The organism is Acidobacteriota bacterium (genome assembly GCA_030949985.1).
Lineage (GTDB): Bacteria > Acidobacteriota > Polarisedimenticolia > J045 > J045 > JALTMS01.
Genome location: JAUZRX010000044.1, coordinates 1 through 115,343 on the forward strand (window position 1 = coordinate 1; position 115,343 = coordinate 115,343).

The window sequence follows — 115,343 nt, forward strand, 5'->3', positions numbered from 1 at the left end:
CGAGGTGGACCTGCCGCCGACCTGGGAGGCGGTCTATCGCCGCCGCCTGCCCTTCCCGTCCCACCTGGAAGTCAAGCCCCACGACCTGAAGAACGCTTTCTGAGCGCGCCCGGCCGGCCCGGCCGATGGATCCCGGGGCGCTCCCGCGCCCGGCGGCGCCGGGAGGGGGGGCCTGCGGGCGCCGCCGGCGCGCTCCAAGGAGGCCGGTGCCCGGCGCCCCCCCGGCCGGGCAGCCGGGAACAACATTGTTCGCTCCACGGTGGTATATTGAAACGGTTGATTCAAGCGATTGATTGAAAAGTCTTCGAAGGCGGAGGGGGCGTGCCGGAAAAAACCACCAGAAGCCGCATTCTCGACGCTGCCGAACTGGCCTTTGCCGAATTCGGCTTCGATGGAGCCTCGCTGCGAGAGATCACCCAGCGGGCCCAGGCCAACGTGGCGGCGGTCAACTACCACTTCGGCTCCAAGGTCGATCTCTTCCGGGCGGTGCTCGCACGCCGCCTGGTGCCCCTGGCCGAGCGCCGCCTGACCCTCCTCGACGGGGAGCTGGCCCGCGCCCGTGAGGAGAATCGGCCTCCCCGACTCGAAGCCCTGCTGACGGCCTTCTTCGCCCCGGCCCTGGAGCTGCTCCACGGTGAGAGCCACGAACGCCGCGACCCTTTTCTGCGACTGATGGGCAAGGTGATGGCCGACCCGGCTCCCCGGATTCTCGACATCTTCCACGACCAGATCGCCGAAACCGCCCGACGCTACCGACAGGCCCTGGGCCAGGCCCTGCCGAGCCTCCCGCCGGAAGAGGTGGCCTGGTGCCTGAACTTCGCCGTCGGCGTGATGGTCCACCTGATGATCGGCCGGGAGCAGACCCGCCGCCTGGTGGGTGAGCTGGTCGACGTGGACGACGACCGGGGCGCCCTCGAACGCATGGTGGCCTTTTCCGCCGCAGGTTTTCGGGACGCCGTCCGGCGCCACGACGCCGGGAAAGGACAGAGATGATCCTCCGCCCGAGCATCCTCTCCGCGGGCGGGCTGGCCCTGGCCCTGGCCGGGGCCTGTACGGCGGTCCGTCCTCCGCTTCCCGCCCCCCCCGAGCCTCCCTCCACCTGGACCGCGCTGACATTCGAGACCGCGCCCGTCCCCGAGGATTGGATCGTCTCCCTGGGCAGCGCGGAACTCGCCCGGCTGGTGACCGAAGCCACCGACCGCAACCACGATCTGGGAGCGGCGGCGGCCCGGATCGAACAGGCGGTGGCCCTGGCCCGGATCGCCGGTGCCGACCGCCAGCCCCAGATCTCCGCCGGACTCAACGGCCGGCGTCAGCGCAGCGCCTTTTTCGGACTGCCCCTTCCCGGCTCGCGCCAGGGCGTGTTCGCCGTGCACACCACCACCTGGGGAGCCTCTCTCGACGTCTCCTGGGAAGCCGACCTGTGGGGCCGGCTGCGTGCCGCGCACCAGGCGACCCTGGCCGACCACCAGGCGGCACGTGCCCTGTTCGAAGGCGCGAGACTTTCCCTGGCCGCGCAGACCGCCAAGGCCTGGCTGGCAGTGGTGGCGGGCCGGGAGCAACTCGACCTGGCCCGCCGCATCCAACGCACCCACCAGCAGTCCCTGGAGGCGGCCGAGCGTCGATATCGGGCGGGGCGGATCACGATCAGCCAGGTGCGGGTCCGGCGCTCGGCCCTCGCCGCCGCCGACGCCACCGTGGCCGCCGCCGAGCGCCAGGTGGACGCGGCGCGCCGGCAACTCGAAGTCCTCACCGGACGCTACCCCGCGGGAAGCCTCGCACCCACCGAAGCCCTGCCCGAGGTGCCCGGCCCGGTACCCGCAGGACTTCCCGCCGAAATCCTCTCCCGCCGGCCCGACCTGCGCGCGGCGGAATGGCAGCTCGAGGCCGCCGACGCCCGCCTGCGCCAGGCCCACCGGGCGCGCTATCCCCGGTTGAACCTGACAGCCAGCGGAGGCTCCGCCTCGCCGGACCTGGGCCACCTGCTCGATTCCGATTTCAAGGTCTGGAGCCTGGCCACCGGGGTGCTGGCCCCCCTCTTCCAGGGCGGGCGGCTCGCCGCCGGCGAAGACCTGGCCTTCGCCCGTGCCCGGGAAGCCGCCGAGGCCTTCGCCCAGGCCCTGCTGCGAGCCTTCGCCGAAGTGGAAACGTTGCTCGCCGCCGAGCCGCGACTCCGGGCCGAGGAGTCCCAGGCCGAAGTGATCCTGCGCCAGGCCCAGGCCGACGCACGGCTGGCCGAGCGGCGCTACCGGGAAGGCCTGACCGCCCTCCCCGATCTGCTGGACGCACGGCAGCAGGTCTTCACGGCTCGCAGCCGGTGGATCGGCGCTCGACAGGCCCGACTGACCCACCGCATCGACTTGCATCTCGCTCTCGGTGGGGGATTCCTCCGTCCCGCCACCGACGACCCCACAGAGGTTTCCAGCCGATGACCGACCAACCTTCAGCCGCCACCGGAAGAGGCCCGCTGGCGCCACGTGTCGTGCTGCCGTTGTTGATCCTGCTGCTGGCCGTCGCGGCCACCGCGGCGATGATCCTGTTGCGCAAGCCGGTCACCCGGAAGGCGCCCCGCCCGCTGGCTCCGCTGGTGCGGGTGCAGGTCGTCCGGCCGGCGCCGGCCACCATGGTGGTACGCACCGAGGGCACGGTGGAGCCACGCACGGAAAGCACCCTGGTTGCCGAAGTGGGCGGACGGCTGATCTTCGTCGCCCCGGAGCTGGCGGCAGGCAGCTTCTTCGTCAAGGACGCGGTGCTGGCCCGCATCGATCCTGCGGACTACGTCGGCGCCCTGGCCCAGGCCGAGGCGGCGGTCAGCCAGGCCGAGGTGCGGCTGGCCCGGGAAGAGGCCGACGCCCGGTTGGCGTTGGAGGAGTGGGAAGCCGGCGAGGGCGGGCCGGCGCCGCCCCTGGTCAGCCACGAACTCCAACTCCGTGAGGCCCGGGCGGCGCTGGCCGCGGCCGAGGCGGTCCGCGACCAGGCTCGCCGTAACCTGGAGCGCACCACGCTCCGCGCGCCCTTCGACGGCCGGGTGCGGGCCCAACTGGTGGACCGGGGCCAGTACCTGCCTCCCGGCACGCCCCTGGCCCGAATCTACGCCACCGACTGGGTGGAGATTCCGCTGCCCCTGGGCGAGGACGAGGCGGGTTTCGTCGACCTGCCCCTGGCGCCGCGACCGGGCCGCTCCCCGCGGCCCGAGGTACGCATCACCTCCCGCTTCGGCGGCCAGCGCCACGTGTGGCGAGGGCGGATCGTGCGCATCGACGGCGCGGTGGATCCCCGCACACGGATGATTCGCGCCATCGCCCGGGTCGAGGACCCCTATGGCCGGAACAGCGGCGCCCAGCGGCCGCCGTTGACGCCGGGCTCTTTCGTGGAAGCCGAGATCGTCGGCAAGCGCCTGCCGCGGCTGATGGCCATACCCCGCGAGGCCCTGCGGGAAGGCGACGTGGTACTGGTCGTGGACGACGAGCAGCGCCTGCATCGACGACCGGTGGACATTTATCGCCTCGATGGCGAGACGGCCTGGATCGTCGGCGGCCTCGAGGACGGCGAGCGCGTCTGCCTGACCCCCCTGAGTCGGGTCGTCGACGGCATGCGAGTCCGTCCCTTCCCGCAGGAACCTTCCGACGAGGCGATCACGCCATGAAGCGCGTTTTCGCATGGTTCGTCGACAACCCCGTCGCCGCGAACCTGATCATGATCGCGATCGTCGCCGGCGGTCTGGCCACGGTAACCTCGATCAAGCGCGAAGTCTTCCCCGAGTTCAGCATGGACCGGGTCAGCATCACCGTGCCCTACCTGGGCGCCTCTCCCGAAGAGGTGGAACAGGCGGTTTGCCTGCGGGTGGAGGAAGCCATCGACGGCATCGACGGGGTCAAGCAGATCACGTCCCTGGCCAATGAAGGCGTGGCGCTGATCACCGCGGAGCTCTTCCCCGATGCCGACGGCCAGCGGGTGCTCGACGACATCAAATCCCGTGTCGACGCCATCGACACCTTTCCCGACGAGGTGGAAAAGCCCGTCATCGCCGAAATCACCAACCGCCGGCAAGTGATCAACGTGGCGATTGCGGGACAGACCGACGAACACACCTTGCGGGCCATCGGCGAAGAGGTGCGGGACGAGATCGCGGCCCTGCCCGGCATCACCATCGTCGAACTCACCGGCGTACGTCCCTACGAGATCTCCATCGAAATCTCCGAGGAACAACTTCGACGCTACGGGTTGACTTTCGATGCGGTCGCCCAGGCGGTGCGCCGCTCGTCCATCGATCTTCCAGGAGGCTCCCTCCGCACCCGGGGCGGCGAGATCCTCCTGCGGACCCAGGGCCAGGCCTACTCCGCCCGAGACTTCGAGAAGCTGCCGTTGATCGCGCTTCCCGACGGCAGTCGCCTGCACCTCGGCGACGTGGCGCGTGTGATCGACGGCTTCGCCGAGACGGACCAGGCGGCCCTCTTCGACGGCCAGCCGTCGGTGATGCTCAAGGTCTACCGGGTGGGCCAGGAGAACGCTCTCGACATCGCGGCCAAGGTCAAGGCCTACATCACCGAAGCCGAGCGGCGCCTGCCCGATGGCATCCACCTGACAACATGGCAGGACATGTCCAAGGTGCTGCGGGACCGCCAGGACCTGCTGATCCGCAACGGCCGCATGGGCTTCGTGCTTGTCTTCCTCATCCTCGCCCTCTTCCTTCGCATGCGCCTGGCCTTCTGGGTCAGCCTGGGCATTCCCATCTCTTTCCTCGGCGGGCTGTGGCTGATGCCCACCCTGGGCGTCTCGATCAACCTGATCTCCCTCTTCGCCTTCATCGTGGTGCTGGGCATCATCGTCGATGACGCCATCGTGGTCGGAGAGAATATCCACACCCGGCAAACCCTGACGGGCACCGGGGCCCAGGCAGCCGTGGACGGTGTCCACGAGGTGGGCGTGCCGGTGATCTTCGCCGTGCTGACCACCGTGGCGGCTTTCGTTCCCCTGCTGCACGTGGAAGGCATGACGGGCAAGATCATGCGGGTCATCCCGCTGATCGTGATCCCCACCCTCCTCTTTTCCCTGGTCGAGTCCCTGCTGGTTCTGCCCGTGCACCTGCGCCACCTCAGGCCGCCCCGGGACGAGACGGCCCTCTGGGCTCCCGTACGGGCCTGGCGGCGCCTGCAGCAAGGCTTCGCCCGTCGCGTGCAGCTCTTCGTGGACCGGATCTACCGGCCGAGCCTGGAACTGGGGTTGCGCTGGCGCTACGCGGTCTTGGCCGTCGGGGCGGCCAGCCTGCTGCTCACGGCCGGCCTGGTGCGGGGCGGCTACATCAAGTTCACCTTCTTTCCGGAGGTGGAGGCCGACTTCGTCACCGCCGATCTGACCATGCCCCAAGGCACCCCCGTCGAGCGCACCCTCGAGGCCATTGGCCGGATCGAGGCCGCCGCACGCCGGGTGCAGGCGCGGCTCGACCGCGAGGCCGGCGAGGGCCGGCCGATATTCCGCCATGTGCTCGCCTCGGTCGGTGAACAGCCGGTGCGGGACATCCGCGGTTCCAACGGCGGCCAGATCGCGGATCGCGCCTCGGGATCTCACCTGGGCGAAGTGGCCATCGAACTGGCCCCCGCGGAAGAGCGTTCGATTTCGAGCACGCGCATCGTGCAGCTCTGGCGTGAGGCCCTGGATCCGATACCCGACGCCCTGGAACTGACCTTCTCCTCGTCGCTCTTCTCCCCCGGTGCGCCGATCGAGATCCAGCTCTCCGGAACGGAAGTGGGCGACCTGCAGCAGGCGGCGACGGAACTCAAGAACGCGCTGGCGGGATATCCCGGCGTCTACGACGTGGCCGACAGCTTCCGTCCGGGCAAGAAGGAGATTCGCTTCGAGATGCTGCCGGCCGCCGAGAGCCTCGGGCTGACACTTTCCGACGTGGCCCGCCAGGTGCGCCAGGCCTTCTACGGCGAGGAGGCCCAGCGGGTGCAGCGCGGCCGCTACGACGTCCGTGTGATGGTGCGCTATCCAGCTCGACAGCGACGCAACCTGGGCGACCTGGACCGCATGCGCATTCGCACCTCCGACGGTGTCGGGGTGCCCCTGGCCCACGTGGCCCGGACCACCGTCGGCCGGGGCTATGCCACCATCCGCCGCGTGGACCGGGCGCGGGTGATCAGCGTCACGGCCAACGTGGATGACGCCCGGGGCAACGCAGAAGAGATACTGGCCGGCGTGCGGGGCGGCGAACTCCCCGAGATCCTCTCCCGGCACCCGGGTGTGCGCTATACCCTCGAGGGCCAGCAGCGTGAGCAGCGCGATACGATCAGCGGCCTGACGCGCGGCTTCATCATCGCCCTGGTGGCGATCTACGGGCTGATGGCCATCCCCTTCCGCTCCTACATCCAACCGGTGGTCGTGATGACGGCCATTCCCTTCGGACTGGTCGGAGCGGTGTGGGGGCACGTGGTGATGGGCATGAACCTGACGATCCTCTCGGCCTTCGGGGCGGTGGCCCTGACGGGGGTGGTGGTCAACGACTCGCTGGTGATGGTGGACTACGTCAACCGCCGACGAAGGGAAGGCCTGTCCCTGCACCAGGCGGTGCGCACCGCGGGCGTCGCTCGCTTCCGCCCGATCCTGCTGACTTCCCTGACCACCTTCGCCGGGCTGACGCCCCTGCTGCTCGAGAAGAGCATGCAGGCCCAGTTCCTGATTCCGATGGCGATCAGCCTGGGCTTCGGGGTCATCTTCGCGACCTTCGTGACCCTGATCCTGGTCCCCGCCACCTACCTGATCCTCGAGGACATCCGCGCCGGGCTGGGCTTTCCATCCAGTGCCGACTATGGGGAGCAGCATCTCTCCGGCTAACCACGCCGGGAATCCAGTGCATCCGCACCTCACGGAGGGGTGACCGCCATGGTGAACGTCGCCTCGTCGAAGAAAACGGCAACCCCGGCGGCGACCGCGAAGGGATGGGAGACGCAAACCCGGGAATCCCCGCTCCAGGATCCATCCGGCATCGCCCCCCGGATGCGACCGGGGCGCGTTTGTCCTGGGAATCCATTGGAATCCGATGCCTGCGGGCTGTATCTTCTCGAAGTGAAAATTCCCACTCCGGCACCTCTCGCACCCCGTTGCCTTCGAGGGCTCGCCGCACTCGCGGTCCTCTACGCCACGGTGGCCGTCGCCCGCTCCGCGTGTCTTCCGGACGGACTGGAGTTGACGGCTCTCAAGGGCCCGGCGGCAAACGAGGTCACCCTGCGCTGGACCGGGGCGGACCCGGGTTTCGAACTCTACGGGTCGGAAGACCCGACCGCGGTCGTCACTCCCGAAAACCTGCTGACCAGCACGCGGGAGCGAGAGTGGATCGACAGCCAGCCGACGGGGCACGTCAGGTACTACCTCGTTCGCTCTTCCTCGTCGCTTCAACAACTCGGCTTCGAGAGCCAGGGCCCGGACGGCGACTTCGACCTGGACCTGGGCGTGGCCGAGGGCCTTTGGAGAGGGCGGGCCGGGGCCTTCGGCGCCTATTCCCGGGTCGCTTCCGGCCCGGCTTCCTTCACCCTCGTACGTACGGAACTCGGCTTCGTCGACGCCGCCGCGCCGCGATGCGTGGTGGCCGTCACGGACATCAACGACATCACCCCCGCAAGCGATCCCCAGTTCGGTGAGCTGCGGTGGGTGCACGAGGTTCCAACGGTCACCTGGCGCCGAAAGAACGGTGAATGGGACCTGTTCTACCAAACCTATCCGGAGGACGCATCCGGCGAAAGACTGTTCGACTACAGCTGGATCGCGCACAAGTCGATGCGCAACCGGCCGACTCCCGATGCCGAACCGGACATCGACACCCTGAGCGCGAAAGAACGGCGCTTGTTCGCCGGACTGGCGTACAACGACCGCCTGACGGCTGCCACCGATCCTTGGGCCCATGGCGAGCCGATCGACCCGGTGCCGGCGAACACGAAGTACCTCGTCTATACCGAGCCCGGTGGCCACGTCTCCCGGGGCAAGCTCTATCTTGCGCTGTCGGCCATGTTCTGCCCCGATGGGGGCGCGTGTGAAGGCGATATCGTCCTGCTCAGGAGCGCCGACGGAGAAGCCTGGGAGTACCTCGGTGTCCTCCTCGCGGCGGACGACGCCAAACCCTTCGGGGCCTTCTTCTCGTATTTCACGGCGCCCGCGATTTACCGCAGCCCTGACGACGACACACTGCGCCTGATCGTCACCCCCGCCAATACATTCGATGTCTACCAGGGCCTGTATGAATTCGAAATCGAAGACCTCGACGCGGCGCGCGTCCTGCGCAACGCCCAGGGGCGACCGATTCCCCGCTTCGAACTTCCCCCCGAAAGTCCACTGGTGCACACCGGCGCCGGCAGCTTTCACCACGGCCTGCGGCAGAGGATCGTCGGGAAACACTTCCCCGAAGAACCAGGACGCTTCCGCGTCTTTACCCACGAGCCCTGAGCGCGACGCACGCCTCGCGGGCGCCGCGACCGCAAGCCGCGTCAATCCCGCAAGTGGAGCCGGCGAGCCAGGCTGCCGGCAAAAGAAGCCGCACCGGGAGGCGTGTCGACAGCGACGAAGACCGTGTCGTCCCCGGCCACGCTGCCCACCAGTCCGGGCAGGTCCAGGTCGTCGATGGCCAGACCCACGGCACTGGCCTCGCCGGGGGGAGTGATCAGCACCACCAGGTTTTCACCGGCGGTACGCACACCGAGCACTGACGCTTTCAGGCGCGCTTGGCGGGGGTCGTCTTCGGGAACGGCCTGGGCGGGAGGAGCGTAGCAACCGTCCACCTTGACCAGGCGCAGGGCCGTGATGTCCCGGGATACCGAGGCCTGGCTGACCGGGAAACCCAGGTCCTCGAGGGCTTCGACCAGTTCCTGCTGGGTGGAGATCTTCCGACGACGCACGAGCTGCTGAATGGCCCGCCGACGACGCTGACTGGCTCTCATCCCCGTGACTCTCCCCTCTGCGGCGCGCTCCTCACGCCAGGAAGGCCCGCGCCAGGTCCAGATAGAGTCGAACCCCTTCTTCCACTTCGGTCAGCGGCATCGCCTCCCGACTGGTGTGCGACAGGCGGGAATCCCCCGGCCCGAGCTTGATGGCGTCCACATCCCGCAGGAAGACCCAGTCCGAAGACGTGGGCGAGGCGAAGGGTACGGCGTCGGGCCGCTGCTCGAGCAGCAAGGCGAGCAGCCGCGAGCCTTCCGGTGTGCGGGCGGGGCGCAGCCGGTCGGAGATCACGCGTATCTCGGCTCCCATGGCATCGGCCAGGCGCCGACGCAGCGTATCGTAGTCCGCCACGGGCGTGGTGCGTACATCCAGCACGACACTCGCCCTCTCCGGCGTCACATTGCGGGCGCTGCCTGCCTGCATCACCGTGGGCGTAGCCACCGTCCGTCCCAGAACGGAATCTTTCGGCGCCAGCTCCAGGCCCTCCAACCGGGCCAGGCCCCGCACCGCGGCGTCCAGGGCGCTTGCGGGACGTGCCTCCAGCTCCGCGGCCCAGCCCGCGTGAACGGCCGCCCCCTCCCAGATCGCCTCGAGGATCAGCAGACCCCGCTGGGCGATACAGGGCTCGAGACCGGTGGGCTCGCCCACCACCGCTCCATCCGGGGGGGATCCGAGGGCCTCGAGAGCGCGGGGCATGGAAGTGTGGCGGGTCTCCTCCCCGTAGGTCGCCAGCACCACCAGGCGACCCCGACGCGGCCCCCCCTCCGCAGCCAGGCGCGCCGCGGCCGCGCACATGGCGCTCAGCGGCCCCTTGGCATCGACCGCACCGCGGCCCCACAGGGCACCATCGCGCACGACAGCGGCGAAGGGATCGACCTCCCAGGCATCTCCCGCGGGCACCGTGTCCAGGTGAGAGGCCAGCAGCAGGGTGGGTCCCGGAGCGGCACCGGGCACCTCGATGCGCACCGCCGCCTCGTCCCGCGAGGCGGCCAGTCCCGCCGCCGCCGCCCACCGCTCGAGACAGGCGGCCACCTTTCCTTCCTCGCCGGAAGGGCTGGGAATCCGCACCAGGGCGGCGAGCAGTTCAGTCGCGGAAGCGTCGCTCAATGCTCTTTCTCCCGGTAGCTCTCCGCCTCGCGCTGCCCGACGATCATCGTCCCCGCCCCGGCACCGGTGAACAGCTCGATCAGGAGCGAATCCTCGGCCCGGCCGTCGATGATGTGGGTCCGCTTGACGCCTCCCTTCACCGCCCGCAGGCAGGCCTCCACCTTGGGCCGCATGCCGGCGCTGATCGCGCCGCTCTCGAGCATCTCGAGCAGATCCTCAGGCGAGGCGAAGGTCACCAGGCTCGAGGAGTCGTCCACATCCCGCAGCAGGCCCGGACTGGAAGTGAGAAAGATCAGCTTCTTGGCCTCCAGGGCCACGGCCAGCCGTTCGGCGATGGTGTCCGCGTTGACGTTGAGCACCCGCCCCTCGTCCGTGGCGGCCAGGGAAGCCACCACGGGCACGTAGTGGCGGGCGACGAGAGTCTCGATCAGGGTGGGATCCACCGCGGTCACGTCTCCCACCTCGCCGTAGTCCACCTCGCGCCGACTGCCATCGTCGTCCTTGACGGTGACCTTCTCCCTCCGCCGGGCGGTGATCAGGTTGGCGTCCACCCCCGACAGGCCCACGCCCCGCACACCCTGGCTGCGCAGGGCGGCGAGCAACTCCACGTTGAGCTGGCCGGCGAAGACCATCTTGGCCACCTCCAGGGTGGCGGGGCTGGTCACTCGCCTGCCGGCGACGATCTCCACGGGAACTCCCAGCTCCCGGCTCAGGCGAGTGGCCTGGGGTCCGCCGCCATGGACCACCACCAGGCGAATCGACAAGGAATCGAGCAGGGCGACCTGCATGGCCAGGTTGCGCACCGCCCGGGGATCGCCCAGGGTCTCGCCACCGATCTTCAGCACGAAGGTCTGTCGGCGATAGAGCCGTGTGTAGTCCAGCGCGCCCTTGAGGGCCGCCACCAGTTCACTCATCAGGCATCTCCCAGCAGGTCGAGCAACAAGGCCCGCTGCACGTGCAGACGATTCTCCGCCTGGTCGGTGACCACCGACCAGGGGCCGTCGAGCACACCATCGGTGACGATCACGTTGCGGCGCAGGGGCAGGCAGTGCATCAGCCTGCCCTGCCCCCCCGCGGTGCGCGCCATCAGGTCCTCGTCGATCCGCCAGTGCCGCAGGCCCGCCCGGCCCCGGGCCTCGCTCTCCGCATCGCCATAGCGCCGGAGGCTGCCCCAGCTCTTGGCGTAGACGATTTCGGCGCCCTCCATGGCGGCGTTGAGATCGTCGGTGGTGCTCACGCTTCCGCCGTTGCGACCCGCCATCGCCTCGATGGCCCGCATGTCTTCCGGGTCGAGATCGAAACCCCGGGGCCGGGCGATGACCACCTCCATCCCTTCCCGTGACGCCGCCAGGGCCGCGCTGACGGGAACGGCGGTGGGCAGGGCCCGGGGGTGCCAGCACCAGGCCAGCACGAAACGCTTGCCCCGGGGCGTGCCGAGCTGCTCGCGAATCGTCAGGGCGTCGGCCAGACCCTGGCAGGGATGGCGCCGGGCGGACTCCAGGTTGATCACGCCGACGCCCGCCTCGCGGGCGACGATCTTCAGCACCTCGTCCCGACGCGCCTCTTCCCAGGTGGGCGCCGAGGGAAAGGCGCGCACACCGAGCAGATCACCGTAGCGTCCGAGCACCCGGGCCGCATCCACCAGGTGTTCGGCGGCGTCACCATCCATCACCACTCCCGGGCGGGTTTCAAAGCCCCATACCCCCTTGCCCGGCTCGAGAGCGATACACGCGCCGCCGTGGCGCAACATGGCCACCTCGAAGGAGGCCCGGGTGCGCAGGGAGGGATTGAAAAAGAGATTGGCCAGGACCCGGCCCTCCAGAGCCCGGGGCTGGGGATCCCGCCCGGCCTTGAGTTGGGCGGCCCGGTCGAGCAGCGCCCCGATGGCCGCGTCGTCCCACTCGTCGGTGGCCAGCATCTGCCTGGACATCATTGTCCCTCCCGAGAAGATTCCAGCACTTCCTTCAACGTCCGCAAAAAGAGTTCGATTTCGCTGTCGTCGATCACCAGCGGCGGCAGCAGGCGCAACACGTCGGGGTCGGCGGAAGTCCCGGTCAACACGCCGCTGGCGAAAAGGGCGCGGATCACCGGTCGCACCGGCCGGTCCAGGCGCACCCCCATCAGCAATCCGCGCCCCTCCACACCCACCACGCCCGGCATCACCGCCATCGCATCCGCGAGGCGCCGGCCGTGTTCGAGGGCCCGTCGGGCCCGCCCCTCCTCGGCCAGGGCGGCCAGGTTGGCGGCGGCGGCGGCGCAGGGAATGGGAGCCCCGCCGAAGGTGCTGCCCAGATCTCCCGTGGACAGTCCATCGCAGACCGCCGTGGTGGCCAGCACCGCTCCCAGGGGCAGACCGGCGGCGATGCCCTTGGCCAGGGTCAGCAGGTCGGGTTGCACTCCCATCTCGACGCCGGCGCTCAAGCCTCCGCAGCGCAGACAACCCGACTGCACCTCGTCGAAGATCAGCACCGCACCGGCGGCGTCGCAAGCTTCCCGCAGGGCCTGCAGAAACTCCGGGCTGGCGACACGCGCACCGGCCAGGCCCTGGACCGGCTCGACGATCACCGCCGCCACTTCCTCGTCGATGCCGGCCCGGGCAGCGGCCGCGTCGTTCCAGGGAAGCCGCCGCGTGAACGCCCCGAGAGCCTCCCCCGCTGCGCTGGCGAGGGCCGACGCGCGGTAGGGCCTGAGTCCGGCCAGCACCAGGGTGGCCAGCGTGCGTCCATGGAAAGCCCCTTCGAAGCAGACGACGCGCGAGCGACCCGTGCGGCGGCGAGCCAGGGCCAGGGCCTGCTCGTTGGCCTCCGCGCCGCTGTTGACGAAAAACGCCCGGGTCAATCCCGGAGGAGTCAGGGTGCCCAGCACCCGCAGCAGCCGTTCGCGGGGCTCGGAACGCAGGGCGCTGGAATAGAAGATCAGCTTTTCCGCCTGCTCGCGGATCGCCGCCACGACCCGCGGGTGGCAGTGGCCCGAGCCGGCCACCGCGTGCCCCGCGTAGAAATCCAGGTAGCGGCGCCCTCCCCGGTCCCAGAGGTAGCTGCCCTCGGCGCGGGCCACCTCCAGGGGCCAGCGACTGTAGACCGGCATCTCCATCAACGGGCTCAGCATGGATAGATCCCTCCGAACTCGAGACCCGCCGTCTCCTCCAGGCCCAGGGCCAGGTTCATGCCCTGGACGGCCTGGCCCGCGGCCCCCTTGACGAGGTTGTCGATGGCTACGCAGCAGATCAGCTCCCGCCCCCGGCGGCGGGTGGCGGCGTGAAGGTGGGCATGGTTCGTCCCCACCACCGCCGCCAGCTCGGGAGGCTGATCGAGAAGGTGGACGAAGGGGCGGCCCTCGAGCGCCTCCCGGTAGGGAACCGTCGCGTCGCCCAGGGGCTGGTCGAGCCACACCCGGGCCGAGAGGTGGATGCCCCGCACCAGGGGTGCGGAATGCACGATCAACGAAGGCTCGGCGGCCGCCTCGTCGTGGCGCAGGAGTTCATCGATCACCTCCGCCTGGTGGCGATGCCCCTCGAGGGCGTAAGCAAAGAAGTTGTGTGCCCGTACCGGGTGATGGGTCGTGCGCCGGGGGTGGACTCCCGCCCCCGTCGATCCGGTGACGGCGAAGCAGGCCGGCGGATGGGAGAGCAAACCCGCCCGCGCCAGGGGAACGAGGGCGAGCAGGCAAGCGGTGGCGAAGCAACCGGGCGCGGCCAGCAAGCGCTTGCCTTCGAGATCTCCGCCCTTGAGATCCGCCAGGGCGTAGGTGAAGGATCCGAGCAAGCCGGTGGCGCGATGCTCCCCATAGGTCCTGGCGAAGCGAAGCGGATCGGCCAGGCGGAAGTCGGCGGACAGGTCCACGATCAGCCGCGCCGGACCGGCCACGACGGCTTCCATCAGATCCTGAGATTTCCCATGGGGCAGAGCCAGGAACAGCACGTCGGCCCAGCGGCCCGCCTCCACGGGATCGGCGGCCTCAAGCGTCAGCGGCGGTCCGTGACGCAGGGCCGGGTGCACGGCCGCGGCGGGTTCACCAGCCCGACTTTCGGAAAAGGCCCGCAAGCTTCCGACCGCGGGGTGCACCGCGAGCAGGCGCAGCAACTCGCCTCCGACGAAGCCGGCCGCTCCGAGTACCGCGACCTTCAGCCCGCTAGTCATCGAGGGCCTTCCGAATCACCGCCACCAGCCCCGAGGCGTCGCGCCGCGCGTTGTGCGCCGGCAGGCCCAGGTGTTCGCGGACGAAGGTGGTCCCCACCTGGTTGTCCGTGACGGGACCGGTGAGCACGGTGGGCCGGCAGGCGAAACGCTCGGTCAGGAGCCGGATCGCGCCCCAGGCGCCGACCTGGTCCGGCGCACAGACCACCAGGGCGCGACAGCGCGCCATCAACTCCTGGTCTTCGAGCAGGCGTCCGACGCCGTATTCTCCGAGCAAACCGTCACCGAGTTCAGCGACCACCACGTCGGGGCTCACCTCCTCGGCCAGATGGTTGAGCAGGCCTCGGGCGGCGGGCAGCACGTCGTCGTCGTGGGTCGAGACGATCCCCGCGTCGTTGAAACTCAGTCCGGCCACCGCTCCCGCGTCGGTCATCGCCAGGGTATCCCGCCTGAGGGACACCCCCGTCAGCTTCACCGCGGCGACCCTACGCCCGGCGCGGAACAATCCCCGGACGATCTCGGTGGCGGCGACGGTCTTGCCGGAGTTCATGCAGGTGCCGGCGACGAGCACCAGCGGCGCCTCCAGTCGCAGGTGTGCGGCCGCGGGAATCGCCCCGGCGCCGATAGAGGCGGGGACCCCCACCCGGTCGCCGGTGCCCGGAAAGCTCAGGACGGCCCCCAGCACCTCGGCCTCGAAGGGCGGACCGAGATCCGGATTCTCCGCCGTGCAGCACCCGAGCACACCACCGAGGTTGAGGACATGGAGCCGGTCGCCGACGGCGATCTTCTCCGGCACGGTCCCCGCGTAACCCCGCAGGGCGCGCCGGGTGCCCAGGGTGCCCGCCAGTACGTCCCCCCGGTGAAGGCGGATCATCCGCCCCGTGGGGTCCTCGATGCGGTTGTAGGCACTCTTGTCGTTGAGCAGGCGGACGGCCAGCACGTAGCCCTCCCGCGCCTCGATGCGGTCACCCACGATCACCTCCCGCTCCAGCCGCGCGTTTCGGGTGGAGGAGGCGATGCGATCGAGGCGCAGCCGACTGGTTCTCATGCGCCTTCTCTCCTGGCGCGACCATGGGCCAGCCGGGAGGGAATCGCGGCGATGGCGGCGAAGGCCTCGGCCTGCTCGCCGGTCCACAGGCTGTGGGTCTCGCCGTAACGGGCCACCCCGGCATCGAACAGGCTGGCGGGGGATTCCACACCGACGACCTGGAAGTGCCCCCGGTCGAGACGCACCCGGGTCCGCCCCGTCACTCGCTTCTGGGAAGAGGCGATCAGGGCGCGGATGTCGTCCATCACCGGATCGAGGGCCTGCCCCTCGTGGAGACGGTCGCCGAAGAAGCGGGCCAGGTGATCCTTCCAGAAGGCCTGCCAGCGGGTCAGGACGATCTTCTCCAGCTCCCGGTGGGCCGCGATGAGGATCAGCGCCGCCGCGGCCTCGAAGCCGATCCGGCCCTTGATCCCCAGCACGGTCTCACCGATGTGGATACCTCGGCCGATTCCGTAAGGCGCGGCCAGGGCGGCGAGAGCCTCGACCAGATCCGGCCCGGCCAGGGGCTCTTCGTTCAGGGTCACCGGCAGGCCCTCCTCCCAGCCGAGGATCACCTCCCCGACGGCCGGAGCTTCCCCCGCCGGGGGAAAAGCGTCCTCGGGCGGCGGCGTCCAGGGATCGTGGGTCCACTCCCCGCCGAAGGTGGTGCCCCACAAACCCTGGTTGACCGAGTAGCGGCCGCTCCCCTCGGGCACCGGCAGACCCCGCTCCCGCAAGTAGGCCTGGCTCGCCTCCCGGCTCAGCCCCAGGCTGCGCACGGGAGCGATGATCGGCAACTCGGGCAACAGCGTGCGGAAGACGATGTCGAAGCGCACCTGATCGTTGCCCGCCCCGGTGGAGCCGTGGGCCACGGCGTCGGCCCCCAGGCGGCGCGCGAGGGCGGCGACTTCCATCGCCTGCTGCGTTCGCTCGGCCGCCACCGAGAGGGGGTAGACTTCCCCGCGCAGTACGTTGCCCCGAATCAGCGTGGAGACGAAGCCGTCCCACACCGCCTGGCGGGCATCGATCTCGTGATGCTCGGCAGCCCCCACGGCGCGGGCCTGGCGAGCGATGGCGTCGAGTTGGGAGCGCGGGATGCCCCCCGTATCGACAATCGCGGTGATGACTTCCGCCCCCTTGGTTTCCTGTAACCAGGGGACACAGAAAGACGTATCCAACCCCCCGCTGAATGCGAGCACGATGCGCACGGTCGAACCCTCCGCCCGCCGGGCGGGGATTTCCCGTCCTGCATGGGCTATGAATTATGCATTTTTATTCAGGAAAGGCGGCCCGTCAAGGGCGCAGGACGAATCGACTGTAAACCGTGACATCGGCCCCCGGCGCCACCACCAGGTTTTCGATCAATCCCACCTGCCAGGTCAGGCCGGGCTTGAGACGCCATTCCAGGCCGGCCGCCACCTCCCAGAGATCCTCTTCGAACTCCGCCAGACCGCTGCCGGCGATGGCCGACTGCCGCCAGGCGAGCTGAACCTGCCCCCCCAGGGTGCCCAGGCGCCCCCGGACCCCCCCCGAGACCTCCAGGTGGCGCCTGCTGGAAAGACCACCGGGCAACGTCTCGAAGGGATCGGCCGGGTCCACCCAGGCGACCTGGGCCACCCAGCCCCGGCCGCCGTCCCCCTTCCCGGCCCGCAGCACCAGGGCCAGATCCACCCCACCACTACCCAACCAGGTCTTCTCGTCGCCGGTGGGCAGCGCCAGGCGCCACTCGCCGGCCACCTGGAGGCCCGAAGCCAGGACGACACCTCGCACCAGGCCCAGTTCCACGTCGCCCCAGCCCGAGACGGCACCACGCTGATCGATCACCAGGGCGTGATCCGCAAGCAGGTAGAGCCTGCTGGCATTGCGGGGAACCCGACCACGCAGGGGGTTGAGCTGTGAGAAGACCCGCTCCACCGCCTCGATGGGACGGTCCAGCACGCCGCCCCAGCGCCAGTGCCAGGGCAGTTCGGCCCGCAACTCCCAGCCGCCCCCGAGCCCCCAGCCCAGGTCCAGGGCCAGCCGGGAGCTTTCCGTATCGAGCAGCACCTGGGTCCCGGAGGAGGTCGCGCCCCGGTTGAGGGTATTGCTCTCCTCGAAACGCCAACCCAGTCGCCAACCGCCGGCGGGAAGCACGGCGGCGTCCGTCAACGGGGGGGAAAGAAAAACCCCCTGGACGGGATGACGCCGCCCAAGGGGGAAGAATTCGCCAGCGGTGGCCGTGGAGACCAGCAGCAGGATCAGTGGAAAAATCCACGCGCCTCCCTGCCGGTGAGCCAAGGCCCGAAATCAGCCATTGGGCAGTGAAACGTTGGGATCGCCGAAGGTGAAAGAGGGGATGCCGCCGTCACTGGGGCAGGACGCGTTGACGACCGGAACCTGGTAGACCAGGGAGTAGGTGCCGTCTTCCTGCACGGTGAGGAAGCCGGTGCCCAGGCAGACACCCGGCAGATCGAAGCCGGGATTGCTCAGGGTGCAGGTGTTGGCGCCCTCGACCACCTGGATCATGTCGATGTCGGCATCGATGCAGTTGTAGGTCCCGGGAGGTACGGGATAGTCACCAAGCAACTGAGCGACGGTGTAGTCCAGCAAGTTCAAAGTCACCGGTTGCGTGAACAGGTCCACCGAGGGGCTGCCGCCCGAGTTGTAGAGGGTCAGAGCCGAGAAGGTGACGTTGACTTCCGTGGCGGCGGCCACGGCCCCCATCACGGTCGGCTCTGTCGCGGGAGCCGGGGACGAGCTGGTGTCCAGCGTCACGGAAACCGTACCGGTCTTCTGGACCGGCAAGGGGTCGTCGGTGTTGCAGCCCAAAGTGAACATGCCCAGCAGGGCGACCAGGGCGACGAGAAGTATCACTTTCCTGCTCATGGTGAAGCGCTCCCTTCCGTCATCGATGAGGATGGCGTGATGGTGGGTCTATGACGATTGCGAGGTTTGTGCCGAGCACGAACCATGCCATGGATTCTACTGTGGATCTCACGGCCTCTCAACGGGTTGAAAGGCGGACAGGCGCTTTCTTCTTGCGCTCGAATTCGTTTTTGTTCTCACGGTGACGAAATTGTCAGGCCGGAAGATCCCGAACGCCGAACGAAAGGAAGCCCGGCTCCGCTCGATCAGTGCCCGTGATGGTCGGGCGGCTCGGGCGCGGCGGGCTCCCACCGATCCTGGCGCGCCAGGACCAGGCCATGCAGAACGCAGATCAGGCCCCACGCACCCAGGAAGTACAGACAGCTTCGCACGATCAGATCGGCACTCACGACGGGGAAACCTCCTCGACCATGATACTACGCGGGTTCGCGCCGCCTCGCACGACCGCAAGCGGCGGCGCCCCCCCCAACCCATGCGCGAGGCGATCGACCTCCGGAGCTCGTGCGCATCGTCGCCCCCCCCGCCGGGAGGGCGGCTAGATCTCTACCGCACGCCTTCCAGGGCCCCGCGCCACAACCATGGTGCTCCATTCCCGCTCGGTGCGGAAGCCGAGGGAACGGTAAAGGCGAATCGCGCCCTCGTTGCGGCGATGCACGTAGAGGCAAGCCCGCTTGCCCAAGTTCGAACTGCGCTCGAGGATCTCCCGCATCGCCAGGGAGGCGAAGCCCCGGCCCCGGTACGCGGGCAGGGTGTAGACACCTTCCACCAGGCGGGCATGGCGACTTTCGAGCGGAATCTCCGCTTTGAAGACCGGGCCGTCCGAGCCCTCCCCCACCAGGCTCCGCCCCTCGCGGACCAGTTCCCGGAAATAGCGGCTGTAGCCCTCCGGATGACGCGCCACCTGGTCGACGCCCAGATCCTCCAGGCACATCGCCCCGTGGGTCTCCAGCAGCCAGGGCAGGTCGTCGAGGGTGGCCGGGCGCAGATCGAAACGCCCGAGGGTCGGCAGGCGCCGCGGCCGCAGGACCCGGGGCGGCGCCATCATCTGCTGGCGTCGGATCTCGCGGGCCCACAGGCCGTGGGCCCCCAGCCGGGGCAACAGACTTTCGATGCCGGCTTCGGGCCCGATCACCACCTCCTCCCGCCGGGTGGCCCGGGCGGTGAAGGCGGCCAGCGCATCGAAAAGGCGCGGATCGGTCCGCCGCTCGGGTCGCACGGCCCAGGACAGGCCCCGACAGTGCTGAATCAGGCCGACCAGCTCCCCGCCCCCGAAAAGGCCCACCAGGCGCGGACGCGGTGAGAGCAGGCCCCCGAGAGTCCAGAGGAAAGCGCCCACGTGAATGTGGACCACGGGATCCGAGGCGACGATGGCGTGGGCTTCTTCCCGGCGCCCTCCCCCCACGGCACGCACCTCGAAGCGGCCGGGAAGGCTCTCGCCGGCCGGCCGCGGGGAAGACGAAGAGCGGCGCGGATTCAACACCGGCGCAAGACACCCCGCACCACGCCCCGCACCTCGACTCCGTCCCGCGGCGCCAGCCGCGCCGACTCGCCGCGGCCGAGCCGGAGTTGCCCGGCATCGGCCCGAAGGCGGCAGAGCCGAGGCTCTTCACCGTGGACCAGGATCACGGCGAGCTGATCGTCGCCGAAATGCCGCCGTTCCTCGATGATGACGACATCGCCGCTGCGAATCTGCTCGTCCAGCAGCGCATCCCCCTCGGCGATCAGGGCATAGGTGCGACCGTGGCCCACCAGCCACGAAGGCACGGAGAGCCTCTCCCGACTGTCCATACCCTCCACCGGGCGGTCGCCGACGATGCGGCCGAGCAGGGGGATTTCCACGGCCCGGGGCGCCTCGTCGTCCTTGACCACCTCGATGGAGCGGTTCTGGTTCCAGGAGCGGCGGAGCAACCCTTTGCGGACCAGGTTGGTCACGTGTTTGTGCACCGTGGCCACCGAAGACAGGCCGAAGTGACGACCGATCTCCTCGAGACTCGGCGAGAAGCCATGCCTCTCGATGAACTCGTTGATGTAGTCGAAGATTTGCTTCTGCCTGCGTGTCAGGGCCATGAGGAGCCTCCTCGATGGGAACCCCGGCGACGGACGCGAGCGGCCAGGCCCGGTGCCGATGGTCGCATTATAGCAAACGCGGAGCGAAAGCCAAGAAGCGGCGCAGCCACCGGGGAGGCATCCGGGGACGAAAAACGGAGCGGCGGCGGCAGCGGAATTTGCCATCCCCTCCCGGCTCTGGTAACAACCCAGGACGATGAAGACACTCAGCAGCCTGCTGTCGCTCCTGTTGTTTCCCGTCCTGGCACTGGGAGCCCCCCCCGCCCCGCAGCCCGCCCCGGCTCCCCCAGCCGCCACCGAAGAGAGCGCCAAGCCCTCCTTCCCCGCTCCTTCCCCGGCTCTGGTGCGAAGGGCGGCGGCCCTCTTCGACCAGTTGCGGCAGACGATCTCGGCCCAGGACCACGCCCGGATCGTGCGGGAGATCGCCGACCTGGGCCCGCCGGCGATCCCGATCTTCGTCGCGGAACTCGAGCGGCACTCCAAGATCACCTGGCCGGTGATGATCTACGCCCTCGGCGCCACCGGGGACCCGCGCACGATTCCGATCCTCGAACAGCAGCTCCGGCATCAAAAGGGCAGAACCTACCTGGACGTGCTCTACGCCCTTTCCCTGGCGGGCGAACCGACGGCCCTGGTGCGGGCCATGCGCTCGACCCACGCGGACACGGCCTTCGAACGCAACATGACGGCCATCGACTTCATCGCCGGCGCCATGGGCCCGCCGGCGGTGGACGTGCTGTTGCGCGAGATTCCCCGCCGTTCGGAGAAGGCGCGCCATGCCGCGCTGCGGGCCCTCGGAACGATCTGCGACGACAGGGCGGTGGATTTCCTTCTCGAATGGTCCCGGCGCAAGGAAGCCGGTGACCGACGCTTCGCCCTGATCGCCCTGGCGCGCATTGGCGACCCCAGGGCCATCGACCGCTTCATCGAGGGGCTCGGGGATTCCGACCCCGGAGTGGTCGAAGCGGCGGCCGAGGGACTAGGCTACCTGCGGGCCGACCGGGCGGCCGAGGGACTGGCCCGCCTGCTCACCGACTCGGCGCCTGCGGGGGTGCGACTCAAGGCCATCTGGTCGCTGGGACTGATCGGGGGCGAGACCGCCGAGAAGCCATTGATCGATTACTGGCCACGGGCATCGGCTTCCGAGCGGCCCTTGCTCGTGCGGGCTTTCGGGCGACTGAGCACCCCGGCCGCCACCCCGCTCCTGTCGGATGTGGCCCTGGGCGAGGGGCTGCTGAGTATCGACGCGGCCAAGAGCCTGGCTCGGATTCCCGGCAGGAAGTCCACCGATGCCCTGCTCTCCTGCTGCTCCCGGGCCAAGAGCCTGGACGCGGGCCTGGAGGCGGGGCGGGCGCTGGCCCGCCGCAAGGACCCCCGGGCGATTCCCTGCATCGTCTCCCGCCTGCGGGAGGAGATCGAAGTACGGCACAGGATCGGCCCCGTCGTCGAGCAGACCCTGGCCGTTCTGGCCCGCACGGCGCCCCTGAGCGCCGCAGACACCCTCGACACCCTCGCCGACTCGGTGGCCGCTCCGGCCCTGGCCCACCGCCTGCGAGCCACGGCCCACGGCATTCGCCTGGTCAACGAGACCGAGCCGGAAATCGAACCCTGGCTGGCCCTGCTCCAGGACGGAACGCCCGAAGAAATCGAGCTGGCGGTGGAGCGTCTCGGTGATCTGGGCGACCCCCGGGCCATCGAACCGCTGCGCCGCCTTTTCGGGCGCTACGAAGCCTCTCCCGAGCTGATCCCCGAAGCCCTCGACCGGATCGACAGCGAACGGGCCACGCCCTTCCTGATCTCCCTGATCACCGACGATCTTTACCGGGTGCCCTTCCTCACTCCGGCCCGCAACGCCGCCGCCCGGGCCCTGGTCCGCACGCCCCATGCCGAACACGTGTCCCGGGCGCTCGAAACGGCCTATCGCGCAGAGGGGGGCGAGTTCTTCGTCCCTCTGCTGGCCCTCGCACGAGCCGGCGGCAAGGACATGATTCCCCGGCTGCTGCAGCTCAAGACCTTGCTGCTGCGCTCGCGCAGTTCGCGCCAGGTCCTGCGCCACGAGCGGGTCAACTGGGCGATCCGCATGCTGCGCACCGGCCGGGAGATTCCCCTCGAAGAGGTCAAGGACGTCGACTAGCACGCCGTTGACAAGGCCTTCTCGATGCGCGAAGGCGAGCCGCCGGCGGCCGGCCCGAATGTTTCCCGGCGACATGGTCGAAGACCCGAGGCCGACGCCCTCGCCCGCATCCTCCTGCTTTATGTCGACAGGGTCTTCTCGAGATGAGGTTTGGCTTCCGCCGGTTGCTGGTCCTGCTCGCGGGAGGGGGACCCGGCGGAAGATGCGGCGGCAGCACGCTCCGGCCCTGTTGGGGCGGACTCGGCCTCGTCGGTGGCGTCTTCCGACTGGAAATAGTTCGGCCGGGTACGAAAGACCTCGTCGAACTCACCGGCCTCGTAGGCGCGGTTGAAAGCCTCGACCACCTCCGGGTCCAACCCCACGCCCTTGAGGTCGTTGATCCGCGCCACGGCATCGGCCTCGCTGAAGGCCTTCTGGTAAGGACGGTCGGTGGTCATCGCATCGAAGGTGTCGGCGACAGCCACGATACGGGCCTGAAGGGGAATCTCCTGGTCTTTCAGGCCCAGCGGGTAGCCACTGCCATTCCATCGCTCGTGATGAAAACGCATGCCGGGGATGATGCTCTTCATCTGCGGAATACGGCCCATGATCTTGGCGCCCCGTTCCGGGTGGGACTTCATCACCTCGAACTCGGCGGCCGTCAGGGCGGCGGGCTTTTTGAGAATACTGTCGTCGATACCGATCTTTCCCACGTCGTGAAGCAGGGCGGAGACGTGCAGGGCCTTCATCTCTTCCCGGCTCAAGCCCAGGTAACGCCCGATGATCACCGCATAGCGGTTGACCCGCACGCTGTGACCCTTGGTGTAGGGGTCCTTTTCATCGATGGCCTCGGCCAGGGCGCGAATCGTTCCGAGGAACATGGCGTTGGCGTCCCGAGCCGCGGCACGGAAACGCTCGACGAGGTCACCGAGCTTGGCCGCCATGAAGTTGAAGTTGCTCGCCAGCGCGTCGATCTCCCTCACCCGGGAGGCACCGGCCCGCACCGAGAAATCCCCGGCGGCCAGGCGACTGGAAATGGCTGCCAGGCGCGCCATCGGTCGGCTGATCACCCCGCCCATCAGCAGAGCGGCGACGATGGCGAGTCCCGCAGCCAGTACGCCACCAAAGATCACGTCCTTGACCAGCCGGCTGACCGGAGCCAGGGCCAGGGCTTCGTCCACCTCGACGAACACGCCCCAGCCGTATTCCGTGGCGGAGTAGGATCCGAGGTACTGGCGCACCTCGCCTCCCGGCCCCCGGGCCTTGTAGGCCTGGGCCCCCCTCGACCGACCCCGCATACCCAGAAACTCCTGCACGATAGCTCGATCGAGGAGCTGCCGGGGTGTGGGCCCACCCCCGGAACCGGTGCGGGCGACGAGTTTCCCGTCGGGGCGGACGAGGAACAGGCGCATGGAGGCGGGCACCGATGAGGCCAGGTCGTTCCACACCCCCTGCAGCACCGCGACTTCCTGGAGCACCCCCATCAGGCGTCCGCGGCGCTGAACGGGGGCCGAAACGGTGATGGCGAGAATCCTCTCCGGACCCAGCGAGTACGGCCCGCCGAGTACGGCACCACGGGCGGAAGCCGGCGTGGGAGCCGCGCCATGCTCGAGAATCACCCGGGCATCGCGATCGAGGGACTCTTCGAGCTGATGGCTCAGCACGAGTTCCGGCACCACCGCGGTGGAGGACCGCCCCTCGACGGGGCGATAGCGCATCAGCACCACCGTCTCGTCGAGGAACTCCGGGAGAAAATCGAGACGCCCGCCCGCCTGGGCCCGCAACACGCCAAAGGCTTCTCCCAGCTTGACCGCCTCGCGTCCGACGTGATCGAGAAAAGCGTCGAGGCGTTCGGCCGTGGAAGCGGCCAGCAGAAGTTGCTGTTCCTGCTGGCTGACCACCAGGGCCTCGCGGCTGCCTCGCACCGTCAGCAGTCCGAAAACCCCCACGGGCACCAGGGAAATGACCAGGGCCATACCCAGCAGCACCAGGAACAGCGGCAGCCGACTTCCCGCCGGCTGAGGCATGCCTTCGGCCCTGGATCTGGGAAGGTGGTCGAACACGTCTGTCCTCTTGCCGGGTGACCAGCGTCCGGGGTCCCGCACTCCGCCCTGCAGAATCTAGGTTTCACCTCGCGCAGGAGCCAGCCCCCCGCCGAGCGCATGCCATGGTGGATTTTGAACACCCGGGCAACTCGCGTCCCGCCAGCGGGTTGGACCCGCACGCGATGGGTCTTGAACACTCTCTCCCGGAGTCGCCGTTGCCGGCAGGACGCGGGATTCGCGCGGCAAGTCGTTGACAGCACGCGCCCTGGCCGGCCCCCAGCCGGTGTGGCACGGGGGTTGCTTTAACCGGGGCGTTGCACGACGAACGCGGCGAATCGATGCCGCATGGGGAGAAGACAAGATGACTCAGCGCAGCGTGAAGAAGTTCTTCGGTCTCGCCATCCTCCTGGCCATCCTGCTCAGCGTGGTTCCCATGGCCTCGGCGGATCTCTTCGCCCAAACCCCTGCAGGGATTGCCGGCGGCAGCCAGGAGATGCCCACACCCGTGGCGGCTCCCGCCCAGCCTCCGGTGGACGACTCGGTTTTCGAGTTCTGGACGTTCCTCAAGCCTTTCCTCTTCGGTTTTCTCTTCTGATTCTACGGCCGACCCAGGCCGAAACGTTTCCATGGGGCGCGAGGCGGGGGGGACTCTCCCCGGCCCTCCGACCTCCACGCGGGCGGCGCCGTGCCGCCCGCGTTTTATTCGTTCTATCCCGCCCCCGGCCGACCCAGGCGCGGCCCATCGCAGGGGAGGGAGATTTCAAGCGGACTGCCGGTCGGTGACCACCGCCTCGCGCAGGGCCCGACGCAGCCACAGGACGAAGACCACCGAGGTGGCGCCGCCCGCGAGAATCAAACCGGCGTAGACGCCGTAGATCCCGGGCTGCCCCCAGGAGCGGGCCAGCGTGGCCAGCAGCCACGCCGCGGGGCCGGCCAGCACCGCGTAACGCAAGACGGCCATCACCAGGCCCGGCTTGCCCCGCTGCATACCCTCGAACACCGGACGGCACAGCAGGAAGGGAATGCCCACCAGGCAAGCGACGGGCACCAGCCGCAAGCCCACGATACTGAAGCGGGCCGTCACCACCGATTCCGCCAGCGCCTGGGCCAGTGGGCGGGCCACCAGCAGCATCACCGGCGCCACCAGCAGGACCGTGTAGCCCAGGGCCGCCAGGGTGGCTTCCCGCAAACCCCGACGAACCGCGGCGACGTTTCCCGCACCGAAGTGCCTGGCGGCGAAAGGCAGCATGGCCACACCGATGGCAATCACCGGGTTGAGAACGAAGATCGCTACCCGGTAGTAGATCGAATAGGCGGCGATCGCCGCGGTGGAATCGGCCACGCCGGCGAGGATGCGATTGACGATCGCCGTCTCCATGCCCATCAGGCCGAAGCCCAGGGCCGCCGGAATGGCCAGGGCCAGGATGGCCCGCGCGGGAGCCGGGTCCCGGCCGGGGACGGTGCGCCCCGCCCAGGCGGCGCGGCGGCGACGCTCGTGCCGGGCCGCCCGCCACGCGGCATAGGCCAGGCCCGCGCAACGACCGATCACGGTCGACAGGGCGATGCCGAGAATGCCCCAGTGGAAGACGAAGACGAAGACCGTGTTGAGACCCAGGTTGAGCAGGTTGGAGAAGATACCCGCCCACATGGTCGTGCGTGTGTCATGGTGGGCCTTGACCAGGGAGTCGGGAATGATCGACCAGAACGACGTGAAGGCCGATCCACCGATCAGCACCGTGCCGTAGAGCTGGAAGGCCCGCGCGACTTCCGGTTCGAGACCCATGCGGGGCGCCCGGTACCAGATCAACAGGCCCACCAGCGAGAAAAGGGGGACCAGCCCCCAGACGAAGCGGCGAGCCAGGCGCAGATACTGCTCGAGCTTGTTCTCCTCGCGGGCTCCCATGGCCCGGGAGAGGCAGGAGGTCAATCCTGTCGACAGGCCCACCCACAGGGCGATCATCAGGAACTCGGCCGGAATCGCCAGACCCACCGCCGCCACCGCCGCGTCGCCGATGGTGGCGGCATAGGCCGTGTCGACGAAAGTGAAGGCCGCGCGCATGGTGAAACTCACCATCAGCGGCGCCGCCATCGACAGAATCGAAGCCCGGCTCTCGGCGACTGCGTGCGGCACGCCTAGGGGCTCTCGCCGGAGTCCGGCGGCGGAAAGAAGGGACCGGCAAAGAGGTTCTCGGTCACCGGCTCACCCCCGATCAGATGCTGCTGGATGATCTTCTCCGCCACCTGCTCGTCGACGCTGTGGTACCACACCCCCTCCGGGTAGACCACGGCGATGGGCCCCCTCTCGCAGACACGCAGGCAGTCCACCTTGGTGCGCAGGACACGCCCTCCCCCGGGGGGCTCGTCAGGCACCGTGTCGAGAGGCTTGCCACGCCAGGCCGCGGGCGCCGAACACAGCCCGAGTTCTTTGAGCCGGGATTTGATGTACTTCCAGACCCTCGCGCCCTCCGCGGCCGCACAGCACTTGGGACTGGTGGGCTGGGCACAGATCAGCAAGTGCCGGGTGGCGGTGCCCACCGAGAGCGTGCGGGATATCGCAACGAGTCGGGCCAGTCGGGGATCGCGCGGCTTCATCTCTTTTCCTCCGGGGCGGCAAGACCAGCCAGGGTCCTCAAATTGTCGATCCGCGCGGCGACAGCGCTGCCGGGAAGATTGCTCAGATAGTAGCGATCGATGCCCAGGCCGGCGAGGGCGCGGAGGGTCCGTGCGGCCACCACGTCGGCTCCGGCGCCTTCCGCGAACTCTCTTTCGAGCCCTTCCCGCGGCACGGGAATGAAGCCTTCCAGCAGGTCCAGGGTTCGCCGGCGGGCGGAACGATAGTAGAACACGCCGGCGATCAGCGGCAGATCGACGCCGCGTCTGTCCAGCGCCTCGAGGAAGGCTTCCACCGGCGCGAGATCGTGATGGGAGACCACCTGCGTGATGACGAAGGACAGGCTCTCGCCGTGATCGGCCAGGTAGCCGGCCTGCTCATCGGGGTCCCGGTGGGGATTGGCCCATCCGCCGATCTGAAGGGCAGGCTGTCGTTCCGCGATTTTCTCCCTCAGTTGCCAGGCATGGGGCAGACAGCGGGGAATGCCGTCGTGGCGATCGCCGCCGAGCACCACCACTCCCGGAAAGCGCTCGGCGCTCAGGCGCGCGGCGTAGTTCAGGCAGTAGTCCAGGGAATGCTTGAGGGTCAGGAAGGGGACGATCCGTTCCCGGCGGGAATCGTCTCCCAGGTTGCGCAACAGGTGAGCGAGATTCTCCTCCTCACCCGTGCCCACGGCATCGTCGGTGAGAAAAACCACGGTGTCCCTGGACGCCAGGCCCCGCACCGCGTGGTAGACATCGATCCAGGCTTCCATGGCTCGAACGCCCTCGAGATCACGACGGGGAGGGCGCAACTCGACACAGAGCAAGGGCCGGGGATCACGCAGGCGGCTGCGCAGGTCCAGCTTGGAAGGTTCATCGAGAAAGTCAGGATCGATCATCGCGCGGAGGAACGATGGCGTACCGGAACGAGCCTGTCAAACCTCGCCGGGTGCCTCGAACGGACGTGGGCCGATCGGCTTGAATTCCTTTCCGCAGGACGCGATGTTATGTTTCTCCATGAGCAGAGACGAGCGCAAGCAGACCCCCATGAACAAAATCGACATCAAACAGGCCCTCGCGCAGCGGGTACTCGTCCTCGACGGGGCCACCGGCACGCGCCTGGGGCGTGAAGACCTCGGCCCGGCCGATTTCGGCGGCGAGCACCTGGAGGGCTGCTACGAGGCCCTGCTGCTGACCCGTCCCGAGCTGATCGAAACCGTACATCGCGAATATCTCGAGGCGGGTGCCGACATCGTCGAAACCGACACCTTCGGGGGCACGCCCCTGGTGCTGGCGGAATACGACCTGGCCGATCGCGCCCGGGAAATCAACCGCCTGGCGGCGCAGATCGCCCGGCGCGCCGCCGATGCCGTCTCCACCGCTCAGCGGCCCCGTTTCGTGGCCGGCTCGATGGGGCCGACGACCCGCTCGCTGCTGCTGACCGGGGGGACGACCTTCGAGGCACTCGAGGACTCCTTCCGCGTCCAGGCCCTCGGACTGATGGAAGGCGGAGTCGATTACCTGCTGGTGGAAACCGCCTCCGACCCGTTGAACATCAAGGCCGCCATGTCAGGTATCGAGCGGGCCTTCGAGGAACTGGGCCGAGAGGTTCCGATCGCCCTGTCGGTGACCATCGAGGCCTCGGGAACGACCCTCTGCGGGCAGAGCATCGAGGCGGCCTACGTCTCCTTCGAGCAGCGCGACCTGCTTTACTTCGGCGTGAACTGCGCCACCGGGCCGGACCTGATGGCCGACCCCCTGCGGAGCCTGGCCGCCATCGCCGAAGTGCCCATCGCCTGCGTGCCCAACGCGGGACTGCCCGACGAGGACGGCAACTACGGCCAGAGTCCGGAGATGATGGCCGCCACGATCGGGCGCTACCTCGAGCAGGGCTGGTTGAACCTGATCGGCGGCTGCTGCGGCACGACCGCCGAACACGTGGCAGCGTTCGCCCGCCTGGCGGTGGACGCAATACCCCGGCAGCCGATACGAAAGCGTTGGGCCCGGGTGGCCGGTATCGACTACCTCTCCCTCGAGGAAGACCGCCGCCCCCTGCTGATCGGTGAGCGCACCAACGTGATCGGCTCGCGCCGCTTTCGTCGATTGATCCACAAGGAAGACTTCGATGCGGCGGCCGACGTCGGGCGCAACCAGGTGGCCTCCGGGGCCCATGTCCTCGATGTCTGCCTGGCGGACCCGGACCGGGACGAGGCGCGGGACGTGCAACGCCTGCTGGCCAGCCTGGTGCGCCGGGTGCGGGTGCCGCTGATGATCGACACCACCGACCCGGAGGTGATCGAACTCGCCCTGCGCATGATCCCCGGCAAGGCGATCATCAACTCGGTGAACCTGGAAGACGGCGAGGAGCGCTTCGCCCGGGTCGCCCCCCTGGTCAGGCGTTTCGGCGCCAGCCTGGTGGTGGGTTGTATCGACGAGGATCCCGACCAGGGCATGGCGCTGACCGCCGAACGGAAGCTGGCCATCGCCCGCCGATCCCACGAACTGCTCACGGGGAAATACGGCCTGGCGCCCACCGACCTGATCTTCGACCCCCTGGTCTTCCCCTGCGCCAGCGGTGACGAGGCCTACCGGGGCTCGGCCCGGGAAACCATCGAGGGGCTGCGGGCGATCAAGGAGGCCTTCCCCGAGTGCCCCACCCTGCTCGGCGTTTCCAACGTCTCTTTCGGGCTGCCCCCGGCGGGCCGCGAAGTGCTCAACTCGGTCTTCCTGCACGAATGCACCGAGGCCGGGCTCGACCTGGCGATCGTCAACAGCGAAAAGATCGTCCGCTACGCGACGATCCCCGACGACGAGAAGGCCCTGGCCCTGGACCTGCTCTACGACCGGACGGAAGATCCCATCACGCCCTTCGCCGCCCTCTACCGGGACCGCAAGCCGGGGGCGGGTAGTGACCGGGAGCTGGACTCGGAAGCTCTCGAAAGACGCCTGATACGCCGCATCGTCGAAGCCCGCCGGGAAGGGCTGATCAGCGACCTGGAAGCGGCCCTGTCCCGCTACACCCCGTTGGAGATCATCAACGGTCCCCTGCTCGACGGCATGGGCGAGGTGGGACGACTGTTCGGACGCAACGAACTGATCGTCGCCGAGGTCCTGCAATCGGCCGAGGTGATGAAGGCCGCCGTGGCCCATCTCGAGGACTCCATGGAAAAGGGCGATCACGCCGTCAAGGGCAAGGTGTTGCTGGCCACGGTCAAGGGCGATGTCCACGACATCGGCAAGAATCTGGTCGGCATCCTGATCGCCAACAATGGTTACGAGGTGATCGACCTGGGTATCAAGGTCGATCCCGCCACACTGGCTGCCGCCATCTCCGAACACCGCCCCCAGGTGGTGGGTCTGTCGGGCCTGCTGGTCAAGTCGGCCCATCAAATGGTGGCCACCGCCGAAGACCTCCGGCAGGCGGGCATCGACGTGCCGATCCTGGTCGGCGGCGCGGCCCTCAGCCGACGTTTCACCGAAACCCGCATCCTGCCCCGCTACGACGGCCTGGTGCTCTACGCCCGGGACGCGATGGAAGGACTCGCACTGGCCAATCGCCTGGTCGAAGAGGGCCCGCGCGCCGAACTCGAGATCCAGGTCGCCGAAACCCGGCGGCGCGCAGCCCAGGCCGAAGACGAACCAGCGCCGGAGCCGGCGGCGGCGGAAGAACAGGCTCCCGCCGGCCGTGCGGTCGCGCCCGCACCGGAAATCCCCCGCCCTCCCCACTTCGAGCGCCGGCTGGTGCGGATGGAGGTGAGCGAGCTCCTCGGCTGGATCAACGAGCAGATGCTCTACGGTCGCCATCTCGGCCTGCGCGGAAACGTCGAGCGCCTACGGGCGGAAGGACACGCCAAGCTCGCCGAGCTGCGGCACCTGGTGGAGGAACTGGCCGAGGAGGGGGCGACCCGGGGCTGGCTGGAGCCGGCCGGAGTCTATCGCTTCTATGGCGCCCACGCGGAGGGTTCGGAGCTGGTGCTGGCCGACGAACCCGGGGGAGCGGAAGTGATGCGCTGGTCCTTCCCCCGCCAACGGGAGCGGGATCGGCTGTGCATCACCGACTGGGTGGAGCCCGAAGCGGCGGCGAACGACAGCGTGGCCCTGTTCGTCGTCACCGCCGGTCGCCACCTGCGCCGGCAGGCGGAGGCCTTCAAGGAAGCCGGCGAGTTCCTCCGTTCCCACACCCTGCTGGCCCTGGGGCTGGAACTCGCGGAAGCCGCCGCGGAATGGCTCCACGCCCGTATCCGGCGGGAGTGGGGGCTGGGCGACGAGGAGCAGCTCTCGATGCGGGAGATCCACCGGGCCCACTACCGCGGCCTGCGCGTCAGCTTCGGCTACCCCGCCTGCCCGGGCCTCGAGCACCAGGTCGGCCTCTTCGACCTGCTCGCTCCCGCCGACATCGGCGTGGAATTGACCGACGGCATGATGATGGACCCGGAAGCCTCGGTCTCCGCCCTGGTCTTCCATCACCCCGAGGCCCGCTATTTCTCCGCCTGATCGGCGGATCGGATGTGATGCGCCCCCACCGCCCCCGGGAACGCCGAAGTCAGGAACGACGGTCGGCGGCCGGGGCACGGGTCGAGGCCCTACCCAGGGCGCCCAGGTAACACCCGCGCGCCAGGATGCGAATCAGCGCCGCGGCGAGAATCGCCGCCGACGCGATGGCCGGGCCGGCTGCCAGGCGTGGGTCCCACACGTCGCGGAGCAGCACCAACGCCCCGAGCGCCACGCTCTCGAGTGCCAGGGTCAGCAGCGACGCGGCCATCGGGCGCGGCGAGGAGAGCACCCCGCGCAACCCCCTCCACAGGGCCAGCAGGCCGCTGCGGCGGTTTTCGATCACGAGCAGGGCCCGCGCCTGGTCGGCGGCGACGATCACGGGAGCGGCCAGCGACAGCCAGAGCAAGTCGGGCAGCAGCGCCGCTGCCATGGCGTGTATCTCTCCCGGCACGTGGGCCACGTAGTCGGCGATCTTCTCACCGATCAGGCGATGGGCCGCCAGGGCCACCAGGGCGACCCATGCCAGTGAAGTCACCGTCACCACGAGCAGCGCCCACCCCCGTCGCGCCGCCTCGCCCCAGGCCTCCCGCAGGCCCTTCCACGGCCCCACCGCCGCACGCAGGAGAACCGCGTCGCCGAAGGTGAAGACCAGGATCGCCAGCAGGCCCAGCGCGCCCCAGGCGGCCCCGGTCTGCCGTCGCCACGAGGGGTGATACCAGGGCAGATCCTCGAGGAAAGGCCGATCCACCCCGGCCGGCGTCCACACGGCCCGGGGCGCCGCGCCGAGCTGGGGCGCGATGGCCGCGTCGACCCCCACGGTGGCCACCAGGGCCAGGAGCACCAACAGGGAGGCGAGACTCAGCACCGCCGAGGGGCGGCTGCTCAGCCGCGCCAGACTCGCCAACAGGTCGCGCACCAGCCTCATCCGCCCAGGCTCCCGACGCCGACGAGCTGCTGCAACGCCTGCTGAAAGACGGCCAGCATCAATCTCCAGCGCGATTCCGTCCGCGGCCGCCGGCGCCATCCGTTGTTGGTCAGGTCCACGTCGAAAACCCAGTTGCGTTCCGGGTCGACCACCACCCGCTCCACGCGCCGATCAGCGAAACCCTCGACCTGGAACCAGGTCTCTTCCCCCGACCAGACCACCCGCTCGACCAGTCCTCCCTCGTATTTCAACTCGACGGTGACGGGAAGTTGCCAAGGGCCGCGCCGGCGCACGGTCACCCGGCAGCTCCGCGGAAAGTCGGCCGCCTCGTCCCCTTCCCGGCCATCCCCCATCCCCGGACAGCGCACGGACTGGACGGAGAAATCCACCCAACCCGGCACATCCCAGACCTGGTGGAAATAAGCACCCGGATCGAGGCGGCCGAAAAGCGGCCCGCGCATGCGGTCGAAGCGCGCGCCGAGTTCTCGATGCACTTCCACCACGGCCTGGATGAAATCGCCCGGACGGGGATGGCCCCAGGCTCCCCGACGGAAGTACCTTCTCAGGGCCCGCATCAGGGCGGCGTCCCCGGCTGCCCGGCGGTAGCTCTCGAGGGTCAAGGCGGTCAGGCGGTAGGTGTGCATCCGATAGGCCTGGAAATCGGGATACGTGTAGCCGGGCCGGTTGACCCGGTCGTAGCCGTAGACGTCCAGCCACTGGGCGCGCTGGGGCCAGGGAAAACTCTGCTCGGCCCTCTCCCAGCCCAAGTCCGGCCGCACCAGGAACCAGGAGAAGACCCGCCCCGGGCCCACCCCGAGCCACCTTCCCGAGCCGATTCCCGCCACGGCTCCCAGGGGGCCGCCGGCCGCTTCGGTGCGGACCACCGGCCGCCTCGGATAGGGCAGCGGCCCGAAGGCCGAAACGAGCAGGTCCGGCCCCAGCTTGGCCATGCGGGCCGAAGCCTCGGCAAACACGTCGAAGCCCTCGTCGAGGAAAGCGTGCTCGAATTCGTTGCTGGCCAGCAGGCCCTGAAAGTACTGGTGCCCGAACTCGTGGACCACCACGCCCTCCGGGCTCTGGCGCCCCCTGGGTGAGAGCAGGTGCGCGCCCCCGGTGAAGACCTGGGGATACTCCATGCCCCGCGAGCGGCGACCTTCCCGCGGCGGATCCACGATCCGCAGCTCGGGAAAGGGATAGGCGCCGAAAGCCCGACCGAACCACTCGAGCCCTCCGAACACGGCCTCGAAGTAGCGATCCTCCAGGTGCAGGTGGGAAGGCTGGAGGTAGACCTCCACCTCCACGTCCTCGAGGACCAGCCCCTCGGGACCGATCTCCTCGCCGAGGATCTTCCGCCACCGCGCCTCGGCAGTCGGATCCCGGTGCTCGGCGGCCACGAAGCGTCGGCGGCGGACGACGAAGTCCGGATCGGCGAACCAGGCGAAATCGTGGACCCCCCGCCCGTGGTAGCGAACCACGTAGCGTCCCTGCTCGTCCTCACCTTCTCCGACCCGGGTGCCCGTGGCGGCCACCCGGCCCCGGTAGACCTGGGGCAGGGACAGGGTCACCTGGTACTCGGAGAAATCGGCGTAGAACTCGGTGAAGGCGTGGAACTGGTGGCAGTTCCACGTGGCGGGTCGACCTTCGAACACTCCCAGGCTGGGGAACCACTGGGCACCGGCGATGTACGCGCCCTCCTGGCCCGTGCGGGCCCAGATGCCGGGGAAGTTCACCTCGAATTCCAGCACCAGGCTGACGCTCTGCCCCGGCTCGACGGCTTCGCGCAGGGGCACGCGCATCACGGTGCGGTCGTCGGGGTTGCCGTCGTCCGGCGCGATGTACTCCCAGGGCTCGGGCCAGGCCGCGCCCTGGATGTCTTCGATGGCCAGCACCTCGATGCCGCCCCAGGCGGGTCGGCGCCCCTCGGAAGGCCCCCCGCGTTCGACCATCCAGGTGGACCGGGCGTCGCGAAAGGCGTTGAGGTAGAGATGAAAACGCAATTCGGAAGCGGCGGTCGCGGTGGTGTTGGTCCAGTGCACCACCTCCCGCCCCTTCAACCGGCGGGCGGCGGGATCCACCTCGGCTCGGATCTCGTAGCGGACGACCGGCGGCGGGGGCGCGGGCATCGCCAGCAGCGTCGGCCAGCAGGCGAGGATCCACCCCGCGATGGCGAGTGGGCGCAAGATCATGGCGCCGATCCTATCCCAGGCAGGCGAACTATCGGAAGCGATACTCGAAAGCCAGGGCCAGCGTACGGGCGGGGGCTGCCGGATCCCGGCTCCGCGCCCCCAGGGGATAGAAGCGGTCGAGAGCGTTCTTCAGGTGGGCGCGAAAGGTCCAGCGCCCGGTGAGCCGCGCGCCCGCCGACAGATCCACGATCCCGTAGGAAGGAGTGCGCACTTCCCCGGGACCGGGGCGCGGGTCGGCCAGGGCGAAAAAGCCTTCGATCCGGAACCAGGCGTCGCCCCGCAGGCGGCGAAGCACCAAACGACCGCCATCAGGAGGGAGTTCGGCCAGGCTCTCACCGGCGCCGGTCGCCCCACGCAGGCGGTGCAGGCTGACAGCGACCTCCCACCCCGGTGCCGGACGCACCCGGGCTTCCGCTTCGATCCCCTCCACGGTGGCCTCGTCCTGGTTGACGAAGCTGTAGACCGGAACGGCGGCCCCGGAGTCGCGGAAAGAACGGACGATGATCCCATCGAACGCGTAGCGATAGGCCGACACGCCGAAGCGCAGCGGGCCCAGGTCCAGGCCCCAGGCCAGATCCGCCTGCAGGGCCGTCTCGGGTTTCAGGCCCGGGTTGGCCAGCTTCAGCCCCCGACCGGTGAGGGTCTCGGCGAAGCGGTCGGTGACCGAGGGCTCACGGAAAGTGCGAGCGACCCGAACGGTCAGGCTTCCCAACTCCGTGCGGGCTGTCAAGGACGCTCCCGCGGCCCACGCCAGGCGACTCGTTCGTCTCCGGAGGCCGGCGACGACGGCGCTGCTCCGCAGCGGCTCGAGCCGGCCGCCGAGGGAAAACTCCAGCCCGGGACTCAGGGGCCGACGCCAGAGACCGAAGGCCGCGGCGGCCAGGGCTCGTCCCTCGGCCAGGGCCCGAGAGGACGGCGCGGCACCCGCGGGCGGGCCCCCCTCGAAGGCCACGGTGTTGTCCACTTCGATGCCCGTCCGGAAGCCGACCTCGGCACCCGCCGCCCAATGGCCGCAGCCGCTCTCCGCCCGCAGCAGCCAGCGCGCCCCCAGGTCGGTGGCGCGGGTGGTCGAACCGACGCGGGAAGCGGGCAGTCCCGCGCCTGGACCCCGCCACTGGACGATCTCGCGGCTCCCCCGGGCGATCCAGGCCACCAGCGCTCGATCGATGGGCCCCGGCCGGTCCGCCTGGAAAGTCAGGCGGTAGTTCTCGTCCCGGGGCACGAAGACCGAGCCGAAATCCCGCGGATAGGCCAGGCGCACCGCGTCGGCCAGGCGATCGGCCCGCAGGCCCAGGTGGTAGACGCTCCCCGCCGCGGTCCAGCTCCGACCAGCGAAGACCGATTGCTGGCGATAGCTGCCCTCCAGGTCTCGACCCCGGGCGTCATGCGGATCCCCGGCGCTGCGGGCGCCGGCCGCCAGCGACCAGCCCTGTTCCCGCCACTGCATCGACAGGCTCGCCGTCGGCGCCCCCCCGACACGGACCTCGGTGCCCACCCGACCGACGGCCGGCCCCTGCACCGAAGCCCAGGGGCTGCGCACCAGGATCACGCCTCCCATGGCTCCCGAACCGTAGAGAAAAGTGGCTGGCCCGCGAATCACCTCCACGCCTCCCCAGGTGGCCGGATGCAGGCCGCCGCCGGAGGCACCGGCTCGACGTTCGGTGACCACTCGCCCACCGTCGATCATCAGCAAGGTCCGGTTGTCGCTCCCGCCGCGCAGGGCGGGCACTCGGTCGGGATCGGCGCTGGCGGGCCCTGTGCCGGGAAGATGGGCGATGGCCTCCTGGACGGACTGGTCGCCCCGCTCGGCGACCTCGGCCGGCGAGGCGGTGACGACAGGACTGGCGGGGGCCGCGAGCAGGTGGCCCGCCGCGCTGGCCACGGCGTCGACCTTCTCGCTGCGGGAGGCATCGACGGTCACCACGGAGGGAGGAACCGGGCCGGCCTCGACGCGCACCAGCACCACCGCACCGTCGGCGAACTCCACCAGAAGCACCTCCGGCACACCCTCGGCAGCGAGCTGGAAGGCGCCGTCGGGACCGGTGACCGCCGCCGCCCCGCCCCGGACGTCGGCGACTCTCGCACCCACGATGGGATCCCCCGCGGCGGTGACCAGGCGGGACTGCCAGGCGAAAACCGCCGGAACCGTCACGAGGGCGGCCGCCATGATCCAGAACCGGACCAGCCGTCGCTGCGGGGTGCCAAGCATGGCGCGAGCTTGCCCCGCCGGAGCCGATACCGCCACAGACCGCCGCACCGCTGCGGGGGGATCCCGCCGGTGGGAGGCTTCCGCCCGCCGCTGCCTTCGGCGCCCCGCCTTCCATGCTCAGATGGGCCCGTCCTCCAGCACAGTGCCACGAGGAGAAAGGAGCCCCAACATGCCGTCTGTCGTTCTGTTCCTCGCCGTCGCATCGCTCTCGCCCCTGCCCCCGCTCCCCTCGGCCGCCCCGCCCCGCCCTGTGGACGAGGTTCCCGTCCCGCCTGCGCCGGGCGGCTCCCAGCCCTTCGCTCTCGAATGGACATGTACCTGTCGCTGCGGAGAGGTCTTCACCCCCGTCAAGACCTCCGGCGCATGCGAAGACCTCGAAGGCCAGGAGTGCGTGACCCGGGAGGGCCAACTGGCCAGCCTCGAGAGCTGCGACATGCGCTTCATCGCCCCCGACAAGACGATCCAGCTCGAACCCGGACTGACCCCGATCGACCCGGCGGAGTGACCGGCGCGGCGGGCGGGAATCTCTGGTCGTACACTTCCAGGACGGCCCCGCGCCGGAGGTCGCTCTCCGCCGCGGGGCCGACCCTCCGCCTGGAACCCGGAGAAGCCCATGCGTCTTCCGACAGCTTGCGTCGCCCTGCTCGTCCTCCTGTCGACCCCGTCCGCTCCCCGCGGACTGGGCCCCGCTACTCCCCGGCCGACCGGGCCCGACTCCCGGGCGGTCTACCGCCTGGCCCGGCTCGACCCCGCCGCAGAAAACCACTACGCCACCCTGATCCGGCTGGGCCTGATCCTCGAACGCCTTCCCGACGGAAGCCTGCTGGCCTATCTCTCCCCGGCCGAAGAACGCAAGCTCGCGGCGATGGGGATCGGGTGGAGGGAAATCCGGGAGCCCGATCGCCCCACCGGCACCGACGCGGCCGGCTATCACGACTACGATCAGCTCACGGCGGCCCTGCAGCAGGTGGCCGCCGACCATCCGGAGATCACCCGTCTCATCTCGGCCGGACAGACGGTCGAAGGTCGTGAGCTGTGGTGGCTGTTGATCACCGACAACCCCGACACCGAAGAGGACGAACCCGGCTTCAAGTACATCTCCACCATGCACGGGGACGAACCCGTCGGCACGGAATTGCTCCTGCGGCTGATCGATCGGCTCACCGACGGCTACGGAACCGACCCCCAGGCCACGCGTATCGTCGACGAAGTGGAAACCTGGATCATGCCGATGATGAATCCCGACGGCCATACGGCCGGTCAGCGCTTCAACTCCCGGGGGGTCGATCTCAATCGCAACTTTCCCGATCGCATCGACGACCCGCAGGACGTCCCCGACGGCCGGGAGCCCGAAACGCAGGCCCTGATGGCCTGGCAGGACGACCACACCACGGTGCTCTCCGCCAACTTCCACACGGGAGCGCTGGTCGTCAACTACCCCTACGACAACAACGAGACCCACTCGAACACCTACACCGCCACCGCCGACGATGACACGATGGTGGACCTCTCGGTGGACTACTCGGAAGACAACCCGCCGATGTACGGCTCGAGCCGCTTCGACCGGGGCATCACCAACGGCGCCGACTGGTATGCCGTGTCCGGCGGTATGCAGGACTGGAACTACGTCTATCGCGGCGACATGCAGGTCACCATCGAACTCGACGACCAGAAGTGGCCCCCCGCCAGCCGACTCGACGGCCTGTGGAACGACAACCGCGACTCGATGCTCTCGTACCTGCTGCGTGCCCTGACCGGCGTCCGGGGCCGTGTCACGGACGCTGAAACCGGTGCGCCCCTCGCCGCGCGACTGCAAATCGAGGGGCGGGACTCGCACTTCTACACCGACCCGGAGGTGGGGGACTACCACCGTCCCCTCCCCGCCGGGGACTTCACCTTGCTGGTCGAGGCTCCGGGCTACGCTTCCGCCCGGCAGAGCTTTTCCGTCACCGACCCGCGGGCCGACGCCGTGCGGGTGGACCTGGCCCTGACGCCCCTCGACACCCGCCTCGAACACGCGGGCCACCGCCTGGCGGAGGACAGCGACGGCGACGGCCACCTGGAGGCCGGGGAAGCCGGGCGCCTGGCGGTGACCCTGCGCAATGCCGGCCGCGCCGCCACGAACGTCTCGGGGACCCTGCTGCCCCTCAGCGCATGGGGCTCGAGCAGCGAAGGCGGCTTCTGGCCCGACCTGGGCGCAGGAGCGGAAGCCGAGAGCCTGCCGCCCCACCCCGCCATTGCCGCGGCGGCCGACACCCCGCCGGGGCACAAGCTGGCCTTCGCGGTGCAATGGAGCACGGCCGAAGGGGACCAGGGCACCACCGACGCCTTCTTCGTCCCCGTGGGAGCCCCCACCACCGAACAGTATCCGGCGGGCGGCCTGCCCCTTCCGATCCAGGATCACTCCCTGACCTCCAGTTCCCTGGACGTGACCGGCGACCGGGAAATCGAAGAGGTCAACGTCCGGGTGGACCTGACCCACACCTACATCGGCGATCTGACCGTCACCCTGGTCGCCCCGGACGGCACACGCGTCCGCTTGCACGACGCCTCCGGGGGCGCCACCGCCGACATCCACACCTGGTACGACACCGAGACCCCCAGCGTGGACGACCTGGGCCGACTTGCGGGCAAGGCCAGCGGGGGCACCTGGACCCTGGAAGTCGAAGACAACGCCACCGGCGACGAGGGCACTCTCGACGCCTGGACTCTGGAGGTGATCTCACGGCCCTTCGAGGATCCCATCGCCGAAGTGCTGTTGCGCCACGTGAGCGGCACGGCGGGGGGCTCGGTGCGAGTCGAGTGGTGGCCCGTGGGCGGCGCCACCAGCTACCACGTCTACCGCAGCGACGATCCCTCCAGCGCCATCGCCTTCGTCGAGGCCACCGGAGAAGATCCGGACCCCACTGATACAAGTTTCACCGACTCCGACCCTCGCTCTTTTCTCTGCTGGATCATCAGCGCCGAGGGGCACACCGGTGAAGGCCTGTGGGGCCACTTCGACCGCTGATCAGCCGCCCCCGGCATCCTCGTCCCAGGCCAGCACCAGGCCGTCCTCGGCGAAGCGGATCCGCGCTCTCGAGCCGGAAGCCCGGATCGCCTCGGCGAGCAGTCGCTGCCGCGCCCCGCGAACCTCGGCCGAGAGGTGCGTGAAGAGCAGCTCGGTGGCATCCACCCGGGCCAGGCGCCCCCGCCACTCCTCCCACGAGCAGTGTCCCGGCGTGCCGGCCGTCAATGCCGTGCACTCCGCCACCAGGCAGACGGCGCCCCGGGCCGCCTCGAAGATCGCCTCGACCATGGCCGTATCGCCGGTGAAGGCCACCGCGCCCTCCCCCGGCGATGTGATGCGCAACAGCAGCGCCCGGCCCGGCTCGCCGCCGTGCTCGGCGCGCCAGGTCTCCACCACCAGCGATCCCACGGCGGCGCGGCCCCGGGAGGGCAAGTCGATGAAATGCAGCGGAAAAGGCAGCCGGGTGTCGATCACGTCGCCATAGGCGGCCCGGCAAACGGCTTCCACCCGGACGCGGCAATCGGCGGGTCCCGCGATCACCAGCGGGCGGGAACGGGAATGGTTGAAGGCCAGATCGATCAGGAGGAAGGGCAAACCGCCGATGTGGTCGCCGTGGAAGTGGGTCAGCACCACCGCTTCGAGCCGGGAGGGATCGAGGCCCGCGCGGCCCAGGCCCATCAGCGCCGTGGCGCCGAAATCCACCATCACGGTGCCGGCGGCGGTCTCGAGCCAGTAGCAGGCGTGTCCGCGACCGGCGGCGTTGTAGGCATCAGCCGAGCCAACGACCACCAGGCGCACCGTCAGCCTCCGATATGAGACATCTCGACCCGGGGCTCGTCACCGCCGCCTTCGCTGCGCAGCTCCGAGTAGCGGTCGGCCCGCCCGCCCCAACAGCTCCGCACCAGGGCCTCGAGTGCCTCCCGGCCGGCCCCCTGCCGCAGGGGGGAGCGCAGATCCAGCCCCGTCGCGGCGAACAGGCAGAGGAAGAGCCGACCTTCGGGAGAGAGCCGGGCGCGGGTGCACCCCCGGCAGAAGGGCTGGCTGACCGAGGAGATCACGCCGATCTCGCCGCTGCCGTCCTTCAACCGCCAGCGTCGGGCCACGCGCCCCAGTTCGGGCTCCTCGACCGCTTCGAGGGGGAAGACCCGATCGATGCGTTCGACGATTTCCTCCGAAGGCACGACCCGACCGAGGGCCCAGCCATGGGAACGCCCGGCGTCCATGTACTCGATGAAACGGACGATGACCCCCTTTCCCCGGAAGTGCCGCACCATGGGCAGGACCTGGTCGTCGTTGACGCCCCTGCGCACGACCACGTTGACCTTCACCGGCGCCAACCCCTCCGCCCGCGCCACGTCGATACCCTCGAGCACGCGCTCGACGGGAACCGAGCTGTCACTGATCAGGCGGAAGGAAGTCGCCTCGATGGAGTCCAGGCTGACGGTCACCCGGTCCAGCCCGGCCGCCTTGAGCGCGGCGGCTCGTTCACCGAGCAACACACCGTTGGTGGTCAGGGTCAGATCGTCCAGGCCCTCCATCCCTGCCAGGAGCCGAACCAGGACCGGCAGATCGCGCCGTAACAGGGGTTCACCGCCGGTCAGCCGCACCTTGCGCACACCGAGACCGACGAAGACCTGGACCAGACGCTGGATCTCCTCGTAGGTCAACACCTCGCTGCGATCGAGAAAGCGGTATGCACGCCCAAAGACTTCCCGCGGCATGCAATAACGGCAGCGGAAGTTGCAGCGGTCCGTCACGGAGACCCGCAGATCCCGCAAGGGACGGCGTAGCTGATCGACGATGGCCATGGGCGCCGATTGTAGCCGAAGCCCCCGAGCCGGGCCTACTCGCGCCGGGGCGCGATCTCGAGCACCGGCCGGGTCCCGGCAGCCTGGCGCAGCCTGGCGAGCCGCTGGTCCATCCAGGCGGTCCCCACCGGCAGAGAAGAGGCCAGGGCCGTCCAACCCAGGGCCCGACGGGCGAAGACCATCGCCACCCGGTCCCCTTCGTGAAACAGCCGGGTGGCTCCCCGGGGCAAACCGAAGGTGTAGCGCTCCCCCTCGCCGGGGACCTGCACCGTCACCCGGGGGGCGGCGACCCGGACGACCTGGAAGCGACCTTCCACCCCTTCCCCCAGGCTGGTCAACCAGGGAGCCGCCGCGCTTTCGAGGGCCCCCTGAAGGGCGGCAAAGCGCCGGTAGACGGGGGCCTGCTCGACGAGCACCGGCTCGAGGGAAGGCGCCCCCCGGCCTCCGGGCACCTTCTTCTCCGCCAACCACCGGACGAGGCGGCGCACCTCCGCCGGAATGAACTCGATCAGCATGGAGGAAAGGCAGCAGGAGTAGGGCAGCAACTCCAGGCAGACGCCCAGGCCCGGGGCCAGCAGCGCCGACGGGGGCGCTCCCCCCATCCACCGGCCCTGGGCGCCAAGCCAGCGGCCGGCCCCGGGGATCAGGTCGGCGTTCTCCTCGCTGAAGAACGACGCCAGGACCTCGAGGGTCATCTCGCAGCCGACCAGATCGTCTCGCGCGGCGTCCCGCCGCCGGTGGTCCAGGTAGTCACCCAGCACTTCGGCCAGGGTGGGTGAAGCCGCCATCGATCCGCCGTCGAGTCCCCGCAACATCTTCGAACCCTCCTTTTCGCACACCAGGGTAGGGGGTCCGGGGGGCATGCGGGGCGGGCCGGCACCGGGCCCTTCCCGCACCGTGGACACGAAGGCGCAAGCTCCGGTTCGACCCTCAGAACCTCCAGGCCAGGCCGAAGCTCAGGTCGCGGCCCGACAGGTCGAGGGTGCCCAGACCGTCGAAGTCGTCGGCCAGTTCGTCGGAGGCGTCGTGCCAGCGACTCTCCACGAACAGGGAGGTCATCTCCGAGATGCGAAAGTCGACCCCGGCCGCCAGGTAGTAGCCCACCGTGGTGCCATCGGACTCGAAGGCGTCGAAGACCAGCTCGTCGTCGGCGGGAGTCGGCCCGAAGACGATGAAATCGCCCACCTCCCGGTAGCGCCAGAAATAGAGGCCGGCACCGGCGCCCAGGTAGGGCCTGAGGGCCCGATCCCGCCCGCCCAGGTAATAGTGCAGGCCGACGGTCATGGGAGAGATCCGCAGGTTCGACCGGTGGCGAATGTCGCCGCCGAACTCGTCGACGTAGTCCAGGTAGGCCTGGCTCTGGCTGCCCTCGAAGGTCCCCACCGAAAACACCACTGTGCTCGTCGGGCCCAGCGCCCATTCGAGGTCGGCCGCCAAGGACGTGTCCTCGAATCCATCCGCGCTTCCCGTGAACACCAGGGCGTTGTCGTCGAAAAACTCCGACTCTCCGTCCGGGGTGAAGACTCCCACGTGCAGCCTGGCCCCCATGCGGAAGTCCTGGGCGCGGCCGCCGCGGCCGTAGTGGCGGGGCCCACCGGCCAGCGCCGGTGCCGAAAACGCCAAGAGGGCCAGGCTCATGCCGGCCACGATCCACTTCCTTTTCATCTTCATCGCTACGTCTCCTGTACGGGACGGGTCGGGTCGCGTCCGGCCCCTGTCCCCGAGTGGGCGTAGAGCAACGCCTGTGCCAGGACCGGCGACCTCGCGAAAAAGTGCATCAACTTGCGCTGGACCAATGCATTACGGCAACGCCCCCCGGCGCCGGGCGGAAGTCCGGCGCCCCGACCGACCTCGACGGGGGACAGCCGTCGCCTTGCAGGGAGGACGTCAGTCTCGGTAACGCTTCCCCTCGGCTCCCCCCTTGATGCCAGGGCGCCCCGGGAAGTCCCGGCGCACGGTGACGACCGAATCCAGTACCGGGGCGACGACATCCAGGCTCCCCGGCTGGAGGGCCCCCTGGCCACAGACGAACACACCTTCCACGTGATCCCGGACCTGCCCGAGAATCTCCCGGGCGATGGCCAACCCCTCCTGGGCCTCCGTTCCTTTTCGGGCGGCCGCGGCCATTCTCTCGAGCACCGGTTCGGGAACCGTGACCCCCGGCACCTCGGCGGCCAGGTACTCCGCATCCCGCAGGCTGGTCAGGACCCACAGGCCGGCGATCATGGGAATCCGCACGGGGGCGACGGCCTCGAGAAACGAGATCAGCTCTTCCGGGTCGAAGACCGGCGAAGTCAGAGCGAATTCCGCCCCGGCGTCGACCTTCCACTCGAAGCGCCTGACTTCTTCTTTTCGTGCGACCAGCCCGAGGGTGGCCAGCACCGCCGGAAAGAACGCGGTGGGAGATCCGATGGGCGTGTCTCCCACATCGAGGCCGTGGTTGAGCCGGAAGACCATGTTCGTCAGCCCGATGGCATCCACGTCGAAAACCGTCGAAGACCAGCTCATGGCCCCGGGGCGGGGCGCGTTGCCCGTGACGAGAAAAAGGTTACGCAAACCCAGGGCATGGGTGCCGAGCAGGTCGGACTGCATGCCGAGCAGATTGCGATCGCGGCAGGTGTACTGCAAGACCGGTTCGGCCTTCGCGCCGCGGGCCTGGATTTCCTCGTGGACGAGACGGGCCATGGCCATCGGACTGAGTCGAACCGAGACCCGCGGGTCATCCGGCACCACCACACCATCGACTCCCGCGTCCAGCCAGGGACCGAGCAGCGTCAACACGGGCCGCGCCTCCCAGCCGTGGGGTGGCGGCATCTCCACCAGAGTCACGAAACGCCCATCGGCGATCCGACGGGCCAGGCGCGATTTTTCCCGCCGGGGGACGGGTTCGCGGGGAACGACCTTGGGGGCCCGAACCACCACCTTGGGGACCACCTCTCCGGCGGGATCCTGACCGAGGGCCTCGCTCATGGCCTGGACGTGCTCGGGGGTCACCCCGCAGCAGCCACCGATCACCTTCGCGCCCAGGCGGCGGAAACGCCGGGCGTAGCGCCCCATGTAGGTGGGCGAGGTGAGGTAGATCATCCGTCCCTCCACCGGGCGGGGAATCCCGGCGTTGGGCATCGCCGCCAGGGGAGTACTGCTGCTTGCCGCGAGGGTCTCGAGCACGGGCAGCATGGAAGCCGGACCGACGGAACAGTTGATACCGATCACCTCGGCCTGGGTCGCCTCGAGTTTCTGGACCATCCACTCGGGGGGCACACCCTCGGGGGTCCGCCCCTCCTCGTCCACCGTCATCATGGCGACCACGGGCAGGTCGCCCACCTCCCGCGCGGCCCGCACCGCGGCCTGGATCTCCACCAGGTCGGTGAAGGTCTCGAAGACCACCAGGTCGATGCCGCCGTCCATCAGCCCGGAAATCTGCTCCTTGAAAAGCTCCACCGCCTCATCGACGGTGGTCGGCCCCCAGGGCTCGAGACGAATCCCCAGGGGACCGACAGCCCCGGCCACGTGAGCCCGGTGCCCCACGGCCTCCCGGGCCAGGCGCGCGGCGGCGGCGTTGATCTCGTGCACCCGGTCGCCCAGGCCATGAGGTTCGAGCCGGGGCCGGGAAGCCGCGAAGGAGTTGGTCTCCACGGCCTGGGCCCCGGCCTGGAGAAAGCGCCGGTGCACCGCCTCGACGACACCTGGGCGCACCAGGTTCAGTTCCTCGTAGCACTTGTTGAGGAACACCCCCTGGGCGTAGAGCTCCGTACCCATGCCGCCGTCGAAGAGCAGGCACTCGCCCCGGGCCAGCCGTTCTCGGAAAGAGATATCCATCAGGGCTAGATATAACACGACCGCCCGAACCCCATGGGTCCAGGGCGGTCGTTCGGCACTTCGCGCACCCTTATTCGAGGACGAGAATCTCGACCCGGCGGTTGGCCGCACGGCCCTCGCGGGTGGAGTTGTCCGCCACCGGACGGGACTCGCCGTAGGAAATCACGCTCATCAGGTTGAGCGGGATCCCCTGCTCGTGCAGGTAGTCGCGCACCACCTCGGCCCGCTTGAGCCCGAGAGCGTGGTTGTAGGACTCGCCGCCGGAGCTGTCCGTGTGTCCCTGGATCTCGATGAAGACCATCCGGTCGTAGCCCTTGAGCCGGGAGACCAGGTTGTCGAGCGCCGCGGCGCCGGCCGGGGTGACTTCAGCGTCGTCCACGCCGAAGAGTACGTCCCGGTTGGTCAGCGTCACCTGCCAGATCACCTTGCCCCTGGCGGCCTTGGCGGCCTGCTCGGCCTTCTCCATGGCGGCCTGGCTGGCCTGCTGGGCCTGGCCCACCTTGCCATCGACAGCGGAGACCTTCTGCTCGATCTCCTGGTCTTTTCGACTCAGTTGGTCGATCTTGGCACTGTTCTCCTCGACACCCCCCTGGACGTCATCGAGGCGGGAGGTCACGTCGGACACGGCGGTCTCGAACTTCTTGTTGGAGACGCAGCCGGCGGCCAATAGGAGCGCCAATCCGACGGCAAGCACGAAACTCGCCCTGTACTTCATCATCTCATTCCTCCACTCGGAGCGGGTTCCACGGGCAGGGAACCGCTGGACTGCCGAGGTTCGCAAAAGGGTTGGTCGTATCGGCGCCCGGCAAGATGCCGGCAGGCCAACCGGACCTGCCGGCACACGCTCTTCCGGGACCCGGCGCGGGATTATACCCCCCATCCCGCTTCCCGTCGGCAAGTGCTGGAAAATCTGCACTTGCCCGCCCCTCAACGGTAGCCCCGACGGGCCAGGACCCGCGCCCCACGCCGATGGACACGGACCTCGATCCGGTGGGCGCCCTGCCGGCGACCGGGAGCCGGCCGGAAGGCGAGGCGGTACTGGTGCCGCAGGTCGTCCCGGATTTGCCGCGCCGCGGCACGGGCGCGGGAAAGCTCCTCTTCGCCGCCGATCAGGAAAAAACGCCCCCCCGTCAGTCGGGCCACTTCCCGCAATCCTGCGAGAGGGTTTTGCGGATTCCGGCGGGCCTGGATTTCGCGGGCCGGGCCGCCGAGGGCCAGGACGTAGACCGGGGCCGCCACCTCCAGGGCCGCCGCCGCCGCCTGGGCCGGGGCCAGGCGACTGGCGTTGTCCAGCCCGTCGCTGACGAGGACGATGGCCTGGCGCTCGAGGGGGGAAGGAGCCAGCAGCGCCGCGGCGGCCGCCAGCGCGTCGGCCAGGGCCGTCCGACCTCGCCGCTGGATGGACAGCGCCTCGGAAAGCAGGCTCAGGGGACGGGCACTCCACGAACCGTGAACCTGGACCCCCCGGTCGGCGAAGCTGACCAGCCGCACCCGGTCCCGCCGCCGTACCTGCCGCATCAGGGGCAGCAGGGCGGCCCGGATGGCGGCAGTGCGGGACCGGTCCGCCATCGAACCGGAGACATCGAGCAGCAGCACCAGGCGGAACGGAGCGGCGAGTTCTTCGCCGAACCAGGCCAGGGGCCGGGGCTGCCCATCGTCGAAGAGCTGGAAGTCCTCCCGCTCCAGGCCCGTCAGAGGCCGCGATCGGCGATCGACCACCACCGCGGTGACCATCACCAGCTCCACTTCGACCTCGTCGGTGTGAGAGGCGGCCATCACGAGCTGGAACTCCTCGTCGCTGAGACGAGCGCCGCCGGAGGCCACCCGCTGCATCAGGCGGCGCGCACGCTCCTGGTCCACGGGCTCTTCGCCGCCGAACACGGCCGCACCCCCACACAGCGCGACCGCCAGAAGAAAGCACGCGGCCCGGCGGGTCACTTGTGGTACATGCCCTCGATCAGGTCGGCGTAGCGGGCGCAGACCTGGCGGCGACGGACTTTCTGGGTCGGCGTGAGCAGACCGTTCTCCTCGGTGAGCTCCTCGGGCAGGAAGGCGAACTGGTGGGCCTTCTCGTAGGCGGCCAGGTGGGCCTGCCGGCTGTTGATTTCCCTCCGAAAGAGGTCACGGACCTCCGGTCGCTGGAGCAGGGACTCGGGACTATCCCAGGCCAGTCCCTGTTCGCCGGCCCATGCCTCGAGCCGCTCCAGGTTGGCTCGCAGCAGTACGCCGATGGAGGGGCGATCGTCTCCCACGGCGATCACCTGGGTGACGAAAGGGCTTTTTTCCAGCACGGCTTCCACCGCCCGGGGGCCGACGTTCTTGCCGGTAGAGAGGACGATGATCTCCTTCTTCCGCCCGGTCAGCGTCAGGTAGCCCTCGTCGTCCACGCGCCCCAGGTCGCCGGTGTAGAGCCACTCACCGCGCAGAACCTCTTCGGTCTCCTCGCGCCGGTTCCAGTAGCCCTGCATGATGTTCGGCCCGCGGGCCACCACCTCCCCGTCGTCGGCCAGGCGCAGCTCCACGCCCTCGAAGGCCCGGCCCACGGTACCCAGGCGCACATGACCGGGAGTGTTGGCGGTGAGTACCGGAGACGTCTCGGTCAAGCCGTAACCTTCGTAGACCTCGATACCCACGCCCCAGAAGAAATGGCCGACGTGGACCGGCATCGCGGCGCCGCCGGAGATCACGAAGCGCAGGCGCCCGCCGAGCTTCTCCCGGATCTTGCTCAGCACGACGCGATCGGCCATCTTCCAGCGCAGCCCCTTGAGCGGACCGGGACGCCGCCCCGCCATGTGAGCCTCGGCGCAGGCATCGGCCCAGCGCAGGGCCTTGCCGGCCAGGATCCGCCGGGCGCCCCGGGCCTTGCCCACCTGCTCCATCACGCCGTCGTAGGCCCGTTCGAGCAGGCGCGGCACGGTCGCGAAGACGTGGGGCCGAACCTCCCTGAGGGCATCGGCCACCCGTTCGAGGCGCCGTACGTGGGCGAGGGTCGCCCCCTTCTCCAGGTAGACGTAGGTCACCATGCGCTCGAGGACATGGGACAGGGGAAGAAAGGAAAGGGCCAGATCACCGTCCTCGAATGAAAAGGCCGCCGCCGCCGCGGCCACATTGCTGCAGAAGTTCTTGTGGGTCAGCATCACGCCCTTCGGTGTGCCCGTCGTCCCGGAGGTGTAGATCAGCGTGGCCAGATCGTCGGGCGCGAGGGAGGCCAGCCGCTCCTCGAGAACCCCCGGATGCTCCTGGAGGTATTTGCGGCCCCGTTCCCGCAGATGGGCCAGGGACTCGGTCCCCGCGACGCCCTCCTCCATGGAGTAGACCTTTTCGACCTGCCCGAGCCGGTCCCTCTCGTCGTGGACCTTTTTGGCCTGCTGGGCGCTGGAGACGATAACGAAGCGGGCCCCGGCATCGGCGATGATGTAGCGCGCCTGGTCCGCAGGCAGAGTCGGATAGACCGGTACGTCCACCCCGCGACAGAAATGGGTCGCCACGTCGGAAAGAACCCATTCCCAACGGTTCTCCGAGATCAGGGCCACGCGATCGCCGGGCTCGAGGCCGTCGGCGATCAGGCCGCCGGCGATCTCGTGAACCGCCTCGAGGGCCTGGCGGGAAGACAGCGGCTCCCAATCGCCTCCCTTCTGCCGCGTGAGGAACATCCGCTCCCGCGGATAGCTCTTGACCGAAGCGAGGAAGAGGGCGGGCAGGCTACGTCGGATCTCCATAGGTCTCTCTCCCGGCGGTTCCGCCTCCCCAGGGCCGGCCGCGGCGACGGGTGTCGAGGCTCCCACCCCGCGGCCGATCCCGCGGTGGGAGCAGAGCATACGATCATTCGACCCCTCGATGTAAGTGACCCGTCAAGATGATGAGCCGCCCACTGGGAGCGGGGTATACTCCCCGGAGGTTCCCATGTCGATCTCTCGCTCCGCATCGCCCTTTTTCCGGCGCCTGACGGTGGCCGCCCTGGCCGCGATCCTGGCCTTCGGCCTGGGCCTGGGGCCCGCCCTGGCCCGCAAGAAGCCCCGCCGGCGCACCGATCCCCGCGCCGAGCTCCGCTTCGCCGCCGAGATGGCCCGGCAGGGGCTGTGGAGGGAGGCCCTGTTTCGCTGGGAAAAGGTGGCCAGGATACGACCCGATGACGGGCGCATCTGGAACAACATCGCCGTCGCCCGGGAAGCCCTCGGCGATCGTGACGGCGCCCGGGAAGCCTACGACAGGGCCCTCGAACTGGGCCCCGAGCAGAACATCGCCGCCAACCGCGCGCTCTTTCTCCGTCGCGGGAAGCAGCAGACCGGCCCCGGCGGGAAGGCGCCATGAACCGCGTCCCGCGCCCAGTCCTGGCCCTGGCCCTGGCAGCAGGCGCCGTGGGGCCTTGCCTGGCCGGCTGGGACCGGGTCCCGGTGGAGGTCATACTCCCACCGAAGATCGAAACCACCCCCGGTGAACGCGTGCTGGTCACCCTGGCCCGGGCCGATGAACACCCTCTGTTCAACATCGGCCGGGAGGTCACCCGCTGGCTGCGCCGGGAGATCGCCCGCGGTACCGCGCTCGAGGTGCTCGACGTTACCCCGCCGCAGATTCCCGAACAGCGGCCCGAGAAACTGGCCGTCAACGACGTGTTCTGGAAGCGGCTGGGCCAGGACTTCGACGCGGACCTGGTCGTCGCTGCCATCGCCGACTTCCGCATCGAGGACCGCTCGGGCTTCGTCACCGAAGATTACGTCTCCGACCTCACGGGCCAGACCGTACGCCGCACCGTCTTCCGGGACCGCACCGGCTACGGGCTCCGCCTGCAGGTCTTCTTCCTCAAGGGTGACAACGGCGCCCTGCTGCACATGGATACCTGGCAGGAAGAACGGGTGCTCGAGGGCAACGAAAGAGAAGACCTGCACGTCCTCTTCCAGTTGCTCGACATGTTCAAGGACGATCTGTTGGGGACCCTGGTGGCCAGCCCGATTGCCGAACCCCGCTTCATCTGGGTCGAGTAGGCCGACCCCAACCCTGGAGGCGCTGTGCGAAAGCCGATCACTCTCGTCCTCTTCCTCCTCGCCGGTATCGTCGCCGGCGGCGCCCCGGCCCGGGCCCAGAGCTTTGGCAAGAACAAGGTCAACTACGAGAGTCACGAGTGGAAGATCTACCGCTCGCCCCACTATGACGTGCACTACTATTTCGACGACGACCTCCTGCTCGAAGAGATCGTCTCGGAAGCCGAGTCCGGCTACGTCGAACTCAGCCAGCGCCTGGACCACGAGATCCGCCAGCGGATCCCGATGGTGCTCTACGCGACCCACGCAGCCTTCCAGCGCACCAACATCCAACCCACCGAGCTGCCCCCCGGCGTGGGCGCCTTCGCCGAACCCTTCATGTTCCGCCTCGTGCTTCCGGTCGACACGCCGCCCGATCAACGCTACAAGGTGATGCGCCACGAAATCGTGCACATCTTTCAGTTCGACATCCTCTTCGGCGGCTCGCTCCAGCGCACGGTGCGAGGGTTCCCGCCCCTGTGGTTCATGGAGGGCATGGCGAGCTACCTGGCCGACGACGAAGACACCATGGACCAGATGGTGATCCGCGACGCCGTAGTCAACAATCTCCTGCCTTCGATCGACGAAATGAGCCGCTACGGCTTCCTGACCTACCGCTACGGCCACGCCGTCTTCGACTTCATCGAACAGGAATGGGGTGACGAGGGGCTGCGCTCCCTGCTCTTCGAGGTGAAAAAGGCGCTGCTGGCCAACAACGTGGACAAGGCCTTGCGTGACGCCTTTGGTATCGATGTTCAGACTTTCGACCGGCGCTTCGCCCGTTACCTGCGCCGCCGCTACCTGCCGATCCTGACCCGCAAGCGATCTCCGGACGAGTACGGCAAGGAGATCGGCCTTCGGCGCCCCGAGCGCTTCACCTTTTCGCCGGCCCTGAGCCCCTCGGGCGACCTGGTGGCGGCCATCGGCACGCCGGGCCTCGAAGCCGACCTGCTGATCTTCTCGGCCAAGGACGGCAAGCTGATCCGCAACCTGACGCGCGGCTTCACGACCCGCTGGGACTACCTCTCCGCAGACATCTTCCAGGGCAAGCGGGAAGTGAGCTGGTCCCCCCTCGGCGACGAGGTGGCCGTCTTCGCGGCCAAGGAAGACCACCGTGTCCTGCTGATCTTCGACCCCCTCACCGGACGGCGCCTCGAGCAGATCCCGTTCAAGGAGATCGCCGCCACCGCCTCGCCGGCCTACTCACCGGACGGGCAGTGGATCGCCTTCTCCGGCAATCGGGACGGCCAGTGGGACATCTTCCGCTACAACCTGGAAACCGGGGCCATCGAAAACCTCACCCGCGATCCCTACGTCGATTCCAACCCCACCTGGTCGGCGGACGGCAAGCAGGTGCTCTACAACCGCCGGATCGGCGGCTTCGAGAAGATCTTCGTGGTCGAGGTCGGCGCCCCCGAAAGGAAGACCCAGCTCACGGTCGGAGCGGCCTCCGACCTGCAACCGATTTTTTCCGCCGATGGCAAGTACGTCTACTTCTCGTCGGACCGGGGTGCCTACGGCGTCTTCAACATTCACCGGATGGAACTGGCGACGGCCCGGATCGAGCGGCTGACCGACCTGGTCGGCGGCGCTTTCGCCCCGGTGGAAATGCCTCCCGGAAAGGAGGGCGCGCCCCGCCTGACCTACAGCGCCTTCTATTCCGGCACGTTCCGGCTCTTCCAGCTGGACCTGGCCGACGAAGACGTGGCCCATGCCCGCCTTGCCGGCGAGCGGGCCCCGCAGACCTCTCCCCTGGCCCCCTCCCGCCGCGCTGTGGAGCGAGAAAAACTCGAGCTGCTCAAGCAGGGACTCGGCGAGGAAGAGATCGAGGAACGCATGCGGGACAAGCTCGCCGCCGCGGCCGACGCGGATGCCGACGCCGACCTGGTGCCTTTCGCACCGCCCCTCGAGCTGACTCTCGACGCCGGGAGCAAGCAACCCTACCAGAGGACATGGAAGCTGGACCGTCCCACCCTGGGCGTCGGGCTGACCGACAACGGAGTCATCCTGGCCAATTTCGCCCTGCGCTGGAGCGACATGCTGGGAGATCGCCAGATCTTCCTCGCGGCCAACAGCTACGACGGCTTCACCGACACCACGGTGGGTTACCTGAACATGGCCGGGCGCATGAACTGGGGCGCCGTGCTGCGCGATTTCCGCGACTACTACGTAACCAACGACCCCCTCGGAGTCGCCGACCGATTGCAGCGCCGCCAGCGCTTCACATCAGCCTCGGCCTTCGCCAGCTACCCCTTCAGCCGCTACCTGCGCGTCGACGGCAGCATCTCCTACACCCAGAGCCGCATCTCCTATCCCCAGCAGAGCCTTCTCTCGCCGACGGTCACGTTCGTCCGGTTTTCCGACGACTACCCCACCCTGACCGTGGACCTGGTGGGCGATACGACCCGCTACCAGCGCTTCGGCCCCTACCAGGGGCACCGTTTCCGCCTGGGAGTCAGCCGCCTGGAGTTCATCTCCGGGGACCGGGACGGGCAGTCGATCAACAATTTCCACCTCGATTACCGGGCCTACAAGAAGGTCACCCGCCGCTCCGTGCTGGCCCTCTGGCTCTACGGCATCCTGCAGGACGGCGAGCGGGGCAACCTCTATTCCATGGGCGGCATCAACCAGTTGCGGGGCTTTGCCTTCCGTGACTTCGTGGGCGAGAACGTGGCGCTGGTCAACCTGGAGTTCCGCTTTCCCCTGATCGACGCCCTGCGCTGGGGTTTCGGCGGCATCTCCGGCCCGATACGCGGGACCCTCTTCGTCTCCGCCGGATCCGCCTGGTTCGAGGACGAACTGGTCCTCGATTTCTTCGACCCCACCGCGACGCCCGAGCGCACCCGGGCCGTCTTCGATCGCCGCATCGGCGGCCTGCGTAAGTTCCGCAGCCGGGTGGACGGCTTTCTGGTGGATATCCACGTCTCCGCCGGGTATGCCGTGACCCTCAACTTCCTCGGCCTGCCCCTCACCTGGTCCTACGCCAAGATCTGGGATGGTAAAGAATTCGGCCCCAAGCGCACCGATTTCTTCATCACTTTCGACTGGTAGGCCGCCAAGCGCACGCCGGCCGCCCGGGGCCGGTCAGCGCAACGCCGCCCGCCCCGCGGCGAGACCCGCGGCGAGGGTGCCGGCGAGCGCACCGACGAGCGCCACACCCACCTGCTCGGCCGGCGGCAGCCCTCGCCCCAGGACCAACTCGGCCAGGGCGCCGAGACTCGTGGCGGCGGCCGCATCGAGAGCGAGGTGGCGGCCCGCCGAGACCAGGCCCAGGGCCAGCAGGGCTCCGAGCAGGCCGAGCAGCGCGCCGGAAAAAAGCACCGGCCCGACGACGAAGGAAACGGGAGCGCCCACCAGCCGCATCAATTCCACTTCTTCACGCTTGTCGTCGAGGGCCAGGCGCACCACGGCGCCCACGGTGACCAGGCTGGCGAAGAGCAAGATCACGGCTCCGACCAGCATGAACCCGCCCAGGGCCCGTCCCAGGCGCGCGAGGGAACGCAGCCACTGGCGATCGTAGCGCACGGCCTCGACGACCTCGCTGGCCTGGGCGAGCTTGGCGATACGAGAGACCGCCTGGCTGTCGGGGGTCGCAGGCACGATACGCAGGGAACCCGAGAAGGGGTTTTCACCCAGCAGGGTGGCCACGTCTCCCAGGTCGGGAAAGAGTTGCTCGAACTCCTCGAGGGCCTGCCCGGAGTCGACCGCCTCCACGCGCCGCACCGCCGGCTCCTGTTCGAAACGGGCGACCAGCTCGGCGACCCGGGGATCGTCCAGCGGTGCGGAGAGGAAGACTTCCACGGCCGCCTGGTCCGACCAGCGGGAGAGGACGTCTCGCACGCCATGGGTCAGCACCAGGAACACCGCCAGGACGAAGAGCGCCACGGTCAGCGCCACGACGGACAGGCCCGAAGAGACCGGCCGCCGCCCCAGATCCACCACGGCCGAACGCAGGATCTCCATGCTGATGCGGAGGAAGTTCATGCCACTTGCCGATCTTCCTCGATGCGGCCCGCGCGGAGGTGAATCTCGCGCACCTTGGCCGATTCGATCAGGTTCAGGTCATGGGTGGCGAGCACGACGGTCGTACCGCGGGCGTGGATTTCGCGCAGCAGGCCGAGGATTTCGAGAGAGCGCGCGGGATCCAGGTTACCCGTGGGCTCGTCGGCCAGCAGCAAGCGCGGTTCGGCGGCCAGGGCCCGGGCGATGGCCACCCGCTGCTGCTCACCACCCGAAAGAGACTGGGGCCAGTCGTGGGCCCGGTGGGCCAGGCCGACCCACTCGAGGACCCGCCGGGTGCGTTCGCGACGACGAGAGACCGGCCAGGCCAGGGCCCGCAGCACGAAGGAAACATTCTCGGCCACGGTACGCCGGGGCAGAAGCCGGAAATCCTGAAAAACGATACCGATCCGCCGCCGCAAGGCGGGCACCTGGCGCCAGCTCATCCCGGCCAGCTCCCGCCCATCGACCACGACCCGTCCCATGGACGGAGTCAGCTCCCGGTAGACGAGTTGGAGCAAGGTGGTCTTGCCGGCGCCCGAGGGGCCGGTAACGACGACGAATTCGCCGGGGGCGACATGAAAGCTGACATCCTGGAGGGCCGGCTCCCCGGCGCGGTACTGCTTGGTCACGCGATCGAAGACAATCATCGGCGGCGCCCATCCTACATCGCCGCCAGCAGTCGCTCCATGACCCGCCCCACCAGCCGCGGATCCGCGCCGCTGGACGAGCGCATCACCTGCCCGATGAAGAAAGCCAGCAGGGAGGTCTTGCCCTCCCGGTAACGGGTCACGAGCCGGGGATGAGCGTCGAGAACCTCCCGGCACAGCCGTTCCACCTCCCGCTCACCCACGGCGCCCCCGGCCGCGAGGCGATCGACCTGCGAGCGGAGATCTGTCTCGCCCGTCGACGCCCGGGCCAGCGCCCGCTTGGCCTGGTGGGCCTGGATGCGCCCGGCCTCCAACATACGAAGCAGATCCGCCACCTCGACCGGAGGCGGCGCGAGACGCGCAGGAGAAGCGTGGGCCAGGATCTCGGTCAGCAGCCAGTTGGCCGCCAGGCGCGGGGCGACACCCCGACCGACGAGCGTCTCGAAGTAGTCGGCGAGGCGCGGATCATCCGTCAATCGCCCGGCATCCTCCGTCCCCAGGCCGAGTCGTTCGACGAAGCGATCCCGACGCTCGTGTATCGGCTCGGGCATCGCGGCGACGGCTTCGGCCCGCAAGGACGGATCGAGCACCAGTTCCGGCAGGTCCGGCTCGCGGAGATAGCGGTACTCCGCGGCCGCTTCCTTGCCTCGCAGCGGCACGGTGCAGCGCCGTCGATCATCCCAGCCGCGGGTCTCCGGCTCGACCCGGCCTCCCCCGCGCAGGATTTCTTCCTGACGCGTGATCTCGGCCTCGAGGGCCCGCCGCAGGTGACGGAAAGAGTTGAGATTCTTGATCTCCGTACGAACCGAAGCGCTCTCTCCGGGGCGGGACAGGGAAACGTTGGCGTCACAGCGCAGCGAGCCTTTTTCCATCTCCGCTTCGCTGACACCGGTGGCCATCAACACGGCCCGCAGGCGCGTGGCGAAGGCCGCGGCCTGCGCCGGCGTCTCCAGGTCCGGCGCCGAGACGATCTCCACCAGGGGGACACCACAGCGGTTGAGATCGATCCCGCAACTCGATTCGCCGAACCTCTCGTGTACGCTCCTGCCGGCGTCCTCCTCCAGGTGGACCCGTTCGAGACGAATCCAGCGCGGCCCCTGCCGCGGGAGATCCACCCGGACGCGGCCCCCGGTGGCCAGGGGATGATCGTACTGGGTGATCTGGTACCCCTTGGGCAGGTCGGGATAGAAGTAGTTCTTGCGCGCCCAGACCGAGCGCCGGTGGATCGTGCAACCGAGCGCCTCGGCCAGTCGCACACCCAGACGCACGGCTTCCCGGTTGACCGTGGGCAGTGCGCCGGGCAGCCCCAGGCAGACGGGGCACAGCCGCGAGTTGGGAGCGCCCCCGGCGACCGCCTCGCATGGGCAGAAGAGCTTGGTGCGGGTTTGCAGCCGGGCATGAACCTCGAGCCCGATCACCGCGCGCCAGGCCGCCACGACAGGCCCCTCGAATCGGCTTTCAGAAGCTGCCGGCGGAAACCGTCCTCTGGGCCAGGATCTCGCCCTCGCCGTTGAAGACCACCTTCTGCGGCTTTTTGTCCACCTTGAAGCGGACCTCGGTCAGCTCGCCCTCCACCAGCAGCGGCTTCTTTTCCTCGGTACCGTCGGTATAGACCACGGTGACCGGAATCGCACCCCGGAAGAAGGTGTCTTCGAGAACTTCCGCCTTGGGGCCGAGCACCACCCGCTGCCGAATCGTCCCCTCCACCAGGTACTTGCCGTCTTCCGTCTGCCGACTGCGCAAGTCGTAGGCGTATTCCGGCAAGCCGACTCCGCGAATCCACTGATCCCAGAACCAACTCATGTCTCCGCCGAAGACCACTTCCGAGATCATCTTCAAGTCTTCGGTGACGATCTGCTTTTCGGCCAGCTTCTGGGCCACGTTGTAGAGGTAGTTGAAGAACTTCTTGTCGCCGAACGTCTCACGCAGGATGTGGAAAGCGTATGGACCTCGGCTGTAGATGTTGCGCTGGTTGCCGCTGAAACCGTACGGCCCGCCCCAAGTCGTATAGCTCTCCTGCACGGTCGCCATCGTTTCAGCCTCGACCAGCTCATCGTGCCACGCCTTGACCTGTTGGAGATAGGCCTGGCGGCCGTAGGCTTGCTCGGTGTAGATCGCCGATGAGTACTCGGCCAGGCTTTCGACGAACCAGTAATTCCCGGAATTGGCGTTGCTCGTCGAAGCTCCCCACCACTGGTGCCCGGTTTCGTGGGCTACCACCGATTTGAGGAACTTGCTGACTCCACGCCCTCCGCCGAAGGACTCCAGCGTCGCCGCGCCGCGGAAGACCAGCGACCCGAGGTAGATGATCGACGACGGCGCCTGGCCATAGAGCATGCCTCCGACGGGATCGTTGACCAGGTCCAGCTTGGAGAAGGGATAGTCCACGCCGTAGAGGCGCTGGTAGAGATTGATCGCCTGGGCCGCCTGGTCGACCAGCGCCTGCAGCTGCTTGGGCCGGATGCCCCACTGCCCGGCGCTCGCGTTCCCTTCGGTCAGCGCGTTTTCGTCGACGTAGATCGTCACGGGAATCGGTGTGCCGTCGAGCTTCCGCGCCTGGACGGTGGACTCGGCTTTCGTGTACTTGCCGAAGATGATCGTCGGGAAGGTCACGGGATGAAAGGCCTTCCACTCGGTGATGCGTCGCCCGTCCTCCACCCGCTCAGCCATCTTCCTGCCGATGCCCAAGGTCGTGTACTGCTCGGGGACGCTGACCGTCAGTTCGAAGTCATCGATCATGTCACCGAAGGTGACGAAAGGCAGCCAGCCCCCCCGGGCCATCCCCTTGTAGGACCAGGAGAAGTCGTAGATCCCCTTGGCATTGGTGAACTTCATCTCGAGGTCGATGATCTCGCCCTTCTTGATGGTACGCGGGAAGATCACCATCCCGTTGTTCGGCCCGAGCTGAACCCAGCTCAGTTCACGGCCTTCACCGTCCCTGATATAGGAAACGGTCAACCGCGGGCGCGTCGCAGCCTTCTTCTCATCCTTGTCCGGACGCTCCAGGACAGCGATGCCGAAGCCCAGGCGATCGAAGTCCTCGTGGGCCCGGATCCTGTAGTGAATATCAGCATCCATCGTCTCGGGAGTCTTGGTCTGCAGGTCCACCGTCCCCTTGACGGACACCAGGTCGAAGAAGCGCAATGCCTCGTCGGGACGCCGCTCGAGTTCGTACACGCTCTTGCCGCTCTTGCGTGTTTCTTCCGAGTAGTAGAGGAACAGGGCCGGCCAGTAACCCGAGACGTTGAACGAGATCTCCTTGGGGTCCCAATTGTCGTACATCACCCCCAGGTAGTGATCCCGACCCTTCTTCTTGACGCTGATCGCGTAGTACTCGTTGCCGGGCAGATCATCGAAACTGAACCCGGCGAGGTAGTTGTCCCTGCGGGCCTTCTTCACTTCCCGCATCTGCTTGTCGAACTCACGACCCAACTTGATATCGATCTTCTCCCGACTCGTCTCGACCAGGCCGGTGAACAGGGAGTCGAGCAGACGGGGGCACTGGTTCTCGCTGCAGCGCACGACGACCGTCTCGGGCGTGAAGTCGAAATCTTTGGGCTTGAGCTTCCTGACCGCGGCGTAGCGCGAACGGTAACCCGTTTCCACGGGCGGCTCGTAGGAGAAAGAGAGGCGCTCGCCCGTGAAAACCATGCGGCGGCGCTTGCCGTTGCGGTAGAAGACGATCATGCTGCCGGGACCGGAGTCGACCTTCAGGCCCTCGCGATCGAAGTGAAAACTCTCGTAGTGGTAGAACTTCTCGTCGCCGGGCATGTAGCGGGCCATGCCCGTGATCGTGTCTTCCAGTTCCTGGTCGACGATCTTCCACTTCTCTTCGGATTCCTTCTCGAGGGTCAGACGGTAGCGCTCGGTGTGCATGGTCCGCCCGCCCTCGTCGACGACGTCCTTGTAGACCACGACTTCGTAGCGCCCCCCTTCGGCGGGCTCGAAAGACATCGACGAACGCGCTTTCTGGAAATGGTAGCCTTCGTCGTTCTTCGCCTTGTAGGTTTCCCCGATGTACTTCTCGATCGCCCGCTCGAGGTACTTGAGGTCCTCCTGGGGCACGGCGTCAACCGCTGCCTCGAGCGCCGGAACGCCGAAACCGAAGCCGGCCGAGAGAAGCATGATGGCCGCGACGAGGCCGCTTTTCCGCATCCGAGACATGGCTGGTTCCTCCGCAACGCCACGCCGCGCCACCGGTGTGCCGAAGCGGCGGGGTTTGCAGGCCGATGATTCCACGGGCTCCGGACCCTGTCCACACAGCTCGGCCCCCGACTCGAGCCGTCCATCGCTCCGCGAACCCCGGAAAGCATTCGCCCTGATTTCGCTCTCCGGGTTCACCCCGCCAGCGCCGGAATCCCCGCCGCCGGCATCACGACGTGGGTGGAATGAGCCGGGAGTGATGCTAAAGTGCCAGCTGCTCGGCTCGTCCTCGCCGGCGAAACGGGCGCGGGTTGTCGCAGGCCCGCAGAAGGGGTGACGCGATGGCAACTGGGTGGATCGGACATGGGCGCAGACACTTCCCCCGGGCGGCCCTCGTGCCGTGGGTGATGCTCCTGGCCATGGCGGCCCCGGCGCCGGCCGACGAAGAAGGGAAGAAGGTCGATCCCAAGGGCAGGGACGACGCGCTGACGCTGCTTTTCTACCCCGATACCCCCCGCGACCCCGAGTGGAAGCCTCGCTGGCCGCCGATCGTCACCGGGGAGTGGAACGACCTGGGCCCGGTGGAAAAAGTGGCCAAGGCCACCGAAACCCGCCAGATGGAACCACCTGCTCCCACCACCCGCTATCCCTGGCAAACGGCGCTGTGGGACGCCGCCGGGGCCTTCCTCGACGGCACCCCCACCACCATCGATTCCCCCTGGAAGGCCGAGTGGTACTTTTTCCCGGCCGCCGAGGGCAACACCATGGCCTGGCTGACGTTCACTCTTCCGCAACCGCTGGCGGAGGGGGAGCGGCTGGTGGCGATCCTGCGCAGCGAAGACGACGAAGACAGCGGGCTGGTCCTCGGAACCGATCGTTTTCCCTTCCTACATAAAAAAACCTCGACCGGGCTGATCGCCCAGGCCGCCCGCTCTCTGCCTCCCGGCCGCTATGCCGTGGTGGCCGGCGTGGCTGGCGGGGAAGGAACCTTCACGCCCCGCTTCCAGGCCTTTCACATCGTCTCCCGCGTCCCCACCGACCAGCTCCGGCTCTCGAAAATCCTCCTGGCGGAATCGATTCGCGAGTTGAAAGAGGACGAGACCGCCGCCGCCCCCTTCCGGGTCAGCGGCTTCGAGGTGGTCCCCAAGGGCTCGTCCACGGTAAGGCGCGGAGAAGACCTGACGATCTTCTACCAGGTCCTGGGCGCGGGAGAGCAAGCGGGCGGGGCCGATTTCGACGTGACCTACCAGCTCTACATCCGCCCCCCGGGCAAGCCCGGAGCGGGCTGGGTGCGAGCCGGTCGTCCCGTGGTCGCGGCCCACCAGTCCGGCGCCGCCAGGGCCTGGACCCTCGGGATCGCCCCCCAGTTCCCCGTCGCCCACTACCGCCTGGAAGTCTCGGTCAAGGACAACGCCGGCGGAGCCAAGGTCAGCCAGAACGTCCACTTCCAGGTCGTCGACTGACCCAGTCACGCGCCCCGCGGCCGAAACGCCGCCCAGCGCGGGAGTTCTCACGGACCGGCGAGGCGTGGCCGACCCGGCAAACGCGCGGATCGTCACGGACAAGACCCCGGCGGACCGCCGGCCTCTTGCCGCGGGTTTCGCTTCCCCCGCGGCGGGTTTGCGAGTACTAGAGAGGGGAACTCTTTCCGGAGACCCCGATGCCTTTGACCGCTCGCGCTGTCGTGCCCGTGATCCTGTTGTCGCTTCTGCTCTCTGCGCCCGCCCTGGCCGCGGGCGTCCCCCTGCGCCTGCAGGTCGGCAGCTTCGATCCCCAGGTGTCCCTGCCCGACCTCCCGGAGAACCTGCGCCTGAACCCGAGCGAGCGCGCGACGGCCGATGTCCGCGTCATTCAGTTCGATGGCCGACTGACGGCGGAACGGCGGCGCCTGGTGGAAGGGACAGGAGCCCGCGTGCTGGGTTACCTGCCCCGCCAAGCCTGGATCGTGCGCGCCGGCGAACGCTCCCGGGCGGCTCTCGCCGCCCTGCCGGGGCTACGCTGGGAAGGCCCCGTCGAGCCGGGCTGGAAGATCTCCCCGGAGCTGGGCCGCCGGCCCTACCGCGACTCCCGTCGCCGCAGCGGCGCGCGTCTGCTGGTCACCATCGACCTCTGGCCGGGAAGCGACGCGACCGCCATCGCCGACCGGCTGGTTCGGCAGGGTGCCGAGTTGCGGGCCACCTGGACCGACCATGGCACACTGCGCCTGCTCGTCCGGGCTCCTCGACCGCTGCTCGAAGCCATCGCCCACCAACCCGACGTGGCCTTCATCGAGGAATACCCGGAGGCCACGCTGCGCAACGACGGGGCCAGCTGGGTGATCCAGAGCAACGTGCAGGATCTGCGCCCCATCTGGGAGCACGGCCTCCACGGCGAGGGCCAGGTGATGGGCAACATCGACGGTCGCCTCGACCTGGACTCCTGCTACTTCGACGACGGCGGCAGCCCTCCGGGGCCGAACCACCGGAAGGTGATCGCCTACCGATCCGGCAACGGCCAGGGTGCCGACAGCCACGGCACCCACACCAACGGCACGATGGCCGGAGACAAGGGCACCTGGGGCGCCTGGGACTCCGGCGACGGCCACGCCTTCGCGGCCAAGATCTCGTTCACCAATCTCGACGACATCTCGGGCTCCGGCTCCGCCCCCTCCAACCTGAAGGACAACCTGATCGCCGCCCACCAGGACGGCGCCCGCACCCACTCCAACTCCTGGGGCGACGACGGGACGACCTCCTACACATCCTGGTCGCGCGACATCGACGATTTTTCCTGGCAGTACGAGGACTCGCTGGTGCTCTTCGCCGTGACCAACGGCTCGAACCTCAAGACACCGGAAAACGCCAAGAACGTGCTGGCGGTAGGCGCCTCGGAGCGGGAAGGCAACGCCGACAACCACTGTTCGGGAGGCCGCGGTCCCACCTCCGATGGTCGGCGCAAACCGGAGATCTTCGCCCCGGGCTGTTCGACGGTCTCGGCGGCTTCGGGCGAGAGTTGCGGCACCCGCAGCCTGACCGGCACATCGATGGCCTCCCCCGCGGTGACCGGGGCGGCGACCCTGGTCCGCGAGTACTTCACCGAAGGCTGGTATCCCAGCGGCGCCCCGGTGGCCGCCGATGCGCTGGTGCCTTCCGGGGCACTGATGAAGGCGGTGCTGATCAGCGGGGCGATGGACATGACCGGCGTGGCCGGCTACCCCAGCGACCAGGAAGGGTGGGGGCGGGTCAACCTGGAGCGCTCCCTGTTCTTCGCCGGCGACAGCCGCGGCCTGGTGGTGCTCGACGACCTGCGGCGCAGCGCGGGGCTGTCCACCGGAGAAGCGGCCACCTACCCCCTCGAGGTGGACGCCTCCGGCCAGCCGCTGCGGATCACCCTGGTCTTCACCGAGCCCCCCGCCGAGCTGATGGCCGCCGAGGCCACGGTGAACAACCTCGACCTGAAGGTCACCGCTCCCGATGGGACGGTCTACTGGGGCAACCAGACCGACGGTAACGGCAACTCGGTTCCCGGAGGTACCGCCGACCCGATCAACAACCTCGAGCAGGTCCTCTTCGACTCTCCCGCAGCAGGCTCCTGGACGGTGGAGGTGATCGCGGCCGACGTGGCGATCGGCCCGCAGGGCTTCGCCCTGGTGGCCACCGGCGGCGTCTCCCCGACCACGGGCCCCCGGCTGACCTACGACGGCCACCGACTGCTCGATGACCCACCCCTGGGCGGCGGGGACGGCATCCTCGATCCGGGGGAAACCCTCCGCCTGCCCCTGCAACTGGCCAATCGCGGCAACGAGGGAGCCACCCATGTGACCGGCGATTTGCGAGTCGACCGTGACGACTGGGCCCGCATCACCCTGCGCTCCGGACAGTGGCCGGACCTCGACCCCGGCGCCACGGCGGAAATGACCGCGCCCTACTACGAGTTGACCGTCGCTCCCGACGCCCCTTGCGGCCAGGTGCTGCACTTCACCCAAAACACTCGATCGGCCGAGGCCGAGGCCCAGGAAAGCCGCTTTTCCATCGCCATCGGCAACGTGGAGCGGGACTACCCCGACGGCCCGCCCCTCGACCTGCCCAGCTCGTTTTTCGGCGGCCTGGAATCGCCCCAGGACGTGATCGATGATGCCCGGGTGGGCGAGATCGACGTCACCGTGGACATCTCCCACGGGGATGTCGGCGAGTTGCTCGTCATGCTCGTCTCGCCGGCAGGCACCCAGGTCACCCTGCACAACCGGAGCCACGCCGGCGAGCAAGACCTCAAACTGCGCTATGACCGGGACCGCCCGGCGGACGGCCCCGGCTCCCTCGACGACTTCAAGGGCGAGGGCGCCCAGGGCACCTGGACCCTGGTGATCAACGACAACCGGGAGAGCGCGGTGGCTCCGGGGAGGCTCCATGGCTGGACACTGCACCTCCGGGCCGACCGGGCTCTCGAGTGCTCGCCCCTCGACTGCGGCGATCCCGTGCCCCCTGAAACCTCCGGCCTGATGATCCGCCGGGACGGCGCCGACCTGCTCCACAGCTGGCAGGCCACGGCGGGCGCGTCGGGCTATCACCTACTGGAAAGCGGCACGGCCTCGATGGCGGAGGCGGTGCTCACCGGACGCACCCAGGGAGCCACCGAGTTCCGGCAGGGCGGCGGTGCAGGCGCCTTTCCCACCCTGCGCTTCTTCAAGGTCCGGGCGACGAACACCTGCAACTGGGAAGGCCCCTGACCCGGCAAAAGGTCAAGCTTGCCTCGGGGCGATGTCTCGGTTAGCTTTGAACCCTGTCCGTCGGGGAGAGCCGGGCGCCCGGACGTTTCCCCGAAAAGCCTCCAGGCAGGGGCTCTCGGAGGAGGAGGTCAGATGCCGTTTTCTCATCGCACGCAGGGCTCGGTAGACATCATCACCATCAGCGGCGCCTTTGACGCGGCGGAGGCTCCCGCCATCCGCGACGAACTCAAGCGGGTCATCGACAGTGGATCGGCCAGATTGGTGGTCAACCTGGCCGACGTGCAGTTCATCGACTCCAGCGGGCTTTCCGTGCTCGTCACGGTCCTCAAGGCGGCGCGGGCCAAGTCGGGCGATGTGGCGCTGAGCAACCTCACCGCACCGGTGCGGTCGATCATCGAACTCACCCGCCTGCACCGGATCCTCGAGATCTTCGACGACGAAGAGGCCGCCGTGAAGAAGCTGGAAGGGCGCCCTACAGGCGCTTGACCAGGGTCCAGCGGTTCGTCCCGTCCAGCGAATCGTAGTCCGCTTCGTCCATCAATTCGCGAATCAGAAACAGCCCCCGTCCCCCTTCCCGGGCCTGCTCGGCGGCTTGCTTCTGCGCCCGGTGAGACGCCAGTTCCCACTGCTCGTCAGGAATGGACAGACCCTCGTCTTCCACGACGATGCGGATCGCGCCTTCCGGGTTGCTGACGACGACCCGCACTTTCTTGCCGGCATCCAGGAGGTGAGCGTGCCGCATGGCGTTGGTCACCGCTTCCACCGTGGCCAGCTCGACCGCATAGCGCGCCGCCTCGTCCACCCCGCACCAATCACAGGCAACGATCAACAGCCGGCGAAGCGCGTCGACATTCTCCAACCGGGATTCGAGCATCAGCTCCAGGGTCCACGGTCCGCTGGGGTGTCGCAGGTCACTCATGGGGATCCTCCTCGATACTCGAGGGCCAGCAGCGAGATGTCGTCTCGCGGGGGTCGGCGGCCGCCGAAGACCGTCAGCTCGCGCATCACCCGCCGGCACAACTCCTCGAGGCCTCGATCCGCTCCGTCCCGCAGCAGGGCCACCAGGCGATCCTCTCCGAAAAGCTCGCCGCCGGTGGAGCAGTGCTCGACGATCCCGTCGGTGTAGAAGTACACGCGATCGCCGGCCGCCAGTCGCGTGCGGCCCTCGTCGAAGGCCAGGAAAGCGCCCATGCCGATCAGCGGCCCCCCCTCCTCGAGACGCTCGACACTGCCATCGACGCGCAACACGATGGGTGGCGGATGAGCCGCCGATGAGTAGGCCAACTCGCCGGTACGGGTATCGAGGACCGCGTAGCAGATGGTAAACGGCCGGTCGAAACGCTCGAGGGGATATTCCTGGTCCAGGCGGGTGAGCACGGCGGCGGGCGGGGCAATGGGTGAATCACCCCGCCGGGCCTGGCTCGAAACCGTGATCCCCAGGTGAGGCGCCAGGCTCTGCGCCACCGATACCGTCACCATCGCCGACGGCACTCCGTGACCGGTGACATCCACGATGTACAGCCCCCAACGGTGCTCATCGAGCTGCAACAAGTTGAAGATGTCGCCGCCCACGCCCTCGCAGGGGAGGAAGGTCCAGGCCGTCTCGACGCCGGGGGGGTGCAGATCTCCGGCAGGCAGCAGGGCCTGCTGAATCTGCGCGGCGGCCTTGAGGTCTTCTTCGAGACGCTTTTGCTTCTCGAGCAGGTCGTTGTTCAGGCGCAGCAGGTCGTCGTTGACGGCCTGCAGGGAACTGTTGAGCTGCCCGATCTGCAAGTGGGTACGAATCCGCGCCAGGACTTCCCGGGTGCAGTAGGGCTTGTGGATGAAGTCGGATCCCCCCAGCTCGAGTCCCCTGGCGATCTCTTCCTTGGCCTCGATGGCCGAGACGAAGATCACAGGAATGTCGGAGGTCTCCAGATGGGTCCTCAACGTCGAGCAGACGTCGTAGCCATCCCGATCCGGCAGGCAGATGTCGAGCAGGATCAGGTCGGGCTTCCTCGAGGCGGCCGTTTCGAGGGCCTGGCCGCCCGTGGCCGCTTCGAAAACCGGAAAACCCTCCCGTTCGAGAATGCCCGCCAGCAGGCGACGGTCGGTGGGATGGTCGTCGACGACCAGGATGCCGTTCATCGCCCGCCTCCTTCCTGGTGCTCGTCCCGCAGCAAGTCGAAGACCGTCTTCACCGGCGCGAAGGTTGCCGCCGGCACCTCGACGAAGACCGTGTTCCAGTAGGCCATGGCTCCGTTCCACAGGCCGGGTCGCTCGAGGGCCCGCAGGGATCGCCCGCCGAAGGACTTGGTCGACACGAAGGCCGTGGCGGGGTCGACGAACTCTTCGAGACGATAGGGTCGCCGGTGTCGATCCACGAGCGCGCAAGCCAGATCGACGGGATTGAAGTGGGTCGCCGCGGCCAGGGCCCGGCGGGCCGCCCCGGAGTCGGGATCGATTTGGGAACCCTCGACGATCTGGCAGCTTTCCCGGCCCAGGCCGTCCAGCACCCAGAAGGGGCCGCCGCCGGGCTGTCCTTCGTTGCGCACCATGCCGCAGACCCGCAGCGGCCGCCGGAGCAGGCGCAACCAGGATTCGGGTCGATCGGCGTCTTCGCCGGCGGGCGGTCCCGCGCCCAACCACCGGTCGACGAAGGTGCGCGTCGCCCCGATGGCCGCGGCCCCGGCCGTCTCCAGGCGCTCGGTCAGATCGAAGACCCGGTCCTGGAGTTCGAGCAGCAGGCCGCAGAGCAGACCGCTCCATCGCCTCGCGATCCCGCGTCGGCCGTCGGGAAGAACATTGTCGATGTTGCGAATCAGCACCACCGGCGTCCCCAGCGCGGCCAGGTTTTCGATCAGCGCCCCGTGTCCGCCGGGGCGCAGCAGCAGGCTTCCGTCTTCGCGCCGAACGGGCAGTTGATCGTCGTCGATGGCCAGCGTGTCTGTCCGCGGATGCTGGTGGGAGAAGGCCACCTCCAGCCGCCCCTCGAAGCGCCGCTCGAAAAAGAGACGGCGCCGGTCGAGCAGGGCCGTGAACCGCTCCTCGTGCTCGGGCGAGACCGTGAAATGGACCCGGGCCGCGCCCGAGCCGTCGCGAACCTGTTCGAGGGTCGCCACCAGGTGCTCCTCGAAGGCGGTGCGCAGATGATCGGTGTAACGATGAAAAGGAACCAATCCCTTGGGCATCCGCCCGTAATCCAGGCCGCCGGGCCCGAGCAGCGCTTCGATCAAGCGCCGCGGGTCGGCCGCCTCACCGCCGTCGAGTCCCGCGGCCCGACGCAGCTCGGCCGCGAAAGGGAAGCGATCGAGTTCCGCCGCAAGGCGCTCGGCCGCCGCCACCGTCGGGTCGTCCCGAACCCCCGAGCGGTAAGCCTCGAGCACCTTGAACATCCGGCTCGCCGCCCCGGAGGCCGGGACGAAGCGCAGGATCTGCCCCAGCCGCCGGGCCCGATCGTAGCGCTCGAGCAGGCGGGGCTCGTCGGCGGCGTCCAGCTGGTGTATGCCGTCACCCACCGTCGCCGGCCGCAGGACCCGGGCGTAGGGCGGAGGCTGGCGCAACAAGGCGAGCTGCCGCCGGGCTTCGTCGGCACTGATGCCCCTCGCGGCGAGTTGCTCGATGTCCGCCGGGCTCAAAGCATCCACACCGGGACTCCTCTCATGGCCCGCTTTTCGCGAGCATCTCCACCACTTCGCTCAACAGCCTCCCGTGGCGGTCCTTGTCGGAGAGCCGGGGTTCGTCCACCGGCCAGTCGACGGCGATCTCGGGGTCGTTCCAGGCGATGGTGATTTCGTCTTCCGGATGGTAGTAGGCGGTGCATTTGTACTGCACCTCCGCCACCTCGCTGAGAGTGCAGAAGCCATGGGCGAAACCCGCTGGAATGTAGAGCTGGCGGCAGTTTTCCGCCGAAAGATGAACCCCCACCCAGGCGCGGAAGGTCGGCGAAGAGGGCCTGATGTCCACCGCCACGTCGAAGATTTCCCCTCGGCTGGCCCGGACCAGCTTGCCCTGGGGGTGGCGCCACTGGGCATGGAGGCCCCTGAGCACGAAGCGCTGGGAACGAGAGTGATTGTCCTGCACGAAACGAACGTCGATCCCGGCATCACGATAACGCTGCTCGTGATAGGACTCGAAGAAGAACCCGCGCCCATCCCGATGCACCCGTGGCTCGATCAGCAGGACACCTTCCAGCTCAGTCGGCGAAACTCTCATGGAACTCCGGCTCCTCTTCGAGAATCCGCCGCAGGTAGTCGGCGTACGCCCCGGCACGCATACCGTCGGCCAGGCGCTCGAGCTGTCGGGCATCGATGAACTTCATCTTGAACGCCACCTCTTCGAGACAGGCTACTTTCATCCCCTGGCGCTCCTCGATCGCCTGAACGAAGTTCGAGGCTTGCAGGAGGGAAGCGTGGGTTCCCGTATCGAGCCAGGCGATGCCCCGACCCAGGCGCTCGACGTGCAGCTCGCCACGTTCCAGGTAGGCCCGGTTGACGTCGGTGATCTCGAGTTCACCACGCGCCGAAGGCTTCAGGCCCGCCGCGATCTCGAGCACCCGGTTGTCGTAGAAGTAGAGCCCGGTGACGGCCCAGTTGGATTGGGGCCGCCGGGGCTTTTCCTCGAGACTGCTCGCCCGCCCCCGCTCGTCGAAGCCCACCACACCGTAACGCTGAGGATCCCGCACGGAGTAGGCGAAGACCGTCGCCCCGCGTTCCCGCCCCGCCGCCTTGCGGAGGTAACGAGGCAGCCCATGACCGAAGAAGATGTTGTCGCCCAGGGCGAGGGCCACGCGATCGGAGCCCACGAAGCGCTCGCCGATGATGAAAGCCTGGGCCAGGCCCTCGGGCCGCTCCTGCGCCGCGTAGGAGATCTCCACTCCCAGCTCGCGCCCATCGCCCAGCAGACGCCGGAAGAGCTCGAGATCGTGGGGCGTGCTGATCAGGAGAATCTCTCGGATGCCCGCCAGCATCAGCAGCGAAAGCGGGTGGTAGACCATCGGCTTGTCGTAGACCGGAAGCAGTTGCTTGCTCACCGCCCGGGTCACCGGGTAGAGGCGCGTGCCGGAGCCACCGGCGAGAATGATGCCTTTCATTGGCACACCACCCTTCAGGGGCCTCCACCGGCGGACATGCCCCGCGGGTTCGGACCCGAACCTTTGCAAGCAGAAAAATAGGGCTCCGGACCCTCTCGAAGCAAGGCGATCACTCCTGGAACCTCGACGCGGCGAGATGGACCAGGGCCCGTCCTTCCTCCTCGAGGGCCTCGTCGAAGGGCCAGGTCAAGCCCCTGCGCACCTGGTCGAGCAGCATCCGCTCCACTCCGGACAGGGGCCCGGCCCGGCCTTCCAGGCGCCGAATCAGCAGGTCCGCCCCTCCGGGAAGAGCCCACAGCCAGCGGTCGATCAGCGGCCAGCGCGGGCGCCGCGCCGAAACCTCACGGGCCACGGACTCGAGTGCCCCGGGTTCGGCCAGAGAGTCGGCCAGCCCCCAGCGCAGGGCCAGGCTGGAGGGTACCAGGGCTGCCGATCGCAGCAGCTCCCAGGCCAGGGTCGGACCGAGGCGGCGGGCCAGGCGGACGCTTCCTCCCCAGGCCGGGACCATCCAGCCTTCGTGGGGCAGAAAGCCCACGCCGGCGGTGGCCGAGCGGACCATCACCCGCATCGAACAGGCCAGGGCCAGTTCGAACCCGGCACCAACGGCCGGCGCCTCGATGCAGGCCACCGTGGGGAACGGCAGTTCGGCCAGCCGGCAAAGCGTCCGGCGACCCCGACGGACCCACTCCCACAGGAGATCGGCATCCTGCACCGGGATGGTGGCGGGCGGGGGGGAGACGAGGAAGGCCGTGGCGGAGTCGGAGCCGAGCAACAGGCGCTCGACGGCCCCATCTGCGCCCAGGGCTTCCAGGGCCGCTTCCAACTCGTCCATCAGCTCCGGCGTCGCGGCGGGAGCCCGACCGGGGGACGCGCGAAAAGTGAGCCGCGCCACCCCCAGGGAAGAATCCACGTCCAGGAGGGTCACCGGCCCACCGCCACGATCAACGTTTCTCGGCCTCCGCCGCGTCGATCAGCTTTTTCACGCTGGAGACGTCGAGCCCCATTTCCTCGGCGATCTCGGCCTGCCGCCGGGCATCGTCGATGCGTCCCGCCCGAGCCAGTGTCGTGGCGTAGGCGATGTGGTAGTCCCGGTTGGAAGGTTCGAGACCGGCGGCGCGCCCCATGTGGTGGGCAGCCTTCTCGTACTGGCCCGTCTCGAGGTAGAGCACCCCCATCCTCGCAGCCAGGACGGCGTCTCCTGCACGCTGTTCGGCCAGGCGCTCGAGAAACTCGAGAGACTTGCCCAACTGCCCCTGGCGCTGGTAGAGATCGGCCAGCCCCTTGAGCACCTTGGGATCTTGCGGGGCGATGCGGTAAGCCTGCTCGAGAAAGCCCACACCCTCCGCTCGCTTGCCCGAGTTGTAGAGCAGGACGCCCAGGTTGAAAAACGGGCGGGGATTGGATTTGTCGTATTTGACCGACTTGCGCAGCAACTCTTCGGCCCGGCGCACGTTGCCCTGGCGCCAGCGGGCGAACCCCGCCACCGAATATCCCTCCGCCATGGTCTTCCGGGAGGCCAGGGGCGAGACGGCCGCCGCCAGGCCCTGCCGCACGGCCTCGTCGAAAAGCTCGGCGCGCAGAAGGCCCTTGGCATAGAGCAGCAGCACGTCCGGCTCCTCCGGCGCGGCCACGGCGGCGCGGGTCAGGGCGGCCAGCCCTTCGTCGGAACGCCCCGCCTTGACCAGGGCGAGGCCGTAGCGGGCCAGGAGCCGGTGGTCATCCGGCGACCGCTGCACCTGGGCCGAAAGTTCGGCGAGCCGCGCCTGGACGGCCTCCGACGCCTGGGCCGAAACCGTCATGTTGCGCACATGGCCCGCCGGCTGAGTCGGAGGCCCCGCCTGGGCGAGGAGGGCGGCAGGCGGAAAGATCAGCGGCAGGCCCAACAGCAACCCCGTCCGGCGAAGCCATCGTGGAGGTCGGTGATTTTCCATGATGATCATCTCTCCCAAGCCTCCCCTGCCGATCTTACCTGTACTTTCCGGCTTGTCACGTCCGGTCTACTCCGGCTCGCCGCCCCCCCTGCGGGTCAACGCATACTGTTCGAGCTTCTTGTAGAGATTGGAGCGGGGCGTGCCGATGGCCTGGGCGGTGCGGGTGATGTTCCAGCCGTTCTCCTGCAACTTGCGCTCGAGGTAGGCCTTTTCCGCCATCTCCTTGAACTCGCGCAGGCTCGACACGGAGAAAAGAGCGTCGGCCGCCGGAGTTTCCAATTCTCCCGACACGGGGAGATCGGCGGCATCGATCTCGCCTGGAGGTCCAAGGATCAGCGCCCGCTCGAGATAGTTGCGAAGTTCACGCACGTTGCCGGGCCAGGGCCTGGACGCCAGCACCTCCATGGCCGCCGCAGTCATGCGTCGTGGCCGGAAATTGTTCTCCTTGCAGATCAGCCCTACCAGGTGCTCGACCAGGAGAGGTATGTCTTCCCGCCTCTCCCGCAACGGGGGTAGATGAATCGGCAGGACGCTCAGGCGGTAGAAAAGATCTTCACGGAAGCGCCCGGCGGCGATTTCTTCCCGCAGCGACTTGTTCGTCGCGGCAATCACCCGCACGTCGACCATCATCGGCCGCCCCGCCCCCACCGGCTCGATCTCTCCGTCCTGCAGGGCTCGCAACACCTTGGCCTGAGTCTTGAGAGACATGTCACCGATTTCATCGAGGAAGATCGTCCCGGAGTGAGCCCTGGCAAAGCGCCCCTTCTGTCGGGCCGTGGCTCCCGTGAAGGCCCCTTTCTCGTGTCCGAAGAGCTCCGATTCGATCAGGTCTTCGGGGATCGCCGCGCAGTTGACCCGGACGAAGGGCCGATCCCGGCGATCGGAAGCCTGGTGGATCGCCCGCGCGACGAGTTCCTTGCCCGTCCCGGACTCTCCTGTGATCAGGACCGTCGCCTGCGTCGGCCCGGCCTTGCGGATCATCTCCCGCACCCGGCGCATGGGAGGGCTCTCGCCCACCATGCGCCAGCGCTCTTCTTCGTGTTCACTGCGGGCGCGTACTTCTTCGCGCAGGCGCGAGCGTTCGAGAACACCCTCGACACGACGCAGCACGACCTCCCGCTCGAGGGGTTTTTCGAGGAAATCCTGCGCCCCGGCCCGCAGCGCCTCGACGGCGGTGCGGATCGTCGCATGCCCCGAGATCATCAGGATCGGCACGTCCGCACCGGCCTGTCGGATCCGGCGCAGGGCCTCGAGACCGTCGAGACCCGGCATACGAATGTCGAGCAGGAGAACGTCCGGCGGACGGGTGAGGGTCATCCTCACGGCTTCCTCACCGCCCGCCGCCTCGGATACGCGATAACGGTCCTCGTCCTCCAGAACGACCCTCAGGCTCTCGCGAATGGCCTTCTCGTCATCGGCGACGAGAACCAGGGGGGGCTTACCCCCTTCCCGGGGAGCCATCGGTCATTCGTCGCCGGAGGGCGCCCGGAAGAAGACCAGGATCTTGTCCCCTCCGGAAAAGGCGATGCGGGCCTTGACCACCTGCCCCGGCTTGACCTTCGCCGCGGCCTTTCGGTATTCGTCGAGGGTGCGCACCGGCATGTCGTTGATATCCATCAACACCTGGCCCTCACGCAGGCCCTTTTCGTAGGCGTTGGAAGCCACGTCCACGTGGGTGATCAGCACGCCGCGGATGCCGGCCTTCTCGAGGCTCTCGCGCATCGAACGCGGCAGCGGGGTGACGGAAATGCCCAGGTCGGTCACCTGTCCTTCTTCGTCAGGCTCTTCCTCCATCGCGGGCGGGGGCTCGTCGCCGGCGGTGGGACGCACACCGAGTTCGACACTGACCTCGACCTCGTGACCGTCACGCCAGATCGTCAGCTTCACCGTTTCACCGGGGGCCTTGGAGGCAATGCGATCGACCAGGTGGGCCGAATCCTTCACCTCGTTGCCGTCGACAGCGAGGATCACGTCGTCTTCCTGGATTCCCGCTTTGTCCGCCGGCATGCCCTTCTCGACACGGGCCACGTAGGCACCGCGACGCCGATCGAGGCCGAGATAGTCGGCCCGCTCCTCGTCCACCGGCTGAACGGACACGCCCAGGTAGCCACGCTTGACCGTGCCGGTACGAACCAACTGGTCCAGCACCGGCTTGACCTTGGAGATCGGCAGGGCGAAACCGATGCCCTGAATCGTGTTGGCCGCGCCGCTCATCAGGGGATTGCCCGCGCCGCGAATGATCGCCGTGTTGATGCCCACGACCTCACCGCGCGCATTGAGCAGGGGGCCGCCCGAATTGCCGAAGTTGATCGCGGCGTCGGTCTGGATGTAGGAGCCCAAGTCCCGTGGATCGAAGTTGATCTGTCGACCCTTGCCGCTGACCACGCCGACGGTCACACTCGAACGAAAGTCGATCGGGTTGCCGATGGCCACGACCCACTCGCCCACCCTCAGCGCCTCGCTGTCGCCCAGGGGCAGGGCGGGAAAACCCTTGCCTTCGACCTTCAGCAGGGCCAGATCCAGGGCCGGATCGATACCCACCAGCTTGGCCGGGTAGCTGTTGTCGTCGACATCCCAGACCTCGAGGCGATCCGCGCCATCGACGACGTGCCGGTTGGTCAGCAGGTAGCCGTCCTCGGTGATGAAGAAACCGGAGCCGCTGGACTCCTGACGCCGCTCAGGCGCGCGCTCCGGCGCCTGCCCATCGCCGAAGGGTTCCCGGAAGAAACGACGAAAGAAGGGCAGCTGGGCGTGGGGGTCCTCCCGCGTGATGGTGGTGTTACGCACCAGGACCACCGACGGGATCGCCCGCTCCGCCAGGTCGGCGAAAGAAGGGGCCACCACCGCGGAAGCCGGCGAGGGGGGGGGAGCGAGCTGGAGTTCCTGGGCCGAGACCGCACCCCAGGGCCCGAGCACGGCCACGCCGGCCACCGCACCGGTCAGCACCGCAGCCGTCAACAAAATGGTCAGAACGACGAATTGTCCGCGACTCATGAACTCAACCTCCCGGGGCGCCGGTCCTGTGGCCCGGCCCCCTTGCTGGCGATTCCCGACTCCAGACTGCCCTCCGGCGGGAAATCGTGCCAACCACTCATTCAACCCCCGTGTCCGATTCGGTGACGGCATAGCCGTCTTTGCGGTATTGCTTGATCTTGCGCTGGAGAGTCCGCAGTCCGATGCCCAGCATCTCCGCGGCCTGGGTTCGGTTGCCGGCGGTGATCTCGAGGGTCCGCAGGATGGCCTCCCGCTCCACTTCCTCCATGGTCTTGCCCGCCAGGCCCGTGGAAGAGGGGCCGAGGAACGTCCCCAACGCGGGTAAGACTTCTCCCACGCTGCCGCGCACCTCTTCGGGCAGGTGATGGGGCTCGATCCGCTGACCCGCGTGGAGAATCACGAAGGACTCCATCAGGTTGCGCAACTCTCGTACGTTGCCCGGCCAGGCGGCGCGCTTGAGGACCTGCAGCGTCTCCGGTGTCAGTTCGGGCGCCGGACGATCGTTCTCGTCGGCGAAGCGATCGATGAAACTCGCCGCCAGCACGGGGATGTCTTCCGGCCGCTCCCGCAGCGGTGGGATCCGCAGGGTGACGACGGCCAGCCGGTAGTAGAGATCCGCACGGAATTGCCCGGCCTCGGCCATCGCCAACAAATCCCGGTTGGTCGCCGCCAGCAGGCGCACATCGACCCGCATCTCCTGGGTGCCGCCGACCCGCATGAAGGTCTGGGACTCGAGAACCCGCAACAACTTGCTCTGCAGCGGCAAAGGCAGTTCACCGAGTTCGTCGAGGAAGAGCGTTCCCCGATCGGCCAGCTCGAACTTGCCCGGCTTGCGTGCCTGGGCCCCGGTGAACGCTCCGCGTTCGTGGCCGAAGAGTTCGGATTCGAGGATCTCGGCCGGAATCGCCGCGCAGTCCACCGGCAGGAAGGTCTCCCGACTGCGCGGAGAATGGCGATGGATCGCCCGGGCTACGAGTTCCTTGCCCGTACCGGACTCTCCGAGGATCAGTACCGAGGACCGGGCGGCGGAAACCTGCTGGATCTTGCGGAACAGTTCCAGCATGGGAGGCGAGGTGCCGATCATGCCTTCGAACGACCCCTGGCTGTCGAGCGTGCTGCGCACGGCCCGGTATTCGCTGATCTCCCGGGCGAGCTGGACCTTTTCCACCAGGTGGCGCACCCGGGCCCGCAGAAGATCGATATTTTTCACCGGCTTTTCGAGGAAGTCGGCGGCCCCGTCCTTCATCGCCCCCACCGCCGTCTCCACCGATCCGAAGGCCGTGATCATCAGCACGCCGACGTCGGGAACCATCTCCCTCGCCCGACGCAGGACCTCCAGGCCGTCGAGGCCCGGCATACGCAGATCGGTGATGACCAACTCCACGTCCGGGTGTTCGCGCAGGAAAGCCAACGCCTCGAGGCCGTCGCCGAAAGCGTCGACCTGGTAGTCCACCCGGCGCAGGGCCTTGGCCATGGCGATTCTCCCGCCGGCATCGTCATCGACGATGATGATCCGCCCCTTGACCTTGTCCTTCATGCCTCCATCTCCAACCAGCGGGCGAGCGTCGGCCAGTCCACGACGCGGATGCCGAGTTCGCGCGCCCGCGACAGTTTGCCGCCAGGGTCTTCGCCGGCGACCAGCAGGTCCGTCTTGGCGCTGACGGCGGCGGTGACCTTCGCGCCGGCTTCTTCGAGTCGCTGTTTGACCTCGCCCCGCGGCCGCGGCAAGGTTCCCGTCAGAACCACTCTCTTGCCGGCCAACGGGTGGGCCGACGACGCAGCGGCGGGCGGCGCCGGGCGGCCGCCGACCCCCGCCTCGACCAGCCGGCGAGTCCATTCCCGTGTCGCAGGACACCGGAAGAAACTCACCACCGAACGCGCCGTGACCGGCCCGATATCTTCGAGCGCGGCCAGACGCTCCTCGGCGTCGTCCGCTTCCACCGCGGACAGGATTTCCCCGAGGGAGCCGAAGGCGCGGGCGAGTGTCAGGGCCGCCCCCCCTCCCACGTGGCGGATACCCAGGGCCGCCAGGACTCGCTGCAGGGGTTGCCGGCGGCTGGCATCGATCTGCGCCAGCAGATTGGCAGCGGACTTGCTCCCCATCCGCTCGAGCCGGGCCAGGGTCGCCTCGTCGAGGCCATAGAGATCCGCCACGCTGCGCACCAGGCCCCGGGCCACGAGCTGTTCGATCAGCGCGGGACCAAGGCCCTCGATGTCCATCGCCGAGCGCCTGGCGAAGTGACGCAGGGATTCCTTGAGCCGTGCCGGGCAGTCCGGGGCGACACAGCGCAGGGCCACCTCGCCGGGGGTGGCCACCACGTCACCCCCACAAGCCGGGCAACGCTCGGGGGGCTCGATGACGCGCACGTCTTCCCCGCGCCGAGACAGCACGGGGCCGACCACCTTGGGAATCACCTCGCCGCCCTTTTCGACGATCACCACGTCACCGACGCGGATATCCTTGCGGGCGATCTCCTCGAAATTGTGCAACGTGGCACGGGAGACGCGACTGCCCGCCAGGAGCACCGGCTCGAGGCGGGCGACGGGAGTCAGGACTCCCGTGCGTCCCACCTGCACGTTCACGTCCAGCAGTCGGGTGGTCGCCTGCTCGGCGGGATACTTGAAGGCGATCGCCCAACGGGGGGCGCGAGCCGTGGCTCCGGCCTGTTGCTGGAGACTCAACGCGTCGACCTTGACCACGATGCCGTCGACCTCGTAGGGCAGCCCCCCCCTCTCTTCGGCCCAACGCCGGATGTAGGCGCAGACCTCGCCGAAATCCCCAAGCACACGCCGATGGGGATTGGTCGGCAACCCGCAGCTCTCGGCCAGGTCCAGGCCGCGGCTGTGGGATTCGATCCGCCGGCCATCGACGCGAAGCACCTGCCAGAGCTGGATCGCCAGGGGCCTCCGGGCGACGAGAGCCGGATCTTGCAGGCGCAGCGTGCCCGCCGCGGCGTTGCGGGGATTGGCGAAGGGCGCCTGCCCGGCCTTCTCCCGCTCCCGGTTGAAGGCCTCGAAGTCTTGCCGCGGGAAGTAGACCTCTCCCCGGGCGACCAGCTCGCGCACGCCGCCCCCCAGGCGCAGCGGCAGCGAGCGGATGGTGCGGACGTTGGGGGTGATCTCCTCACCCACCCGCCCATCTCCGCGGCTGACGGCCCGGACCAGTTTGCCGTCCTCGTAGAGCAGGTCCACCGAAACCCCGTCGATCTTGTGCTCCACCGACCAGAGGGGCACGCTCCGGCCACCGAGAACACGCTCGAGACGCTGCTTCCACTCCCGCAGTTCATCCTCGCTGTAGACGTTGTCCAGCGAGAGCATGGGCACTTCGTGGCGCACCTGGGGGAACTCCCCCTCCACGGGGTGCCCGACCCGGCGCGTGGGCGAATCGTCGGTGATCAGCGCGGGGTAGCGCTCTTCGAGACGGCGCAGTTCCTGTTCGAGCGCGTCGTATTCGCCATCGCTGATCTCGGGTCGCGCCTCGACATAGTACAGGGCGCGGTGGCGCCAGAGCTCATCCCGCAGCCACTGGACCCGCGAACGGACTTCCGCGGGAATCCCGCTCATGCCGGATCCCCGCCGGCCGGCACCCCGGCGTCGGGAGTTTCCAGCGGCTCGACCTCGTCCACCAGGGCGGAGGGCAGGATGATCGTGAAACAGCTTCCCTTGCCCTTTGCGCTGACGACTTCGATCCTGCCCCCGTGGGCCTGGACGAAGCGCTGGGCGATGGGCAGCCCGAGACCGGTGCCCGCCGGCTTCTTCGACCAGAACACGTCGAAGATCTGCTCCCGCTCCTTTTCGGGTATACCGGGGCCCTGGTCACAGACCTGGATCCGCGCTTCACCCTGTGCCGTGGCCCCCACGCGCACTTCCACGCGCCCCCCGGCATCACTGACCTCCAGGGCGTTCTGGAGAATATTGAGCAAGGCCTGGCGAATCTGGCCGGCGTCGACCTTGATCGTGGGCGCACCTTCCTCGTGGATCAGCCCGAGGTCTACCAGGGCCGCTTCGAACTGGGGCTGGACGAAGCGCACCACATCCGCCACCAGGTCCACCGGCGCCACCTCCCGCCGCTGAGCCCGTGTCGGTCGGGCGAAGGCGAGGAAGTCCTTGACCAGCCGTTCGAGGCGCAGCACCTCCTCGCGGCTCGAGCGCAAGAGGATCACGGCCTCCTCGTCCACGCAGCCTTCGGCGATTTCTTCCTCGAGCATCTGCAGGTTGATGTTCATCGCGTTGAGGGGATTGCGGATCTCGTGGGCCAGACCCGAGGCGAGAGTGCCGATATAGGCCAGGTTCTCGGCCTGCTGGGTCTCCCGCTCCAGGCGCCGGGTCCGCTGAATCAGGCGCAGCACGTAGAGGAAGGCGACGACCAGCAGCAGCAGGCTGATCAGCCCGCCGGCGAGGAGAATGAAAACCGACTCGCGGCGCAGCCGGCCGACCTCCCGACTCATCACGTCGGGGGCTACGCCCAGCAGCAGGGTCCCCCGTCCGCCCCCCAGGGGAACCTGCAGCGCCCGCTCGGAACGCGAGCCCACGAGACGGATCTGCTGACCCGAGAGCAGGCTCGGCAGCAACGGGGGCGGCGAGTCGGGACTGGGCGGCGCGGCACCGGAAAAGGCCTGGCCGATCAGGGAGATCCGCCCGCCACTACCGATGGGGCGGTCCATGTGGAGCAGCAAGCGGCCGTCGGGAGTCAGCACGTCCAGGCTTTCGACGATCTGGATCCGCGAAAGCTCCTCTCCGATCACCTGGGCCAGCACGTCCTTCCGACGCTGCACTCTGACGTAGTCGATGTTGCCCGCCGGCCCCACTTCCTCGGCGATGATCCGCGCGAGATTTCCCGCCTGGTCCAGGGTGTCGAGCAGCTTGGTCTGGATCATGCGCTGGTCGAACTGGTGGAAGTAGAGCCAACCGATGATCCCCACGTTGGCCGACACCAACACCAGGTAGAGCAGCACGGCCCGCAGGAGCAGTCGACGGACCTGGCGATCGGAAGACGACGCGGCGCCTCTGGGGATCAACAGGGCTTCTCCCGGCGTCGCCCCGGGCCTTGGGGGCGAACACCCGCGGGGGATTGTGCCGGCTCCCGGGCTCGGCGTCAAATCGGCGTACCCTTTTGGGGACAAACTCCGGGTTTTCCCCCCGCCAGGATCGGAATTTGACGGTATCCTCTAGGGGCAGCTCCGATGGAGATCTCGGGGAAGAAGCGGCGAGCTATCCTGGGCGGCGGAGATGCTGCTGATTTGCCGCAAGAAGCGCCCATCCCGACGCAACGGGCATGGCGTCCGTGGTACATGTTCCAGCGGAGGTGGGCAACATGGGTCACGCGGCAGTGAGCAGGCGACTGGACCGCCGCCCCTCGAAAGGGGCGTCGATGGCGGAGCTCAAAGGCAGCCCCAGGCTCGGAGGCTACCTCCGAAGCTTGAGGGTCGGCTACGGCTACTCCTTGCGCAAAGTCGAGGAAAAGGCCCGCATGCATGGGGGAGAGATCGACAACTCCCAGCTCTCCCGCTATGAAAAGGGGGTTTGCTACCCCTCCTTCGACAAGCTGCGCACTCTGGCCCGGATCTTCAACGTCTCGATCCAGACGTTCTCGGACGTGGTCGATCTCGAAGAGCTCGAAAAGCACCTCCCCGAGGGCGACGACGCGATCGAGCTGATGAAGGCGGGCCATGCCGAGTTCCATCTTGGCGACTACGGGCGCGCCTACGCCCACTACCAGAAGGCGCGCACCCTGATCGAACAGGGCTGCGACGACGATCCCGCCGGAGAACAGGCACGCTTCATCGCCAAGGCACGGTTGGCCTCGGCCATCGTGCTCTACCGCATGGGCAAGGTTTCCCTCAGCGAATACGAAATTCGCCAGCTCCTCCGGCTGGGCAAGCACCTCGAAGAGGGCACCCTGGTCCGGGCCCTGCTGCAGCTGAGCAATGTCCACAGCAGCTTCGGAGACTTCCTCCTGGCCGAGATGGAAGCCACCCGCTCGCTGGAAATCGCCCGGCGCGCGGATGACCGGCTCCTGACCGCCCAGTCCCACCACGCCCTGGGCCGGATCTTCCAGGACCGGAAGGACCTCGACCTGGCCCTCGAGCACCTGCACGAGGCCCTCAAGCTCTACCGGGAGCTGAAGGACGATCACGAGGCCCTCAAGGTCAAGCTGAACCTGGGGCCGATCTACGCCGCCCGGGGCCAAGTCCGCGAAGGCGTGCGCCTGCTGATGGACGCCCGCGACGAGGCCCGGCGGCAGGGACACCGCTGGACCGTCGCCTCGGCCTGCGCCTGGCTGGCGGAGACTTTCTTCCGCAGCGGCGATTTCGCCAAGGCTCGCCAGTATCTCCGCGAATCCAATGCCATCGCCTCCAACGGTGAGGTGCAATACGTCGACATCCTCTTCCTCAATGCCTACTACCTGTGGAAGGTGTCGCTGGCCGAAGACAACAGCGCCGAGGCGAAGATCGCCCTCGGCCGGATGAAATACCTGCGCCCGCACCTCGAGCAGAACCTGCCGGAGGTCCGGGACTTCGATCGCTTCATTGAGAAAGGGGGCAAGAAATGACCCGCCGGCTGGTTCTCCTCACGATGATGCTCTCCCTGGCCACCCTGCCTGCGCTGGGCGCGTCCGCTCCCGGGGGCATGCTGCCCCACGACAAGGCTCCCTACTACCTCGGCCCCACCGACGGCCCCATCTCGATGACCGTCGATCCCACGGGCACCATGTGGGCCGTCTGGGCCTACGACAACGGCGCCGAGACGGACATCGCCATAACCCGCTCTATCGGTGACACATGGTCGGTTCCGGTGCTGGTCGGCGTGTACAACCGGCGGGACGACCGGGATCCCCGCATCGCCTTCATGGCCGACGGCACGCCGGTACTGGGCTGGTGGCAGGCCGGCGCCGACGACGATCCGACCTCCTTCGACCGGGTCCTGCTCTCCTTCTTCCTCGACGGTGAGTGGAGCGCCCCGGTCCAGCTCAGCCTGCCCGACGCCCACGGACGGCAGCCCAACTTCTTCGATACGGGCGCGGACCTGGAAGTCGGCTTCCTCCAGATCGACCCGGCGACCGGACGCTCCGAGATCGACATCCGCCCGGTGGAAAAGCCCCGCCCGGGAGGCGGCACCAACGGCCCGGATCCACTCCCCACCTTCACCATCGGTGGTGACGAGGAGGTTCCGGAAGGCGGCACGGGCGACAACACCCGGTCCAGCGGCTGAACCTCCCCCGACCCCCCTTTGTGCCCTTCCTCGGGCACGTGGAACGGCGGCCCCGGCCGCCGTTCGCCGTGTCACGGCCGGAAGGGTCCGCCATGAGCCGGTTTTCCTCGTTGACATCGGAATGGCTTTTCCGTAGCATCCCCGTGGGAAGAAGTGGGAAAAGGTGGAACCAAGTGGCCCATACTGGGTGGACCATGCGGTTTCTCCACCGGGACGGTGCCCGGAACGCCCCGCAATCCTTCGCTGTTTTCCGCTGCTCTCGGAGCGGAGGGCACTGGAGCTTCGATGCTGCGCGGCCACGCCAGGGCGAAAGTTGATAGTAAGGGGCGTCTGAAGATCCCCGCGGAGTTCCTCGAGACATTCCTGGAACTCAGCGGCGAGAGTCGGCGTGTCTTCGTCACCTCCCGCGACGGCCGGCGAGCCCTGATCTACCCCCTGCCGGTCTGGGAGCGGCTCGAAGCGAAGATTCTCGAACTCCCCACCACCCGGCCTTCAGTGGACCTCTACCTCCAAACCACCAGCTTCTGGGGCCGGGAAAGCACCGTGGACGCCAGCGGTCGGGTGCTGGTGCATCCCCTGCTCCGGGAGGCAGCCTCGATCTACGGAGACGTCTCGGTTTTCGGTAAGCAGCAGATTCTCGAAGTCTGTGATTTCGAACTCTTCCGACACTCGCCCCCGGTCCTGAGCCCCGAGGCTCTGACGGAACTGGCCGAGTTCGGGATCTGAGAAGTGCTCGAAGGGACAGCACGGATGGCCCCAGAGGGTTTCGTCCATCGGCCGGTCATGGTCGCCGAGGTCCTGCAGGCCCTGGCCCCGGGCCCGGGTCGACTGCTCGTGGACGGCACGGTCGGCCTCGGGGGCCACGTGGAAGCCTGGATGGAGGCCTGCGGCGGCGAAGGTCGCGCGGTCGGCATGGATCGGGACGCCTCGGCCCTGGAAGTCGCTCGATCGAGACTCGGCCACTGGGGAGCGCGGGTTCGGCTCGTCCACGGAGACTACCGCCAGGCGGACCGGCACCTCGACGAGTTGGGCATCGAAAGCGCCGATGCCGTCCTGCTCGACCTGGGACTCGGTTCCCACCAGCTCGAGGATCCGGAGCGGGGTTTCTCCTTCCGCCACGAGGGCCCCCTCGACATGCGCTTCGACCGGGACTTGCCGGGACGCCGGGCGGCGGAGATCCTGGCCCACTCCAGCCCGCTGGAACTGGAAGCCATCTTTCGGGACTACGGCGAGGAGCGCGCGGCCCGCAAGCTGACCCGGGTGATCGTCGAACATCGCCAGCGGCGCCCCCTGTCCACCACCACCGAGCTGGCGGACCTGGTCCGCCGGGCCCTCGGGCCCGGGCACCGGGGGCGCATCGACCCCGCCACCCGCGTCTTTCAGGCCCTGCGCATCGCCGTCAACGACGAACTCGACGGCCTGGGCCGGGCCATCGAAATGCTGACCCGCCGGCTGCGCCCCGGCGGCCGCATCGCGGTGATCTCCTTCCACAGCCTCGAGGACCGCATCACCAAGGGCACCCTGCGCCGGCTGGCCACGGCCCGGCACCGGCAGCCGGACGATCCGCCCGGAACGGAGGCCGTCGCCCCCCTGCTCGACCTCGAGGTGCGCCGGGTGACCATGGCCTCGGACGACGAGGTCGCGGCCAATCCCCGCTCCCGGTCGGCCCGGCTGCGGTGGGGGATCCGCCGATGAGCCTGCCGGCAGGCGTGATCAACCGGCCGCCGCTGGCCGCACCGCATCCGGTCGTACTCGGCCGGCTGGCGCGCATCGCCCTGGTCACTCTCCTGCTGGCCGCCCCCCTGATCACCCAGGTCGCCCTGCAGACCCGCGGCGTCCGCTGCCGCTACGAGACCATCGACCTCGAGCGGCGCCTCGAGCAACTCCACCTCGAGCGGCGCAGCCTGATCGCCCGCCGCGCAGAACTGCTCGACCCTGCTCGTCTCCGGCGCGAAGCCCGCCGCCTGGGACTGGTGCCCGGGCACGCCGACCAGAGACCCTTCGTCCTGGCCGCCGGCCGGGAGGCCTCCCCATGAACCCGGCCCCCCGCGGTCACCGGCGCCAGTGGCTGCTCCTGGGCGTTTTCATGCTCGGGGGCGTTCTGATCTCCGCACGCCTGGTGCAGCTCCAGGTCCTCCTCCAGCCCTACCTGGAGGCTCGCGCCGAACGCAACGCCACCGGCAAGGTGACGATTCCCGGCCCCCGTGGACGTATTCTCGACCGCCGGGGCCAGGTGCTGGCGATCTCGGTGCCGACCCACGTGCTGCTCGCCCGGCCGTCTCACCTCTCCCGCAAGGGCATGAGACTGCTCGAGAGGGCCGCCGGCACGCCCGACCGGCTCACCCGGAGAGCCCATCGGGACAACTGGATCCCCGTCACCCGCACCTGCGACCAGCGTTGCAAGGCGGCGGTGCTCGATGGTGTGGACAAGGGCATCGTCGACCGCAGGGCGGTCCACCTCGAGCCCAGTTTCCAGCGCCGCTACCCCTACGGCAGCCTGGCGGCCCACGTGCTGGGATTCGTCAACCGGGACGGCGTTCCTGAAGGCGCCGAGCGGGAATTCGACGACCTGCTGCGCGGGAACAAGAGGGAGCTGCTGCTCGAGCGGGACGCCCGGCTTCAGGTCCTCGGATCCCGCAGCCAGGGACAACAGCAGGTTCCGCCCTCCTCGGTGATGCTGACCCTCGACCTGCGTATTCAGCAGCGCCTGGAAGAGGAACTCCGCCGCGGTGTCGAGCGCCATGCGGCACGGCGAGCCATGGGCGTCGTCCTCGACCCTCGCAACGGCGAGGTCCTGGCCATGGCGAGCTATCCCACCTACGATCCCAATCGTTTCAGCCGGGGCGTCGAGTACCATCGCAACCTGGTCATCGGCCACGCCTTCGAACCCGGCTCGGTGATCAAACCTCTGACCGCGGCCGCGCTGGTCGAGAACGGGGCCGTCTCCCCCGAGCAAGCCGTCTACTGCGAGCGAGGACGCTGGTACTGGAAGAACGAAGGTCGCGGCCGCCCGATTCGTGATCACCACCCCCACGAGTGGCTGACTCTGCCCCAGGTCCTGGAGGTCTCGAGCAACATCGGCATCGCCAAGCTCTCCCTCAGGCTCAGCGAGTCGCAACTGCATCGGGCGCTCCAGCGCTTCGGCCTCGGACGGCGCACGGGCATCGACCTGCCGGCCGAAGCCCGCGGAACGCTGCGCTCTCCCGATCGCTGGCGAGGGCGGGATCGACTGGCCGTGGCCTTCGGGCACAACGTCTCGGCCACCGTGCTCCAGCTCGCCACGGCTTACGGCGCCCTCGCGCACGGCGGCCGGCTTCCCGTACCGACGATCGCACGGGCCTGGGCCGATCCCCAGGGACGGTGGCACGCTCTCGAGCACCGCAGCGGCAGCGTCCAGGCGGTCTCCGGGAACACGGCGCGGCGGATCAGCGCCTGGCTCGAGGCCGTGGTCGTCGGCGAGCATGGCACGGCCCACCGGGCCGCCGTTCCCGGATACCGGGTGGCGGGCAAGACGGGGACCGCCGAGAAAATCGTCAAGGGCGTCTACGACCGGCGCCGCAACATCTCCACCTTCGCGGGCTTCGCGCCCGTCACCGATCCCGCCGTCGTGGTGGTGATCACCATCGACGAACCCAGTCGCGCAGGCCGGGACGCCGGCACGGTTGCCGCACCCGTTTTTTCCGCCGTGATGGCGGAGACCCTCCGCCTGCTCAGGATTCCCCCCACCGATCCCGCCACGCCCACGATGGTGGCGGCCAGATACAGGAAGCGCCCATGATGCTTCTCGGCGACCTGCTCCACGACCTTCCCGGAACTCGACTGCGAGGGCCCCGGCGCTGCTCGATCCAGCGGATCGTCCTCGATTCCCGCATGGTTCAGCCCGGCGACCTTTTCGCCGCCCTCGAGGGTGAGCGCAGCAACGGCAAACTCTTCGTGGACGAGGCGGTGCATCGCGGCGCAGTGGCCGTGCTCTCGGCCCCCCCCAAGCCCCCGGGGTGCAACTCGTCGGTGGCATGGATCGAGTGCGAGCATCCCCGCCGCACGCTGGCCCTGATGGTGCGCAGGCTGCATGGCGCACCCGATGAGAGGCTCTCGGTGATCGGCATCACCGGCACCGACGGCAAGACCACCACCGCCCATCTGCTTTCTTCCGCCCTCTTCGCCAACGGCATCCCGACCGCCATCTCCGGCACACTGGGCCAGTCTTTCGGACGCATCGGCGAGGGCGCCGTCCTGACCACACCGGAAGCACCGGAACTCTACGCCTTCCTCTCGGAGGTCGAGCGGGAAGGCGCCCAGGTGGCGGCCATGGAAGTCTCGAGCGCGGGCCTGGTGGCCGACAGGACCTACGGGATGCGCTTCGCGGGAGCGGTGCTCACCGGCATCGGCCAGGACCACCTGGACCTTCACGGCAGCCAGGAAGCCTACCTGGCGGTCAAGCGACGGCTGTTTCAGCAACTCGGCAAGGGGGCCTTCGCCGTACTCCCGCGGGACTGCGCCGAATACGAAAGCTTCGCCCAGGCCGCCGCCTGCCCCAAGGTGAGCTTCGGCCTGGACGCAAACGCCGATTGGCGCGTGGTCGACCACAAGAGCCACATCGGCGGGGCGACCTTTCGCCTGACGGGCCCCGACTTCGACGAAGAGGTCCATTTCGACCGCCCCGCCGATTGGGACGCGCTGAACCTGGCCGCCGCGGTGGCGGCGGCGGTGCAACTCGGTGCCGACCCCTCCATGGCGGTCCGCGGCGCGGCGGCCTGTCCACCGATTCCCGGTCGCTGGGAGGTGATCGACGAGGGTCAGCCGTTCGCGGCCATCGTCGACTACGCTCACACGCCCCAGGCTCTCGAGCGGGCCCTCGGGCAACTGCGCGCCATGAAGCCCTCCCGAGTGATCCTGGTCTTTGGCTGCGGCGGTGACCGGGACCGGGAGAAGCGGCCCCTGATGGGGCGCATCGCGGCCGAACTGGCGGACATGGTGATCCTCACCGATGACAATCCGCGCCAGGAGAACCCGGAGCAGATTGCCCGGGAGACGGCCGCCGGCCTCAAGGACGGCCCCGCCGAATGGCGGCGCATCGCCTCCCGCGAAGAGGCGATCGCCCATGCGGTCGCCCTGGCACGGCCCGGCGAAGCCCTGCTGGTGGCCGGCAAGGGACACGAAACCTGGCAGGAGATCGGCCATCGCCGGGAGCCCTTCGACGACCGTGAGGTGCTCGCCGAAGCCCTGCGCACCGTGGGAGCCCGTTCGTGATCTCGCGCACCGCGGCGGAAATCGCCGCGGCCACGGGTGGCCGCGTGCTGACCGGGCCCGAAGGGCGCCGGGCGACCGCGGTGTGCATCGATTCCCGCACGGTCCGACCGGGTGACCTCTTCTTCGCCATCGAAGGCCCGCGGCATGACGGGCATCGTTTTCTCGCGGAGGCCGCCGCGGCCGGCGCCACGGTCGCCGTGGTCAGCCGAGCGGTGGAAACGCCACCGTCGATGACGCTGGTGCAGTGCGCGGACACCACCGAGGCCCTCGGCCGATTGGCCGCCGACGAGCGGCGGCGGCGCGAGCTGAAAGTCGTCGCCATCACCGGATCCGCCGGCAAGACCACCACCCGGCGCCTTGCGGCCGCGGCGCTGGCCGCCACCACGCCCACCGGCTCGTCTCCGGGCAATCTGAACAATCAGTGGGGCCTGCCCCTTTCCCTGCTGGGGCTCGACGCGAAAGTCCGTGTCGCCGTGCTGGAAATCGGCATCAACCACCCCGGAGACATGCCGCCCCTGGCCCACATCGCCGCCCCCGACGTGGCCGTGATCACCAACGTGCTCCCGGCCCACATCGGGCACTTCGGCTCGCTCGCGGCCATCGCCCGGGAAAAGCTGGAATTGCTCTCTGCCCTGGGCGACGGGGGCGTGGCGGTACTGCCCGCCGAACAGCCCCTGCTCCTCGAGCCCGCCCGCAACCGCGGACACCGGGTCCTGGGTTTCGGGCTGAGTGCCGAAGCCGAACTGCGTGCGGAAAAGGTGCGCACGCGTCCACTCAGGGGTGTCGCTTTCGTGGTCGACGGCGTGAACGTCGAACTGGCGCTCTGGGGCCGTCACGCCGTGCACAACGCCCTGGCGGCCCTCGCCGCGGCGCGGGCCCTGGGCGCGCCCCTCGATGTCGCCGCCGCCGCCCTCGGGACGGTCGAAGCGGGAGCCGGTCGCGGCCGCGTGCTCGAACTCCCCGGCGGCACCCGCATCGTCGACGAGAGTTACAACGCCAACCCGGCTTCCACCGTGGCGATGCTCGAAGAGGCCGCCCAGGCCCCCAGGCAGGGCCGGCTGGTGGCGGTGCTCGGAGACATGCTGGAACTGGGCGAGCTGAGTGAAGAGGCCCACCGCACGGTCGGCCGGGCCGCGCGGGACGTGGGCGTGGACCTCCTCGTCACCGTCGGCGAGATGGCCGAGACGATGGCCGACGCCGCCCGGCCCCCGGGCCCGGCCCGCATCGAACAGTGCGCCGACGCCGCCGAAGCGGCGGCTCGCCTGAGCGCGGCCCTCGAGGACGGCGACCTGGTGCTGATCAAGGGTTCGCGGGGCGTGGGGCTCGAGAGGGTCGTCGAGGCTCTCCAGGCCCTTCCGGGGAGGACTCGATCGTGAGCGCCCTGGGCGTGGAGAACATGGAACGGAGGCGCTGGCTGGTCCTGGGCCTCGGCCGGACGGGCATGGCGGTCTGCCGGCACCTGCTGGACGCCGGCCACCGGGTCTGGGCCTCCGACATCAAGCCGCGGCGGGAATGGGCCGGAGCGCTGCAAGCTCTCGAAGCCCGGGGGCTCGAGTGGCTGGAGTGGCCGCAGGTCGTCTCGCGGCTCGAAGACTTCGACCAGGTGATCCCCTCCCCCGGGATTCCCCTCGACCGTCCGCCCCTGGCCCAGGCCCTCGAGGCCGGCATCACCGTCACTTCGGAAATCGACCTGGCGCCGGCCACCATCGCCCGACGCTCGGTGGCCATTACGGGCAGCAACGGCAAGTCGACGGTGACCGCCCTGGCCGCGGCCATGCTCGGCCAGGGTCGCGGCCGGAACGCGGTGGCCTGCGGAAACTTCGGCACGCCCCTGGTGGAGGCCACGGCGGCGGATGCTCCCGGGCGTCACTACGCCGTCGAGTTGTCGAGCTTCCAGCTCGAGACCACGACCGCCGCCCGCTTCGGCGCGGTGGTGCTGCTGAACATCCAACCGGACCATCTGGACCGGCACGGCAGCTTCGAGGCCTACGCCGCGGCCAAGTGGCGCATCGCCTCCCTCCGGCTCGCCGGTGCCCCCCTGGTGGCCTGCGTCGATGATCCCGCGGTGGCCGCGGGACTGGCGGGCGTGGCGCCTCCCGTGCTCGCGATCCGCTCGGGCGCCCCCGAGGGCCCGGGAGGCGGCGTCGAAAGCGGTCGACTGGTACTCGACCTGGGTGACGGCCGCGAGGAACTGGGGCCGGTCGCAACCCTGCCCCTGCCGGGCCCCCACAACGTGCTCAACATCCTGGCCGCGGCGACGGCCTGCCGCGCGATGGGGGTTCCGCTGGCCGCGATCCGGCAAGCCCTCGACGGCTTCTCCGCCCTGCCTCACCGCCTCGAGCCGGTGGCCGTGCGCGATGATGTGCTCTTCGTCGACGACTCCAAGGCGACCAACGTGGCCGCGGCGCTGGAGGCGGCCCGCGCCTTCCCGGACCGCCGCGTGCTGATCCTGCTCGGCGGCCGCGACAAGGCCGGCGATTTCCGCCCCCTGGCCGAGGTACTGTCCGAAACCGGTGCCATCGCGCTGACCTTCGGCGAGGCGGGAGAAACCATCGCCCGGACGCTCGGGCAGGGCGGCTGCCGGGTCGAGCGCTGCGACACCCTCGAAGACGCCACGCGCCGCGCGGCGGCGGCGGCCCGCCCCGGCGACGTGGTTCTGCTCTCTCCCGCCTGCGCTTCCTTCGACGCCTTCAACGGCTTTGCCCACCGCGGGGAGGTCTTCGCCGACCTGGCGCGACGACTGGGAGGTGGGGCGTGAAGATACTGGGCAGCGGCGAGGTGCGACGCCGTCCCGATCTGTCGGCGGCCATCGTGGCCATCCTGATGGCCGTGGGAGGTGTGGCGATCTCCTCCTCCGCCCGGGTCTTCGAAGACGCCGTGTCGGGCCATGCCGCCTCCTCCCTGCTGCGCTCATTGCTCTACCTGGTGGTCGGCCTCGGCACGCTCTTCATCGTGGCGCTGCCCGACTACCGCAAGGTGCAACAGCCGGCCTTGCTCTGGCTGCTGCTGGCGGGGACGGCCGTGACCCTGCTGCTTCCCCTCTTCGGCCCGGAGATCAACAACACGCACCGCTGGCTGCGCCTGGGTCCCCTGAGCCTGCAACCCTCCGAATTCGCCAAGCCGGTACTGATCGTACTCCTGGCCGCCTCGCTGGCCCGCACCGGTGAGCGCGTGCGCCGGTGGGAAGGACTGGTGCGGCCGCTGCTGATCACCGGCGTGATCGGCGGGCTGGTCTTGGCGGGAGGCGACCTGGGTACCCCCACCCTGATGTTCGCCACCGCGCTGGCGATGATCTTCGCCGCCGGGGGCCGGCTGATGCATTTCATCGTCCTTTCTTCGGCGGGCACGGCCGTCTTCACCCTGGCCGTCAACGCCGCGGCCTATCGCCGGGCCCGCCTGGCGGCCTACGTCGACGGCCTGCTGGTCAGCCCCGAGAACCTCGGCCACCTGTCGGGACAACTGCGGCAGTCGATCATCGCCGTCGGCTCCGGCGGCATCTTCGGCAAGGGCTTCGGCGCATCGACCCAGAAGGCCTTCTTCCTGCCCGAGCCCGACAACGATTTCATCTACGCCATCATCGGCGAGGAACTCGGCCTGGTCGGTGCGATGGCCGTACTGGTGGCCTTCCTGGTGATCGCCTGGAGGGGAACCCAGACCTCGGCCCACGCCTCCGACGAACTGGGACGCCTGATCGCCATCGGCGCGACGGTGCTGATCGTCGGCCAGGCCCTGTGCCACATCGGCATCGTGCTGGGCATGCTCCCCACCAAGGGCCTGCCCCTGCCTTTCCTCTCGAGCGGCGGATCCTCGCTGGTCTCCTCCTTCGCGTTGATCGGCCTGCTGCTGGGAGTCTCCCAGAGGAGGCGGGTCCATGCCTGAGCCTCGCCGCGACGCCGGCGCCCTCCGCGCTCCGATCACCGGACTCGGCCGGGTGCGCCGGGTCTATTTCATCGGCATCGGCGGTTCGGGGATGTGCGGCATCGCCCAGGTCTTGCTCCACATGGGCTATGCCGTCAGCGGCTCCGACCTGCATCGCGGCGCATCGGTGCGGACCCTCGAGGCCCTCGGGGCCAGGGTCTTCGAAGGCCACGCGCGGGGGCGGGTCGCCGACTGCGACGTGGTGGTGGTCTCCTCCGCCATACCGGCCGACAACCCCGAGTGGGTGGAAGCCCGCGAGTTGCGCATCCCCGTCATCCCCCGGGCCGAAATGCTCGGTGAGCTGATGCGCATGAAATACGCGGTGGCGGTGGCCGGCTCCCACGGCAAGACCTCGACCACCTCGATGGTGGCCACGACCCTGACCCGCAGTGACTGCGACCCCACCGTCGTGATCGGCGGTCGCCTGGAGATTCTCGGCAGTCACGCTCGATGGGGGGGCGGCCAGGTGCTGGTGGCCGAGGCGGACGAGAGCGATGGCTCGTTCCTGCGACTCTATCCCACGGTGGCCGTGGTGACGGGAATCGACCGAGAGCATCTGGACCACTACGGAGACTTCGAAGCGGTCAAGAAGGCCTTCGTCGCGTTTCTACGCAAGGTCCCCTTCTACGGCAAGGTGATCGCCTGTCTCGATGACGAAGGCGTACAGGACATCCTGCCCCGCCTGGATCGACGCATCGTCACCTACGGCTTCACGCCCCAGGCGGACTACCGGGTGACCAGCCTGGAAATCGACGGGTTCGAAACGCGTTTCGAGTTCCGCCATGGCCAAGGAGCCGCACAACGGGTCCGACTGGCGACCCCCGGTCGTCACCAGGTCCTCAATGCCCTGGCCGCGCTGGCGGTGGCCGACGAGTTGGGCGTCCCCATCGAGCAGGCCGCCGAGGCCCTCGACGGCTTCCGCGGCGCCGACCGCAGGATGCAAAGGATCGGAGAAGCCGGCGGCGTGCTGGTGGTGGACGACTACGGCCACCATCCCCGGGAGATCGAAGCCACCCTCGGCGCTCTGCGGGAAGCCGTGGGCGACAGGCGTATCGTCGTACTCTTCCAGCCCCACCGTTACTCCCGACTCGAGGCCCTCTTCGACGCATTCTGCAGGGCCTTCCACCAGGCGGAGGTGGTCCTGCTCACCGACCTCTACGCCGCGGGAGAATCGCCCCGCGAGGGCATCGACGCCCAGGCCCTGGCCGAGGGCCTGGCCCGCCACGGACACCGGGACGCCACCTGGGTCGGCCCCCTCGACGCGGCCATCGACGCGGCAGCCGCCCGACTCGAAGCTTCCGACGTCCTGCTGACTCTCGGTGCGGGTTCGGTTTCCCGTGCCGCGCCGGCCATCGTCGAGCGGCTGGCCAAGGAGTCGACGCGATGATGGCCGCCCTCGATTGTCGCCGGTTGGCGGCGGACCTGGGCATCCGCGTGGAGGCCGAGTACCCGCTGGCCCGACTGACCACCCTCAACGTCGGGGGGCCCGCCGAGTGGGTCTTCTTCCCCCAAACGGCCGAGCAGGCCGCGACCCTCTACGGCACGCTGCGTGGCAGCGGCACGGCACTCCGCTTCATCGGCGGCGGCAGCAATATCATCGCGCCCGACACCGGTGTGCGCGGCGCGGTGATCTGCACGGCGCAGATGACTCATCCGCCCCAGGACATCGGCGGCGATCGCTTCCGCTGTTCCGCCGGCCAGGCGATCCCGGGGCTCGCGCGCTGGGCGGCCAAGGCCGGGCGAAGCGGGGTGGAATTCGCCGAAGGTATCCCCGCCCAGCTCGGCGGCGCCCTGCGGATGAACGCCGGGGCCAACGAATCGTGCTTCGCGGAAATCACCGAGGCGGTATGGCTGGCCGACGGCGAGGGGGGCATGGAAGAGCACCCGGTGGTCACCGGCGACTTCGCCTACCGACAGAGCTTCATCGCGCGCCGGGGATGTTTCGTGGTCGGCGCCGTGTTGCGCCTGGCAGAGGACGATCCGGCGGCGATCCGGGAGCGGATGCTCACCTTCCGCAGGCGCCGCCAGGCCAGTCAACCTCTCAGCGAGCGCTCTGCGGGCTGCGTATTCGCCAACTATCCCGACCAGAGCGTGGGAGCCCTGATCGAGGAACTGGGCCTCAAGGGCCTGCGGATCGGTGCCGCCGAGGTTTCGCGGATTCATGGCAACTTCATCGTCAACCGGGGGGGCGCCCGGGCGGTGGAAGTGCTCGAAACGATCGACCGCCTGCGGGAGGCGCTGACCCGGAAGACAGGGCGGGAACCACGGCTGGAAGTCGAGATCTGGAGCGAGCAGGCATGAACGACCCCCTGCGCAAGGTCCGCAAGCAACGCAAGCCCGACGCCCGCCGGCGGCGCCCGCCCAAGGCGCTTCCCTTCCTGCTGGCCGGCGCCGGCCTGCTGGCCGTGCTGCTGCTGGCCCTGGGCGTGCGCGCGGTCGTTCTGTCGGCCACCCTGCGCTGCCACCGGATCCAGGTGGCCGGCTGCCAGCGGCTGGATGAAAGCCGCCTGCGCGACGTGGCGAGCGGGCAACTCGGCCGGCCGCTGCTGCTGATCGACCTCGACAGGGTGCGCAGCGAGATCGAGGCCCTGCCCACGGTGCGCCGGGCGATCGTCGCGCGGCATTTCCCGGACCTGCTGGACCTGCAGATCGAGGAGCGGCAGGCGGTGGCCCGCTGCCGACCCGGCGGTGGCCCGCCGCGCCTGGTCGACACCGAAGGCTATCTCTTCCCCCCCGGAGCCGGCCAACCCGGCGACCAGGACCTGCCGCGAGTGCGCGGATTGCGCACCGATGCCGAAGCCGGCCGCCTGGTGGCGGAGGACCGGCCGGCCTTGCGGGCCCTCGACGCGCTGGTCCGGGTCACCGGGAGGCGGATTCCCTCCGGAACCGTCATCGACCTTTCACCGAAGGACCGCATCGTCCTCAAGCCGGGTGATGGATCCCTGGTGCTGTGGCTCGACCGTCAGCACCCAGAGACCAACCTGGAAAAACTCTTTACCTGGAAACGGGAAGTGACCCGCATCGCCGCCGGCCGGAGCGTCGATCTCCGCTTCCCTCGCCGTCTGACCCTGATCCCGGCCGAACAACCTGAGCCGCGGAGGTAAGCGCCCATGGCAAAAAACCCGGACACGATCACCTGCATCGATATCGGCACCACGCGTTGCAGTTGCGTGATCGCCCAGCTCACCCCTCCGGAGGGCCTGGAGGTGGTAGGCATCGGTGCGTCGCGGACCGAGGGCATTCGCAAGGGCGTCATCATCAACCTCGAAGCCCTGGTCAACACGATCAAGACCGCTGTCGAACAGGCCGAGGCGATGGCGTCTCGCAGCGTGGAGGCCGCCCTGGTCAGTGTGCCGGCAGCCCAGGCACGCTCGTTTTCGTCACGGGGTGTGGTCACGATCCAGAATCGGGACAAGGTGGTTTCCCGCAAGGATCTCCAGCGCGTACTGGAGACCGTGCGCGCTGTACAGATTCCCGACGGCCAGGCGATCCTCCACGCCCTGCCCCAGGAATACACCCTCGACGGCCAGGACGAGATCCAGGATCCGGTGGGCATGACCGGCACTCGGCTGGAAGCCAGCGCTCACCTGGTGACGATACCGCAGCAGGCCGCCCAGCACGTGGTCAGCGCGCTCAACCACGCGGGCATCGAGGTCGTCTCGCTGGTCTATCCCCAACTCGCCTCCGCCGAGGCCGTACTCAGTCCCGAGGAACGGGAGCAGGGTGTCTTCCTCATCGACTGCGGGGGCGGCACGACGGACGTGGCGTTGTTCGAGAAGGGGGCCCTGTGGTTCACCGCATCCGTACCGGTGGCGGGTGACCTGATCACCAACGACATCTCGATCGGCCTGAGAGCTCCGGTTCCCGATGCGGAAGACGTCAAGCGCCGCCACGCGCGAGCCGCTCCCGGCGGAGACGACGACATGGTGTTCGAGGTGGCCACCGTCTGTGACAATCCGCCGCGGCTGGTGACCGTCGACCTGCTGACCCGGATCGTCGGGCCCCGGGTGCAAGAGATCTTCGAACTGGTGCGGGAGTGCATCGACAAGGCCGCTCTCCGGGGGAGAGCACCGGCCGGCGCCGTATTGGTGGGTGGCAGCGCCAACCTGGCGGGACTGCCCGACGTGGCCGAGGAGGTGCTGGGCCTCCCCGTGCGGGTCGGCCTGCCCCGTGAAGTGGGAGGACTGGTGGAAGAGATTCGCTCGCCGGGGATGGCCGTACCGGTGGGGCTGGCGGTGTGGGAAATCCGTCGGGGAAGGCGGGAACGGGCCCGGGAACTGACCCGCAGCACCTCGCCAAGGTTGTTCAAGAGGCCACTGGAATTGATGCAACGCGGTCTGGGTTGGTTCGGAGAGATGTTCTGATGGGTCGGACGACCCGCCGGGGACGGCCCCGGCAGGAAGCGGGAGCGAAATGATGAGCAACGGTGACGCGGTGGGCCTCCATTTCACGTTGGAAGACCTCGAGGATACTTCGCCGGCAACCGGGAGCACGGAAACCGCAACGGAGAACGAGAAGATCGATGCGGCTCCGCCGGGAGCGATCATCAAGGTCGTGGGCGTCGGCGGAGGCGGCGGCAACGCCATCAATCGCATGATGAGCGCCGGCGTCGAGGGCGTGGAGTTCATCGCCGTCAACACCGACTGCCAGGCCCTGGCCGCCAGCCAGGCACCGGTGAAGATCCAGATCGGCCGGCGGCTGACCCGCGGCCTGGGCTCGGGCGCCCGCCCCGAAGTGGGCCGGGAGGCGGCCCTCGAGGACGACGAGCGGCTGAGGGAAGTGATGCATGGAGCCGACATGGTGTTCATCACCACGGGGCTCGGCGGCGGTACGGGAACCGGTGCCAGCCCCGTCATCGCTTCGCTGGCGGCGGAACTCGATGCGCTGGTCGTGGCGGTGGTGACCAAGCCCTTCTCCTTCGAGGGCCGGCGACGGCGCGAGCAGGCCGAGGCGGGTGTGGCCGAACTGCGCAAGAGCGTCGACACGGTGATCTGTATCCCCAACGACAAGCTGCTGCACACGGTGGACCGCAACACCTCGGTCCCCCAGGCCTTCAACCTGGCCGACGACGTGCTGCGGCAGGCGGTACAGGGCATTTCCGACCTGATTCTCACCAACGGCGACATCAACCGCGATTTCGCGGACGTGCGCACGGTGATGAAGGGCATGGGCATGGCCCTGATGGGCACCGGTATCGCCGAAGGCGAAAACCGGGCCGTGGAGGCGGCCCAGCAGGCGGTGTCCTCACCGCTGCTGGAAGACGCCTCGATCCAGGGCGCCCGCGGTGTGATCTTCAACATCACCGGCGGCGAGGACCTGACCCTGCACGAGGTCAACGACGCCGCATCGATCATCCATGACGCTGCCGATCCCGACGCGACGATCCTCTTCGGCTACGTCACCCGGCCGGAGATGAACGGCAAGGTCAAGGTCGCGGTCATCGCCACCGGCTTCGAGTCGGCGGCCGCACAGCAGGCCGCCTCTCGACAGGCCCCGGCGGGCCTGCAGCGGATGCCCGTGGAAATGCTCGAAGATGCCGACGACACCCGTCATCCCTCCGTGGCGGCGGACGCCCCGGTGCCGGTGACGATGCCGGTCCAGCAGCGTCTCAATCTCGAGGACCTGCCCGGCCTGGACGACGGGATCCTGGCCAACCTCAACGCGACCGGTCCCCGGGACCTGGCCATCCCGACCTTTCTGCGCAGGGCGCAGGACTGAGCCATGGCTCCCGGGCGCGGCGCGAAGCGAGTGCTGATCATCGACGATGACCAGGATGCCCTGGACCTGATGCGCTCGCTCTGCCTCGACGCCGGCGTGGAAATCGACGCGGCGATGGACGGCGCGAGTGCGGTGCAACGGGCCCTTGAGCACCCGCCGGACCTGGTGATCCTGGACATGGTCCTGCCCGACACCGGGGGTATCGACATCCTGCATCGGCTGCGCGCCGAGCCCCGGCTGACCGCGGTACCGGTGATGGTGGTTTCCGCCCGGCGGGACCAGGCCTCCAAGATCGCCGCCTTCGAGGCGGGGGCCGACGACTATGTACACAAACCCTACGACCTGCGGGAAGTCCTCGCCCGACTGCGTTCCCAGCTCTCCCGGAGAGAGTTGCTGGAGAAACTCGAGCGCACAAACATCGAGCTGCGGCTGGCCAACGAACGGCTCGAAGAACTGGCCATCACCGATGAGCTGACCGGCCTGGCCAATGCCCGGCACTTCAGAAACCGGCTCGAGGAGGAGTTCCTCCGTGCCGAGCGCTACGAGACATCGCTGGCCCTGGTGGTGGTGGACCTCGACGGGTTCAAGGCGGTCAACGACGACTTCGGCCATCACGCCGGGGATCGCCTGCTCTCCCAGGTGGCCGGCCGCCTGGTGGCCCAGGCCCGCTCGACAGACATCGTCTGCCGGGTCGGGGGCGACGAATTCGCCTTTCTCCTGCCCCACACCGAACTCGACGCCGCCGAACATCTGGCCCACCGGCTATGCGAGAAAATCGGCTCCGCCCCCCTGCGCCTGGTCGGCGGCAAGCTGGCCGCCGTGGGCTTGAGTTGCGGGGTCGCCGCATGGCCCGAGTGCGCCGCCATCGGCTCGTCCAGCGACCTGTTCATCGCCGCCGACCAGGCCCTCTACCGCGCCAAGCGGGCGGGCAAGGGTGTGGTCGTCTGCGCCCCATCGGCTGCCGGGGAGACACCCCGCGCCGAAAACGAGGAGTCCGCGAGGAAACGGCCCGGCTTCCCGACTTCCCCCCGGGAAGCCGAGGCCCGCTAGCCGGAGGCATTCGTGTTCTCACGAATCGTCCGGACTGCACGGCAGGGGGGAAGGAGTTTCCGGTGGAGCCGTGTATCAGGCACTTTCCCGCCACGTCGCAGCGCCCGACGCGCCGACGTGTGTCACTTCCCCTGACACGCCTGTTCCCCACTTCCCCAGGCTCCCATCTCCTTCCCCCCTGTTTTCTCCATCTCCCTGTCCTCCCCCGGCAGCCCGTGCCACGAACCTCTTCGATCCGAGGAACCGCCGAAAAGGGCCGGATCGAGGAGGGCGCGGGGATCGAAAGGACGATCCCCGATCTTCGCCCCCCAGTGCAGATGGGGCCCGGTGACACGTCCGGTCGCCCCTGACAGGCCCAGTCGCCGGCCTCGCTCGATCCAATCACCTTCCGTCACGTCGATCCGCGAGAGATGGGCATAGAGGGTGAACAGCCCCATGCCGTGGTCGAGGATCACCAGCTTTCCCGAATAGTAGAACTCGCCGGCCACGACGACCGTTCCGGAGGAGGCCGCCCGGACGGGAGTCCCCACATCGGCCCGCAGATCGAGGCCCGAGTGGGGAGCGCGGGGAACGCCGTTGAACACGCGACGCAAACCGAAGCGGGAGGTGGGCGCCCCTGCGACGGGCCGCAGGAAGGGCCGGGTCGGCCAGGGCAGCGGCCGGCGGCGCCGATAGATGCGCGCCAGGCGAGCCTTTTCCCGTTTGATGCGCAACAGGGCTTCGGCCGGGGGATTGACGTGACGGGGCGCCACTTCCAGGCGTTCGAGGGGAAAACCCGCCTCCCCGATGGTCAATCTTCGGCTCGCGTGCAGGATCCGCTCTCCGCACCGGGCTTCGATTTCCACCTGCGCGACTCCGGCCTCCTCGGTCAGTCCCACCACGGCCCAGGCGGCCCACGCCGAGGCGGCCGGATAGTCGTCGATGGGGGCGAAGGCCAGATCCCGGCCACGAAACGTCCCCCGCACACGGTCCAGAGCGCTCGCGGCACGCACCACGACACGCAGCACCTCGCCGGGAACGACGCGACGGGCATGGATTTCGACGCGCAGCCCACCGGTGCCGGCCGATTCGGGAAGGGGGCCGGCACTCGCAGCGAGAAACGACACGAGTACGAGTCCGACTGGAAAGACACTGTTCATTTTGAGTCCTCACCCGGGGGAACCTATATCTTGCGTCGAAACAGGAGGGCAAGCTCTTCGAAACACTGCGAAGCCATCGAAGCCCCTCTTGATCGCCGGGAGGACGACTCGTTCCCGTTTCGGGGCACCGAGCTCAGGCCGCAAACCCACTCCAACACACAGCACAGTCGGCGCACTCCCCCCCCCCTGCCGACCGTGAGCCTGAGCCGGGGCGAGGGGCGGGGCGTTTTCCCGGCACCCTATCGGCGGGGCTGCTTTCCGGCGGCCCCGCCTTCTATTTTTCCAGGGAGGAGATCCGGGCCCACGCAGGGCTCACCCGGCGGACACGCCCGGGCCCCCAGCGTCGAGCTTGTAACCGAATCCGCGCACGGTCACCAGGTGACGGGGCCTGGAGGCGTCTTTCTCGATCTTCTTGCGGATGCGATGAATGATCACGTCGAGACTGTTGGTGTTGAACTCTTCGGCGAAACCCCAGACGTTCTCGAAGACCTGCTCCCTGGGAAGCGGACGACCGGGATGACGGGCCAGGTAGGCCATGACCTCGAACTCCCGCTGCGTCAGGCCGGCCCGCTCCCCGTTCACGAGAGCATCCCGCTGGGTGAAGTCGAGCACCACCTCGCCGAGTTCGATGCGATCGGGACGGGTGGAGCGCATGGAGTAATTCCGGGCTCGCCGGAGTTGGGCCCGCACCCGGGCGAGCAGCTCACCGGATTCGAAAGGCTTGGTCAGGTAGTCGTCGGCGCCGACCTCCAACCCTTCGACCTTCTCCCGCGCGCCGCTGCGGGCTGTGAGCATGATCACCGGCAGGAACCACTTGGCCCGCAGCTCCCGGCAGAAAGTGATGCCGTCGGTCCCCGGCAGGCCCACGTCGAGGATCAGCAGATCGAACTCGGACTGCTCGAGATGCTCGATCGCGTCCTCGGCCGTCGGGGCGCCCACCGCCTGGTAGCCCTGCGCCTGCAGCAGCCTCTCGACCAGGCGCAAAGTCACGCGGTCATCTTCGACGATCAGGATTTTCGCGCTCACTTTGGGTGCGGTCCTCCACCCGTAGCCCGGCCCAGCATGGCCTCCGCCGAAGACGACGTCAAGTCCTGTCCACCCAGTGCGATACGGCCCGATGCGCGGCCTGCCCGGCCCCGCGCCGGCACCACGGAAGCGACCGCCCGCCCCAAACCGAAGAGCGGCATCGCGTTGTAGACGGTTTCGTACTTCCCCGGCTCGATGATATAGGTTTCGTGCCAGACGCCGATGGACCCCGCCGGACGCAGTCGCTGGGCATAGTCGGTCCACGCTTGCCGGTGCCCGCCCTCCCGCCGGCGGGCCCAGGCCTCGACATGCTCCCAGGACTCCCAGTACTGGACGCTGAGCATGGGATGGCCCCACCACCACTGGTAGGCCAGCAGCCCCTCGGCGGGGTTCTGTTCGAGTTCGCGGTGCAACCGCCGAAACACCCGCAGGGCCTGCCAGGCATGATCGACGCGCCACCACTTGTTGATTCTCAGCCCGACGAGCAGCACGACGAACGGCCGATCGTGAATCGCCGTCACCGCTCCACTCACGATTCCCCGCCGGTTCTTTCGCACCCGGTCACCTCTTCCCGCCGCCTCCCCGCCGCGCACAGCCGGGCCGGAACGGGGAAAGCGGTTCTTCCGAACAGGTCCCAAGGGAAGATAGCATGGGCATTGGAGACGACCATGTCCGCAGCCGCCTCGAACTCGACTTCCACACCACCCGCACCCGCCTGTGCGGTGATCACCCCCATCGGCCCGGGCCACGAAGAGATGGCCGTCTTGGCCCGGGCATCGGTGGAGGCGGCCTTCGCGGAGGACCCGGGCATCTTCGCCTCCTGGCGCTGGATCGGTATCGACGACAGTCAAGGCCGGCTGGGACGCTCCCGGGCCCGGAACCGCGGTGTCGCCGAGGCGGCCGCCGGTGGCGCGGAGTGGATCTTTTTCCTCGACGCCGACGATCTGATGGACCGGCAAGCCTTCGGCCATCACGCGCCCTACGCCGACACCGTCGATGGTCTGTGGGGCCTGATCTCGGCCTTCTCGGCCGAGCAACCCGCCCCACGGCTTCGGGAGGGCCAGCTCGGACCCACCGACGACCTGTTGTTGATCGTGGTCAACGACCCCTTCCTGACCTTGCAGATGGGCCACTTCGTGCGCACCCGGGTAGCCCTCCAGCACCCCTTCGACGAGACTCTCGATGCCGGGGAGGACTTTGACTACTACCTCCGAGTCTGGGCCTCTTCGCGCTGCAGAAAGATCGACCGGCCTCTTTTCCACAATCGCCGGGGGACCCACGCCGGCGGCCCGAAAAGCCCCGGTGCGGCCCAGTGGCGCCGTTCCGTGCGCCGCCTGCTGGCTCGCCACGCCCGCCTTCTCGAAATCACGGCCCGGGTCGAACATCGAGGCCGGCACTTCACCTTCCACATCGACGACCCGGTCGCCGGCTTCCAGCAGGAGCTGATCCACGGCCGGCTGCCCCGGGCTTCCGAGCTGGACAAGGTGCTCGCCCTGCTGCCGCCCCGACCGCGCATCCTGCTCGTCGGCGGCGGTGAACTGGGCCCGGCCGCCGTCTTCTACCAGCATTTCGCGCACCCCCTCGAACCGGGCTGGCTGGTCTGTCCCACCGAGGCCATCGGCGACGCGTTGGGTCCGGCCAAGCCGCCGTTCGTACGCCGACGGATCGGCGGCCCAGGCCCGGACATCCTGCCCGGGACGAAAGCCTGGAACCTGGTGCACCTGGATCACCCGGGCCACAGCCTCGCCTGGCTCGAATCCCTGCGACCCGTCGTCGATGCGCAGACACTGCTCTACATGGAAATCGCGGGCAGCGAACTGGCGCCCTTCCTCGACCTCTGCCGGCAGGGGCTGTGGCGTCCCCTCGAGGTCCTGCGCGAGACCCATCGCCAGGCGATGCTGTTCCGCCCGGGCACGACGTCCGGAGGTCCGGACTCAGGCTGAGTCCTTGCCGTAGAAGGAGCGGGCCAGGGCATAGCGGTAATAGCGGGAGGAAAGGCTCACCCCGGCAGACTGCTCGAGCCAGCGGGAAGTCTCCACCAGTCGCCCCACGTCCACCCCGGTGGCGAAACCGAGCCCCTCGAGCAGGTTGACCAGGTCTTCGGTGCCCACGTTGCCCGATGCCCCCGGAGCGTAGGGGCAGCCTCCTGTTCCACCCACGGAGCTGTCCAGGCGACGCACGCCGGCCTGCACAGCCACCAGGGCGTTGGCCAGAGCCAGGCCCTGGGTGTCATGCAGGTGCAGCACCAGCTTCTCGGGCCCCAGCACTTCCAGCGCCCGCTCGCAGCCCTCGCGAATCTGCCCGGGCTGCCCGACGCCGACGGTGTCCCCCAGGGAAACCCCTTCCACCTCGAGCTCGGCCAGGGTCCGGACCAGGTCCAACACCTGGTCGAAGTCGACCGGGCCTTCGAAGGGGCAGCCAAAGGCGGTGGACACGTAGGTCCGCAACACCAAGCCCTCGGCCGCCACCCGCCGGGCGATGGCGCGGATTTCTTCCAGGCTCTGCTCCCGGGTGCGATTGATATTCTTGCGATTGTGGGTCTCGCTGGCCGACATCACCGTGGCCACGTGGGTCAACCCGGCACGGATCGCTCGCTCGAGCCCCCGCATGTTGGGAATCAGCCCCCAGTAGACCACGCCGGGGCGACGCCGCACCCGGGCCGCCACCGCCTCGGTATGGCTCATTTGCGGCACCCAGCGCGGATGCACGAACGAGCCGATCTCGATCTCGCGCAGACCGGCGTCCGCCAGGCGTTCGACCAGCTCGACCCGCTGGTCCACGTCGAGCAGGCGTCGCTCGTTCTGCAGGCCGTCCCGCGGACCGACTTCGGTGATGCGGACCGGTAGTTTGCCGTCGTCTCGTCGCTGGTCGCTCATCCCCGCGAGCCTAGCCAGCGCCACCGACAGGCGTCAAACGGCCGGCCCGCCTGAGGCGAACGGCCAGCAGCAGGGCCAGCGCCGCCCCCACGACCAGCAGCGCGCTACCGCCGAAGCTCGGCAGGCCGATGCTGGAGGCAAAGGCGATCTCGGCGGCGAAGGGGCCGACGATCCGACCCAGGCTGGAGAGGGACTGGTATTGCCCCATCACCCGCCCCACCTGCTCGTCCGGGGCGAGCTGGGAGGTCAGGGACGCCAGGCTGGGCGTGGTCAGGCCGATACCCAGGGCCAGGCCGGCCAGCACGGCCAGCAGCAGGGGAAAGGCCTTCACCAGGGGCAGCAGCCCCAGGGAGATCGCCGCGAGAACCACACCGAAAGTGATCAGCCGCGCCTCACCGAAGCGCCTGGAGAGACGTCCGACCAGGCCCCCCTGCACGATGGCGGCCAGCACTCCCGCGTAGACGAAGAGAAACGCGATCTCGCGTGGCTCAAGCCCGTAGACCGCCAGGAGGAACTGGGCGAAGGTGGTCTCGAAAGCCGAAAAAGCCGTGATGACCAGCAGGATCAGCACCAGGCAGATGCCCAGCAGAGGATCACGCAGCACCTGGGTCAGCACAGCCCAGTCCAGGCGGCGGCGCGGGAGAGTCGAGCCGGTCCTCAGGAACCTGGTTTCAGGCAGCAGCACGAGAACCAGGATGGCCGCGGTCAAGGACGCCAGGCTGGCGGCCACCCCGGGCCAGGCCTCGCCGTAGTGCACCAGCAATCCGCCGAGAGCCGGCCCGAAGATGAAACCCAGGCCGAAGGCTGCACCGATGATTCCCATCGCCCGGGTGCGCCCCTCCGGCCCCGTCAAATCGGCGATGACGGCCTGGGCGGTGGCGATATTGGCCCCACAGACCCCGGCCACGATGCGGGAGGCGAAGAGCAGAAGCATGGAATCCGCCATCGCCAGCAAGGCATAGCCGGCTGCCGCCCCCAGCATGGAAATCACCAGCACGGGACGACGGCCGACGCGATCGGAGAGGGCGCCGAGCAGGGGCGAAAAAATGAACTGCATGGCCGAGAAGGAGGCCATGAAAAGCCCGAAAAGCCACCCCGGGGGATCGTACTTTTCCGCGTAGAGAGGCAGGATCGGGATCACCATCCCGAACCCCACCAGGTCGATGAAGACGATCAGGAAGAGCACACCCACCTGGCGGCTACCAGGCCGCTTCGCGCGCGTCATCGGTCGGCCAGGACTCGCACGTGGACCCGCCGCCGGTGAGGAGCGCGCCGGTGCTCGAAGAGGTAGAGCCCCTGCCAGGTGCCGAGCAGGAGACGGCCCCCGGCGATGGGAATCACCTCGGATGTGTGGGTCAAAGCCGAGCGCAAATGAGCCGGCATGTCGTCGTCTCCTTCCGCCGCGTGCTCCCAGGCCGCCGATTCCGGGGCCAGGCGGGAGAAAAAAGTCAGCAGGTCGCGCTGCACCGACGGATCGGCGTTTTCCTGGATCAGCAGGCTGGCGCTCGTGTGCAGGACGAAGACCAGTGCCAGCCCCTCGTCGACCCCGCTCTCCTCCACGACCCGGGCCACGCGCCCCGTAATCTCGTAGAGCCCCGCTCCGCGGGTGGCGATTTCAAGATGGACCGCAGACATGGCGGGCCATCGTTCCACCAGCGGCGCCGGCCCGCAAGTCAGCGCCCGCTCGATCGGCGGCGCCGATGGTCCAGCGCCGCTCGCAACACCTGCCCGAATCCGGCCCCCCGGTGGCCCCGTCGCCGCTGCCGGGCGCCGATCCGGGCCGCCAGGCTCCACTGGCGGAAAAACACCCGGTAGGCAGCCAGCAGGGAAAACGACGGGTCGTAGACATGAGCCGCCTCGGATACCAGGCCGTTGAGTTCGACGACCTTGAAGCGGCCCCGGCGGAAGGCCTGCTCGGAGGGGGCACGCAGGTCGAAACGGCCGAAATGAAAGCCCTCGACGGCCGAGGCCAGCCGGTCGACGGCATCCTCGAGGGCCGGGGTCCGGAGGTGGTTCCCATCGAGGAAGATCGCTCCCCGGCAGTGGGTGCCCAGTTCCCCGAGCCGCACGCGTTCGCCGGCGGCGGGGACCTCCGCCAGGCGGCCTGCCAGGCCCTCGCAGTAGACCCGGGCCAGGGCCACGGCGCGAGGGTCGTCATAGATCAGCTCCTCGAGGCAACGGCGGCCGTCTCCCACCACCTCGGCCGGGCGCTTGTCCGTGATCGAAAAGATCCGCCCCCGAGCCTCACCGGGCATGCGGGTGTAGAAGACGCCGTACTCCCTGCCGGGCACGTACTCCTGCAGCACCAGGGGCCCCGGCTCGGCGGCCAGATGGGCGCGGGCCTCGGCCCCGTCATGCACGATACCCACCCCGCGCCCCCGGGCGCCGCTGTCGGGCTTGAGCACCACCGGCCAGTCCAGGCCGAGCCGGGCGGTGGCCTCGAGCAGGCGCTCGGTGCGACGGTCCAGGTCGGGATCCGGTGCCAACAGCCACGAGCGGGCCACCCGTTCGTCGCAGGAAGACAGCGCGGCGAGGATCCGGATCTTGGATCCCCCGATCACGCCGGCGCTCCACAACTTCGTATTGACCGAGGTGAATACGGACAGACCGCCGTGGCGGAGAGTCAGCCACAGGATCCAGGCGACGATCGGCGGGTAGAGCGCCCAGGGGGGCCAGAACTCCCAGCGCTTCCAGCGCAGCCACCACCCGGCCAGGCGGCGGCGCCAACGGTGGGCCGGCCTCATCCGCCCCGCCCCAGCACCAGTTCGCGACACAGCGGCACGCCGCCCCGGCAGGGAGGCCCGCCGATGTACTCCATCCGGGCCCGCCGACCGGCGACACGAACACGCGTGTAGCTGACCGTCGCGGCGTCGGGACGGTGCATGCACACCGAATAGGGCCCCTTTTCCGGCGCATGGCAGCGGTGCAGCGCGGTCAGGCGCGCGCTGGTCGGCTCCCCCACCTCCCGGAAGACTTCCCGGCGTCGCCGATCCACGCCCCGGGAATCGAAACCTGAGGAAACCAGCGGCAGGTCAGCGGCGATCAGCGCGCGCCCGCTCAGCCGGCGACCGTCCCAGGTCCAGCAGAGCCCCCCGGCCGCGGGATGAAAGACGGCCAGGTCGAAGGGTGCATAGCGCTCGAGCCGCTCGCTGCCGAGGGCCTCGCCCAGATGCCGGAGATCGCCCAGGGATGCCAGTTCGGCGACCAGCAAACCCCGACTGCGCTCTCCGCTGCGACCTTCCCGGTCGTACCGGTTGAGCAGGGCCAGGCCGATCCCCGCCGCATTGACCGCGATCCAGGTGCCCCCGGCCTCCCCGTCCACCGGCGCGACGAAGCTGCAATCGCCGCCGCTCACCACCCGGGGGGGCGCCGCCTCGCGGCGGGCCCGGGATTCGTCCCGATTGAAATGGAGTTCGTAACCACCGCCGAAAAAGAGCCAACTCAGGGTGCACACGGGGCCGCATCTCCCCAGTGCTGGAGGGTCGACGGCGCCACGCCGAAAGCGCGATCCACCTCTACACCCAGTTGACGCAACATCAGCGCGATCAGTGCGAAATGATGCACCGTGTGGGAGAGCAGGAAGAGCATCTCCCGCTCGAGAGACGAGAGGATCCACTCGCCCCTCAGCTCCGCTCCGTCGCCGTAGCGATCGGCCTTGACCTCGAGCCGATGCCGAACCGGCCCGGCGTCGATGGCCGCCAACTCGTCCTCCAGGGCCCGGAGCGCCGCGATCGCCGCGGCCGGCTCGTTCTCGAGGGCCGGATCCCGCTGCCGCCGATCGTAGTCGATGCGTCCGGAATCCAGGTCCCGCAGCAAGCAGCGGTAGTAGTCGATGCAGTGCCGGAACTGACCGCCCACCGACCCGCTCGGCCCGCCGAGCAGCGGTCGGCGATAGAGTTCCCCGGACAGTCCCTCGAGCAGCGCCCGGCCCTGACGGAGAAAAAAGATGTTCTGACAGGCCGGACGGACGTTCCCAGGGGTGTTTCGGCTCATGCTCTCTCCGCACTGTGTTCGCGCACGCTTCTTTCGACAGTTCAAACGCCCCCTCCTGCTTTCTCGGATGCCGCGGGAGGAACCGACGTTTCGCTCACCCTTCCCGGCGTTCGCGCCGACGTTCGCCATGTTTGTCGAACATGCCCTCGGGCGCCTCCTCCGGCCCCCCGGGAGGGATGCCCGCCACCTTGGCCACCCATTCGGTCTGATGCAGCAGGGCGCGGATCACCCGCAGGTCCCGCCCGGTCAAACCCGTACGGGCGAAGAGCTTGCGCCAGGCCCTGAGGATCGCGTCGGGATTCTGATAATGCAGGTAGCCGATCCGCACCCAGACCCGACGAGCATGCTGAAACATCGCCTCCACGCTTTCCCGGTCGGCGGGCTCGGACTGTTCTTCGTCCACCCGACCGTAGTCACCGGCCCGGGCGGCCGTCGCCAGGGCATAGCCCACGACCGCCACCGAATGGGCCAGGTTCATCGACGGGTGGGCCGGATCGGTGGGAATCCAGATCACCCGCTGGCAGAGGTCGAGTTCGGCGGTGGAAAGACCGTGAGCTTCGCGACCGAAGACGATGGCGGTCTCCCAGGGGGCCCGCCAGGGCGCCAGCTCCTCGAACAGTTCGCCCGGTGTCTGCACCGGCCCCCGGCGACGGCCCAGGCGCCGGGAGGTGGCGATCACCATCCGACAATCGGCCACCGCCTCGAGCAGGCTTCCGTGCCGGCGGACGCCCTCGAGTACCTTCAGGGCCTCGTCGCGGGCATACCACCGCGCCTCGTCGGAGTCCGGATCGGCGCTGCCTCCCACCAGGTGCAGACGGGTCAGGCCGAAGTTGCTCATCGCCCGGGCGAGCTGGCCCAGGTTCCCGTCATAGGCGGGCTCGACCACCACGACACGCACGCGGGAGAGCCCGGCTACCAACGATTCCATTCGATCGCTCCCGCTCATGCGAAGTCGGCCAGGTCGAGGGAAGGAAACAGACCGTCGCGTTGCTCGCACAGAGCGAGAAACTCTTCGTCGATATTTCCCGATTCCAGCATGGCATCGAGGCGATTGAAACGCTGCACGTGCTCGACAAAACGCCGACGTGCATAGTCCACGGCCGTCCCGGTGCTCATCAGGAAGGGCCAGTCGCTGGACTGGGCCAGCATCATTTCCCGGGCCATCTGGGCCAGGACCCGGTCGGTGGACGCATCCCGGCCCTCATGGCGACGCAGTTGGGCGATGAAACGCTCCCCCACGCCCACCAGATGAGGCATGCACCACTCGTTGGCGGCTCCGAGCCAGACGTCGAAGTAACCTCCGGCGCCCCACGTGCTGGCCTCCAGGGCGACCACCTGTTGCTCGGGCCAGCGCTCGAGAACATCCATCGGGCTGAGAGCATCGAGCCGGTCGGTGTCGTAGGCCACCTTGCGCAGCAGCGATTCGAGGAACCAGGGGCCCTCGAACCACCAGTGCCCGAAGAGTTCCGCGTCGTAGGGGCTGGTGATCACCGGCGGCGCGCCGAAGCGACCGGCGAGTTCCCGCGCGTCGGCCACCCGGCAATCGAAGAAATGCCCCGCGTGGTCGTGGGCTCGTTGTCGGGCCCAACCGGGGTGATACGGTTCGCGATGATCGTCGCCGCGACCGGTGATGCGATAGTACTTGAGCCCGGTGAACATCCGGGTGCCGTCCGGATCGATGTGATCGCGCACGTGCTCGAGGGGCAGGTCCCAGCCCACGTCCCGGTAGAACTCCCGGTACAGGGGATCCCCGGGATAGCCGGCTTCGGCCGACCAGACCTGCCGGGCGGGTTCGAGGTCGCGGGCGAAGGCCGCCACACCGTACTCGGTGTAGACGGGGGCATGGACTCCCCGGTGCGGCGCAGGATCCGCGGTGAGCACGCCGTGGGCATCGACGATGAACCAGCGCAGATCGGCCTCGGCCAGGTAGCGATCGAGACCCGGGGCATAGGCGCACTCCGGCAGCCAGATCCCCCGCGGCGAGCGTCCGAAAAGACGGCGATGCTCACGCACGGCCGTGCGCACGTGACCCCGCACCAGTCCGGGGCGCTCCATGAGCATCGGCAGCAGGGGGTGGGTTCCCGCGCAGGTGGCCAACTCGAGCATGCCGGCCTGTTCGAGACGGGCCAGTTCGGCCGGAATATTCCGCTCGAGCTGCAGGTAGAGCGAGCGCAGCCCCTCGAGCCGCTCCTCGTAGAACAGCACCACCGGGTGGAGGCCCTCGTCGCCCGCGGTACGGCGCTTTTCCTTGGCCACCAGGGCCAACAGGTTGTCGAAGTAGCCGAGCGTACGCTCCTGCAGCAGGGCATCGTCGAGCATCGCGCCGACGGTGGGCGAAACGTCCACCGTCAACCGCGCCGGCACGCCGTCCGCCTCGAGAGCCCGCAGGGCCTGGATCAGCGGCAGATAAGTTTCGGCGACGGCCTCGTAGAGCCAGTGCTCTTCCATGTAGAAGGGAAGCTCGGGATGACGCACCCAGGGGAGGTGGGCGTGCAGCACCAGGACCAGGGCGCCGGCGCTGCGCATCATCCCCCGCTTCCCGGCCCCGAAAAAGGTCCCGCGGGAGAGGTGGGGCCCCACTTGCGAGGCGAACTCGGAGCCGGCTCCCCGGGATCGAGAAGGTCATGACGGCTGGCCGCCGACCCACGATGCGCGCCCTCGTCCCCGGCTCCGCCGGACGCCGGCTCTCCCGCGCCCCCTGCCGGGGAACCGTCACGGCCCGGCTGCGGGGTCGAGGCCCGAGCCAGGGCCGCCTGCGCGCGACGCCGGTCCTCCTCGCCGGTGGCGGCCCGGGCGGCGACGCCGAGGCGCCCGGCGAGCCGCGCACCGGGACCCAGGCGGTTGTCGCCGGGAGCGTGCCCGGGACGGGGCGGCGGTTCCGCAGCCAGCAGCGCCCGCCGATCCAGGTCGGGATCGAGGGCGGCCAGCTGCGCGGGGCCCTCTCGCCGGGACTCCGGCGGCGGCGGCATGCGCACCCATCCCGAACGGGCGAGGGTCTGAAAGAAACCGTCCTCCCGCTCGATGCCGATCACGAGGCGAATGGCCTGGGGGCGGGCTTCGAGACTGATGTGGTAGGTCCCGGAGCGCCGGGCCGGTCCATGTTCCGCCAGCAGACGATCGTCGGCGTCCAGGACCCGCAGCCGGAAACGGTCCCAGCCGGCCGCTTCCACCTGGGCCAGAGCCTTGGCGTCGTTGATGTCCCAGACAGCCACCACGGTCCCCGGAGAGCGGATCCATCCGCGCACGATCGTCAGGTGGTAACCCGGCGGGGGGGGACCCAGGGCCTCGGACAGCACCTTCTCCTGGGCGCCGAGATCGAAACGCGAGACCTGGACCGCCAGTTCACCTCCGGCGGGCAGTTCCGGCCCGGACGCCGCCGGAGGCCCGGCCGGAGCCGATTGCTTCCGGGCTCGCGCCTTTTGCTTTTTCGAAGGCTTTCCGGCCATGGTCGTTCCTCCAGCGCGGGTCGCAGGCTTCACGCCCCGCCGAGATTGTCCTGCACCCGGGCAGCGGACGCCACGGGGCCGGGGCCCGGCAGAAGATCGGGGGAGAGGGGTGGATCAGTCGCTGCCGAGCCACCGCCCCCAGTCGACGTTTTCGCCGATCTTGATGCCCAGCACCTCGCCATCGGCCGAAAGCAGGTAGCTCGATGGAGTCTCCCGGGCCATCAGAGCCTTGGAGATCGACCGGTCCTTGTCCAGCAGGTGCGGCCAGGGGTACTGGCCGATCATGCCGGGGACTTCCCGCGCCAGATAGGGGGAGTCCGCCCGGGCGATGTCGATGATCAGCAGGTCGTCCGGTCGGGCCCGGGTGTACCAGTCCCGGAGCTTGGGCAGGGCCCGCTTGCAATGGGGACAGGTGGGCGACCAGTAGAAGAGAAGCGTCTTCTTGCCTTCCTGGCGCAGATCGGAAATCTTGCGCCAGGTGGTGCCATCGAGGAGGGTCCCCGCAAGGTCGGGCAACTTGCGGCCCAGCAGACGGTAGACCGGCCGCGAAGGAAGCGTGCCCAGGTTGGGCACCGGCTTGCCCGAGGCGGCCAACTCGAGCGCCCGGGCGATGGTCATACCGGCAGGACTGTTCTGCTGGACGTCACCACCACCCACCAGGCGCAGGACACCACCAGCGTCGATCAGGGCGAAGGCAGGGGTCTTGCGGATACCGAGGATGCGAGCGAGCTGTCCCCCGTCCTGGCGCGCCGGCAGGTCCGGCAGGCCCAGGGCGTCGAGGCGGGTGCGGATGCTCTCAGGGGCCTGGGAAGCAGCCAGGACCGCCACGGGAAAGACCACGGCCCCGGTGGCACGGGTCTTCTGCAGGTCCACCGCGCCGGTCAGGGCCGCCTCGGACAGGCCGTCCCCCGGGCGCCAGTAGGTCACCAGGACCGGACGCTTGCCCACCAGGGGAGCCAGATCCCGGCCCGCAGGCCCGCCCTGGCTGACGATCAGGCCCGCGGGCAGCGCATCGCCGGGGGCCACCATGGCCCGCTCTCCGTACTGGGCGAGACCGGGCAGGAAAAAAGCCGCGACCGCCAGGGCCGACAGCAGCCGGGTGGAAAACCTGGGGTTGGGGTGGGTTCGCTTCATGATCGGAGCATTATCCAGCATTCCCACGTCGCTCGCGAATCCGGTAACCTCTCCGGCGTGAAAGACAGCGAAGCCATCACGCGAACCCGTTTCCGGGTGCATCCGGCCATGGCGGGCTACCGCCTGGATCAATTCCTGATGCGGATGATCCCGCGGCTCTCCCGCAATCGCATCCAGAAAGCCATCGCCCGGCGGGTGCGCTTGAGCTGGGATGCCCCGGTCAAGCCTTCCACCCCCGTACGGGAGGGGGGCGAGGTGATCATCGAAAGCCCACACCCCGAGGAGGCTTCCATCGACTTCGACCCGGTGGTGCTCTACGAAGACGAGGACCTGCTGGCGATCGACAAGCCTCCCGGGCTCGTGGTCCACCCGACCCACAACCACCTGCGCAACACGGTCATCTCGCTGCTGCGCCGCCGGCGCGGCGAGGACGACCTGACCCTGGCCCACCGTCTCGATGCCGAGACCTCGGGCGTGCTGCTGCTCAGTCGCCATCGCTGGGCGGCGCGAAAGCTCCAGACCGCCTTCGAGCGGGGAAAAGTGCGCAAGCACTACCTCGCCCTGGTTTTCGGGCACCCCGTCGAGGACGCTTTTGTCTGCCGCCAGCCCCTGGGCTATCACTCCGCCGACACGGTGGTCTACCGCCAGTCGCCCCTGGCGGCGCAGACGCGGGAGTGCGAGACCCGTTTCCGGGTGTTGCGCCGGGTCGGTCGCCTGAGCCTGGTGGAGGCCGAGTTGCTCACCGGCCGGCGGCACCAGATTCGGGCCCATCTGGCCCTCGAGGGCCATCCCGTGGTGGGCGACAAGCTCTATGGGCTGGAGGACAGGCAGGTCCGGCAGTACCTGAAAGCGGGCGAACTGGACGACGCCCTGCGTGAGCGCCTCGGTGCGGATCGCTGCCAGCTCCACTGCCACTCGATGGTCTTCCCCCACCCCCGGCGCGAGTCGGGCGAGATCGCGGTTCGAGCCGAGATGCCGGCGGACATGGCCCGCCTGCTCGAGCAAGCCTCCTCCATGGAGCGCGAAGCGTGAGGCCCGCGCTGATCGCGTGGACCCTGGCCGCGGGCCTCGTCGCCACCGGCTGCGGCACTCACCGCATGGCGGCCCGGGCCCCGGTCGTGGAAGCGCCCACGCCACGGGGCGTGATCCACGTGGTGCGCCGGGGACAGACTCTCTGGCGCATCGCCCGCACCTATGGCGTGCCCCTCGAAGACATCGCGCGGGCCAACCACCTGGACGATCCCCGCAGGCTGGCCGCCGGGCAGAAGCTGCTGATTCCGGGAGCCACCCGGGTGCTGGAGGTCCCTCCCGCCCAACCCGCGTCACCCGCCGAACCCGGGCCCCTGGTGAAGGACGGCTGGTCCTGGCCGCTGGACGGGCCGCTCTCCTCCCGCTTCGGAGTCCGGCGGGCCCACGGTCGCCACCAGGGCATCGACATCACCGCCCCGGCAGGCACGGCGGTCCGCGCGGCCAGGAGCGGCCGGGTCACCTTCGCCGGCCGCCGGGGTCGCTATGGTCGACTGGTGGTGATCGAGCATGCCGGGGGGTTTTCGTCCTGGTACGCCCACAACCAGTCACTGGCCGTCCACCGCGGCCAGGAGGTCGAGCGAGGGCAGGTCATTGCGCGCTCGGGACAGTCCGGCAACGCCACCGGGCCCCATCTGCACTTCGAAATCCGCCGCCGGGGCAGGCCGATCGACCCCAGCCTCCTGCTCCCCTGACGGGAATCTCTCGGCGTGCCCGCTGGCATCCGGCCGACGCGGGACCCAACTTGGTCCTTGACCCCCCGGTTCCAGACCGGGAGGCGGAGGTCCGGGATGTCCCATCAGGAAGTCGAATTCCCCTGTCCGGCCTGTGGTACGGTCAACAGCATCGCCGAGGCGAAAGTTCCCGAAAGTGGCGAGATTCGCTGCGGACAGTGTGGCGAGACCGTGGCCCTGCACCCGGGGCCCGCGAAGACCCTCAGCGGCGGTCACCCGGTCCGGGGAAGTTCCCTGCCCCCGGCTCCCTCGAGCCTCACCGACACGCTGATTCGGGTCGAGGAGTACGCCGACGAAACCGTTTCCGGGGCCGCCGAGGATGTCTGCTGCCCCCAGTGCGGCCACCGTTTTCCGGTGGAGGAAGGCCGTGGCGGCGGCTCGACGGTGCTGGTGGTGGAAGACACCGATTTCTTCCTGCACCTGGCCACGGAGGTTCTCGGCCGGCGCTACCGCACCATCGGCGTGCGCACCGTCGCCGAAGCGCGGCAGGTGCTGGCCACCTCCCCCGTACACCTGGTCGTCCTGGACCTGACGCTCCCCGACGCCGAGGGCACGGAAGTGCTCCGGGCCCTGCCCCGGCCCGACATTCCCGTCCTGATCTACACCAGCCGAGACGAAACCTCGCTGCTGGGCCCGGAATGGCAGGCCCTTTCCTCCCTTGGCGCCAGTGACGTGATCCACAAGGGGATCAACATCGAAGACGCCCTGCTGCGCAAGGCGGAAGAGCTGCTCGCCCACCAGCCGGTCTGACCCGGCCGACCGGGATCAGGGCGCCGCGGGAGACTGGCTGCAATCGACCAGGCACTGGGCAAGAGCCGATTCGGCCTGATGCTCGCAGCGCGTGCGCGCGAGGTCCGCCCGGGAACGAGCCGACTGGTACGCCGTCTGGCAGCGCAACTGGTCGAGGAAAGACTGGGCCTGCTCGAGGCAGGCTTCCCGGTCGGCGGCCGCCTGGGCCAGGGCCTGTTGGTGAGCGTCCACGCACTGGGCCAGATCTTCGGCGTACTGCTGCTGGCAGAGTTGCTCGCACTCCCCGGCCGCCACCGCCAGGCCCACGAGCGACCATGCCAGGCTCGCGGTCAGAAGCAGGAATCCCGCATATTTTCGTAGTTTCATCGCTCTCCCCAGTGGAAACGGCCCACTAGCGCACCGCCCCGTTCTCCGCGTTCCGGTCTCCCCGCCGGCCGACATGCCGGCGACACCGCGCCAAGGTTTACGATGATCGAGCAGGAAAACCAGCGAACAAGAGGGAAATGCCACGGTTTTTTTGCAGCACCGAGAGCCTCACCCTCCGCCGCAGTCCGCAACCGTTCGTTTTGTGGGGCCGCCGCCCGACACCGGGCCCGGACCTTTTCCATCGAGCGCGACGCCACCCGCGAAGAAAGATTTCAAGGGAAGATTTCACGGACGAAGGCTTCCGGGAGGGGCGGCCCACTGATGCGTGTTGCAACCTAGGCCAGACCGCGGTCGGCGAGTTCTTCCTCGTCGAAGCCCAGGAAGTGCCCGATTTCGTGGAGCAGGGTCAGTCGGATCTCCTGCAGCAGAGTCTCGCGATCGCCGCAGAAGCGTTCGAGGTTGCGCTGATAGATGAAAATCGTCGCGGGCACATCGGGCAGGTCCCCCTGGCTGCGCTCGGCCAGGGGCACCCCGACGAAAAGACCGTAGAGGCAGGGATCGAGAGGAGGATCGTAGGCCCGCAGATCGTCTTCTCGAGGCAAATCTTCCACCAGAATGGAGATATTGACCATTTGCGAGCGCAGTTCGTCGGGCAACTCTTCGAGGGCCGCGGCGACAGCGTTGGCGAATTCTTCGCGGCTGATCCTCACCGGCCGGGGATAGGCGTCGGGGTCGATCTCGTGAGCCACGCGGAAGTAGCGCTCGGCGAGTTCGAACTGGCTCCTGCGCTCGAGACACAGGGCCATCCAGTAGGAGGCCTGGGGGTCGTGAGGCTCGATTTCCAGTGCCTTGGAGAGGGCCGCCTCGGCCGCCGAGAACTCGCAGAGTTCGAACAGGCACAGCCCCAGATCAGCCAGTGCCGCCAGGTCCTCCGGCTCCTCGGCGAGCATTTGGCCCAGGTAGTCGGCGGCCTCGTCGTACCGTGCCTGTTCGATCAGGGCCGAGGAGAGGGCCCCCCGCGCCTGCTGGGAGCCGGGACGCAGCATCAGCGCCCGGCGAGCCTGGGCCTCGGCTTCCCCGAAGTCCTGCTGCTCGAGGGCTCCGTGGGCCCGCCGGAGGAGCTCATCGTGATGGCGTCGCGGTCGATGCATGAAGAGGGCACCCAGAACTGAGGAGGCAGAAGAACCTCGGTTGGAGAATAGCAAAGGCCGGGCCGACCTTCCATGAAACCGCCCCTTGGGGCAGTGCCGACGCGGGAGCAGTAGAATGCAGCCATGACAAGAATCCTGACTTCGACCTGCCTGCTCGCGCTGATCCTGGCCCCCTCGGCGGCCTCGCCCCCGGAGGAGGATGCCGCCGGTGCACTCATCGCCCCGGCCTTCCGCTCCCAACGGCACTTCGAACGGGGCGCCGAGTTTCTGCGCGGGCTTCCCGACGGCACGACCATCCGCGTCGAGCGCAACGACGGTTCCCGCTTCGAACTGCGACTGGACGAGGGCCGGCTCCGCACCGAACTGCCGGCCTGCCGCCTCGAAGAGGACGGGGCCGTGCTGGTCTCCCCCTTCGGCTATCGCATCGGTCTCGACGCCACCGATCGCAAAGGGACCGTGGTGGTCCAGGCGCCGAGCGGCGCCGAGACCTACTTCTTCCCCACCAGCAAACGGTTGCGGGCGCAGGAGAGCGATGCCGGAAGCTGGGCCACGCGCCGGCCGGAGCCGGTGCTGCGTCTTCCGGACGGCACACGCATCGATGTGCTCGACTCCCGTACGGCCTGGGAGGTCTACACCCTGGCGGGCGAGCGCTTTCGCCTCGAGTTGCGCGGCGGCCGGTGGCGACCCCTGCCGAGTGTCCCCGCCCCGCCCC

General features: G+C 68.8%; 96 protein-coding genes (1 of these 96 running past the window's edge). 37 read left to right on the forward strand and 59 right to left on the reverse strand.

Annotated features, from left to right (window positions below):
- Window positions 1–321 precede the first annotated feature (321 nt).
- The 5 genes from Q9Q40_10070 (at window position 322) to Q9Q40_10090 (ending at window position 8,436) form a co-directional block, all read left to right on the forward strand.
- Complete coding sequence (locus Q9Q40_10070) at window positions 322–993, forward strand: TetR/AcrR family transcriptional regulator (GenBank protein ID MDQ7007567.1); 672 nt, start codon at window positions 322–324, stop codon at window positions 991–993.
- On the forward strand, window positions 990–2,432 hold the full coding sequence (locus Q9Q40_10075) for an efflux transporter outer membrane subunit (GenBank protein MDQ7007568.1): 1,443 nt from the start codon (window positions 990–992) through the stop codon (window positions 2,430–2,432). The genes Q9Q40_10070 and Q9Q40_10075 overlap by 4 nt, the downstream gene beginning before the upstream one ends.
- Window positions 2,429–3,646 (forward strand): efflux RND transporter periplasmic adaptor subunit, encoded by a 1,218-nt coding sequence (locus tag Q9Q40_10080; protein MDQ7007569.1) that lies wholly within the window; start codon window positions 2,429–2,431, stop codon window positions 3,644–3,646. The genes Q9Q40_10075 and Q9Q40_10080 overlap by 4 nt, the downstream gene beginning before the upstream one ends.
- On the forward strand, window positions 3,643–6,834 hold the full coding sequence (locus tag Q9Q40_10085; GenBank protein ID MDQ7007570.1) for an efflux RND transporter permease subunit: 3,192 nt from the start codon (window positions 3,643–3,645) through the stop codon (window positions 6,832–6,834). Before Q9Q40_10080 ends, Q9Q40_10085 begins: the two co-directional genes overlap by 4 nt.
- Window positions 6,835–7,065: 231 nt before the next feature.
- Window positions 7,066–8,436 (forward strand): hypothetical protein, encoded by a 1,371-nt coding sequence (locus tag Q9Q40_10090; GenBank protein MDQ7007571.1) that lies wholly within the window; start codon window positions 7,066–7,068, stop codon window positions 8,434–8,436.
- Between the two features lie 41 nt (window positions 8,437–8,477).
- Here the strand turns inward: Q9Q40_10090 and Q9Q40_10095 are convergent, their stop codons facing one another.
- The 13 genes from Q9Q40_10095 to Q9Q40_10155 all read right to left on the reverse strand — a co-directional run bounded on the left by Q9Q40_10095 (window position 8,478) and on the right by Q9Q40_10155 (window position 20,130).
- Entirely contained in the window at window positions 8,478–8,927 is a 450-nt protein-coding gene (locus Q9Q40_10095; protein MDQ7007572.1) for an arginine repressor, read from the reverse strand.
- 31 nt (window positions 8,928–8,958) lie between these two features.
- Window positions 8,959–10,035, reverse strand: a complete 1,077-nt coding sequence (locus Q9Q40_10100; GenBank protein MDQ7007573.1) for a M20/M25/M40 family metallo-hydrolase — start codon at window positions 10,033–10,035, stop codon at window positions 8,959–8,961.
- Complete coding sequence (gene argB, locus Q9Q40_10105; protein MDQ7007574.1) at window positions 10,032–10,949, reverse strand: acetylglutamate kinase; 918 nt, start codon at window positions 10,947–10,949, stop codon at window positions 10,032–10,034. The genes Q9Q40_10100 and argB overlap by 4 nt, the downstream gene beginning before the upstream one ends.
- A complete protein-coding gene (locus Q9Q40_10110) occupies window positions 10,949–11,965 on the reverse strand; it encodes an N-acetylornithine carbamoyltransferase (protein ID MDQ7007575.1) in 1,017 nt (338 codons plus the stop codon). Before Q9Q40_10110 ends, argB begins: the two co-directional genes overlap by 1 nt.
- Window positions 11,965–13,143, reverse strand: coding sequence for an aminotransferase class III-fold pyridoxal phosphate-dependent enzyme (locus Q9Q40_10115; GenBank protein MDQ7007576.1), 1,179 nt, complete (start codon window positions 13,141–13,143; stop codon window positions 11,965–11,967). The genes Q9Q40_10110 and Q9Q40_10115 overlap by 1 nt, the downstream gene beginning before the upstream one ends.
- Entirely contained in the window at window positions 13,137–14,174 is a 1,038-nt protein-coding gene (gene argC, locus Q9Q40_10120) for an N-acetyl-gamma-glutamyl-phosphate reductase (protein ID MDQ7007577.1), read from the reverse strand. Before argC ends, Q9Q40_10115 begins: the two co-directional genes overlap by 7 nt.
- Window positions 14,167–15,219 carry a hypothetical protein gene (locus tag Q9Q40_10125; protein MDQ7007578.1) on the reverse strand — a complete coding sequence of 351 codons (1,053 nt, stop codon included), beginning with the start codon at window positions 15,217–15,219 and terminating at the stop codon, window positions 14,167–14,169. Before Q9Q40_10125 ends, argC begins: the two co-directional genes overlap by 8 nt.
- Window positions 15,216–16,406: an argininosuccinate synthase gene (gene argG, locus Q9Q40_10130; GenBank protein ID MDQ7007579.1), complete on the reverse strand. Its 1,191-nt coding sequence runs from the start codon at window positions 16,404–16,406 to the stop codon at window positions 15,216–15,218. The genes Q9Q40_10125 and argG overlap by 4 nt, the downstream gene beginning before the upstream one ends.
- 85 nt (window positions 16,407–16,491) lie before the next feature.
- The gene (locus tag Q9Q40_10135; protein MDQ7007580.1) at window positions 16,492–17,475 is read right to left on the reverse strand and encodes a DUF3187 family protein; all 984 of its coding nucleotides are present in this window, start codon (window positions 17,473–17,475) and stop codon (window positions 16,492–16,494) included.
- 9 nt (window positions 17,476–17,484) lie between these two features.
- Window positions 17,485–18,063, reverse strand: coding sequence for a DUF4382 domain-containing protein (locus Q9Q40_10140; GenBank protein ID MDQ7007581.1), 579 nt, complete (start codon window positions 18,061–18,063; stop codon window positions 17,485–17,487).
- Between the two features lie 245 nt (window positions 18,064–18,308).
- A complete protein-coding gene (locus tag Q9Q40_10145; GenBank protein ID MDQ7007582.1) occupies window positions 18,309–18,452 on the reverse strand; it encodes a hypothetical protein in 144 nt (47 codons plus the stop codon).
- 146 nt (window positions 18,453–18,598) lie between these two features.
- On the reverse strand, window positions 18,599–19,543 hold the full coding sequence (locus Q9Q40_10150) for a GNAT family N-acetyltransferase (GenBank protein MDQ7007583.1): 945 nt from the start codon (window positions 19,541–19,543) through the stop codon (window positions 18,599–18,601).
- Window positions 19,537–20,130 carry a S24 family peptidase gene (locus tag Q9Q40_10155; GenBank protein ID MDQ7007584.1) on the reverse strand — a complete coding sequence of 198 codons (594 nt, stop codon included), beginning with the start codon at window positions 20,128–20,130 and terminating at the stop codon, window positions 19,537–19,539. Before Q9Q40_10155 ends, Q9Q40_10150 begins: the two co-directional genes overlap by 7 nt.
- Window positions 20,131–20,326: 196 nt before the next feature.
- Between Q9Q40_10155 and Q9Q40_10160 the strand changes: the two genes are divergently transcribed.
- On the forward strand, window positions 20,327–22,264 hold the full coding sequence (locus Q9Q40_10160; GenBank protein MDQ7007585.1) for a HEAT repeat domain-containing protein: 1,938 nt from the start codon (window positions 20,327–20,329) through the stop codon (window positions 22,262–22,264).
- Window positions 22,265–22,383: 119 nt separating this feature from the next.
- Here Q9Q40_10160 and Q9Q40_10165 read toward each other — a convergent pair whose 3' ends face one another.
- Entirely contained in the window at window positions 22,384–24,306 is a 1,923-nt protein-coding gene (locus tag Q9Q40_10165; protein MDQ7007586.1) for an HD domain-containing protein, read from the reverse strand.
- Window positions 24,307–24,649: 343 nt separating this feature from the next.
- On the opposite strand from Q9Q40_10165, the gene Q9Q40_10170 reads away from it, so the two are divergent.
- Window positions 24,650–24,883: a hypothetical protein gene (locus Q9Q40_10170; GenBank protein MDQ7007587.1), complete on the forward strand. Its 234-nt coding sequence runs from the start codon at window positions 24,650–24,652 to the stop codon at window positions 24,881–24,883.
- A gap of 165 nt (window positions 24,884–25,048) precedes the next feature.
- On the opposite strand, the gene Q9Q40_10175 is transcribed toward Q9Q40_10170, so the two are convergent.
- Genes Q9Q40_10175 through Q9Q40_10185 form a run of 3 tightly spaced genes read right to left on the reverse strand, consistent with a single transcriptional unit; the run spans window position 25,049 to window position 27,779 of the window.
- Complete coding sequence (locus Q9Q40_10175; GenBank protein ID MDQ7007588.1) at window positions 25,049–26,419, reverse strand: MATE family efflux transporter; 1,371 nt, start codon at window positions 26,417–26,419, stop codon at window positions 25,049–25,051.
- Between the two features lie 2 nt (window positions 26,420–26,421).
- Entirely contained in the window at window positions 26,422–26,880 is a 459-nt protein-coding gene (locus Q9Q40_10180) for a hypothetical protein (protein MDQ7007589.1), read from the reverse strand.
- On the reverse strand, window positions 26,877–27,779 hold the full coding sequence (locus Q9Q40_10185) for a hypothetical protein (protein MDQ7007590.1): 903 nt from the start codon (window positions 27,777–27,779) through the stop codon (window positions 26,877–26,879). The genes Q9Q40_10180 and Q9Q40_10185 overlap by 4 nt, the downstream gene beginning before the upstream one ends.
- A gap of 148 nt (window positions 27,780–27,927) precedes the next feature.
- On the opposite strand from Q9Q40_10185, the gene metH reads away from it, so the two are divergent.
- Complete coding sequence (metH, locus tag Q9Q40_10190) at window positions 27,928–31,374, forward strand: methionine synthase (GenBank protein MDQ7007591.1); 3,447 nt, start codon at window positions 27,928–27,930, stop codon at window positions 31,372–31,374.
- A gap of 49 nt (window positions 31,375–31,423) precedes the next feature.
- Here the strand turns inward: metH and Q9Q40_10195 are convergent, their stop codons facing one another.
- The 3 genes from Q9Q40_10195 to Q9Q40_10205 are packed head-to-tail and all read right to left on the reverse strand — an operon-like array spanning window position 31,424 to window position 36,694.
- The gene (locus tag Q9Q40_10195; GenBank protein ID MDQ7007592.1) at window positions 31,424–32,299 is read right to left on the reverse strand and encodes a hypothetical protein; all 876 of its coding nucleotides are present in this window, start codon (window positions 32,297–32,299) and stop codon (window positions 31,424–31,426) included.
- Window positions 32,296–34,485 carry a M1 family metallopeptidase gene (locus Q9Q40_10200; protein ID MDQ7007593.1) on the reverse strand — a complete coding sequence of 730 codons (2,190 nt, stop codon included), beginning with the start codon at window positions 34,483–34,485 and terminating at the stop codon, window positions 32,296–32,298. Before Q9Q40_10200 ends, Q9Q40_10195 begins: the two co-directional genes overlap by 4 nt.
- A 28-nt stretch (window positions 34,486–34,513) precedes the next feature.
- Complete coding sequence (locus Q9Q40_10205; GenBank protein MDQ7007594.1) at window positions 34,514–36,694, reverse strand: TonB-dependent receptor; 2,181 nt, start codon at window positions 36,692–36,694, stop codon at window positions 34,514–34,516.
- Between the two features lie 169 nt (window positions 36,695–36,863).
- On the opposite strand from Q9Q40_10205, the gene Q9Q40_10210 reads away from it, so the two are divergent.
- Both Q9Q40_10210 and Q9Q40_10215 read left to right on the forward strand, forming a co-directional pair.
- Window positions 36,864–37,199 (forward strand): hypothetical protein, encoded by a 336-nt coding sequence (locus tag Q9Q40_10210; protein MDQ7007595.1) that lies wholly within the window; start codon window positions 36,864–36,866, stop codon window positions 37,197–37,199.
- A gap of 108 nt (window positions 37,200–37,307) precedes the next feature.
- Window positions 37,308–39,704 carry a M14 family zinc carboxypeptidase gene (locus Q9Q40_10215; protein MDQ7007596.1) on the forward strand — a complete coding sequence of 799 codons (2,397 nt, stop codon included), beginning with the start codon at window positions 37,308–37,310 and terminating at the stop codon, window positions 39,702–39,704.
- Here the strand turns inward: Q9Q40_10215 and Q9Q40_10220 are convergent, their stop codons facing one another.
- The 8 genes from Q9Q40_10220 to Q9Q40_10255 all read right to left on the reverse strand — a co-directional run bounded on the left by Q9Q40_10220 (window position 39,705) and on the right by Q9Q40_10255 (window position 49,050).
- Window positions 39,705–40,502 carry an MBL fold metallo-hydrolase gene (locus Q9Q40_10220; GenBank protein ID MDQ7007597.1) on the reverse strand — a complete coding sequence of 266 codons (798 nt, stop codon included), beginning with the start codon at window positions 40,500–40,502 and terminating at the stop codon, window positions 39,705–39,707.
- Window positions 40,503–40,504: 2 nt separating this feature from the next.
- Window positions 40,505–41,512, reverse strand: coding sequence for a GTP 3',8-cyclase MoaA (gene moaA, locus Q9Q40_10225; protein ID MDQ7007598.1), 1,008 nt, complete (start codon window positions 41,510–41,512; stop codon window positions 40,505–40,507).
- Window positions 41,513–41,547: 35 nt separating this feature from the next.
- On the reverse strand, window positions 41,548–42,327 hold the full coding sequence (locus Q9Q40_10230; GenBank protein MDQ7007599.1) for a hypothetical protein: 780 nt from the start codon (window positions 42,325–42,327) through the stop codon (window positions 41,548–41,550).
- Between the two features lie 115 nt (window positions 42,328–42,442).
- Complete coding sequence (locus Q9Q40_10235; protein ID MDQ7007600.1) at window positions 42,443–43,183, reverse strand: outer membrane beta-barrel protein; 741 nt, start codon at window positions 43,181–43,183, stop codon at window positions 42,443–42,445.
- Between the two features lie 216 nt (window positions 43,184–43,399).
- Window positions 43,400–45,331, reverse strand: coding sequence for a bifunctional homocysteine S-methyltransferase/methylenetetrahydrofolate reductase (locus Q9Q40_10240; GenBank protein ID MDQ7007601.1), 1,932 nt, complete (start codon window positions 45,329–45,331; stop codon window positions 43,400–43,402).
- 70 nt (window positions 45,332–45,401) lie between these two features.
- A complete protein-coding gene (locus Q9Q40_10245) occupies window positions 45,402–46,049 on the reverse strand; it encodes an OmpA family protein (protein MDQ7007602.1) in 648 nt (215 codons plus the stop codon).
- Window positions 46,050–46,258: 209 nt separating this feature from the next.
- Window positions 46,259–47,212 (reverse strand): VWA domain-containing protein, encoded by a 954-nt coding sequence (locus tag Q9Q40_10250; GenBank protein MDQ7007603.1) that lies wholly within the window; start codon window positions 47,210–47,212, stop codon window positions 46,259–46,261.
- Between the two features lie 53 nt (window positions 47,213–47,265).
- On the reverse strand, window positions 47,266–49,050 hold the full coding sequence (locus tag Q9Q40_10255; GenBank protein ID MDQ7007604.1) for a long-chain fatty acid--CoA ligase: 1,785 nt from the start codon (window positions 49,048–49,050) through the stop codon (window positions 47,266–47,268).
- Between the two features lie 184 nt (window positions 49,051–49,234).
- Here Q9Q40_10255 and Q9Q40_10260 point away from each other — a divergent pair, with 184 nt between their 5' ends.
- The 3 genes from Q9Q40_10260 to Q9Q40_10270 are packed head-to-tail and all read left to right on the forward strand — an operon-like array spanning window position 49,235 to window position 53,400.
- On the forward strand, window positions 49,235–49,642 hold the full coding sequence (locus tag Q9Q40_10260) for a tetratricopeptide repeat protein (protein MDQ7007605.1): 408 nt from the start codon (window positions 49,235–49,237) through the stop codon (window positions 49,640–49,642).
- A complete protein-coding gene (locus tag Q9Q40_10265) occupies window positions 49,639–50,313 on the forward strand; it encodes a hypothetical protein (GenBank protein ID MDQ7007606.1) in 675 nt (224 codons plus the stop codon). The genes Q9Q40_10260 and Q9Q40_10265 overlap by 4 nt, the downstream gene beginning before the upstream one ends.
- A gap of 24 nt (window positions 50,314–50,337) precedes the next feature.
- Window positions 50,338–53,400, forward strand: coding sequence for a hypothetical protein (locus tag Q9Q40_10270; GenBank protein ID MDQ7007607.1), 3,063 nt, complete (start codon window positions 50,338–50,340; stop codon window positions 53,398–53,400).
- 33 nt (window positions 53,401–53,433) lie between these two features.
- Here Q9Q40_10270 and Q9Q40_10275 read toward each other — a convergent pair whose 3' ends face one another.
- Genes Q9Q40_10275 through Q9Q40_10290 form a run of 4 tightly spaced genes read right to left on the reverse strand, consistent with a single transcriptional unit; the run spans window position 53,434 to window position 59,162 of the window.
- Entirely contained in the window at window positions 53,434–54,333 is a 900-nt protein-coding gene (locus Q9Q40_10275) for a permease-like cell division protein FtsX (protein ID MDQ7007608.1), read from the reverse strand.
- A complete protein-coding gene (gene ftsE / locus Q9Q40_10280; GenBank protein ID MDQ7007609.1) occupies window positions 54,330–54,998 on the reverse strand; it encodes a cell division ATP-binding protein FtsE in 669 nt (222 codons plus the stop codon). The genes Q9Q40_10275 and ftsE overlap by 4 nt, the downstream gene beginning before the upstream one ends.
- A 14-nt stretch (window positions 54,999–55,012) precedes the next feature.
- Window positions 55,013–56,434, reverse strand: a complete 1,422-nt coding sequence (gene gatB / locus Q9Q40_10285; protein MDQ7007610.1) for an Asp-tRNA(Asn)/Glu-tRNA(Gln) amidotransferase subunit GatB — start codon at window positions 56,432–56,434, stop codon at window positions 55,013–55,015.
- Window positions 56,435–56,456: 22 nt separating this feature from the next.
- Complete coding sequence (locus tag Q9Q40_10290) at window positions 56,457–59,162, reverse strand: M1 family aminopeptidase (protein ID MDQ7007611.1); 2,706 nt, start codon at window positions 59,160–59,162, stop codon at window positions 56,457–56,459.
- Window positions 59,163–59,482: 320 nt separating this feature from the next.
- Here Q9Q40_10290 and Q9Q40_10295 point away from each other — a divergent pair, with 320 nt between their 5' ends.
- The 3 genes from Q9Q40_10295 (at window position 59,483) to Q9Q40_10305 (ending at window position 64,332) form a co-directional block, all read left to right on the forward strand.
- On the forward strand, window positions 59,483–60,604 hold the full coding sequence (locus tag Q9Q40_10295; protein ID MDQ7007612.1) for a hypothetical protein: 1,122 nt from the start codon (window positions 59,483–59,485) through the stop codon (window positions 60,602–60,604).
- Between the two features lie 197 nt (window positions 60,605–60,801).
- Window positions 60,802–63,846 (forward strand): S8 family serine peptidase, encoded by a 3,045-nt coding sequence (locus Q9Q40_10300; GenBank protein ID MDQ7007613.1) that lies wholly within the window; start codon window positions 60,802–60,804, stop codon window positions 63,844–63,846.
- 132 nt (window positions 63,847–63,978) lie between these two features.
- Window positions 63,979–64,332, forward strand: a complete 354-nt coding sequence (locus Q9Q40_10305; protein MDQ7007614.1) for an STAS domain-containing protein — start codon at window positions 63,979–63,981, stop codon at window positions 64,330–64,332.
- Here the strand turns inward: Q9Q40_10305 and Q9Q40_10310 are convergent.
- The 12 genes from Q9Q40_10310 to Q9Q40_10365 form a co-directional block, all read right to left on the reverse strand.
- Window positions 64,319–64,765, reverse strand: a complete 447-nt coding sequence (locus Q9Q40_10310) for an ATP-binding protein (protein MDQ7007615.1) — start codon at window positions 64,763–64,765, stop codon at window positions 64,319–64,321. The two genes, Q9Q40_10305 and Q9Q40_10310, sit on opposite strands and share 14 nt — an antisense overlap.
- A complete protein-coding gene (locus Q9Q40_10315; GenBank protein ID MDQ7007616.1) occupies window positions 64,762–65,973 on the reverse strand; it encodes a fused response regulator/phosphatase in 1,212 nt (403 codons plus the stop codon). The genes Q9Q40_10310 and Q9Q40_10315 overlap by 4 nt, the downstream gene beginning before the upstream one ends.
- Window positions 65,970–67,472 carry a DUF4301 family protein gene (locus tag Q9Q40_10320; GenBank protein MDQ7007617.1) on the reverse strand — a complete coding sequence of 501 codons (1,503 nt, stop codon included), beginning with the start codon at window positions 67,470–67,472 and terminating at the stop codon, window positions 65,970–65,972. The genes Q9Q40_10315 and Q9Q40_10320 overlap by 4 nt, the downstream gene beginning before the upstream one ends.
- Before the next feature lie 13 nt (window positions 67,473–67,485).
- Complete coding sequence (gene rfbC / locus Q9Q40_10325) at window positions 67,486–68,040, reverse strand: dTDP-4-dehydrorhamnose 3,5-epimerase (protein ID MDQ7007618.1); 555 nt, start codon at window positions 68,038–68,040, stop codon at window positions 67,486–67,488.
- Window positions 68,021–68,917 carry a glucose-1-phosphate thymidylyltransferase RfbA gene (gene rfbA, locus Q9Q40_10330; protein MDQ7007619.1) on the reverse strand — a complete coding sequence of 299 codons (897 nt, stop codon included), beginning with the start codon at window positions 68,915–68,917 and terminating at the stop codon, window positions 68,021–68,023. Before rfbA ends, rfbC begins: the two co-directional genes overlap by 20 nt.
- A gap of 109 nt (window positions 68,918–69,026) precedes the next feature.
- Window positions 69,027–69,842, reverse strand: coding sequence for an enoyl-CoA hydratase/isomerase family protein (locus tag Q9Q40_10335; protein MDQ7007620.1), 816 nt, complete (start codon window positions 69,840–69,842; stop codon window positions 69,027–69,029).
- Window positions 69,843–69,858: 16 nt separating this feature from the next.
- The gene (locus Q9Q40_10340; GenBank protein MDQ7007621.1) at window positions 69,859–70,857 is read right to left on the reverse strand and encodes a tetratricopeptide repeat protein; all 999 of its coding nucleotides are present in this window, start codon (window positions 70,855–70,857) and stop codon (window positions 69,859–69,861) included.
- Window positions 70,858–70,914: 57 nt separating this feature from the next.
- Complete coding sequence (locus tag Q9Q40_10345) at window positions 70,915–72,309, reverse strand: sigma-54 dependent transcriptional regulator (GenBank protein MDQ7007622.1); 1,395 nt, start codon at window positions 72,307–72,309, stop codon at window positions 70,915–70,917.
- 3 nt (window positions 72,310–72,312) lie between these two features.
- Window positions 72,313–73,842: a Do family serine endopeptidase gene (locus Q9Q40_10350; GenBank protein ID MDQ7007623.1), complete on the reverse strand. Its 1,530-nt coding sequence runs from the start codon at window positions 73,840–73,842 to the stop codon at window positions 72,313–72,315.
- 97 nt (window positions 73,843–73,939) lie between these two features.
- Complete coding sequence (locus tag Q9Q40_10355) at window positions 73,940–75,379, reverse strand: sigma-54 dependent transcriptional regulator (GenBank protein ID MDQ7007624.1); 1,440 nt, start codon at window positions 75,377–75,379, stop codon at window positions 73,940–73,942.
- Window positions 75,376–77,406, reverse strand: a complete 2,031-nt coding sequence (gene ligA, locus Q9Q40_10360) for an NAD-dependent DNA ligase LigA (GenBank protein ID MDQ7007625.1) — start codon at window positions 77,404–77,406, stop codon at window positions 75,376–75,378. Before ligA ends, Q9Q40_10355 begins: the two co-directional genes overlap by 4 nt.
- Window positions 77,403–78,860, reverse strand: coding sequence for an ATP-binding protein (locus Q9Q40_10365; GenBank protein MDQ7007626.1), 1,458 nt, complete (start codon window positions 78,858–78,860; stop codon window positions 77,403–77,405). The genes ligA and Q9Q40_10365 overlap by 4 nt, the downstream gene beginning before the upstream one ends.
- 353 nt (window positions 78,861–79,213) lie before the next feature.
- On the opposite strand from Q9Q40_10365, the gene Q9Q40_10370 reads away from it, so the two are divergent.
- From Q9Q40_10370 to Q9Q40_10445, 16 genes are all read left to right on the forward strand, one after another.
- Window positions 79,214–80,395: a transcriptional regulator gene (locus tag Q9Q40_10370; protein MDQ7007627.1), complete on the forward strand. Its 1,182-nt coding sequence runs from the start codon at window positions 79,214–79,216 to the stop codon at window positions 80,393–80,395.
- Window positions 80,392–81,054 (forward strand): hypothetical protein, encoded by a 663-nt coding sequence (locus tag Q9Q40_10375; GenBank protein MDQ7007628.1) that lies wholly within the window; start codon window positions 80,392–80,394, stop codon window positions 81,052–81,054. Before Q9Q40_10370 ends, Q9Q40_10375 begins: the two co-directional genes overlap by 4 nt.
- Before the next feature lie 285 nt (window positions 81,055–81,339).
- Window positions 81,340–81,780, forward strand: coding sequence for a division/cell wall cluster transcriptional repressor MraZ (locus Q9Q40_10380; GenBank protein ID MDQ7007629.1), 441 nt, complete (start codon window positions 81,340–81,342; stop codon window positions 81,778–81,780).
- 24 nt (window positions 81,781–81,804) lie between these two features.
- Window positions 81,805–82,749, forward strand: a complete 945-nt coding sequence (gene rsmH / locus Q9Q40_10385) for a 16S rRNA (cytosine(1402)-N(4))-methyltransferase RsmH (GenBank protein ID MDQ7007630.1) — start codon at window positions 81,805–81,807, stop codon at window positions 82,747–82,749.
- Window positions 82,746–83,090: a hypothetical protein gene (locus Q9Q40_10390; GenBank protein MDQ7007631.1), complete on the forward strand. Its 345-nt coding sequence runs from the start codon at window positions 82,746–82,748 to the stop codon at window positions 83,088–83,090. The genes rsmH and Q9Q40_10390 overlap by 4 nt, the downstream gene beginning before the upstream one ends.
- Window positions 83,087–84,832, forward strand: coding sequence for a penicillin-binding protein 2 (locus tag Q9Q40_10395; GenBank protein MDQ7007632.1), 1,746 nt, complete (start codon window positions 83,087–83,089; stop codon window positions 84,830–84,832). The genes Q9Q40_10390 and Q9Q40_10395 overlap by 4 nt, the downstream gene beginning before the upstream one ends.
- Complete coding sequence (locus tag Q9Q40_10400; GenBank protein MDQ7007633.1) at window positions 84,829–86,304, forward strand: UDP-N-acetylmuramoyl-L-alanyl-D-glutamate--2,6-diaminopimelate ligase; 1,476 nt, start codon at window positions 84,829–84,831, stop codon at window positions 86,302–86,304. The genes Q9Q40_10395 and Q9Q40_10400 overlap by 4 nt, the downstream gene beginning before the upstream one ends.
- Window positions 86,301–87,680: a UDP-N-acetylmuramoyl-tripeptide--D-alanyl-D-alanine ligase gene (murF, locus tag Q9Q40_10405; protein ID MDQ7007634.1), complete on the forward strand. Its 1,380-nt coding sequence runs from the start codon at window positions 86,301–86,303 to the stop codon at window positions 87,678–87,680. Before Q9Q40_10400 ends, murF begins: the two co-directional genes overlap by 4 nt.
- Window positions 87,677–89,062, forward strand: a complete 1,386-nt coding sequence (murD, locus tag Q9Q40_10410) for a UDP-N-acetylmuramoyl-L-alanine--D-glutamate ligase (protein ID MDQ7007635.1) — start codon at window positions 87,677–87,679, stop codon at window positions 89,060–89,062. Before murF ends, murD begins: the two co-directional genes overlap by 4 nt.
- Window positions 89,059–90,183 carry an FtsW/RodA/SpoVE family cell cycle protein gene (locus Q9Q40_10415; GenBank protein ID MDQ7007636.1) on the forward strand — a complete coding sequence of 375 codons (1,125 nt, stop codon included), beginning with the start codon at window positions 89,059–89,061 and terminating at the stop codon, window positions 90,181–90,183. Before murD ends, Q9Q40_10415 begins: the two co-directional genes overlap by 4 nt.
- Entirely contained in the window at window positions 90,176–91,609 is a 1,434-nt protein-coding gene (gene murC, locus Q9Q40_10420; protein ID MDQ7007637.1) for a UDP-N-acetylmuramate--L-alanine ligase, read from the forward strand. Before Q9Q40_10415 ends, murC begins: the two co-directional genes overlap by 8 nt.
- Complete coding sequence (gene murB / locus Q9Q40_10425) at window positions 91,606–92,523, forward strand: UDP-N-acetylmuramate dehydrogenase (GenBank protein MDQ7007638.1); 918 nt, start codon at window positions 91,606–91,608, stop codon at window positions 92,521–92,523. The genes murC and murB overlap by 4 nt, the downstream gene beginning before the upstream one ends.
- Window positions 92,520–93,326 (forward strand): FtsQ-type POTRA domain-containing protein, encoded by an 807-nt coding sequence (locus Q9Q40_10430; GenBank protein MDQ7007639.1) that lies wholly within the window; start codon window positions 92,520–92,522, stop codon window positions 93,324–93,326. The genes murB and Q9Q40_10430 overlap by 4 nt, the downstream gene beginning before the upstream one ends.
- Window positions 93,327–93,332: 6 nt before the next feature.
- Window positions 93,333–94,586 (forward strand): cell division protein FtsA, encoded by a 1,254-nt coding sequence (ftsA, locus tag Q9Q40_10435; protein ID MDQ7007640.1) that lies wholly within the window; start codon window positions 93,333–93,335, stop codon window positions 94,584–94,586.
- 49 nt (window positions 94,587–94,635) lie between these two features.
- Window positions 94,636–95,940, forward strand: coding sequence for a cell division protein FtsZ (gene ftsZ / locus Q9Q40_10440; protein MDQ7007641.1), 1,305 nt, complete (start codon window positions 94,636–94,638; stop codon window positions 95,938–95,940).
- A 3-nt stretch (window positions 95,941–95,943) separates the two neighbouring features.
- Window positions 95,944–96,990, forward strand: a complete 1,047-nt coding sequence (locus Q9Q40_10445) for a diguanylate cyclase (GenBank protein MDQ7007642.1) — start codon at window positions 95,944–95,946, stop codon at window positions 96,988–96,990.
- A gap of 122 nt (window positions 96,991–97,112) precedes the next feature.
- On the opposite strand, the gene Q9Q40_10450 is transcribed toward Q9Q40_10445, so the two are convergent.
- The 3 genes from Q9Q40_10450 to Q9Q40_10460 form a co-directional block, all read right to left on the reverse strand.
- On the reverse strand, window positions 97,113–98,096 hold the full coding sequence (locus tag Q9Q40_10450; protein MDQ7007643.1) for a M23 family metallopeptidase: 984 nt from the start codon (window positions 98,094–98,096) through the stop codon (window positions 97,113–97,115).
- A gap of 345 nt (window positions 98,097–98,441) precedes the next feature.
- Window positions 98,442–99,155, reverse strand: a complete 714-nt coding sequence (locus tag Q9Q40_10455; protein MDQ7007644.1) for a response regulator transcription factor — start codon at window positions 99,153–99,155, stop codon at window positions 98,442–98,444.
- A complete protein-coding gene (locus Q9Q40_10460; protein MDQ7007645.1) occupies window positions 99,152–99,712 on the reverse strand; it encodes a DUF4188 domain-containing protein in 561 nt (186 codons plus the stop codon). Before Q9Q40_10460 ends, Q9Q40_10455 begins: the two co-directional genes overlap by 4 nt.
- Before the next feature lie 111 nt (window positions 99,713–99,823).
- Between Q9Q40_10460 and Q9Q40_10465 the strand changes: the two genes are divergently transcribed.
- A complete protein-coding gene (locus Q9Q40_10465) occupies window positions 99,824–101,098 on the forward strand; it encodes a hypothetical protein (protein ID MDQ7007646.1) in 1,275 nt (424 codons plus the stop codon).
- On the opposite strand, the gene Q9Q40_10470 is transcribed toward Q9Q40_10465, so the two are convergent.
- The 10 genes from Q9Q40_10470 to Q9Q40_10515 form a co-directional block, all read right to left on the reverse strand.
- Window positions 101,090–102,031, reverse strand: a complete 942-nt coding sequence (locus Q9Q40_10470) for a hydroxymethylglutaryl-CoA lyase (GenBank protein ID MDQ7007647.1) — start codon at window positions 102,029–102,031, stop codon at window positions 101,090–101,092. The two genes, Q9Q40_10465 and Q9Q40_10470, sit on opposite strands and share 9 nt — an antisense overlap.
- A gap of 10 nt (window positions 102,032–102,041) precedes the next feature.
- Window positions 102,042–103,256 (reverse strand): MFS transporter, encoded by a 1,215-nt coding sequence (locus Q9Q40_10475; protein ID MDQ7007648.1) that lies wholly within the window; start codon window positions 103,254–103,256, stop codon window positions 102,042–102,044.
- Window positions 103,253–103,666, reverse strand: coding sequence for a secondary thiamine-phosphate synthase enzyme YjbQ (locus Q9Q40_10480; GenBank protein MDQ7007649.1), 414 nt, complete (start codon window positions 103,664–103,666; stop codon window positions 103,253–103,255). Before Q9Q40_10480 ends, Q9Q40_10475 begins: the two co-directional genes overlap by 4 nt.
- Before the next feature lie 38 nt (window positions 103,667–103,704).
- The gene (locus Q9Q40_10485) at window positions 103,705–104,775 is read right to left on the reverse strand and encodes a hypothetical protein (protein MDQ7007650.1); all 1,071 of its coding nucleotides are present in this window, start codon (window positions 104,773–104,775) and stop codon (window positions 103,705–103,707) included.
- On the reverse strand, window positions 104,772–105,485 hold the full coding sequence (locus Q9Q40_10490) for an NRDE family protein (protein ID MDQ7007651.1): 714 nt from the start codon (window positions 105,483–105,485) through the stop codon (window positions 104,772–104,774). Before Q9Q40_10490 ends, Q9Q40_10485 begins: the two co-directional genes overlap by 4 nt.
- Window positions 105,473–106,024, reverse strand: a complete 552-nt coding sequence (locus tag Q9Q40_10495; protein MDQ7007652.1) for a hypothetical protein — start codon at window positions 106,022–106,024, stop codon at window positions 105,473–105,475. The genes Q9Q40_10490 and Q9Q40_10495 overlap by 13 nt, the downstream gene beginning before the upstream one ends.
- Window positions 106,025–106,118: 94 nt before the next feature.
- Window positions 106,119–106,952: a TrmH family RNA methyltransferase gene (locus Q9Q40_10500; GenBank protein ID MDQ7007653.1), complete on the reverse strand. Its 834-nt coding sequence runs from the start codon at window positions 106,950–106,952 to the stop codon at window positions 106,119–106,121.
- A 14-nt stretch (window positions 106,953–106,966) separates the two neighbouring features.
- Window positions 106,967–108,553 (reverse strand): DUF1957 domain-containing protein, encoded by a 1,587-nt coding sequence (locus Q9Q40_10505; GenBank protein ID MDQ7007654.1) that lies wholly within the window; start codon window positions 108,551–108,553, stop codon window positions 106,967–106,969.
- Complete coding sequence (locus Q9Q40_10510; protein ID MDQ7007655.1) at window positions 108,550–109,470, reverse strand: DUF4912 domain-containing protein; 921 nt, start codon at window positions 109,468–109,470, stop codon at window positions 108,550–108,552. Before Q9Q40_10510 ends, Q9Q40_10505 begins: the two co-directional genes overlap by 4 nt.
- A gap of 114 nt (window positions 109,471–109,584) precedes the next feature.
- A complete protein-coding gene (locus tag Q9Q40_10515) occupies window positions 109,585–110,604 on the reverse strand; it encodes a TlpA disulfide reductase family protein (protein ID MDQ7007656.1) in 1,020 nt (339 codons plus the stop codon).
- A 57-nt stretch (window positions 110,605–110,661) separates the two neighbouring features.
- Here Q9Q40_10515 and Q9Q40_10520 point away from each other — a divergent pair, with 57 nt between their 5' ends.
- The 3 genes from Q9Q40_10520 (at window position 110,662) to Q9Q40_10530 (ending at window position 113,114) form a co-directional block, all read left to right on the forward strand.
- Window positions 110,662–111,636, forward strand: a complete 975-nt coding sequence (locus Q9Q40_10520; GenBank protein MDQ7007657.1) for an RluA family pseudouridine synthase — start codon at window positions 110,662–110,664, stop codon at window positions 111,634–111,636.
- On the forward strand, window positions 111,633–112,325 hold the full coding sequence (locus Q9Q40_10525; protein MDQ7007658.1) for a LysM peptidoglycan-binding domain-containing M23 family metallopeptidase: 693 nt from the start codon (window positions 111,633–111,635) through the stop codon (window positions 112,323–112,325). Before Q9Q40_10520 ends, Q9Q40_10525 begins: the two co-directional genes overlap by 4 nt.
- Before the next feature lie 96 nt (window positions 112,326–112,421).
- Window positions 112,422–113,114, forward strand: coding sequence for a response regulator (locus Q9Q40_10530; protein ID MDQ7007659.1), 693 nt, complete (start codon window positions 112,422–112,424; stop codon window positions 113,112–113,114).
- A 15-nt stretch (window positions 113,115–113,129) separates the two neighbouring features.
- Here the strand turns inward: Q9Q40_10530 and Q9Q40_10535 are convergent, their stop codons facing one another.
- Complete coding sequence (locus Q9Q40_10535; protein ID MDQ7007660.1) at window positions 113,130–113,480, reverse strand: hypothetical protein; 351 nt, start codon at window positions 113,478–113,480, stop codon at window positions 113,130–113,132.
- A gap of 335 nt (window positions 113,481–113,815) precedes the next feature.
- Window positions 113,816–114,631: a metallopeptidase family protein gene (locus Q9Q40_10540; GenBank protein MDQ7007661.1), complete on the reverse strand. Its 816-nt coding sequence runs from the start codon at window positions 114,629–114,631 to the stop codon at window positions 113,816–113,818.
- Between the two features lie 123 nt (window positions 114,632–114,754).
- On the opposite strand from Q9Q40_10540, the gene Q9Q40_10545 reads away from it, so the two are divergent.
- Window positions 114,755–115,343, forward strand: the 5' portion of a protein-coding gene (locus Q9Q40_10545) for a hypothetical protein (GenBank protein MDQ7007662.1). It continues 395 nt past the right edge of the window; 589 of the gene's 984 nt are visible here — the first part of the coding sequence; the start codon lies at window positions 114,755–114,757; its stop codon lies beyond the right edge, outside the window.

What these genes read in the sequence shown, in the direction of transcription:
- Q9Q40_10075 (MDQ7007568.1), top strand. Translation starts at nt 990, where the DNA reads ATGATCCTCCGCCCGAGCATCCTCTCCGCGGGCGGGCTGGCCCTGGCC.
- Q9Q40_10080 (MDQ7007569.1), top strand. Translation starts at nt 2,429, where the DNA reads ATGACCGACCAACCTTCAGCCGCCACCGGAAGAGGCCCGCTGGCGCCA.
- Q9Q40_10085 (MDQ7007570.1), top strand. Translation starts at nt 3,643, where the DNA reads ATGAAGCGCGTTTTCGCATGGTTCGTCGACAACCCCGTCGCCGCGAAC.
- Q9Q40_10095 (MDQ7007572.1), bottom strand. Translation starts at nt 8,927, where the DNA reads ATGAGAGCCAGTCAGCGTCGTCGGCGGGCCATTCAGCAGCTCGTGCGT.
- argB (MDQ7007574.1), bottom strand. Translation starts at nt 10,949, where the DNA reads ATGAGTGAACTGGTGGCGGCCCTCAAGGGCGCGCTGGACTACACACGG.
- Q9Q40_10110 (MDQ7007575.1), bottom strand. Translation starts at nt 11,965, where the DNA reads ATGTCCAGGCAGATGCTGGCCACCGACGAGTGGGACGACGCGGCCATC.
- Q9Q40_10115 (MDQ7007576.1), bottom strand. Translation starts at nt 13,143, where the DNA reads ATGCTGAGCCCGTTGATGGAGATGCCGGTCTACAGTCGCTGGCCCCTG.
- argC (MDQ7007577.1), bottom strand. Translation starts at nt 14,174, where the DNA reads ATGACTAGCGGGCTGAAGGTCGCGGTACTCGGAGCGGCCGGCTTCGTC.
- Q9Q40_10125 (MDQ7007578.1), bottom strand. Translation starts at nt 15,219, where the DNA reads ATGAGAACCAGTCGGCTGCGCCTCGATCGCATCGCCTCCTCCACCCGA.
- Q9Q40_10140 (MDQ7007581.1), bottom strand. Translation starts at nt 18,063, where the DNA reads ATGAGCAGGAAAGTGATACTTCTCGTCGCCCTGGTCGCCCTGCTGGGC.
- Q9Q40_10155 (MDQ7007584.1), bottom strand. Translation starts at nt 20,130, where the DNA reads ATGGCCCTGACACGCAGGCAGAAGCAAATCTTCGACTACATCAACGAG.
- Q9Q40_10160 (MDQ7007585.1), top strand. Translation starts at nt 20,327, where the DNA reads ATGAAGACACTCAGCAGCCTGCTGTCGCTCCTGTTGTTTCCCGTCCTG.
- Q9Q40_10170 (MDQ7007587.1), top strand. Translation starts at nt 24,650, where the DNA reads ATGACTCAGCGCAGCGTGAAGAAGTTCTTCGGTCTCGCCATCCTCCTG.
- Q9Q40_10180 (MDQ7007589.1), bottom strand. Translation starts at nt 26,880, where the DNA reads ATGAAGCCGCGCGATCCCCGACTGGCCCGACTCGTTGCGATATCCCGC.
- Q9Q40_10185 (MDQ7007590.1), bottom strand. Translation starts at nt 27,779, where the DNA reads ATGATCGATCCTGACTTTCTCGATGAACCTTCCAAGCTGGACCTGCGC.
- metH (MDQ7007591.1), top strand. Translation starts at nt 27,928, where the DNA reads ATGAACAAAATCGACATCAAACAGGCCCTCGCGCAGCGGGTACTCGTC.
- Q9Q40_10195 (MDQ7007592.1), bottom strand. Translation starts at nt 32,299, where the DNA reads ATGAGGCTGGTGCGCGACCTGTTGGCGAGTCTGGCGCGGCTGAGCAGC.
- Q9Q40_10200 (MDQ7007593.1), bottom strand. Translation starts at nt 34,485, where the DNA reads ATGATCTTGCGCCCACTCGCCATCGCGGGGTGGATCCTCGCCTGCTGG.
- Q9Q40_10205 (MDQ7007594.1), bottom strand. Translation starts at nt 36,694, where the DNA reads ATGCTTGGCACCCCGCAGCGACGGCTGGTCCGGTTCTGGATCATGGCG.
- Q9Q40_10210 (MDQ7007595.1), top strand. Translation starts at nt 36,864, where the DNA reads ATGCCGTCTGTCGTTCTGTTCCTCGCCGTCGCATCGCTCTCGCCCCTG.
- Q9Q40_10215 (MDQ7007596.1), top strand. Translation starts at nt 37,308, where the DNA reads ATGCGTCTTCCGACAGCTTGCGTCGCCCTGCTCGTCCTCCTGTCGACC.
- moaA (MDQ7007598.1), bottom strand. Translation starts at nt 41,512, where the DNA reads ATGGCCATCGTCGATCAGCTACGCCGTCCCTTGCGGGATCTGCGGGTC.
- Q9Q40_10230 (MDQ7007599.1), bottom strand. Translation starts at nt 42,327, where the DNA reads ATGTTGCGGGGACTCGACGGCGGATCGATGGCGGCTTCACCCACCCTG.
- Q9Q40_10235 (MDQ7007600.1), bottom strand. Translation starts at nt 43,183, where the DNA reads ATGAAGATGAAAAGGAAGTGGATCGTGGCCGGCATGAGCCTGGCCCTC.
- Q9Q40_10240 (MDQ7007601.1), bottom strand. Translation starts at nt 45,331, where the DNA reads ATGGATATCTCTTTCCGAGAACGGCTGGCCCGGGGCGAGTGCCTGCTC.
- Q9Q40_10245 (MDQ7007602.1), bottom strand. Translation starts at nt 46,049, where the DNA reads ATGATGAAGTACAGGGCGAGTTTCGTGCTTGCCGTCGGATTGGCGCTC.
- Q9Q40_10255 (MDQ7007604.1), bottom strand. Translation starts at nt 49,050, where the DNA reads ATGGAGATCCGACGTAGCCTGCCCGCCCTCTTCCTCGCTTCGGTCAAG.
- Q9Q40_10260 (MDQ7007605.1), top strand. Translation starts at nt 49,235, where the DNA reads ATGTCGATCTCTCGCTCCGCATCGCCCTTTTTCCGGCGCCTGACGGTG.
- Q9Q40_10265 (MDQ7007606.1), top strand. Translation starts at nt 49,639, where the DNA reads ATGAACCGCGTCCCGCGCCCAGTCCTGGCCCTGGCCCTGGCAGCAGGC.
- Q9Q40_10275 (MDQ7007608.1), bottom strand. Translation starts at nt 54,333, where the DNA reads ATGAACTTCCTCCGCATCAGCATGGAGATCCTGCGTTCGGCCGTGGTG.
- ftsE (MDQ7007609.1), bottom strand. Translation starts at nt 54,998, where the DNA reads ATGATTGTCTTCGATCGCGTGACCAAGCAGTACCGCGCCGGGGAGCCG.
- Q9Q40_10290 (MDQ7007611.1), bottom strand. Translation starts at nt 59,162, where the DNA reads ATGTCTCGGATGCGGAAAAGCGGCCTCGTCGCGGCCATCATGCTTCTC.
- Q9Q40_10295 (MDQ7007612.1), top strand. Translation starts at nt 59,483, where the DNA reads ATGGCAACTGGGTGGATCGGACATGGGCGCAGACACTTCCCCCGGGCG.
- Q9Q40_10300 (MDQ7007613.1), top strand. Translation starts at nt 60,802, where the DNA reads ATGCCTTTGACCGCTCGCGCTGTCGTGCCCGTGATCCTGTTGTCGCTT.
- Q9Q40_10305 (MDQ7007614.1), top strand. Translation starts at nt 63,979, where the DNA reads ATGCCGTTTTCTCATCGCACGCAGGGCTCGGTAGACATCATCACCATC.
- Q9Q40_10310 (MDQ7007615.1), bottom strand. Translation starts at nt 64,765, where the DNA reads ATGAGTGACCTGCGACACCCCAGCGGACCGTGGACCCTGGAGCTGATG.
- Q9Q40_10315 (MDQ7007616.1), bottom strand. Translation starts at nt 65,973, where the DNA reads ATGAACGGCATCCTGGTCGTCGACGACCATCCCACCGACCGTCGCCTG.
- rfbC (MDQ7007618.1), bottom strand. Translation starts at nt 68,040, where the DNA reads ATGAGAGTTTCGCCGACTGAGCTGGAAGGTGTCCTGCTGATCGAGCCA.
- rfbA (MDQ7007619.1), bottom strand. Translation starts at nt 68,917, where the DNA reads ATGAAAGGCATCATTCTCGCCGGTGGCTCCGGCACGCGCCTCTACCCG.
- Q9Q40_10340 (MDQ7007621.1), bottom strand. Translation starts at nt 70,857, where the DNA reads ATGATCATCATGGAAAATCACCGACCTCCACGATGGCTTCGCCGGACG.
- Q9Q40_10345 (MDQ7007622.1), bottom strand. Translation starts at nt 72,309, where the DNA reads ATGGCTCCCCGGGAAGGGGGTAAGCCCCCCCTGGTTCTCGTCGCCGAT.
- Q9Q40_10350 (MDQ7007623.1), bottom strand. Translation starts at nt 73,842, where the DNA reads ATGAGTCGCGGACAATTCGTCGTTCTGACCATTTTGTTGACGGCTGCG.
- Q9Q40_10355 (MDQ7007624.1), bottom strand. Translation starts at nt 75,379, where the DNA reads ATGAAGGACAAGGTCAAGGGGCGGATCATCATCGTCGATGACGATGCC.
- ligA (MDQ7007625.1), bottom strand. Translation starts at nt 77,406, where the DNA reads ATGAGCGGGATTCCCGCGGAAGTCCGTTCGCGGGTCCAGTGGCTGCGG.
- Q9Q40_10370 (MDQ7007627.1), top strand. Translation starts at nt 79,214, where the DNA reads ATGGCGGAGCTCAAAGGCAGCCCCAGGCTCGGAGGCTACCTCCGAAGC.
- Q9Q40_10375 (MDQ7007628.1), top strand. Translation starts at nt 80,392, where the DNA reads ATGACCCGCCGGCTGGTTCTCCTCACGATGATGCTCTCCCTGGCCACC.
- Q9Q40_10380 (MDQ7007629.1), top strand. Translation starts at nt 81,340, where the DNA reads ATGCTGCGCGGCCACGCCAGGGCGAAAGTTGATAGTAAGGGGCGTCTG.
- rsmH (MDQ7007630.1), top strand. Translation starts at nt 81,805, where the DNA reads ATGGCCCCAGAGGGTTTCGTCCATCGGCCGGTCATGGTCGCCGAGGTC.
- Q9Q40_10390 (MDQ7007631.1), top strand. Translation starts at nt 82,746, where the DNA reads ATGAGCCTGCCGGCAGGCGTGATCAACCGGCCGCCGCTGGCCGCACCG.
- Q9Q40_10395 (MDQ7007632.1), top strand. Translation starts at nt 83,087, where the DNA reads ATGAACCCGGCCCCCCGCGGTCACCGGCGCCAGTGGCTGCTCCTGGGC.
- Q9Q40_10400 (MDQ7007633.1), top strand. Translation starts at nt 84,829, where the DNA reads ATGATGCTTCTCGGCGACCTGCTCCACGACCTTCCCGGAACTCGACTG.
- murC (MDQ7007637.1), top strand. Translation starts at nt 90,176, where the DNA reads ATGCCTGAGCCTCGCCGCGACGCCGGCGCCCTCCGCGCTCCGATCACC.
- murB (MDQ7007638.1), top strand. Translation starts at nt 91,606, where the DNA reads ATGATGGCCGCCCTCGATTGTCGCCGGTTGGCGGCGGACCTGGGCATC.
- Q9Q40_10430 (MDQ7007639.1), top strand. Translation starts at nt 92,520, where the DNA reads ATGAACGACCCCCTGCGCAAGGTCCGCAAGCAACGCAAGCCCGACGCC.
- ftsA (MDQ7007640.1), top strand. Translation starts at nt 93,333, where the DNA reads ATGGCAAAAAACCCGGACACGATCACCTGCATCGATATCGGCACCACG.
- ftsZ (MDQ7007641.1), top strand. Translation starts at nt 94,636, where the DNA reads ATGATGAGCAACGGTGACGCGGTGGGCCTCCATTTCACGTTGGAAGAC.
- Q9Q40_10445 (MDQ7007642.1), top strand. Translation starts at nt 95,944, where the DNA reads ATGGCTCCCGGGCGCGGCGCGAAGCGAGTGCTGATCATCGACGATGAC.
- Q9Q40_10465 (MDQ7007646.1), top strand. Translation starts at nt 99,824, where the DNA reads ATGTCCGCAGCCGCCTCGAACTCGACTTCCACACCACCCGCACCCGCC.
- Q9Q40_10470 (MDQ7007647.1), bottom strand. Translation starts at nt 102,031, where the DNA reads ATGAGCGACCAGCGACGAGACGACGGCAAACTACCGGTCCGCATCACC.
- Q9Q40_10475 (MDQ7007648.1), bottom strand. Translation starts at nt 103,256, where the DNA reads ATGACGCGCGCGAAGCGGCCTGGTAGCCGCCAGGTGGGTGTGCTCTTC.
- Q9Q40_10480 (MDQ7007649.1), bottom strand. Translation starts at nt 103,666, where the DNA reads ATGTCTGCGGTCCATCTTGAAATCGCCACCCGCGGAGCGGGGCTCTAC.
- Q9Q40_10485 (MDQ7007650.1), bottom strand. Translation starts at nt 104,775, where the DNA reads ATGAGGCCGGCCCACCGTTGGCGCCGCCGCCTGGCCGGGTGGTGGCTG.
- Q9Q40_10495 (MDQ7007652.1), bottom strand. Translation starts at nt 106,024, where the DNA reads ATGAGCCGAAACACCCCTGGGAACGTCCGTCCGGCCTGTCAGAACATC.
- Q9Q40_10500 (MDQ7007653.1), bottom strand. Translation starts at nt 106,952, where the DNA reads ATGGAATCGTTGGTAGCCGGGCTCTCCCGCGTGCGTGTCGTGGTGGTC.
- Q9Q40_10505 (MDQ7007654.1), bottom strand. Translation starts at nt 108,553, where the DNA reads ATGATGCGCAGCGCCGGCGCCCTGGTCCTGGTGCTGCACGCCCACCTC.
- Q9Q40_10510 (MDQ7007655.1), bottom strand. Translation starts at nt 109,470, where the DNA reads ATGGCCGGAAAGCCTTCGAAAAAGCAAAAGGCGCGAGCCCGGAAGCAA.
- Q9Q40_10515 (MDQ7007656.1), bottom strand. Translation starts at nt 110,604, where the DNA reads ATGAAGCGAACCCACCCCAACCCCAGGTTTTCCACCCGGCTGCTGTCG.
- Q9Q40_10530 (MDQ7007659.1), top strand. Translation starts at nt 112,422, where the DNA reads ATGTCCCATCAGGAAGTCGAATTCCCCTGTCCGGCCTGTGGTACGGTC.
- Q9Q40_10535 (MDQ7007660.1), bottom strand. Translation starts at nt 113,480, where the DNA reads ATGAAACTACGAAAATATGCGGGATTCCTGCTTCTGACCGCGAGCCTG.
- Q9Q40_10540 (MDQ7007661.1), bottom strand. Translation starts at nt 114,631, where the DNA reads ATGCATCGACCGCGACGCCATCACGATGAGCTCCTCCGGCGGGCCCAC.